The following is a 113,900-nucleotide window of genomic DNA, read 5'->3' on the forward strand; positions in this document are numbered from 1 at the left end:
GGTTACTTGGGGCTTTTCCAAGTGACCCGCTGTAAAAGCGGAACCAATAGCCGCCGTTACCGCAAAAACGGATATGCCCCCAATCCCAATCCCAACCCCAACCCCCAAAGCCTTTCCGCTTCAAACCGCCGCAACATAAGGCACCCGATTCAACCGCTTATTGAACTCCAGCCACCCCCCCAACAACCCCATCAACCCAGCCCCCACCAACGCAGTGAAAACCTGCATGGCAAAGGCATCATCAGTCATGGCATTGACCATATCCGCCAATGGCGCCAGCAACACACCGAGGCAAAACACCTCCAGCGAATAGCGCCCCATCCGACAGCATTGCTGCGCCAGCCAGTTGCGCGTCCAGCCCCTGTCCGGCAACAGCTTCGCCGCCACATACGCCAACGCCAGAAAATGCAACAGCCGCACGGGCGACAGATCCGTCTTGCTGATCGGGTACAGCAGATTACTCAGACTGGCCGGCATCAGCGCATCGTGGATGTGCGGCCAACGCCACAAGACAGTAATCACACCCGTCACCACCACATACACCGCCGCGCTGACAAACAACGGCCGGCGCAGCAACGGACGAGTGTCGACCTGCCGTGGCCGCTGCCCATGAATCGCCGCGGCACCGCCGAGCACAAACAGCAACTGCCACGTGACCGGATTGAAATACCACACACCATCCTTGATCGCCGCCAGGTTCCAGCCAAACGACGGCGCCAGCAGGTACACCGTCAACGACACCGCAACCACCGCCCAGGCCTTGCGCACCAGCATCGGCAGCACCAGCGGCAACCCGGCCAGCAGCACGATGTACAGTGGCAACGGGTCCATCAGGTTAGGTTTGAAGCGCAACAGCAACTCATCCGTCAACGCTTGCTGCGGGTTGGTGATGAAGTGATGCAGGCCCATTTCCTCGACCAGGTCGCGGGTTTCCACGTGGCTGTTGGCGAAGAACACAATGCCCATCAGCATCGCCAGCAGGAAAATATGCACCACATACAACACCCAGGCGCGGCGCAGAATTTTCACGCAGGCAATCAGAAATCCGTCGCGCGCCAGGATCTTGCCGTAGGCCAGGACGGCTGCATAACCGGCGAGAAACACGAAAATTTCCGCAGCATCGCTGAAGCCGAAATTGCGCAGGGTGATTTGACCCAGCGGGTTGTGGGGCACGTGATCCCAGAAAATGAAGATCAGCGCCAGGCCCCGGAAAAAGTCGATTCGGTGATCGCGTTCAGTCGTCATGGCTACGGGCTCTTGAACGGGTTGAATTAGAAGCGGTCGGCGCTGAAAAAAGGTGGCGCGCCGCACATTGGCGGCGCGCAGGGTGCAGGGATTCGCCGTCAATTGCAAAGCGTGGATATTACGGGATGTCTCTGGACATCGCCGGCCAACAACCGCTTGTCTAAAAGACGTGCAAGCCTGCTATCTCTGAGTAACGTCAGAGTTCAAAGCTCTACCGATTGAAGGCGGAATTCCTCCAGAGGCGCCGGAATGAAGATCAGCGAATGGCTCGACAAAGAGCTCACCGGCCGTCAGGTCTGGCTGTTGTTTCTTTTTGCGACGCTGATTTACATCCTCCCGTTGATCCTCGCGGACTTTCCCTACATCGACGACAACTGGCGCACCCTGGCCGCGGGCACAGGCTGGGCGGGCGAGGGGCGTCTGTTCGCGCAATGGTTCTACAACGTCCTGACATTCAGCGGTGCCGCGCCCAATATCTTCCCGCTGCCCCTGTTGGTCGTTACGCTGGCCATGAGTGCGGCGTTGACCCGCCTGACGTTCCACTACTTCCCTGAACCGACGCTTGCCCATTGCCTGGTGGTGTTGCCACTTTGGTACACCCCGTTTTTTCTGCAGAACCTGTCCTATCAATATGACGGGCCGACCATGGCGCTGAGCGTTGTCGCGGTGATTTACGCGATCACCTATCGAAGCCCTTCACCCGTCCGGCGATGGGTCGTGCCGGCCGTGCTGATCGCGTTGGCCGCCGGCTTGTATCAGGTCAGTATCAATGTGTTTCTCGGGCTCTGTTGTCTGGAGTTGCTGCGCGGCGCCAACGACAAATTACCCTGGCCGGCGTGGCGCGCAATGATTGGCTGGAAAGTCGCGCAGACGGTGCTGGCCTGGTTGATCTACTACGCCACGGCCTATTCCTACATGACTCAGAACCGAACCGGTTTTTTGAACGGGGCGGCGGCACCGCTGCTGCAAATTGAGGTGAATGCGGGGCGGGTCCTGGAAAAAGTCGTGCTGCTGTTTCATGGCGGGTTGGCCTGGGTGTTCGCCGGATTGTTGTTGTGCGCCATTGCGGGTGCCGTGCGTGTGGGGCAGCACGTGATGGAGCGACCCGACACTGGCCTGAAGAAAAGCGTGATCGGCCTGCTGTGTCTGTTACTTCTGCCCATGCTGATGTTGCTGGTGCCGGGCGCAACCTTGTTTTTCCGCGACTTCAACGAAGGCGCCCGAACGTTGATGGGCTTTGCTGTGGTGCTGGTGCTGCTGTTCTACCTCAGCCATCTGGCGCTTGCGCCGGCACACGGAAAACTGCCGCTGCTGTTGCTGGTCCCCTTGCTGGCAATGCTCTCGCTGTCCTTCGCTTACGGGCGAGTACTGACACAGCAAAAAACCTTCGCGACTCAGGCGCTGTTTGCCCTGAGTGCCGACATCGCCTCCCGCCCGGCATTGCGCCAAGCCAAGCGTATTTACCTGTCGGTGACGTACTCCGACCACTGGCTGGTGTCAGCTGCCGGGACGTTCAAGCAGATGCCGGTGTTGCACTATTTGTTGAACAACGACTTCTACATGCTCGCCGAAAACCTGCCGAAAACCGGCATCACCAACGTGGTCCGGGAAAACGAACGACGCAATGCCACGCGGGTCGGCTACCTGGGTTATCCGCCGCTGGTGGACACGCTGTTCTATCGCATTTATCTGCTGGGTGATTACGGCTTCATCGTTATGAAAGAACCGGTTCCGGTTAAAGCGCTTGTGTGGTGAATGCATGACCGTTGGTCTGGGAGAGTGCGCGACCTGTTATTTCTGACAGTAGACGCCCATCGGCCCTGACTTTAGGTTTGAAACACCCCAGAAACAGCAATAGGCCAAGGATCGGACATGAAAGCTTTATGGAAAGAGTTTTCCACTTTTGCGGCAATTGGCGTCGCCAATACGCTGATTCATTGGCAGATGTTTTACGTACTCGTCACCGCGGCCGAGTTCAGTCAGGCCGCCAGTAATTTTTCGGCATTTTGCGTCGCCGCGACATTCTCGTTTTATGTGCACGTGCTTTACACCTTTGAGGCCGGCGCGTCTGCACTTCGTTATCTGGTGTATGTGTTCTTTATGGGGGTAATGAGTTACCTGGTCGGACATTACGCTGATGTCTGGAAAATACACGGGCTGGTGACTGTCGCATCTTTCTCGTTGTTGAGCCTGATCTGCGGATGCTTCTTTTCGAGACTTGTTCTGTGTAGTGAGCGTGAAGCGTGAAGGTATCGCCTCGATTTGCCGATAGAGCGGCACTGATTTCGGTGGTGGTCATTGCGTTGATCGTCAGGTTCCACGCTATTAGCGTGCCCGCTGTCTGGTATGACGAGGCCTATAGCCTGTTCCTTGCCGAGGGATCGCCCTCGTATATCTGGTCCACGACGGCTCTGGATGTTCATCCACCGCTTTACTATGTGTTGCTGCATTACTGGATGCTGGTGTTCGGTAATGGTGTCTTGTCTGCCCGATCCCTGAGTGCACTGGCCGATTTAGGCACATTGTTGCTATGCATAAAATTGATGAGCCTGGTGGCGACACGAAGGGCGACCTGGATTGCTGCTCTGCTGTTGGCATTGCTGCCTATATCGGTTCGTTACAGCCAGGAAATCCGGATGTATACGTTGCTCGGTTTTTGGCTCATGGCCGCGACCGTGGCGTTGGTATGCTGGGTCAATTCACCGCAGCAAAAGCGCTTTGCGGTCTTGTATGTGCTGCTGATGACGGCTGCTTTTTACACGCATTATTTCGCAGCGCTGTGCGTTGTGGTGCATTGGCTTTTTTGGTGTCAGACGCGCGGATTGTCCATTCGCACATGGGTACTGGCCAACAGTGCAATCGTCGCGCTGTACCTTCCTTGGGTACCGAATCTCTCTCACCAACTGCTGCAGGGAGAAGGGCTCGAATGGATACCACGTCTGACTTGGCAGAGTGTGCTCACAGCCGGTTGGCAGTTCACAGTGATAAGTGATTCGGTGCCAGCGTTGTCCTGGTGGCGTGTCGTGGCGACACTATTGATCCTTGCTTGCGCAGTGTTGGTAATGGTGGAAGAGCAGCCCAAGCGTCATTACAGAGTGTTGCTGGTTAGCTATTTTTGGGTGCCAGTCCTGTGCGTATTGCTGCTTTCGCTGTTCAAACCGTTATTTTTTGCTCGATACCTTGTGTTCGCAGCTATCGCGTTGCCCTTGATCGTCGCACTTGCTCTGGATGCATGGGGGCGCAGATCCAGGACGCTTGTCTTTGCCGTTGTGGCACTGCTTGTCTTTGGAGAATCTCAGGGATTGCGGGCGGTATACGCACAGACGGATGAGATGGGCGGTACAGACGTTCGACAACAGGGACGGCTGGACATCTTGGCGGCTGGCATCGCTCAAGAGAGCCGGTCGGATGATGTGATAGTGATCGATGGATTGTTTTGGTACTTGCCGTTCATGTACTACAACACGAGCGGCATCCAACCGAGGATTTACGTTTACAAGTCCCCGACTGGCGAAGCGTGGGGGCCCTCCAGGTTTGGCGGCTGGGCGTTGGTTTCTCAGCGTGCAGTCGATAGGTCTTTCAATGATTTTTCGGCTTTGGAACTGACGGCCAAAAGGGTTTGGTGGATTACGGGTTTTACCAGGGCTGAACATTCCGGGCTGTTTCCAAAAGGCTGGAAACAAAAGTTGTCATTGAAGGAGGGGTATGTCGAAGCGCGTCTGTTCACGCTCAATACAGCGCCAACCTCTCCCGGGGCTGACGCGCAACCATTTCTCACGCAGCAACCACCTCATTCGGCTCAAAACTATCCGCCCGCGCCATCTGCCACATCCGCGAGTAGAACTCGCCGTTCACTTCCCCAGTGAGCAATTCCCCCGGCTTCAAGAACACATGCAACTGCGAGAACAACTTGATCTCGGTCGCCGACATGCGTCGCACCAGATGCTTGGCCGACAACTGTGACGGGTGATCGAGCCCGGCCGCCGCGAGCATTTCCGCCAGGGCCTTGAGCGTGTTGCGGTGGAAGTTGAAGACACGCTGTGCCTTGTCCGGAACTACCAAAGCGCGCTGACGCAAGGCGTCCTGTGTGGCGACACCGGTGGGGCATTTGTTGGTGTGGCAGCTTTGCGACTGGATGCAGCCGATGGCGAACATGAAGCCGCGTGCCGAGTTGGCCCAATCGGCGCCGATGGCCAGCACGCTGGCAATGTCGAAGGCGCTGACGATTTTGCCGCTGGCGCCCAGTTTGATTTTGTCGCGCAGGTTCAGGCCCACCAGGGTGTTGTGCACGAACAACAAGCCTTCGCGCATCGGTACGCCGATGTGGTCGGTGAATTCCACCGGGGCGGCGCCGGTGCCGCCTTCCTTGCCGTCGACCACGATGAAGTCCGGGAGGATGCCGGTTTCCAGCATGGCCTTGGCGATCCCCATGAATTCCCACGGGTGGCCGAGGCAGAACTTGAAGCCCACCGGTTTTCCACCGGACAGCTCACGCAATTGCTGGATGAAATGCATCAGTTCGATCGGCGTGGAAAACGCGCTGTGGCGCGACGGTGAGATGCAATCTTCGCCCATCAGAATGCCGCGGGTTTCGGCGATTTCCTTGGTGACCTTGTGCTTGGGCAGGATGCCGCCGTGACCGGGTTTGGCCCCTTGGCTCATCTTGATTTCGATCATCCGCACTTGCGGCGTCTGCGCCTGGGCGGCGAAGCGTTCCGGGTCGAAGCGTCCGTCTGCGGTGCGGCAGCCGAAATAGCCGCTGCCCAATTCCCAGGTCAGGTCGCCGCCGTTTTCCCGGTGATAGGCGCTGATGCTGCCTTCACCCGTGTCGTGGGCGAAGTTGCCGAGTTTGGCGCCCTGGTTCAACGCGCGAATGGCGTTGGCGCTGAGCGAGCCGAAGCTCATCGCCGAGATGTTGAACACCGACGCCGAGTACGGCTGGGTGCACTGCGGGCCGCCGACGATGACCCGGAAACCGCTCGGGTCGCTCAACGGTGCCGGACGCATGGAGTGGCCAATGAATTCGAAACCCGATTGATAAACATCGATCAGCGTGCCGAACGGTTTGTCGGCGGTTTCATTTTTGGCTCGCGAATAGACCAGTGAACGCTGGGACCGCGAGAAGGGCAGGGCGTCGCTGTCGGATTCGAGCAGGTATTGGCGGATTTCCGGGCGAATGCCCTCCACCAGGTAGCGAATGTTGCCCAGGATCGGGTAGTTGCGGCGCACCGCGTGGGGGCTTTGCAGCAGGTCGAAAAGGCCGATCAGGCTGAGCACGCCCGTGACGGCGGTGATCGGCCAGAGCCAGTCGTGTTGCAGAAAAGGCAGGCTGGCGAGGGTGAAGATCACGCAAGCGGCAAAGAAGGCGTAGCGGCTCAGGAGTGACAGGCTCATACGGTTTCCTTGGGTTCGGACTCAATAATTTCAACGCACAGAGGCATGGATACAAACACAGATCCTTGTAGGAGTGAGCCTGCTCGCGATTGCGGTGGTTCAGTCGACATCAATGCTGAATGAAAGACCGCGATCGTCGGAACGCCGCCCGGAGCAGGCTCGCTCCCACAGAAAAGCAATGCACTGTCTAATCAGGCATTCTGCGCCTGGAGAAAAATCGAAAACAGCTCGGACTGGGATTTGATCCCCAACTTGCTGTACATGTGTTTCTTATGGACTTTCACGGTTTCTACAGAGATTTCCAGCTTACGGGCGATTTCTTTACTGGAGCAACCGCTGAGCATCAAACGGCCGACGTCCAGTTCTCGCGCAGTCAATTGCGTGCCTTTGAGTTGCTGCACCGAAGCCTCCAGTTGCACCCGCCAGTCACCCTGCGGCGGGGTGGGCGCAAGGGCCACGACTTCGTTGATTTCGTAGGGCAGGCGTTGGCGCAACAGGCCCAGCACCCAAGGCTGGATCAGCGACAACAAGGCAATCTGCTGGCCACTGAAACGCTGCTGGCTGCCCAGTGACAGGCACAGCGTGCGGTCGCCTTCGAGCTGGCAATTGAACTGGATTTCATCGGCCACGACATTCAGACGAAAGTAGCGCTGGTAATACTCGGTCAGCTCGAAGTGCTCCGGCGCCACTTCCGACAACCGATAGAGGCCGGTGCGCGATTGCTCACGGCAGGCGATGTAGAACGGATCCAGCAAGTACAGGCCGCGCAGGTAATCCTGGAAGAGCTGATCCGGGCTGCCGTCCAGTCCGGGGCATTCGGCGAACACTTGCGGGTGCTGGTCGGCGCTGAAAAGCAGGGCCACCCAGCTGTCGAAGGTCACGTACTGATCCAGCAGGCGCACCAGTTGCGTCCAGAAATTGGGCTTGTCCAGCGCGTCGATCAGTTGTCCGACCGAGCGGTGCCAAGCGATGTCGTCTAACGAAAGTGTCATGCCTCTACCCCTATCGGGTTACCCCAGCGGCGTGATTCCCCGGCCCGCTGCTTGCTGCGCATACTGGCGCACAGACACAGACCGGGCAATCTTTCTGCCGCCCGGCCCATCACAAGGACTCCCCATGAAAGTCGAACTCGCCCAGTTGGCGGGCCGTGACAACGGCACTGCGTACAACCTCGAACGCGCCTTGGCGGCGATTGCTGCCTGCGCTGGCGACACACAACTGATCGTCTTCCCGGAAACCCACCTGATGGGCTTTCCCACCGCCGCCACCGTGGACCAGACCGCTGAACCGCTCAACGGGCCTACTGTCAGCGCCATTGTGGCGGCTGCCCGCGAACGCAACATCGCGGTGGTGATCGGCATGGCCGAGAACGACAACGGCCGTTTCTACAACACCACGCTGCTGATTACTCCCGAGGGCATCGCGCTGAAATACCGCAAGACGCACTTGTGGGCTTCGGATCGCGGCGTGTTCGAGGCCGGTGACCGTTACGCCACCTGCCAGTGGAACGGCGTGCGGGTCGGCCTGCTGATTTGCTACGACATTGAGTTCCCGGAAACCGCCCGCGCCCTGGCGCAGCTGGGCGCCGAACTGCTGATCGTCACCAACGGCAACATGGACCCTTACGGCCCGACTCACCGCACCGCGATCATGGCCCGGGCCCAGGAAAACCAGGCGTTCGCGCTGATGGTCAACCGCGTGAAAGACAGCGACGACGGGCTGGTATTTGCCGGTGGCAGTGCGCTGGTGGATCCGCTGGGCACGTTGCTGTTCGAAGCCGGACGGGAGGAGGGGCAGTTTGCGGTTGAACTGGATTTCAGCCAGTTGGAAGCGGCACGTAAGGACTATCGGTACCTGGATGATCAACGGCTGAAGTTGCCGGGGGAAATCGTCGAGCAGACTTCTGGCGTTCGGGAGTTGCTGATTCCTAAAAACTGAAGATGACTGATCCTAAAAACTGAAGATGACCGATCCTAAAAACTGAAGATGACCGATCGTTCCCACGCTCCGCGTGGGAATGCATCAACGGACGCTCCGCGTCCGCTTTTGGGACGCGGAGCGTCCCCGGCTGCATTCCCACGCAGAGCGTGGGAACGATCATTTAGCGCCGAACTCGGCTCTGCCATAAATCTAATAAATTCGGAGTAGTCGCTCATGGCTCGTTTGCAACGCACCCTGTCATTGGGTTCGGTGGTGCTGTTCGGCATTGCCTACATGACGCCGATCATTGTGCTCGGCACTTTTGGCATCCTCGCTCAATCCACCGCCGGCATGGTGCCGGCCGCGTACCTGGCGGCGCTGGTGGCGATGTTTTTCACGGCCATGAACTACGGCCGAATGGCGTCGGCGTTCCCCGTCGCCGGTTCCGCCTACAGTTATGTGCGCAAAGCGATCAGCCCCAAACTCGGATTTATCGCCGGGTGGGCCGTGCTGCTCGATTACCTGTTCCTGCCGATGGCAATCTGGCTGATCGGTGCGGCTTACCTCAACTCCGCGTTCCCGGCTGTGCCGCAGCGGCGGTGAAAAGAAGGGGCTGCGTGAGTTCGTGCTGTTCCTGTTGTTCCCGTTCATTGGCCTGGCCGCCGATTTGTGGCTGATGGTCAGCCTCGATCACCTGGCGATTTACCTGGGCTTGAGCTGGCTGGCGATTGGCGTGGCGTACCTGGCGGTGTTGACCAGTGGTTTCCGCCGCCAGCCTCCGGAGATGGATTTCCAGGAAGCCACCTGACCTCCGGACACTGCATAACCCTGTGGGAGCGACGGTGTTCAGGCGGCGGGTTTTGTCTGGTGCATGGGCAACTCGACCCGGAACGTGCTCCCGGCACCCACCTCGCTACGCACTGTGATATCCCCCCGGTGCTTCTTCACAATGCCATAGGACAGGGACAAGCCCAGCCCCGTCCCTTGGCCCACCGGTTTGGTGGTGAAGAAGGGGTCGAATATTTTTTGCAGGGTGTCCGGCGCGATACCCGAGCCGGTGTCTGCCACCTCGATCCAGACCTTTTGCTCCTCAACCCCGGTACGCAATGTAATGGTGCCGCGTTGCGGTCCCATTGCCTGCGACGCGTTGACGATCAGGTTCATGATCACCTGATTGATTTGCGACGGCAGGCACTCGATGTCGGGCAACACCTGATATTCCTTCAGCACATCGGCCTTGTACTTGAGTTCATTGGCGACGATGTTCAGGGTCGATTCGATGCCCTGTTGCAGATTGGTCCACTGCCATTCCTGATTCGAGTCCACGCGGGAGAAGTCCTTCAGGTCCTTGACGATCTGCCCGACGCGGTTGATGCCGTCCTTGGATTCCTTGATCAGTAACGGAATGTCCTCGCGCAGAAACTCCAGCTCGACCCGTTCGCGTAATTGCCCAAGCCGTTCGAGCACCTCGCTTGAGCCAATCGCCTCTTCGGCATCGCGATAGGCATCGAGCATGGCCTGCAGTTGCTTGAAGTAACCCTCGAGGCTGCCGAGGTTGGAGGAAATAAAGCCGATGGGGTTGTTGATTTCATGGGCGACGCCGGCCGCCAACTGACCGAGGGAGGCGAGTTTTTCCGATTGCACCAATTGCGATTCAAGCTGTTTGCGCTCGTCAATTTCTCGCTGCAACGCCACGCTGGCCTCTTTGAACTCGGCCGTGCGCAGGTTAACCAGGTGCTCCAGATTGCTCATCTGCACAGAGGCCCGTTCAGTCATTTCCCACTTGGTCAGCAGGGTGTTGGCCATCTGCTGGACTTCGATGTTGTCGAACGGTTTTTTCAGGATCAGCAAGCGGTCATGTGCGTGTAGACGCTCCAGCAGTTCATCCCAGGAATAGTCGGAATACGCGGTACACACCACCACTTGCAGGTGCGGGTCTTGCCGCCACAAGTGTTCGATGGTCTGCGCGCCGTCCCAGCCTTCGGGCATGCGCATGTCGACGAAGGCGAGGGCGTACGGGCGGTTTTGCTGCAAGGCCTGGTTGAGAAGTTCCAGGCCTTCCTGGCCGCCGTAAGCCGAGTCCAGTTCGAACAGGGTACCCGCGGCTTTGACTTCAATGCCAAACAGCGCGGCTTCCATTTCGTCCAGTTCGACTTGCTGCACCGCCACGGGCGTGAGGATCTTGCGAAAGTCCTCGTGAATGGACGGCGTGTCGTCGATCAGCAGAATGCGTCGGTTCGAAGGTTCGTTCATGCCTGCTCCGTAACGGTTTTCAGCGGGATCTGCAGGGTGAACAGCGCCCCTTTTCCAGGCCCGTCGCTGTGCGCGCTGAGGTGGCCGTTCATCTCGATAGCCGCCAGGGCGCAACTGTGCAGGCCGAAGCCGTGACCTTCCTTGCGGGTGGTAAATCCGTGAGCAAAGATTCGCGTCATGTTTTCCGGCGCGATGCCTTCGCCATCATCCTTGACGCTGATCTGCAGGGTCGCGTCTTCAATAATTTTCACCCCAAGTGTCATTTGTCGCGGGCGATTGCTGAGGTCGGACATGGCGTATTTTGCGTTGCTGATCAGGTTGATCAGGATCAATAGCAACCGATGCTTGTCCCCCATGACCTGCGGCACGTCGTTGTACTCCTTGATCACCGTCACGTGGTGCCGGGTCAGGGCGCCGGAATTCATGCGCAGGGCGTCTTCGAGCAACTCGCTGATGTGCAGCGGTTCCGTCAGGTTGTTGGCTCCGGCATAGGACTGCTGGGTGGCGACAATGTCCTTGATGTGATCGACGCTCTTGGTCAGTTGGGCGAGTTCGTCGGTCATGCTGTGTTGTTCGAGCGCAATGGCTTCGACCAGTTGGTTCAGGTAGCCGGGCAGTAATTTGCCTTTCTCGTCCAGGGTCAGGAACGTGCCAATGTCGCCAGGATAGGCGTTGATCAGCTGCATCGCCTTGCCGAGACCTTGAGCCTTGCTGCTGCGCAGTTTGCGCGAGACCAGGTCTGCCGAGATGTTCACGCTGTTGAGCACGTTGCCGACGTTGTGCAACACATTGGTAGCGATCTCGGCCATGCCAGCCAGGCGTGCGGTATCGAGCAGTTCACTCTGGGTATCCTTGAGCTCGCGGGTGCGTTCTTCGACCCGGTGTTCGAGGTCGTCATTGGCGGTTTGCAGGGCTTTGTTGACGCGGTTGATCACCGTGAAACTGCGCATCAAGTGAATCGCCATGTACACCAGCAACATCACCAACAGCACGGAAAACACCAGCATGTAGAAGTGGTAGCGCTGATCGATCGCGACGGCCTGCTGTTGATCCTTGTTCAGCAGGTCGGTGATGTCGTCCAGCCGTTCGGCCACGGGAATGGCTTCGATGTTTTCCAGCAAGCGGTTGACCACCGGCTGTTCCCGCAGGATCAGCGCGACGTGATTGCTCAGGATATCGATCGGACGGTGGAACTCCTCCGGCAGGCTCAACTTGTTCACGCTCAGTTTGTTCAGGCCCACCAGGATGTCGGCGGCTTTGTCATCAGAGGTGACCTGGGCAAATTCCAGGCCGCTGAGCAGCAGGTCATAGGTGTCGGTGGCAATGTTTTGCAGCTGCAGTTTGTCGCTGTCCAGCAACTGGGCAAGGGGTTGCTGAATGTCATCTTCGGCGGTCGGCAGAAACGCCAGGGAGTTGCGCAAGACGGCATTGTGCGATTTGAACTGTTCCACCAGCCGGGACTTTTCCTCGAAAGCGCTCAGATAGGCATCATGGCTGGCGCGCCAGAGGGGGGAATCGTTGCGGCCGTGACTGGACTCCATCGTGTCGAACCGCTCCCACAACTGAGTCATCTCGGTCAGCGGCGTGACCAGGGGATCGTAGTTGTGGTTGGTGTCTATCCGGGCCTTGAGGATTTCCGTTTCCCATTGCGCGTTCAGCTGTTTCATCCGGGAAATCAGATACCGGGATTCAGTGTAGGTCAGCGTTTGGTTCGAGCTGGATTTGAGGTACAGAAACAACAGCATCGAGGCCAGTAACAGCGCCGCGATGCCGAGGAGTGCCAGGCTGCTGCGATGGGACATTTTCATAAGGGTTTGCCTTCCCATTCACCGGTCAGGGTCTTGAGGAACTGGATGATCAGGCCCTTGTCGTCTGCGGAGGGGATGCGTCCCAGCTGAAAGGTGAACATCACGTCCACGGCGTCCTCGAGGGTTTTGGCCGAGCCGTCGTGAAAGTACGGCGCGGTCACGGCGACGTTACGCAGGCTTGGAACCTTGAACACGTTGCGGTCCTCTTCGTCCTTGGTCACCAGATAGCGCCCCAGGTCGGTTTCGGTCGGGTTACCCCGCATCTTGAAGTAATCACCCATCACGCCGAACTTCTGGAACATGTTGCCGCCGATGTTGACGCCTTGATGGCAGGTGATGCAGCCGTAATCCTTGAAGCGTTGGTAACCGTATTTTTCTTCGATCGTGAGAATGTCGGTATTGCCTTTCAGGTATTGGTCGAAACGCGAGTTTGAACTGAGCAGTGTGCGCTCGTAGGTGGCCAGGGCATTTTGCACATTGGGCTGGGTCACGCCGTCCGGGTAGGCGTCGGCAAATGCGCGGTGATACGCCGGGTCGGCCGACAGGGTCTGCACCACGTGTTCCCAGTTGCTGCCCATCTCACTGGGGCTTTGCACCACGGTGTGGACCTGGGTTTCCAGGGTGTCGGCGCGACCGTTCCAGAACTGTCGGAAGTTCAAGCCGGCGTTGAATACGCTGGGGGTGTTGATTGTCACTGGCTGGCCGTTGAAGCCAATGGAAAATGCCTTGTCATCGGCGCCACCGTTTTCCAGGTGATGACAGCTGGCGCAGGACAGGCTGTTGTTGACCGACAATCGGGTCTCATTGAACAACTGGCGACCCAGTTCGACGCGCTGCGGGTTTTGTTCTGGAGCGGCCGGCAGCGGTTTGAGCGGTTCATTCAGCGGCTCGCAGACCGCGCCCGCACTGAGTCCGAGCAAAGGCACCAGCAGCAGGCAGTACAGCAATGGCGACATCTTATGATTCCTTGGCGGATGGCCGAAGCGTCGCTTCAAATCGGTCAGGTGGCTGCGAACGGGGGAGACTTCACCGACGTCATGTACTGCACAAAGGCGTCCGGCTCGACGGCTTTGCTGAAGTAATAACCCTGGCCTTCCTCGCATTGATGAGCCTTTAGAAAATCCAGTTGCTCGAGGGTTTCCACCCCTTCGGCGATGATGGTCAGCTTGAGGCTCTTGCCCAGGCTGATGATCGCGCTGACCAATGCCGCATCGCTGCTGTCGCGGGTCAGGCCGCGAATGAACGACTGGTCGATTTTCAGCACGTTGATGGGGAACCGTCGCAGGTAACTCAGGCTGGAATAACCGGTGCCGAAGTCGTCGATGGCCAGCCGCACACCCAAGTCTTTTATGCGGTTCAGGGCGGAGACGGTGGCATCGACGTTCTGCATCAACACCCCTTCGGTGATTTCCAGTTCCAGCAATGAAGGGTCCAGGCCGGTTTGTTCAAGGACTTGTTCAATGCCTTCGACGAAACCTCGCTGACGAAAATCGATGGCCGATACATTCACCGACATGCACAGCTTGGGCAGGCCCGCGGCCTGCCAGGCGCAGGCTTGACGACAGGCCTGGGCCAGTACCCATTTGCTCAACGGCACGATCAGGCCGCTGTCTTCGGCGACACCGATGAAGTCAGTCGGGTAAACCAGGCCATGCCCGGGCTTGAGCCAGCGAATCAAGGCTTCGGCACCCACCACCTGACCCGTGCCGAGGTCGAGCTTGGGCTGGTAATGCAGCACAAATTCGTCGCGCTCCAGTGCCAGGCGAATCCCTGTTTCGATGCTTTGTTGATCCCGGGCGCGCTGGTTCATTTCGTCGAGGAAGAAGCTGAAGTCGTTCGGGCCGATTTCCTTGATATTGCGCATCGCGGTTTCGGCTTTCTTGATCAGCGCGATGGCATCGAAGCCGTCATCGGGATAAATGCTGATGCCCAGGCTGGCGGTCACGCTCAGGTCATGGCCGGCGATGTGCTGGGGAGCGCGAATGGCGCTCAGGATTTTTTCGGCGATGCCTTTGGTTTGTTGCGGGTGGCGGATATCGGCCAGGATCACCACGAACTCGTCAGAGCCATAGCGAAACACCGAGTCGGACTCGCGCACCGTAGCCACCAGGTTCTGCCCGACCCGTTTGAGCATTTCGTCACCGGCCGGGTGCCCCAATGCATTGTTGATGCGCTTGAAGCGGTCAAGGCCCACAAACATCACCGCCAATTGCTTGTCATGGCGGCGGGACAATGCCAGGGACTGGTTCAGCCGATCACCGAGCAGTGTGCTGTTGGGCAGCTCGGTCAACACGTCGTATTGCAGCAGGTGAGACACCTTGAGTAGTTCGTGGACGCGTGCCTCGATGGTTTGCTCCAGGCTTTGCACTTTCGTCTCGGCGTCCTGGGTCATCTGCCATTTCCAGGTCAGGGCGCTGGCCATCTGGCGGATTTCCACACTGTCGAAAGGTTTTTTCAACACCAGCAATTGGTCGCCATACTCGAGCCGCTCGGCCATTTCTTCCCAGCTGTAATCCGAGAAGGCCGTGCACAGGGCGATTTGCAGATGCGGGTCGACCTTCCAGAGTTGTTCGACGGTTTCCAGGCCGTCCCAACCCGGCGGCATGCGCATGTCGGTGAAGGCCATTGCGTAGGGGCGACCTTCGGCCTGGGCACGCTTGACCAGTTCGAGCGCTTCCTTGCCCTGATAGGCCGAGTCGAGCTGGAACGTCAGCCGGTCAGGCTTGGGCGTGCCGAACAGCGCTTCTTCAGTGCCGGCCAGAGACTGTTCGTCTTCGGTGTCGGGGCCGAGGATCTTGCGAAAGTCCTGATGGATCGAGGGCGTGTCATCAATGATCAGGATGCGCCGGTTGGTCTGCACGGAGGACGTTTTCATCCCTTGTCCTCCGTAGAGTGCGGGTTGTCCCGGATCGGTCCGGTTTGAAAGCTGGCGGGCATGATACTGCCGGCTTTGAGCAAGTGAGCGGCCTGCTGGCTGCTGACCGCTTTGCTGAAGAAGTAACCCTGTGCGTTCATTGGCGAGCCTGTGGCCATCAGCGAACTACGCTGTTCCTGGGTTTCGACACCTTCAGCAATGATTCCGATCCCTACTTCTCGAGCGAAATTGATGATGGCGCGCAATGTGTTGGCGCAAGCCGGATCCCGGGCCGCGGTGTCGATAAACTCCTGGGCGAGTTTCAGGTGATTGACCTGGTAAGTCTTGAGGTAGTCGAACGAGGAATATTCGGTGCCGAAGTCGTCGATGGCGATCTTCACCCCCAGCTCACGCAGGCGCGGCAGCACGTCGTTGTGGGTCCACTTGGTCTGGGCCAGGGTCGCTTCGGTGACATCGAAACGCAGGTCCCAGGGGCACAGTTCATAGCGCGCGGTGGTGCGCAGTACGTCATAGATCAGCTCGGGACCACTCTTGAGCTGGGCCAGTGACAGCTTGATGGCAATGACCGGCGGCGCCATGCCTTCATCGCGCCACTGGCGCATTTGCTGGCAGGCGCGATCCAGTACCCAGTGACCGAGGGCGATAATGGCGCCGGTTTTTTCCGCCGCCGGCAAGAACGCCGGTCCTTCCAGCAAGCCGCGTTCGGGGTGATTCCAGATGACCTGGGCTTCCATGCCGAGGATCTTGCCGCTGCTCAGTTCCACTTCGGGCCAGTAATTGAGCTCTAGCTCTTCATGCTTGATGGCGTCTTTCAAGTCGCTGGCGATGGTCATGCGTTCGACCACCTCCTGATTGATCTCCTCGGAATAGAAGTGGTACTGGTTTCGGCCTTGTTCCTTGGAGCGGTAGAGCGCCATGTCAGCCTGGCTTAGCAGACCGTCGGCACTGGTAATGAGCGGCGAGTAGCTGCTGATGCCGATGCTCACGGAAACGCGCACGTCGTTGCTGGCGAGCAAGTAGGGCAGCACCAGGGCATCGCGGACCTTGGCGGCCAGCGCCGCGGAATGAGTCGGGTCGCTGACGTCCAGTTGCAGGATGGCGAACTCGTCGCCGCCGAGGCGCGCGACCACATCGTTTTCCCGCACGCAGGCCTTGATGCGTCGGGACACCTCTTGCAGCAACAGGTCGCCCACCGGATGACCGAGGGTGTCGTTGATCCGTTTGAAGTGATCCAGGTCCAGGTAGAACATCGCGAACGGTGTGGCCCCCCGACGGGCGGCGGCGAACGCCTGGTGCAAGCGCTCGATCAGGGTGGCCCGGTTGGCCAGCCCGGTCAGTCCGTCGGTGCGGGCCAGCAGGGCGATTTTCTCTTCGGCGACTTTGCGCTCGGTGACGTCGATGATGATGCCTTCGACTTCCAGCAAGCGTCCTTCATCGTCGCGCACCGGGATATAGCGGTTCTCCACCCAGCGCCAGGCACCGTCGCCGGTGCGCATGCGGAACTCGATGGAGGCACCCGCCGCGTGACGGTCCAGCACTCGAGCCATCGCCGTGTCGACTTTCGGTTGATCGTCGGGATGAATCAGCTCCCGGGCCCAGTTGGCCGAGGCGACCAGGTTCGCCGCGACGTGACCGTACTTGGTGATGTTGTGGGAGATGTACATCAGCGGAAACGAGGGTTCGCCGCGCAGGCGATACAAGATGGTCGGGCTGTTCTGCACGATGATGTTGGCATCGGACAGCTCCCGGGTGCGTTCCTCGACCGCCTGCTCCAGCAACGACATCTTCAGCGCCGCGTCTTCGGTCATCTGCCATTTGGCGGTCAGGGCACTGGCTATCTGACGGATTTCAATGGCGTCGAAGGGTTTTTTCAGAATCAGCAACCGATCGCCCAGCTCCAGGCGTTCATCGATGTCTTCCCAGGAATAGTCGGAATAGGCGGTGCACAGGGCCACTTGCAACTTGGGATCGACCTGCCACAGCCGTTCAATGGTTTCCAGACCGTCCCAGCCTGGCGGCATGCGCATGTCGATGAACGCCAGCGCGTAGGGCAGGTCGTTGGCCAGTGCTTGCTCGACCTTGCGCAGGGCTTCAAGGCCCTGAAACGCCGAATCGAGCACGAAGCTTTGCAGTACTGCCGTTGCTTGCATCCCGAACAGGGCTTTTTCGGCGTTGGTCAGGTCTTCGTCATCGATCGATGGCGGACTGAGGATCTTGATGAAGTCCGCATGGATCGAAGCGGTGTCGTCGACGATGAGAATCCGACGATTGGTTCGCGCCAGCAGCGTACTCATATGCGTACGGCCGGAACGGATGCAGTGCGGTGTGATGTACTCATAGGGGCATCCTTTCCCTGATCACGTGGCCATGCGTTACAAATAATGGATCCGAGTGAATGCAGCATAGTCTCCTGTACAGCACTTCGCCTACCCGACTGAAACGAATCATTTCCAGAACAAGTGTGCAAAATCATCTAGCCTGTATCTCAGGCGTGGCCAAAGGGGATTGTTTGGCTGCGACCTGACGCACGATGTACCCGCTTCGCTTGAGGTTATGCCATGGAAGAGCAACTCCCCCCCACGATCACCGATAGACCCAGGGTGTTACTGGTCGACGATGAGGAATCAATCCTCAACAGTTTGCGTCGACTTTTACGCGGCCAGCCCTACGAAGTGTTATTGGCCACCAGCGGTGCCCAGGCGCTGGAAATCATGGCGCTCGAGCCCGTCGACCTGGTGATGAGCGATGCGCGTATGCCCAATATGGACGGTGCGACGCTGCTGGCGCACATTCACCAGCACTATCCCGATACGCTGCGCATTTTGTTGACCGGGTACGCCGACCTGACAACGATCGTCAAAGCCATCAACGAAGGCCAGATTGACCGTTACATCAGCAAACCCTGGCACGATGAGGAATTGCTCCTGACGTTGCGACAGTCGCTGGCCTACCAGCACTCCGAGCGTGAACGGTTGCGCCTGGAACGCGAGACGTGGCATCGCAACGAAGAATTGAAGGTCTTGAACGCGACCCTGGAAAAACACGTCGCGGCTCGTACTTCCGAGCTGCAGCAGACCGCCGACATGCTCGACCTGGCGTACGAAGAGCTCAAACACAGCTATGTCACCGGCACCGAGGTGTTCTCGTTGCTGGCCAACCTGCGCTTGCCGCCTGCCAAGCAGACGAACCGGCAAATCATTGAACTGGTGCGGGTGTACTGCAAACTCCACGGCGTGGACGAGGGCAGCACCCGCGACCTGACCATGGCCGCAGCGCTCTACAACATCGGCAAGCTGAGCTGGACCGACAGCATGATAAGTGCGCCATCGGACCTGCTGCACCACACCGATCGCGAGCGCTATCGCGGTTATCCGAAGCAAAGCGAATCGTTGCTGATGACCCTCGACCCGATGAAGGATGCGGCGCGCTTGATCCTTCACCATCAGGAGCGCTGGGATGGCAGCGGGTTCCCCGACCGGCTCAAGGGCGAGGCGATTCCGCTCGGATCGCGCTGGCTGAAACTGGCGGTGGATTTCATCGAGTTGCAGCGCGGACTGATCCTTGAACGCCAGATGAACAGCGATGAAGCGCTGGTCTATATCCGACAGTACGCCGGGCGACTGTATGACCCGGATCTGGTCGAGGACTTCATTCAGGTCTGCGCCGCTTACCTGAGCGACGTCTCGCTGGCCGATCCGACGGTCAAAGTGCTGACCACCCGTGACCTGGCTGCCGGCATGCTGCTGGCACGCAACCTAAATGCCGATAACGGCATGTTGCTGCTCAACGCGGGCAAGGTGATGAGTGGGCCGCTGATAGAGAAGCTGATCGCTTTCGAGGCGATGGAAGGGGCGAAATACAGCATTTTCGTGAAAGTGCCGGAGGACGTGGAGGGCGTGACTCTTGGGGCGCTGGAGACTGCTCAGCCGCAGCACTGATCCGGTGTGGGAGCGAGCCTGCTCGCGATGCTGACGACGCATTTTTTCAGGTTTACCGCGTCATCGTTCATCGCGAGCAGGCTCGCTCCCACAAAGGGCGCTGTCGTGCTTTGCAGGGGAATTTCGGGGTGACGCAGAACCCGTGCCCATGTGATCCTTTACGCCTTTCATCCCAGGCACTTTTACATTCATGACGCTTTTATCCGCCGCTTCCCCCCGCATCATCCGCATTGCTGCCGCCCTGTTGATCGGTCCCGACGGTCGCACTTTGCTGGTGCGCAAGCGCGGCACCGCAGCGTTTATGCAACCCGGTGGCAAGATCGAGCCCCATGAGCAACCGGTCCAGGCCCTGGCCCGTGAACTGGAAGAAGAATTGGGCCTGCGCATCGACCCCGCCCGCGCGCAGTATCTGGGACCGTTTTCGGCTCCGGCCGCCAACGAGCCGGGCTATGTGGTCCAGGCCGAACTCTTTCAGCTGAGCATCGACGCAGACGTGTCGCCTGCCGCCGAGATCGAAGAGGTGCGCTGGATTGATCCGGCCACCGACGGCGATCTCACACTGGCGCCATTGACACGGGACCTGATCCTGCCGTTTTATCGAGCTTCGCTGACCGCGACCACCTGATCATTCACGGACTAGGATTGCCCCCATGATCCCGCTACAAGACTTGCTGATTTTCGCTGCCGCCGCACTGTTGATGGTACTGACGCCGGGGCCGAACATGATCTACCTGATTTCCCGCTCGATCTGTCAGGGGCGCAAGGCCGGCGTGACCTCGTTGCTTGGCGTAGTCGCGGGATTTTTCGTGCATTTGTTTGCCGCCGCCGCTGGCTTGACGGCGGTGTTTCTGGCCGTGCCGATGGCCTATGAAGTGCTCAAGTGGGCGGGCGCGCTGTACCTGCTGTGGCTGGCCTGGCAGGCCATCAAACCCGGCGCGCGTTCGCCGTTCGAAGCGCAGCAATTGCCGCCGGACTCGTCGCGCAAACTGATCACCATGGGCTTTCTCACCAGTGCGCTGAACCCGAAGATCGCGGTGTTTTACCTGTCGGTGTTTCCGCAATTCATCACCCCTGAGCACGGTTCGGTGTTCACCCAGAGCATCGTGCTGGGCCTGACCCAGATCAGCGTCAGTTTCAGCGTCAATCTGCTGATCGCGATGTTTGCGGCGGGCATCGCGTCCTGGTTCGTCAACAACCCGTCCTGGCTGGCGGTGCAACGCTATTTCATGGGCTTTGTCCTGTCAGCGCTGGCGGTGCGACTGATGCTTGAGCAGCGGCGGATGGCTTGACCATGTGGATTGAGCGACTGGATGCCAGCCATGCCCTGGACTATCGCGCCCTGATGCTTGAAGCCTACGACCTGCACCCGCAGGCGTTCACCTCAAGCGTGCGCGAGCGCGCCACGATGCCGCTGAGTTGGTGGGAGTCGCGCCTGACCGGCAAGCTGGAGGTGGTGTTCGGGGCGTTCGAAGAGGGCAAGCTGGTGGGCATCGTCGGCCTCGCCTTCGAACCTCGGCAAAAGGCCTGGCACAAGGCAACGCTGTTCGGCATGTACGTGTCCGGCAAGGTCCGGCAGCGCGGGTTGGGTTATCGCCTGGTGCAGACGGCACTGGCCGAGGCGCAGAACCATGAACGCCTGAAGCTGATCCAGCTGACCGTCACCGCGGGCAACGAGGCGGCGTTCAACCTGTACCAACGCTGCGGCTTCATTCAGTACGGACTCGAACCGATGGCCGTACGCGTGGGCGAAGACTACTTCGACAAAATCCACATGTGGCGCGAGCTCTGAACCCACCGCAATGATCGTTCCCACGCTCTGCGTGGGAATGCATCCTCTGACGCTCTGCGTCAGTTCGTGAAGCGGAACGCGGAGCGTCCCTGGCGGCATTCCCACGCGGAGCGTGGGAATGATCGCTAGCGCTAGCGGACGGCGCTGACCCCGTCCAGGGTCGAGAACGACGTGTCCTTGGCCGTCAGCAAGAAATCGCGCATGTACGGCGCATCCAGCATGTCTGCGCGAATCCCCGCATACAGCGTCGCAAACAATCCCTTCTCGCCCAGCCGCTTGGCCTTCACATAGCCGCGTGAGCTGTATTCATGCAGCGCCCAATGCGGCATGCCGCAGACGCCGCGCCCGCTGGCCACCAATTGCATCATCATCACCGTCAGTTCCGAGGTGCGGACCTGCGCCGGTTCGATGTCGGCGGGTTCCAGGAAGCGGGTGAAGATGTCCAGTCGATCGCGTTCCACCGGGTAGGTGATCAGCGTTTCCGTGAGCAGGTCTTCCGGAACGATGTAAGCCTTGCTCGCCAAGCGGTGCTGGTTGGCGACCGCGAGCATCGCTTCATAGGTGAACAACGGCACATAGGTGATCCCGGCCAGTTCCAACGGATCGGAAGTCACCACCAGATCCAGATCCCCACGGGCCAGGGCCGGCAGCGGGGCGAAGGAGAAGCCCGAAGCCAGGTCCAGCTCGACTTCCGGCCAGGCATCGCGGAACTGGTCGATGGTCGGCATCAGCCACTGGAAACAACTGTGGCACTCGATCGCCATGTGCAAGCGACCCGCCGTACCGCCCGCCAGGCGTGCGATATCACGTTCGGCACCACGCAGCAGCGGCAAGGTCGCGTCGGCCAGTTGCAGCAGGCGCAAACCGGCACTGGTGAAACGCACCGGTTTGGTCTTGCGCACGAACAGAGGCATGCCCATGCGCTCTTCAAGTTCCTTGAACTGGTGGGACAGGGCTGACTGCGTCAGGTGCAGCCGGTCGGCGGCGTCGACCAGGCTGTCGGCTTCGCGCAAGGCGTGCAAGGTCTTCAGGTGACGGATTTCAAGCACCGGATTGCTCCATGAGGAAAACTTGTGATGAACACGAAAAGGTTGAGTTTGTCTCATGTTGGGTTGGCTGTCGACAATAGCGCCATGTTTTACAGCCTCTTTATAGGAACAAACTCATCATGGCTCTGGCGCACACACTTGGTTTCCCCCGCATCGGCGCGGACCGCGAATTGAAAAAAGCCCTCGAATCCTACTGGAAGGGCGATCTGGACCAGGACGCGCTGAACAGCGTCGGCCGCCAATTGCGCGCCAGCCACTGGCAATTGCAGAAAGACGCCGGCATCGACCTGCTGCCCGTCGGCGACTTCGCCTGGTACGACCAGGTCCTGACCCATTCACTGACCTTCGGCGTGATTCCCGAGCGCTTCGACAGCGCCAAGGATGCCCAAGGCCTGCCGACCCTCGACACCTTGTTCGCCATGGCCCGTGGCGCCACGGCAGCCTGCTGCGGCAGCGAACACGGCACCGCGCAATACGCCCAGGAGCTGACCAAGTGGTTCGACACCAACTACCACTACCTGGTCCCGGAATTCAGCGCTGATCAACAATTCAAACTGAGCTGGGAACAGCTGTTCGACGAAGTCGACGAGGCCAAAGCGCTGGGTCACAACGTCAAACCGGTGATCATTGGCCCGCTGACTTACCTGTGGTTGGGCAAAGCCAAGGGCAACGACTTCGACAAGCTCGAATTGCTCGAACGTCTGCTGCCGGTCTACAACGAAATCCTCGGTCGCCTCGCCGCGCAAGGCGTGGAATGGGTGCAGATCGACGAACCGATCCTGACCCTCGACCTGCCGCAAGCCTGGAAAAACGCCTTCGAACGCGCCTATCACATCCTCCAGTACTCGCCACTGAAGAAGCTTGTGGCGACCTACTTCAGTGGCCTGGAAGACAACCTCGGGCTGGCCGTTGGCCTGCCGGTGCAAGGCCTGCACATCGACGCCGTGCGTGCGCCGGATCAACTCGGCCAGGTGCTGGATCGTCTGCCGACCTACAAGATTCTTTCGGTCGGGCTGGTGAACGGCCGCAACGTCTGGCGCTGCGAGCTGGAGCAAGTCCTGTCACAACTGCAATTCGCCCAGGAGCGCTTCGGCGACAACCTGTGGGTCAGCAGCTCCTGCTCGCTGCTGCACAGCCCGGTGGACCTGGAACGCGAAGACAAACTCGACCCTGAGCTGAAATCCTGGCTGGCCTTCGCCGTGCAAAAGTGCGGTGAAATCGCCGTGCTGCGCGATGCCCTCAACGATCCGCAGTCGCCCAAGGTGCAAGCCGCACTCGCGCAAAGCCGTGCCATTGCAGCCAGCCGTGCCGAGTCGCCGCGTATCCACAAAGCCGACGTCCAGGCACGCCTCAACGCCATTGGCGCAGCGGACAGCCAGCGCCAGTCGCCGTTTGCCAAACGCATTACGCAGCAACAGGCGCGCTTGCAACTGCCGGCGTTCCCGACCACCACTATCGGCTCGTTCCCGCAAACCGGTTCGATTCGCCTGGCGCGTCAGGCCTTCAAGCAAGGCAAGTTGTCGGCCAACGATTACACCGACGCCATGCACAGCGAAATCCGCCACGCCGTGCAAATCCAGGAACGCCTGGGCCTGGACGTGCTGGTGCACGGTGAAGCCGAACGCAACGACATGGTCGAATACTTCGCCGAGCAACTGGACGGCTACCTGTTCACCCGTTTCGGCTGGGTCCAGAGCTACGGTTCGCGCTGCGTCAAACCGGCGATCATCTACGGCGACCTGAGCCGTCCGAACGCCATGACCGTCGACTGGATCACCTACGCGCAAAGCCTCACCGACAAGGTCATGAAAGGCATGCTCACCGGTCCCGTGACCATGCTGATGTGGTCATTCCCGCGCGAAGACGTGTCGCGCAAAATCCAGGCGCAGCAGTTGGCATTGGCCCTGCGTGACGAAGTGGTCGACCTGGAAGCCGCCGGCATCAAAATTGTGCAAATCGACGAAGCCGCCTTCCGCGAAGGCTTGCCGCTGCGCCGGGCGCAATGGCAGGAATACCTCGATTGGGCGGTGGAAGCATTCCGCCTGAGCGCCTCGGGTGTGCGCGATGAAACCCAGATCCACACCCACATGTGCTACAGCGAATTCAATGACGTGATCGAAGCCATCGCGGCGATGGACGCTGACGTCATCACCATCGAAACCTCACGCTCGGACATGGAACTGCTGGAGGCGTTCGAAGCCTTCGACTACCCGAACGACATCGGCCCTGGGGTTTATGACATCCACTCGCCACGGGTGCCGGACACTGCCGAGATGGTCAAGTTGATGAGCAAAGCGGTGAAGCGGATTCCGGCAGAGCGGTTGTGGGTGAATCCGGATTGCGGGTTGAAAACCCGGGCGTGGCCGGAGACTGAGGCGGCGTTGGTGAACATGGTGGCGGCGGCGCGGCAGTTGCGTAGTCAGTTGGCCTAAGGACGCCATCGCGAGCAGGCTCGCTCCCACATTTTGATCGTTCCCACGCTCTGCGTGGGAATGCCTCAAGGGACGCTCCGCGTCCAGTGACGCGGAGCGTCACGGGCTGCATTCCCACGCAGAGCGTGTGAACGATCTTCTGTCCGGAGATGACCACTCGGCAATCTTCATCAAACTGTCACGTAACTGTGGCAGCGCGCTTGATCAAACTTCATCAGACTCGCGCTCTACTGGGGTTCTGCGTTTTGGTGTTTTTTCATGCGTGTATTCATTTTTCTGGCCGCTCTGTTGTTTGGCCTGCCGTCTTTGGCGGCGTCTCGTTGCGACGTCAATGTTCCAACCGAACATGCCGATCTGGCGCAGGTGAGCCTGGCGTACCAGAGCATCGGCCGTGCTTCCGACCCTGCGTTATTGCTGGTGATGGGCCTGGGCGGGCAGTTGATTCACTGGCCGGACGAGGTGGTGGTCGCGTTGTGTCAGCAGGGTTTTCGGGTGATTCGTTATGACAATCGCGATGTAGGCCTCTCCACCTGGCGGCAAGCGCCTGCCGACGCCAACCTGACCTTTGAAGTGCTGCGCTACAAACTCGGGTTGCCGGTGTCGGCGCCGTACACCCTGACAGACATGGCGGACGATGCCTTTGGCCTGATGGACGCGTTGCACGTCGATCAATTCCACGTGTTGGGCGCGAGCATGGGCGGGATGATTGCCCAGCACATGGCGGCGATGGCGCCGCAACGGGTCGAGAGTCTGACCCTGATCATGACCAGTTCCGGAGCCGAAGGCTTGCCGGCGCCGAGTGCGGCGCTGTTGCAGTTGCTCGCCCGCCGTAGCGCGCCGAGTCGTGAAGTGGCGCTGGAACAGCAGGCCGATTTGCTGGCGGCGCTGGGCAGTCCGTCAGTGAGTGATGATCGCCAAGTGTTGCTGCATCAGGCGGCGCTGTCTTATGACCGGGCGTTCAACCCCGAAGGCGTGAAGCGCCAGATCATGGCAATCCTCGCCGAGCGCAGCCGCGTGGCGCTGCTCAACCAACTGCGGGTGCCGACACTGGTGGTGCACGGCACGGCCGATCCTTTGTTGCCGGTGATGCACGGCGTGCACCTGGCGGCGCATATCCGCGGCAGTCAGTTGAAGCTGATTCCGGGGTTGGCGCATCGCTTCCAGGAAGCGTTCAAGGCGCCGTTGCTGGCGGCGGTGTTGCCGTATTTGCAGGCGCACCGTGAAGACAGGTCGCATTGGGCGCAGATTGATCCGGTGGTGGCGCCGAACCTGCTCTAGCCCGTACCCAAACGACTTCCCGACAATAAACCCCGCTGGCCGGATAACGGTCAGCGGGGTTTTATTGCTTAAGACATCTTGCTCACAGCCGCCCATGCCATGTCGTAATCGTTGCCGTTGCCACTGGGTTGGCCGCTGTCGAGATAGAGGATTACCTCGGGTGTGGTCGCAATGAAATACAACTCAAGAACAATAAAGTTAAAGGAGGTTATCGTCAGATACGCCGATGCAGCACCCGTGCTGGTCCGCAAGCGAAGTACCGGATAATCAAAATGGCCATCCATTCGGGCTACGGCAAACTGGTACCGATAGCTGACCCCCGGTTGCAGGTTGGAATACGATTTTTGCAGCACCACACCGTGTGATGAGTTCGTATAGGTGTAGTTGTTCAGCGCGTAATAGTTTCTCCCGGCGCCCACGTAAAATGTAAAGTCCCGCGCGCTTCCCGCACCGCCCCAGACCCAGCCTTGCAAGTCCACGTATTTGAAGTCCGAAGTATCGCCCAGCAATCCTTGCTGGACGGTGAAAGTGTGCGGTAGCGATTGTTTAGTGCCGTCGATCGTGCGTGCTGTGATGACATGACTGGTCACCGCAAACCCTCGCGCAGGCACTACCCATCCGCCATTGTCAGAGACCGGGAAGCGCCCGAGACTGGCGCCGTTATCATAGACCTCGACCTGCTGTCCCGGCGTTGCGCCACCTTGAATAATGATGTTGTTCTGGTAATAAGTGGCGCCGTTATTGGGTACCAGGCGGCCACCTGCCGTGACGGAAGTAATGGTGGGTGTCTGCGCTTCCTGCACTGTAAAGGCCCAAATAGCGGAGGGCCGATTGGTACCGGGGGTCTGCACGGTGAAGCTGTGCGAGCCCGGTGCCAGGGTGGTGATGGTGTATGACCAGCTGCGCCCGTCGGTGGAGGTTGGTGTGGCGACAATCATGCCGTGGTCGCGAAGTTCTACGGGGACATTCACCCCGGCGGGGCCCGTCAGTGTTGCGCGGGTGGCAAAAGTCTCGCTGTTGCGCGCAATGTCGATGCCGTTGGCGTCTTTGACTGCCGTGATGTCAGGGTTTGGAATCGGTGACCCAATGTTCAATAGCAGCCGTTTCGAGACCTGTTGGGTATGGGTGAAGGGGTTGGTGACGGAATAGACCAGCTCCACGGTGTTGTTACGATTGGCCACCAGCTTCTCGAAGGGCACGGTTCGCGTAAGGTCCACGCCTACCATTTCAGGTGTCAGCTCTATGGGCACTGACGACCAGGAGTCTTGCGGGTTGGCCCCGATGAAATAGAGCCTGATGATGTGCAGGGCGCGCATGCCGGGATAGGGTTCGATGGTGACGCCGGCACCCTGCGGCACATCTTCGGGGATCAACACGTCGTCTTTCGCGTCGTGGACTACCGGTGGCGGTAATTCACTCAGGATGTCGCCAATTTGCAGCACCAGAATTTCAGAGTTCACGTCTTCAGTGTCAGCGCGTCTGACGGTATAGGAGACCAGCACTCTGGCCCCGTGCCAATCTTGAATATGGTCCTTGGGAATAGTGAACGAGACGTCCCGGTCCACCATCTCCTCGCTGACAGGGCTGGACGTCGGGTAGTAACTCCCCACGATTTCCTGACCAGGATTGTCTGGGTCGGGAATCATGACGTACCAGTCAACGTAAATGATGTCGTCGAGGACGATGGCGCCCGGCTGGCTTTTCACGATCACGTGGGCCGGATCGGTGTCCACTGCAATGGAGCCACCGGCGTCTTCACGCACCTCAGGTGCCGCCAGCTTCAGGGGCATGCCAATCATTTTGGCGTAGGTCGTGCGTGAATAGCGAGGGCTGGCGGGCGTGGTGGCTTGGGTCAGTCTGTAGTCGACTTTGACGAAACCCCGAGCAATCAGATGGACCGGGTAATAGGGAATCATGAACGTGTGAGAACGGGTCGACGCTTCGGGTTCCCATGTCATATCCACGGGGACCTGGCGGCCACCAGCGCTGACTCCCCGCCAGCTCAGAGCCACCACATCCCCCGGGACAAAACTGACCTTCGACGAGAAAATATCGGTTTGTACGTCTTCACCCAGTAGTGCATCGAGGTCGAGTTGTTGTTCGCCGTCCGCCTTGTCGATAATCGGAGGTTCGAGCAGTACAAGAGCAGGATCGAACAGGAAGAACACCGGAGGCGCATCGGCCGAGCTGTGATTGTCCACCACATCCTTGAGGCGATAAGTGAGCAGCAAAGGATTTATGGGGGGCAGGTTTTTGAGGGCGCTTGCAGGAATCGTATATTTAATGGGCTTGCCAACCTGGGTGGCAGTAACCAGAGGTAGTTTGAATTCCGTATCTCTGCTTCCCCACACGATATAAATGGTGGAGTTCTTGCGCATGTTCTCGTAGGCAGGGATGGTGACAGGCAGCCCGCCGTTGTCGTCCAGATAGTCCTTGGTAAGGCCGTTGTCCAGGACGTCCTGTTCCACCTCGATGGGTTGCAGGCCTTGATGGTAAGGCTCCGTCAGGTCTGTATCCGGGCCGCCGGGCAGGGTGGTTTTGATCAGTACCGTCAATGGCGCTGAGCGTTCGTATTCACCCCCGGCATTGCTGATTCTGCGTACGCCGACAAGCAGCTCGCACACGCCGTCGGGCAACTGATCCTGTTTGATGGTAGGGAACAGTCGATTATCCACCTGAGTGGCGCTGACAGTGTCACTGGCAAGCGTGATCGGGTTCCCCTGCGAGTAGGTCGCTTCAATAATCCATTCATCGCCTTGTGACATGTTGAGCCACGGATCGATCGCCGTATTCAGCTCTGTTGGCTGGCCTTTTTCGTCCAGGAACGCGAGTCGATTGATACCATAGACGTCACCCTCATCCGCTGGCAGGTTGTTGATCAATCCGGATATCCAGAGCGGATTGATGCGATTGACTCTGACGTCGCCGGGTTTTGGCAGCGATGCAAGCAAGTCAATTTGCTGTGCTTCGACGAGGGGGCCGGGTGTGCTAAACGTGTTCATGGCGGACGACCTGTGAAGAAGTGGGTAATGGGATTCAATCGATTCGGCGAGTGTTGCCGACCATGAACAGCTGGACGTATTTCGATACTCGGCGCTCGCCGCTGGCGGTGACTTGTGTATACGCCACGTTGGCAAAACCACCGGCCAGGCGCTGGGCCACGGCGTTCGGCACCTCGAATGTCAGCGCTTCCTGCGAGCCGACGGTCAGGGAATCAGTGTGCAACTGGATCAGACCGGCACGAGGCTCGCCTCGCCAGTTGAGCTCCACCACATCAGTGTCGGCAAAGACCGAGACCGGGGTTGCGACTTTCACGCTGACGGAGTTGGCCCCTAGCGCGGTCATGTAAATGGCGTTGTCCTGATCTGTTCCGCAGACGTGCGGGGCGGGCAGGCGATGTGCGTGATTGGCGTCCTGAATGTCGACCATCAACCCGATGGAATGGTCAGAGGCCATGTTGCCGACCTCGTCTGCTATCCAGTACTGAAGCAAGGCCTGGCCACTGCCGTCGGCCTCGATCATCTCTTTGGAAATCGTGAGTTCGACCGAGCGACCTATCTCGGATTTTAAAACCCGGTGTTCGATGCGCCAGCCGACATATTGAAGCGTCACGGTATCGTTGTGGCGCATGCCTTGCCAGGGCAGCACGGTGACAGTGACGTCCTCTGTACCGTCGATGACAGGCGGATTAATGACGGGGCGTCGCAACAATCTGTGGCCCGGGTACTCCGGTTGTGGGTCGATCCCCCCGGGCAGTTCGGTTTTGACGAACACCTTGAGAGGCCCCGACTCCACGCGATTGATTCGGTAGAACCAGGTACTGAAACCCTCAGGAATGTCATTGACCTGAATTCTTCTCAAGAGCGGCCTGCCGTTATAGTCACTTGGCACTGTGAACCAGGTGATCGGCAGGACGGACGAGGCCGGGGAGCGAATGAACACTTCCACCCGGTCACCGACAAAGACTTTTGTGGGGGGAATAACGATCGCCATGCCGTTGATGTTGCCTCGGGCCAGCGCTCGGTTGATACCGACATCTGCTCCGTCGATTACGGTGATAGCTGCGGGTATATCAATTCTGCTTTCGCCTACCGTCGAGGTAGCAAACCGGGCCGGGCTGTTCTCCACCAGTAGTTCGTCGATACTCATGATGTCCTCTCGCGGCGCAGTGGTTAGTTGTCCCGTGACTCGGGACGTAGGAGTGGCCAATTAAGGGCTTTGGAGGAGAGAGTGGCTACTGTCAGAACTGACAGGCAAACACTGGTTTTAGACGAACGGTGCTAAACAGGCCGAAAGGGAATCGAGCCCATTGAGTCATTGAGCTTGATGGTGCTGGAAATGCAGCATCGCTGCGGTCTGCCCATTTGGCGGACGACGCACCAGGCCTGATGAATGCGCTGCACGTTGAGCCATTCCATGGGGTAGGCGCGCACATTGGGCGCAGATTGATCCGGTGCCGAGCCCGAATCTCCTGTAACCCCCAATCCAACACTGTGGGAGCGGGCTCGCCCGCGATGGCGGTGTATCAGTCAATGGCTATATCGACTGGTACATTGCCATCGCGGGCAAGCCCGCTCCCACAGTTGGTTTTTGGTGTGAGTGAAATCTTACCCGTCAGTTAGACGGTGCAACCCGGTGGATCGAGATTATCCAGCAGGCGGTTCACCGCCAGTTCACCGAGCATGACCGATTGCTGAATGCCGAGCAGGGTGTTGCGGTGCGTGCCTTCGACCAGCCCCGCAAAATCACTCAACATCACGCTTGCCGAGGCCAGCGACTCGCAGGCGTTGGCCAGCAGGGTTTCGTTATCGATGTCGGGGGCGATGAGGAAAATGGTGCTGGGTTTGCGTGGGGTAGCTTGGGGGATGACCGGTTTGAGGTAGTAATCGAGGGCGCGGTCGGCGGCTTCGTTGAGCTTTTTGGGATCGGTGGATTCGTAGGGGGAAACGTCGTCGGCTTCCGGGGGATTTGGAGTAATTTTGAACATTGAGGGATATACCTTTAGTAGAGCTACAACCTCTCTCGCTACTAAACGGAAGGGGTGGCAGCTGTGCGCAAGTTAGTAGACCGGCGATTCCCTCAAACCCGGCGCACCCGAGGGTGCCATGCACACAGCCACCATCAAGTACAGGTGAAAACCTGTCTGAATGACGCTTATGCAACCGTCTTGAGGGTTAATCCGGGCTACTAAACCCGATCACTGGGAATCAGTGACACGAACCAAGTTACCGACGGCCCCAAAACCGCACAAGCCGGCGGATTCTGACGTGGTCGTAGGCAACGACGCAAGGCGCTGTAGCTTTCAGGAAGTAACCTTAAACAGAACTAAACACACTCCCCAAAACACTGAAAATCCCTGTGGGAGCGAGCCTGCTCGCGATGGCGGTGGGGCAGTCAACAACGATGTTGAATGTCAGTCCGCTATCGCGAGCAAGCTCGCTCCCACAAGGGACCTGCGCGCTCCGGCCTTCGGGTGTATCGTTCGAACTTTCCGGCGCGATCCAAGCCTGCGAGGTGAATGATGAGTACCCCCCTGAAAATCGATTTCGTCAGCGACGTGTCCTGCCCATGGTGCGTCGTCGGCCTCTACGGCCTGACCCGTGCGCTGGACGTGCTGCGTGATGAGGTCCAGGCCGAGATCCATTTCCAGCCGTTCGAGCTCAACCCGAAGATGGGGCCTGAGGGGCAGAACATCACCGAACATATCGGCGAAAAGTACGGCTCGACCCCGGAACAGTCGCAGAAAAACCGCGAGATGATCCGCGCCCGTGGCGCCGAACTCGGGTTTGCTTTTCGCACGGACGGCAATAGCCGTATCTACAACACCTTTGATGCCCATCGGCTGCTGCATTGGGCGGGGCTGGAAGGGTTGCAGTTCAATTTGAAGGAAGCGCTTTTCAAGGCGTATTTCACCGATGGCGGCAATCCGTCCGATCAGGGTCAGTTGGCGAAGATTGCTGAAAGCGTCGGGCTGGACCGGCAGCGGGCCGAGGCGATTCTGGCTTCGGACGAGTTCGCCAAAGAGGTTCGCGAAGAAGAGCAGTTGTGGCTGTCGCGGGGGGTGAGTTCGGTGCCGACGGTGGTGTTCAACGGGCAATACGCCGTCAGCGGCGGGCAGCCGGTGGAGACCTTTGTCGCGGCGATCCGCCAGATCATGAGCGAAGCCAAAGGCGGCACGGTGACCTGAGCATACGAGATCGTTCCCACGTCGAGGCGTCGAACCGTCCGCGTGGGAATGCCTCAACGGACGCTCCGCGTCCAGTGACGCGGAGCGTCACGGGCTGCATTCCCACGCGGAGCGTGGGAACGATCAACGTCAAGGTTCAGCGGACGATTTTGTCGACGTGGATGCCGAGTTTCTTCAAGCGATACCAGAAGCTGCGTTCGGATATCCCGATCAACTGCGCGGCTGCGGCTTGTACGCCATTGCTCTGCGCCAGTGCCGCCAGAATGTAGGCTTTCTCGACCTCGGCCAGCGCCGCGTCCAGATCCGCCGGCACGTTGCCTTCCATGATTGGCACGCCGCTGCCGCCGGGGTTCGAGGCAAACAGATAAGCCGGCAGGTCTTGCTCTTCAATCACCGCACCGCCAGCGACAATCGTTGCCCGTTCCACGCAATTTTGCAGTTCGCGAATATTGCCCGGCCACGAATAACTGGCCATCGCCTGCAAGGCCTCGGCGCTGAATCCTGTGAACCGCTTGCCCGCCGCGGCGCCCAGGGTGTGCGCAAAATGCCGGGCCAGCGGCGCGATGTCTTCCGCCCGCTCGCGCAGGGCCGGCAGCGGAATCGGGAACACGTTGAGACGGTAATAAAGGTCTTCGCGAAATTCCTTGTTGGCCACCGCGTCCAGCAGGTTTTTGTTGGTCGCGGCAATCACCCGCACATCCACTTTGCGTTCGCGAGGATCGCCCACCGGTTCGATCACCCGTTCCTGCAGCGCGCGCAGGATTTTCGCCTGCAAGGCCAAGGGCATTTCGCCGATTTCATCGAGAAACAGCGTGCCCTGGTCGGCCTGCATGAAACGCCCGACGCGGTCCGCCACCGCGCCGGTAAAGGCGCCTTTGCGGTGGCCGAACATTTCGCTTTCCAGCAAACCCTCCGGGATGGCCGCGCAGTTCACAGCCACGAACGGCTTGTCGGCGCGATTGCCGTGTTTGTGGATCGCCCGTGCAACCATTTCCTTGCCGGTGCCGCTTTCGCCGGTCAGCAGTATCGTCGCGTTGCTGTCGCGCACCGAATCGATGGATTGCAGGACCCGCCGGAACGTCGGGCTGTCACCGATCAAACTGTCGATCTGTTGATGCTCATCGAGTTCGGCGCGCATGCGCTGGTTGTCTTTGAGGATGTCGCGAAATTGCAGGGCTTTGCTGACAGTGATGTCCAGTTCGTCGATGTCGAAGGGCTTGGCGATGTAGTCGAAGGCGCCGTTGCGCATCGACTGCACGGCGTTTTTCACCGTGCTGTAGGCCGTCATGACAATCACCGGCAGCTGTGGGAAACGGCTTTTGATTTCCGCCAGTAATTGCGGGCCGTCCATGCCGGGCATGCGCCAGTCGCTGATCACCAGGTCGATGTCTTCCGCTTCCAGCACCTTGAGCGCGTGCAAGCCATTGCCGGCCGTGAACACCGTAACGCCGTTCTGACTCAAGGCCGATGCCAGCAGGTCGCAGAGCTTGGGTTCGTCGTCGACCACCAGTACGTTATGTGTCATCACTGCCCTCGTCGAAGTCTTTCCCATTGGCCGGAATGTACAGCGTGAAGGTGGTTCCGGCATCTTTTTCACTGACGCATTCGATGCGCCCGTCGTGGTTTTCCATGATCGAGAAGACCTTCGCCAGGCCCAGTCCGGTGCCCGAGGCCTTGGTGGTGACGAACGGTGTGAAAATCCGTTCGAGCATGTCCGGTTCAATGCCCGTGCCGGTGTCCGCCACGCTGATCACGGTAAAGGCGCCATCACGGCGAATGCCCAGGGTCAGTTGCCCACCGTCGGGCATGGCGTCGATGGCGTTGACGATCAGGTTCAGACCGGCCTGTTTGAGCTGGCGCGCATCGGCGTAAAGGGTTGCGCCGGGGGCCTGATCGTCGATGTGCACGTCAATGTGATGGCTGGCCAGTTCCGGAGCGCAGAACCCGACCAGTTCATCGACGAACAGTCGAGCCGGTTCGGTCGAGCGCAGCGGTGCGCTGGGTTTGGCGAAGTCGAGGAAGTCGGTGATCAGATCGTTGATCCGGCTGACTTCGCTGACCACGTACTCCAGGTGACGCTTATCGGTCTCGGGCAAATCGGCGCGGCGGTGCAACAGCTGGGTCGCGGTTTTGATGATGCCCAGCGGGTTGCGGATTTCATGGGCCAGGCCCATGGCGACTTCGCCCAGGGCGTGCAGGCGGTCGCGGCGGCGCAGCTGAGATTCGAGGTTTTGCAACTCGCCGAGGCGTTCGCTCATGTGGTTGAAGGTGCTGCTCAGTTCCGCCAGTTCATCGCCACCGGTCACCGGCAAACGCTGGCGATAATCCCCGGCAATCACCGCTTGTACGCCTTTGGACAAACCGCGCAACGGTTGGGTCAGGCGTTGCGACACCAGCCAGCCAACGCAGAGAGAGGCGGCCGAACTGAGCAGGAAAATCAGGATGAACAGGTTGCTCTGGTTCACCAGGCCCACGAGGCTGGAGTGGCGCAACAGGCCGCTGAAAATGACGCCTTGAAGGTCGCCATTCTCGTTGAAGATCGGCCGATAGATGCCGCTGTAACTGCTGGTGAATTGCTCGGTCGGCTGCTTGGTGGTACGCAGGATCTGCTCGATATTTTCCGGCACGGCTGCCGGGTGATTTTCGAAACGCTGACTGGAGAAGATCTCCGAGAAGTTGTCGCCCTTGGCCAGATACAGACGCAAGTCCAGCGAATGAACGTCGGAGACGCTGGTCAGGAAGCTGTTGTCGAGGTAGGTGGCAATCACCAGTTTGTAAGCGATGCCGTCCTGCTCGTTCTCGAAGGTCGAGACCACTGCGCCGGTGGCGACACCGCCGATTTGCAGGGTTTGCAACACGGCTTTGGGCGCGGTGCTGATTTGCCGGACGATGTCGTCGGCGGCGGTGCTGAACACCACGGCATGGTCGCTGTTGCGCACCAGGGCAACCACGTCGATGCCCATGGAGTCTGCGATGTCGGTGGTCATGCGGTTGTGGCGCGACGAAAACCCACCAACCTGTGGGTGGGTGTAACGCAGAAACAACTGCGCAACCCTGGCGTTGTCACGCAGGATTTCGCTGATTTCGTCTTCGACGATCTTGGTCGACTCTTTCAGCCAGATGCGCACGTTGCTGTCGAAGATCTGCGACAGGGTGGTGGCCGCGAGTTCGGCGGCGATCATGGTCGGGATCACGCTGACCAGCCAGAAGGCCAGGACCAGTTTGCGTTGCAGGCTCCAGCCGGAGAGGGCGAAGGGTCGGGCTTTGGCAGGTCGGTGTTTGGTCATCGGGTTTCGCTTGTCGAAAGCCATGGCGGGTCGGTTCGGTTCGAATCGATAAACAGGTTCACTACAGGATATTGGGTGATGCCTTGGTCAATACAGTAGCCGACATTGCCCCGCCAGTGGCGACCCGTCTACAACCGGGTTCGCCAGGCTGTCAGGCTAACTGCCGATACCCTTCGTTCAGGGGGGGCGGGGCGCAGCGTTGTTGCATGAAACGTTGTGCGATGAAGTCCACGCTCAGTTCAATTACCCGACGGTATTGCAGGTCGACGGTGATCATGTGATAGCAGTCATCCAGCAACACTTTGACCACCGGCCCGCCGAGCTTGCGTTCGACGTAATCGGCGTTCCAGCGACTGGTGATGTCGTCTTCGATGGAGTGCACCACCAACGCAGGCGTGGTGATCGACGGCATGCGTTTTTTCACGACGGCGTTCAGACGATGCAATTCGCGCACAGTGACGCCTTCCATGGTCAGCAAACCGGCCTGGCTGCTTTCGCCTTCCTTCATCTGACGCTCGACGATCGCTCGCAGGCGTTCGTTCTTGATGCCGTAAGGGGGTTTTTCTTCGAAGCTGCACAGGTTCACGCCGAACGGGATTTTCATCAGCAACGGCGTGAGGAACGCCAGTTTGTGGATGCTCCAGCCGTCATAGCGCAGGGTGGTCGAATACAGCATCAACCCTTCGATTTGCCCCGGATGCTCGGCGGCCATGTACATCGACAGGACTGCGCCCATGGACAAGCCACCGACGAATACCCGCTCGTGCTTGCGCCGTACACCGACGAACGTGTTGCGGGCGCTCTCGTACCAGTCGCGCCAGCCAGTGGCTTGCAGGTCGGCGTTGCCACCGCAGTGCCCGGCCAGGGTGGGCACGTAGACCGTGTGCCCGGCTTTCGCCAGGCCCATGGCCACCCGACGGAGTTCCGTCGGGGTGCCGGTGAGGCCGTGGATCAACAGCACCGCGACCTCCCCTGTGCCGAGAACGAAACCGGCGTTGCCTTCGCCAAGATCGATCTCGTCGTGATTCATCGTTTCATTGCCCGATGCAGCAGGCGGTCGAGCAGGGCCAGGCCGAGGTCGATTTCCGGGTAGCTGATTTCCAGCGACGGCGCCAAAGTGATCACGTTCTTGTAGTAACCGCCGACGTCGAGGATCAGGCCCAGGCGCTTGCCGTCGATTTCGATGTCGCCCTTCATGCCTTCGTCGACCATGAAGTCCAGGGTGGCCTTGTCCGGAGTGAAACCATCCGGGCCACAGATTTCGCAGCGCAGCGCCAGGCCCAGGCCATCGACATCGCCGATGATCGGGTAGCGTTTTTGCAGTTCTTTCAGGCCTTCCAGGAAGTATTTGCCCTTGGCCATCACCATCGCGCCGTAATCGACTTCGCTGGTCATCTTGAACATTTCCAGACCGACCGCGGTGCCCAACGGGTTGGACGCGAAGGTGGAGTGAGTCGAACCTGGCGGGAAGATTTTCGGGTTGATCAGTTCTTCTTTAGCCCAGATGCCGCCCAGTGGGTTCAGGCCGTTGGTCAGCGCTTTACCGAAGACGATCACGTCAGGTTTGACGTCGAAGTGTTCGATCGACCACAGCTTGCCGGTACGCCAGAAGCCCATCTGGATTTCATCGACGACCATCAAGATGCCGTGTTGATCCAACACTTGCTTGAGTTCGCTGTAGAAGTTCATCGGCGGAATCACGTAGCCGCCGGTGCCCTGGATCGGCTCGACGTAGAACGCGGCATATTCGCTCTGGCCGACTTTCGGGTCCCAGACGCCGTTGTATTCAGTCTCGAACAAACGGGCGAATTGCTGCACGCAATGGCTGCCGTACTCTTCCTTGGTCATGCCTTTCGGGCCGCGGAAGTGGTAAGGGAACGGAATGAAATTGGCACGCTCGCCGAAGTGGCCGTAGCGGCGGCGATAGCGGTAGCTGGAGGTGATCGACGAGGCGCCGAGGGTACGACCGTGATAGCCGCCTTCGAAGGCGAACATCAGGCTTTTGCCGTTGGTGGCGTTACGCACGACTTTCAGCGAGTCCTCGATGGACTGCGAACCGCCGACGTTGAAGTGCACGCGACCGTCGAGGCCGAACTTTTTCTTGGCATCGACGGCGATCATTTCCGACAGCTCGATCTTGCCTTTGTGCAGGTATTGGCTGGCGATCTGCGGCAGGGTGTCGATCTGCTGTTTCAGCGCGTTGTTCAGGCGCGGGTTGGCGTAACCGAAGTTAACGGCCGAGTACCACATTTGCAGGTCGAGGTAAGCCTGGTCTTCGGTGTCCCAGACATAGGAGCCTTCGCAACGGCTGAAAATACGCGGCGGATCGATGTAGTGAACGGTGTCGCCGTAGGAGCAGTACTTGGCTTCTTTATCCAGAAGCACCTGGTCTTCGGGAGTCGCAATTCGGATATCAGACATGATTGAAGAGTTCCTGATTGTTTGACGCGTAGTCAGAAGAGGTTTCAAGCGCGAAAGCGGTAGCGTTGGCTGCGCGGCCGGCCGGCAGTTGGGCCAGCAGGGCCGGAATCTCGGCGAAGCTGTCGAAGCGGGCGAAGGCAATGCCGTTGCGCTCGCAGTGTTCGGCCAGGCGATCCTTGGCGAACACGAAGTCAGCGGAGGAGGCCACGCACATGTCGGACTGGCCATCGCCGATCACCAACACGCGTTTGGTCTTGGGCGTGGACTTGCATTTGCAGTTGCCGGAAGCGGCGCGGCAGGCGTCGCTGGAGTACGGAAAGTCGATGCGCCAGCTATCGTGATCGAGTTGACGCAAGCGGTTGGCGAGGATCGGCAACAGGGTCACGTAGTTGCGCGCGAGGATCCGCGCAATACCTTGTTCGATGCCGTCGCTGACCACTTCCAGGGACGCGCCGAGGCCGATCACGTGATCGACGAAGTCGGGGAAGTCCGGGTCGATTTCGATCGTGTCGAAAAAGGCGAGCAGTTCGGTCGGCGTGGCCTTGACCAGCGAGAGCTGGCGGCTGAGGCATTCACGAGAGCCAATGTCACCTTGCAGCCACTCATCTTCGATCGCTTCCCAACTGGGGTCGGCGAAACGCTGGAGGATGCTGTCGATCACGTCGGTGCGGGTGATGGTCCCGTCGAAATCACAAACGATATGCCAATCATTCATCTGCATTACCTATTGAGCAGTGCGCGCTGTTTGCGCTTGCCAAGGGGGTAGAGCAGGGACTGTGCCAACCCTGTTCGGCCCAGTAATACCGGGGTTGTTGTAGGGGGATGTGTCAGGCAAGCTACAAATTTTGTAGCTTGCTACAAACAACATGAGTGATTGCGCATAACGGGCAAACCGAGGATTGATGCGCGCATGTTCAGATAAGGAATGCCTCATGGTGAGGATTACAGTTGTTCTATGCGCGGCGCTGACGTGCCTGTCGGCCCATGTGATGGCCGATGGCATCACGGGTGAAGCGGGTTTGGGCCTGAGTTATCAGCCTCACGACCCGACCGGCAGCCGCTATGAAACCCGGCCGGTGCCGTATCTGGATCTGGATTGGGGTGATGTCAGCCTCAGCACTGATGACGGGTTGACCTGGAGTGCCTTGAAGACCAATGGCTTCAGCGCCGGGCCGTTTCTGAATTACCTGCCGGGGCGCACCGCCAACGGCGATTTGCAGGGCTTGCACGACGTGCCGGACATGGGCGTCGTCGGTGGGTTCGTGCAGTACGCGCCGGCTGATTTCTGGCGGGTGTTTGCCACGTTGGGCGAGGCCATCGGCGGGCCGGAGGGCGTGGTCGGGCGCTTGGGTGGCGAGATGGGTTACCCGCTGGGTGGCGGCGTGATCGGCAGCACTAACCTGACCGCGCACTATGCCGATGCCCAGCAGAATCAGGCGTTTTACGGCGTCGGTGCCCACGCGTCGCAGGCCTCGGGCATTGCCCGTTACAACGCCAGTGGCGGTTTTCAGAATGTCGCGCTGACCCAGAGCTTCGAGTTTCCGTTGACCCCGCAGTGGTCGCTGGTGACCAGCGCCAGCTGGATTCACCTGACCGGCTCGGCGGCGGACAGCAGCATCGTCAAAGCGGTCGGCGATACCAATCAGGGTGAGGTGCAGGCAGCGGTGGCTTACAAGTTCAAGTAGACATTCGATGATCGTTCCCACGCTCTGCGTGGGAACGATCCGGGTCAGGTTTCTTCACCCTCGGCCAACAACGCAATCCCGCCAATAATCACCGCCACGCCCACCCAGTGCAGCAGGCTGATCTGTTCGCCCAGCCCCAGCCACGAGCCCAACAACACCCCGACAAACACCAATGAGCTGAGTGGAAACGCCAGGGACAGACTGCTGCGGCGCAAAATCAGCATCCACACAAAGAACGCGCCGATGCCGCACCCCACCGCAAACAGTACGCCGGGGTCGACCACCACCGATTGCAACCATTGCAAGGTGAAGGTCATTTGGCCGATTTGATCGCCGCCCACCTTGGTCGCGATTTGCCCGGCACTTTCCAGAAGAATCAACAGCGCCCAAAGCACAACAGTGCCGAATCTCCCGTGCAGCCAATCCATCGAAAGGTTCCTTTTACTGATCAATTGAGCGTCAGGCATGGCCGGCACACACGAGCATCACGCCCACTGTAATCACCAGGGTTGCGAGCCAGCGTCGGCGGCTGACGGTTTCACCGAGCACCACTTTGCCCGCCAGCACCACGCCGCAATAGGCCAGGGCGCCGGCCGGGAACAACAGGCTCAAAGGCGCTCGGGACAAGGCTTCGAGCCAGACGAAAAATTCCAGCGCATAAGCGCCGATACCGGCCCACAGCAGCGGAGCGTTGAACACTTGGCCCCAGAATGCATTCAGCCGGAAACCGCCTTCCAGTTCTGGCAGTCGGTCCAGGCCGAGCTTGAAGCAAAGCTGGCCGATGACGTCCAGCACGATGGAAAAGGCGACCAGCAGCACGACGGTCAGCGTCAGGTCGGGATCTAGGAAGGTCACGGTCAGGATTCACCCTTTGGTGGGCGCTCCCAGACACCGGGTTCATCACACATGAAGGCCGGCCGAGAGGGCTTTGGGGGTAAATGCAAGGGGCGGGCCAGCACCTGCTGCGCCGTCCCAGTGTGGGAGCGGGCTTGCTCGCGAAGATGCCGGCACATTCAATATTGACGTCGACTGACACGACGCCTTCGCGAGCAAGCCCGCTCCCACAGGGGGATTGGCGTTACTCAGGCGTGAAGGCGAACCCAGACTGAAACGAGCACAGTGGCCGCCATCAACCACGCCACCGCCGCCACCGCCAGCGAAGCTTCCAGCCGCATGCGGTCGACCATCACATACAGCGTCGCCAAATACACGAAGTACGGAATGATCGACCACATCCCGAACACGATGGTGGTCTTCAGGTCATCCAGCGAGCGGCCCTTGCCGACGATGTAATGCGCGATCAGCGCAAAGGTCGGAAACAGCGGCACCAGCCCTGCGATGTAATAGTTCCGGGTCTTGGCCAGCGCCGCCAGAATGACCACGACCGCCGCACCCAGCGCGGCTTTGAGAAGCAGATCCATCAGTGGCTCAACCCGTATTTTTTGACTTTATCGAACAGTGTGGTCTTGGCCATGCCCAGTTCCAGGCTGGCCTGGGTCAGGTTGCCGCCGCTGCGTTGTAATGCATCGCTGAGCAGATTACGTTCAAACGCTTCCACCGCTTCAGCGAAGCCCAGGCCCTGATTGCTGCCGCTGGCACCGGACTTCTTGAAGGCTGGCAGGCCAAGGGCAAACCGTTCGGCGACGTTGCGCAATTCCCGTACGTTGCCCGGCCAGTCGTGGCTCATCAGGTTCGACAGCGTCTGGTTGTCCAGCTCCGGCACCGCGCGGTCGAAGCGCAGGGACGACTGCTGCAGGAAGTGCTCGAACAGTTGCAGGATATCCTCGCGCCGTTCGCGCAAGGGCGGCAGTTCAAGGGTCACCACGTTCAGGCGGTAATACAGGTCGCTGCGGAATTCGCCCGCTTTGCTTGACTGGTCAAGGTCGGACTTGGTCGCCGCGATCACCCGGCAATCCACCGCCACGCTCTGGTTCGAACCAAGGCGTTCCAGGGTGCGTTCCTGCAACACCCGCAGCAGTTTGATCTGCAAGGGCAGGGGCATGCTTTCCACTTCGTCGAGGAACAGCGTGCCGCCGTCGGCGTGTTCGATCTTGCCGATCCGCCGTTTTCCGGCGCCGGTGAAGGCGTTGGCTTCATGGCCGAAGATTTCGCTTTCGAACAGGTTCTCCGGCAAGCCGCCGCAGTTGAGCGCAACGAACTGCTTGGCGTGGCGACGGCTGAAGTCATGCAGGCAGCGCGCAACCAGTTCCTTGCCGGTGCCGGTCTCGCCCTCGATCAGCACGTTGGCCGACGTATCGGCGACGTTGGCGATCAGTTCCCGCAAGTTCTGCATGGCGGGCGAACGGCCGATGATCCGGCCTTCCAGGGAATCGCGCTCCGCCAGTTGGCGACGCAGCGACGATACTTCCCGCGCCAGGCTGCGTTGCTCCAGTGCGCGGCGTGCCACATCCACCAGACGTTCCGGGGAGAAGGGTTTCTCCATGAAGTCATAGGCGCCTTTCTGCATCGCGCCCACCGCCATGGAGATATCGCCGTGGCCGGTGATCAGCACCACCGGCAGGCTGCGATCACGGGCCTTGAGCCGGGTCAGCAGTTCCAGGCCGTCGATGCCCGGCAGGCGGATGTCGCTGATGACGATGCCGGCAAAGTTGTCGCCGACCCGCTCCAGCGCTTCTTCGGCGCTGCCCACGCCCACGCAGGGAATGTCTTCGAGGGTCAGCGCCTGTTGGCAGCCGAGCAGCACATGGGGGTCGTCTTCGACGATCAGCACACTAAGGTCGTTGTTCATATTGGCTCGGCGGGAGTGGGGCTTACCAACGGTAAACTGAGGACGAAGGTGGTACCACCGCTGGCCGGGTGTTCGACACCCAGGTGCCCGCCAGTGGCGGCGGCCAGGCTGGCGGACAGGGTCAGGCCGAGGCCCAGGCCCTGTTCACCGGGTTTGGTGGTAAAGAACGGTTCGAACAAATGCTTGCGCGCTTCGGCGTCGATACCGTGGCCGTTGTCGCGAACGCGCAGGCGGTATTTACCATCGAATTCTTCGCCTTCCAGCCACAATTCCGGCAGCGGTTGGGCCTGCATGGCGTCGAAGGCGTTGCCGATCAGGTTGACCAGGATCTGCTCCAGGCGAGTCTGGTCGATGCACACCTGCACATCGTCGAATTCGCGGTGCACTTGCACAGGTGCACTTTCCATGCGGCCGCCGAGCAGTTGTAGCGCCGCGTCCACCGCTTTGCCCAGGCAAGCCTGGCCCTTGTCGTCGCCACGGCGGGCAAAGGAACGCAGGCTGGCGGTGATTCGGCCCATGCGGTCGATCAATTCGTTGATGGTCTTGAGGTTGGTGCTGGCGACGTCCAGTTGACCGCGCTCCAGAAAGCGCACCGTGTTGCCGGACAACGTGCGCAACGCCGCCAGCGGCTGATTCAATTCGTGGGCGATGCTGGTCGACATCTGGCCGATGGCCGCGAGTTTTCCAGCCTGCACCAGTTCATCCTGGGCGCGACGCAGCGTTTCTTCGGCCTGTCGCCGTTCGCGGATCTGGCTCTTGAGCCGTTCGTTGCTGGCGCGCAGGTCGGTGGTGCGTTCGGTAATCCGACGCTCCAGTTGATTGTTGGCTTCCTGCAAGGCTTCCCGGGCCGCGAGGCGGGTGGCAATGACCTTGCGCCGCTCGTTCCAGGCGATCAGCAGGAACGCCACCAGGGCAAATGCGACCGCCACCAGAATCCCCTGATTGATCGCTTCGCGGCGCAAATCCTGTAGCGGCGTGAGCAGGGTGAAATTCCAGGGCGTGTCACTCAAGGGGCGGGTTTGCGAGAGGTAGCTGATGTCCTCTTGATCGGATTCCACTTCGCTGTTGGCGGGGAAGGTCAGTTTTTCCTCGCCTTCGGCCAGTTTTTCCCGAGCCAGCGGTTGCAGCTCGTTCAGCGGGTACCAGTAGTACTGAAGGCTGCGGGCGAGTTTTTCCTTGGTTTCATCGCTCAGCGGCACGACTGATTTCAAACGCCGTGCCGGATCGCTGGAAAGAATGATGATGCCGTTCTCGTCACTGACGAAGGCTTCCAGGCGTGCGCGTTGCCAGCGTTCTTCCATGGCTTCGAGGCGCACTTTGACCACCGCGACGCCGATGATCTTGCCGTGTTCTTCCAGGCCGTGGGCCAGGTAGTAACCGGGTTCGCCGCTGGTGCTGCCGATGCCGTAGAAGCGCCCCGGCTGACCGCGCACGGCGTTCTGGAAATAGGCGCGAAAGGACAGGTCTTCACCCAGGTAACTGTCGACATCGCGCCAGTTGCTGGTGGCCATCACGCGGCCGGTGGTGTCCATCACATAGATAGCCCGACTGCGACTGCGCCGGTTCAGGCCTTCAAGGTAATCATTGACCGTTTGCCGGTGTTCCGGCGTTGGGTCGGCCAGCAGCGTTGAAACGCTGGATTCGAGTTCCAGCAGGCTGGGCAGGTAGGTGTATTTGCTGATCTCGCTCTCGACGGCACGGGCGTGCAGTTCGAGCTGACGCTGACCGTTCTCGCTGAGGCTACGGATTCCGTAGTGTTCACTGACCCAGAAGCCGATGTAACCCAGTCCGATCATCAGGGCGATGATCAGCGGCGGCAGGCACAACTGGCGAATCAGACGGGGTTTCACGGCGAGTGATGGCGGCGCTGCGCGATAGAGAGTGGGGTCGCATTTCATCACAGATGCCTTGGGTCAACCACAACACTTGATCTCGAACCACCACCGTCCCCTGTGGGAGCGAGCTTGCTCGCGATAAGGTCAGTCCAGCCAACATTGATGTTGAATGTCAGTCCGCCATCGCGAGCAAGCTCGCTCCCACAGGTGATTTGTGTGGTATCGAGCGAGCGTTCGCTACTCAGTGCTGCAGAATCTTGTTGAGGAAATGCTGTGTCCGTTCGGCACGGGCAGTGATATCGCCGAAGAACTCTTCTTTCTTGCAGTCTTCGATGATTTTGCCTGCGTCCATGAAGATCACCCGGTCGGCCACTTTACGGGCGAAGCCCATTTCGTGGGTTACGCACATCATGGTCATGCCTTCGTGGGCCAGTTGCACCATCACGTCGAGCACTTCGTTGACCATTTCCGGGTCCAGCGCCGAGGTCGGTTCGTCGAACAGCATGACGATCGGGTCCATCGCCAGCGCACGGGCAATCGCCACACGCTGTTGCTGACCACCGGAAAGCTGGCCCGGATGCTTGTGTGCATGGGCAGACAGCCCGACGCGTTCAAGCAGTTGCAGGCCTTTCTTGGTGGCTTCTTCCTTGCTGCGGCCCAACACCTTGATCTGCGCGATGGTCAGGTTTTCGGTGATGGTAAGGTGCGGGAACAGTTCGAAATGCTGGAACACCATGCCCACGCGCGAACGCAGTTTCGGCAGGTTGGTCTTCGGGTCGGCGATGGAGGTGCCGTCGACCACGATGTCACCTTTCTGGAACGGTTCCAGGGCGTTGACGCATTTGATCAGCGTGGATTTACCGGAACCGGACGGCCCGCACACCACAATCACCTCGCCTTTTTTGACCTCGGTGCTGCAATCAGTCAGTACCTGGAAGTCCCCATACCACTTGTTGACGTTCTTGATAGAGATCATACGGCGAACCTTTTTTGCAGACGCTTGACCAGCTGCGAGGCGGCAAAGCTGATGATGAAGTATGTGAAACCGGCGAAGATCAGGAACTCATTGGAGCGGCCGATGATGTCGCCACTGGCACGTGAAGCATTGAGGAAGTCCACCAGGCCGACCGCATAGACCAGCGACGTGTCCTGGAACAGGATGATGCTCTGTTGCAGCAACAGCGGGGTCATCTTGCGGAACGCTTGCGGCAGGATGATCAAACGCATCATCTGGCCATAGGTCATGCCCAGCGCCTGGGCGGCACCCATCTGGCCCTTGGGAATCGACTGCACGCCGGCCCGGACGATTTCGCAGAAGTACGCCGCTTCGAACATCATGAAGGCCACGATGCAGGACGCGAACGCACCGATCGGAGTGTCTTCGCCGGTGATCCAGCGCAGCACGAACGGCACCGCCAGGTAGAACCAGGTGATGACCAGCAGCAGCGGGATGGAACGGAAGTAGTTGACGTAGGCGCCGGCAAGGTTCGACAGCAGTTTGCTGTGGGACAGACGGCACAGCGCCAGGATGGTGCCGAGGATGATCCCGCCGATCACGCCCATGGCCATCAGCTGCAGGGTCATGACCATGCCGTTCCACAAACCCGGCAGGGACGGGATGATGCCCGAAAAGTCGAATTCCATCATTTACCCCCTACGGAGATCAGGCCCGGTACGGCGACTTTCTTCTCGACCAGGCGCATCAGCAGCATCAGGCTCATGTTCAGGGTGAAATAGATCAGGGTCGCCAGGGTGAACGCCTCGAACAGGTTGGCAGAGAACTCGGCGGTCTGTTTGGTCTGCGCGAGCAACTCCATCAGGCCGATCAGCGAGGCCACGGACGTGTTCTTGAACACGTTGAGAAATTCCGAGGTGAGCGGCGGAATGATGATTCGGTAGGCCTGGGGCAGCAGCACGTTCCAGTAGATCTGCGGCAGCTTGAAACCCATGGCGCGAGCCGCGGACTCCTGGCCTTTGGGCAGGGCCTGGATACCGGTGCGCACTTGTTCACAAACGCGAGCAGTGGTGAACAGGCCCAGGCAGACGACGACGCTGAGGAAAGCCGAAGTGGTCGGGTTGAGGTCCTGTTTGTACCAGTCCTGCAGGTTTTGCGGCAGCAGGTCGGGTACCAGGAAGTACCAGATGAACAGCTGAACCAGCAGCGGCACGTTACGGAAGAGTTCGACGTAGCAGGTCGCGATGCCCGATACGATGCGATTCGGCACGGTGCGCATGACGCCCAGAACCGAACCCAGTGTCAGGGCAATGATCCAGGCCACGATGGCGATGGCGATGGTCCAGCCCAAACCGGAGATGTACCAGTCGAGATACGTCTCGCTGCCCACGCCGGTGGACTTGAAGAACACGCCCCAGTCCCAGTTGTAATTCATTAGGGTCTCCCCTCTGATCGATCGATGTACAAGTGCCCGCCTGGGGAAGCTCCGTTCCCGCCCGATCTAGTCGATCAGGCACACACGAGCGGCTCGACAACCACCAATTCGAGTGTTTCCAAAAATGCCAGCAGGGAGTGACAACCTCCCGAAAGGGCAGCGGCCCTTTCAGGAGATAAGGTTAGTCAGAAATCAGGACTTCTTGTCGTCAGCCGCTTTGTCGGTCGGGTTGGCGATCAGGGCCTTGAGCTCGTCGCTCATCGGGAAGTTCAGGTTCAGGCCTTTTGGCGGAATTGGCTGCATGAACCACTTGTCGTAGATCTTGTTGATCTCGCCCGATTTGTAGGTTGCGATGATCGCGTCATCCACAGCCTTCTTGAACGGTTCGTCGCCCTTGCGGACCATGCAGCCGTAGATTTCGTAGGACTGAGGTGTACCGGTAACCGCCCAGTCATCGGCTTTCTTGGCCTTGGCTGCTTCGCCGGCCAGCAAGGCGTCATCCATCATGAACGCAACGGCACGACCCGATTCCAGCATCTGGAAGGACTCGCCGTGGTCTTTGGCGGAGATGACGTTCATGCCCATCTGCTTGTCGGCATTCATCGACTTGAGGATGCGCTCGGACGTGGTGCCCGCGGTGGTCACGACGTTCTTGCCCTTGAGGTCGTCGAAGTCCTTGTACGCGGAGCCTTTCTTGGTCAGCAGGCGGGTGCCGATTTCGAAGATGCCGACGGAGAAGTCAACTTGTTGCTGACGTTCCACGTTGTTGGTGGTGGAGCCGCACTCGACGTCCACGGTGCCGTTCTGCACCAGCGGAATACGGGTTTGCGAAGTCACGAGGTTGTATTTGACCTGGAGATTGGGCATATCCAGGTCTTTCTTGATGGCTTCGACGATTTTCATCTGGATATCGTGGGAGTAGCCCATCGGCTTGCCGGTGGCGTCCGCGATATAGGAAAACGGAATGGAAGCGTCACGATGCCCGAGGGTGATGGTGCCGGACTCTTTGATCTTCTTCAGTGTGCCGGTGAGCTCGGCAGCGAAAACTGGAGTGCTAATCAGAGCGGCAGCAATGGCTGCGCCCAGGAGATGGGGAACGATGCGCATCAAATTTTCCTCGACATTGTTTTTTTTATGGAGCCAGTTCATCGGCCCTTTTGTGCTTTGAATGACCGGCAGCTCTTGAAGAGCGGGGGCAACTGGCATTCGTCCAAGAGTGTAGAGCATGACTCGTGCCAGGCCAGGTGAGACAAATCAAACTGTTGATTTATAAGAAGAATAAATATTTATGGCAGGGTTTTTCCCAAAAGATAATCCGGTTTACCGAATCGACCGACAGGTTGCGTTCGGAAAACCGAATGCAATCTCCGGCCTATCCTAATCCCTGTAGGAGTGAGCCTGCTCGCGATGAGGTCGTCAGATCCGGCAGCGGTGTTGACTGACATTCCGCTATCGCGAGCAGGCTCACTCCCACAAGAGAAATGTTTGCCTGGGGGAATGCAAAAAGCCCCTGAATCGTGAGATTCAGGGGCTTGCGTTTAACCGGGCTACCGATCAGGCCGCTTCGATCTTGCTACGGTTCTGCTCGACCTTGCTCAGGTAATCCGCCAGTTTCTGCTGTTCCGCCGGGGTGGTGAACAAGCCCAGCTTGCTGCGGCGCCACAGAATGTCGTGCGCGGTGGTCGCCCACTCTTCGCTGCACAGGTAATCGACTTCACGGGTGTAGAGACCGCCACCGATGTGCTCGCCCAGGTCGCTGAGATTCTGCACGCCTTCGAGCATGCGCCAGGTACGGCTGCCATAGGTGGTGGCCCAGCGGCGGGCGATCTCGGTCGGCACCCAGTCGTACTTGTCGCGAATCAAGGCGCACAAGGCCTGCGGGGTGGTCATGTCTTCACCGCCCGGCAGGGTGGCGGTGGCCGTCCAGCTTGGCTTGATGTGCTTGAAGTACGGAGCGAGTTGAGCCAGCGCCGACTCGGCCAGTTTGCGGTAAGTGGTCAGCTTTCCGCCGAACACCGACAGCAGCGGCGCTTCTTCGCCGGTGCCGGACAGCGCCAGGGTGTAATCGCGGGTGACGGCCGACGGATTGTCGGATTCGTCGTTGCACAGCGGGCGAACCCCGGAGTAACTGTGCAGGATATCCTCGCGGCTGATCTGCTTCTTGAAGTGAGCGTTGACCACTTTGAGCAGGTAATCGGTTTCGCCTTCAGTAATCGCCACTTTGGCCGGGTCACCGGTGTACTCACGGTCGGTGGTGCCGATCAGGGTGAAGTGGTTCAGGTACGGAATCGTGAAGACGATGCGCTGATCTTCGTTTTGCAGAATGTGCGCGTGTTCGCCTTCGTACAGCTTCGGCACGATCAGGTGGCTGCCCTGGATCAGGCGGATGCCATACGGCGATTCCATCTTCAGGTCGTCACGAATGAACTTGGCGACCCATGGGCCGGCCGCGTTCACCAGTGCCTTGGCGCGAATCGAAAACAGGCTGCCATCGGCGCGTTCCAGGTGCAGGTGCCACAGACCCTTGATACGACGAGCGCTGACGCAGCGGGTCTGGGTGTGGACATGGGCGCCTTTCTCGCGGGCGGCCATGGCGTTCAACACCACCAGGCGCGCGTCGTCGACCCAGCAGTCGGAATATTCGAAGCCCTTGGTGATTTCGCTTTTGAGCGGGCTGTCGGAACCGAACTTCAGGCTTTTCGAACCTTCCAGTTTTTCCCGCTTGCCTAGATTGTCATACAGGAACAGGCCCGCGCGGATCATCCACGCCGGGCGCAAGTGCGGACGGTGCGGCAGCACGAAACGCATTTGCTTGACGATGTGCGGAGCCTTGGCCAGCAGCACTTCGCGCTCGGCCAGTGCTTCGCGCACCAGACGGAATTCGTAATGTTCCAGGTAGCGCAAGCCGCCGTGGATCAGCTTGCTGCTGGCCGACGAAGTGTGGCTGGCCAGATCGTCCTTTTCACAAAGGAATACCGAAAGACCGCGACCGGCGGCATCCGCTGCGATCCCCACGCCATTGATCCCGCCACCGATGACGGCAATGTCGTAGACCTCAGCAAGGGGGGGCGTAGGCAAGGTAGAAGTGGGCATCGGCAGGCCTCGGGCTTTTTTGATTTTCTGTATTGGAATTCGAACATTAATGTTCATTTGCGAAAATGGTAGCCCATAAAGCCGCCCACAGCCAGTCAACTTCGATTGAAAATACTGATCGAAGGGCGGCTAAAGGAAAATTTCCGAACATTTAAACGCGCGATAAGGCGCAAGAAGTGTGTTGCGCAGGCGATCGCCATCGCGGGCAAGCCCGCTCCCACAGGTCCAGGCGGCCTTGTGGGAGCGGGCTTGCCCGCGATGGCGTCGGTAGGAACGACGAAGAGATGAGGGGGTTAAACGACTTCCAGCCGAATCTTGTGCTGACTCAGCAATTGCGCCAACGCTGGCGATGGCGGCTGATCGGTCACCAGGCAATCGATCAAGCTGATCGGCCCCAGGCGAATCATGGCGTTGCGCCCGAATTTGCTGGAGTCCGCTGCCAGAATGACCTGGCGTGCATTGGCGATGATCGCCTGCGACACCCGCACTTCCTGATAATCGAAGTCCAGCAGGCTGCCGTCCTCATCGATGCCGCTGATGCCGACCAGCGCAAAGTCGACCTTGAACTGATTGATGAAATCGACACTCGCCTGACCGACCACGCCACCGTCGCGCCGCACATTGCCACCCGTCAGCAGGACGTCGAAGTCGTCCTTGGCGCTGAGCATCGAGGCGACGTGCAGGTTGTTGGTGATGATTTTCAGATGATTGTGATTGAGCAGCGCCCGGGCAATCGACTCGGTGGTGGTGCCGATGTTGATGAACAGCGAGGCGTGATCAGGGATCTGGGCCGCAACGGCTTCACCGATACGCTGCTTTTCATCGCGCATTTGATCGGCGCGCATGGCGTAGGCGGTGTTTTCGACACTGGAATCGTAGGCAGCGCCGCCATGGTAGCGGCGCAGCAAATTGGCTTCCGCGAGCTGATTGATGTCGCGGCGGATGGTCTGCGGTGTAACGACGAACAACGTAGCCATTTCCTCGATGCTGACATAGCCGCGTTCGCGGACCAGTTCGAGGATTTGTTGCTGACGGGGAGGCAGATTCATGGGGCTTCCTTTGGGCTGCCGTGCAAAATTTGCCCATGATGCCGCACGAATCCACTCCCTGCCAGTTACATACTGATACGAGTCCTCAGCTTGGCTTATTCAGCGCCCTCATGCGGTTCCCAGTCACGGGTGCGGCTGACGGCTTTTTTCCAGCCGGCGTAGAGTTTTTCCTTGGCGGTTTCGTCCAGGTTCGGTTCGAATTCGCGCTCGATGACCGCCTTGCCGCGCAACTCGTCCAGGCTGCCCCAGAAGCCACACGCCAGGCCGGCCAGGTAAGCCGCGCCCAGTGCTGTGGTCTCGCGCATTTGCGGACGTTCGACTTGTGTGCCGAGGATGTCGGCCTGGAACTGCATCAGGAAGTTGTTCGCCACCGCGCCGCCATCCACGCGCAGGGATTTCAGGCGTTCGCCGGAATCCTGTTGCATGGCGTCCAGCACGTCGCGGGTCTGGTAGGCAATCGATTCCAGCGCTGCGCGAATGATGTGATCCACGCGTACGCCGCGGGTCAGGCCGAACAAGGCGCCGCGGGCATACGGGTCCCAGTACGGTGCGCCCAGACCGGTAAAGGCCGGCACCAGGTAAACGCCGTTGCTGTCTTTGACCTTGTTGGCGAAGTATTCGGTGTCGTGGGCGTCGTTGATGATTTTCAGTTCATCGCGCAGCCACTGCACGGTCGAACCACCGTTGAACACGGCGCCTTCGAGCGCGTAAGCCACTTCGCCACGTGGGCCGCAAGCGATGGTGGTCAGCATGCCGTGCTTGGATTTCACGGCCTTGTCGCCGGTGTTCATCAGTAGGAAGCAGCCGGTGCCGTAGGTATTTTTCGCCTGGCCGGGCTCGACGCACATCTGGCCGAACAGGGCGGCCTGCTGGTCGCCAGCGATACCGCCGATGGCAATACCGCTTTTGGTGTGGCCATAGATTTCGGAAGAGGATTTAACTTCCGGCAGCATTTCGCGCGGAATATCCAGCACCTCCAGCATCTTCGCGTCCCACTCCAGGGTGTGGATGTTGAAGAGCATGGTGCGCGAGGCGTTGGTGTAGTCGGTAACGTGCACCTTGCCGCCGGTAAATTTCCAGATCAGCCAGCTGTCGACGGTGCCGAACAGCAATTCGCCATTGCGCGCACGCTCGCGGCTGCCTTCGACATTGTCGAGGATCCACTTGAGCTTGGTGCCGGAGAAGTACGGGTCGGTGACCAGGCCTGTGGTGTCGCTGATGTATTGCTCGTGGCCGTCACGCTTGAGCTGCTGGCAGATCTCGGTGCTGCGGCGGCACTGCCAGACGATCGCGTTATAGATCGGGCGGCCAGTGGTCTTGTCCCAGACCACGGTGGTTTCGCGCTGGTTGGTGATGCCGATGGCGGCGACCTGATCGTGATGCAGGCCGGCTTGAGCCAGGGCCTCGACCATCACGGCGCTTTGGGTAGCGAAGATTTCCATCGGGTCGTGTTCAACCCAGCCGGCTTGCGGATAGTGCTGTACGAATTCACGTTGGGCGGTGCAGACCACGTTCGCGTCGCGGTCGAAAATGATCGCGCGGGAACTGGTCGTACCCTGATCGAGGGCAATGATGTAGTTCTTATTCTGAGTGTCGGTCATGTCGATTGCCTTGGACGAAAAAAGGGAGAGGGATCAGGCGCGCAATCAATTGGGCAGGATCACGCGCCTACGGTATCAAGAAGTTCTTGGTTTGCCGTCAATGGCCGGTGTTGCGTCCGTTGTAGCAGGGATGGCGCCGGGCAGATGACGGGCAATCAGCCCGCGATAGGCGGCAGCGCCGAGGCAGGCACCGACAATCGGTGCAAAAATCGGAATCAGGAAATACGGAATATCGCGGCCGCCAGTGAGGGAAATTTCACCCCAGCCTGTAAAGAAAGTCATCAGCTTGGGACCAAAATCCCGTGCCGGGTTCATGGCGAAACCGGTCAGCGGGCCCATCGAACTGCCGATCACTGCGATCAGCAGACCGATCAGCAGCGGTGCCAGAGGGCCCTTTGGCAGACCGTTGTTGTCATCGGTCAGGGACATGATCACGCCCATCAGGATCGCCGTGATGATCACCTCGACCAGGAACGCCTGCGCCGTGGACAGGGCCGGGTTAGGGAAGGTGGAAAACACCGACGCTAATTCAAGACTGGCCTGCGTGCCACGAACCATATGGTGAGTTTGTTCGAAATCGAAGAAGAGGTTGCTGTACAGCGTATAGACCAAAAAGGCCCCGCAGAACGCGCCGGCAATCTGGGAGAGGATGTAGAACGGCAGTTTGCGCTTTTCGAAATCGGCAAAAATGCTCAACGCGATGCTGACAGCTGGATTGAGGTGAGCGCCGGAAACGCCGGCAGTCAGGTAAATCGCCATGCTCACGCCGACGCCCCAGATGATGCTGATTTCCCATAAGCCAAAGCTGGCGCCCGCGACCTTAAGCGCGGCAACACAACCAGTGCCGAAGAAGATCAGCAGCGCAGTGCCCAGAAACTCGGCCGTGCATTGGCTGGAGAGCGACGGTTGTTGTAAAGCAGTAGTCATTGAAAACCTCGTTTTTTGTTGTTGTCTGGCGCTTTTTTCATCATGGCCAAAGCGCGTTTTCCTCCGAGGCAGAATCCCCATCCTGTTCTCGGCCTGCTGCGGGTGCTGCTGTAAGACATTTCGTGCTGTATTCAGAAACGAAAAAATATAGACAAGAAACGCTGCTGTCAAAGGTCGAAAGTGAACCATCAGTCACATTTCAACTATTAGTCACGTGAATGATCGCAACGTTCACGCGGTGGACTGAGCGTGGATGAACGGCAAATCATGTGGCCAGGCCTATGAATGAGTGGCGCAATAGAGCCTTTTACTGAGCGATGGCCTAGAATTCAGCGCAGTATTTTTCTACAGCCGCCCCCGTCTGGAGTTGTCATGACCCCCGCATTGGATTTGTTGAAAAAAGTTCGAGCCGAACATCGCGTGCACAGTTACGAACATGATCCGAAGGCTGCGTCCTATGGACTGGAGGCCGCGGAAAAACTGGGATTGGACCCGGCACGGGTGTTCAAGACCTTGTTGGCCGCCAGTGAAAAAGGTGAATTGCTGGTGGCCGTGGTGCCGGTCGTCGGAAGTCTGGATCTCAAGCACCTGGCTCATGCGGCCGGTGTGAAAAAAGCTGAAATGGCTGATCCTGCCGCGGCACAACGCGCGACGGGTTACCTGTTGGGCGGCATCAGTCCGCTGGGACAGAAAAAGCGCCTGCGCACCTTCATCGACAACTCGGCGCAGCCCTTCGCCAGCATTTTTGTCAGCGCCGGTCGACGCGGGCTGGAAGTCGAGTTGGCGCCAGCGGTGCTGGCTGAACATACCCAAGCGAAATTCGCCGACATTGGCCGAGCCTGAGCCGCTGAATGACGAAAAATTGCCCGCTCTGTCACTGGTACGAATGGTCAGGCAACGACATCCTCGGTGGCCGGACATAAGGAGAAAGTCATGCAGCTAGCGTTTCATCAGGTCGACGCGTTCAGCGATCGGCCATTTAGTGGCAACCCGGCGATGGTCTATCGGCTCGAAGCCTGGCTCGCCGATGAGTTGATGCAGAAGATCGCCGCTGAGCACAATCTCGCCGAGACTGCCTTCGTGGTGCGCGAAGGGCAGGGCTGGCACATCCGCTGGTTCACGCCGGCCACCGAAGTGCCGCTATGCGGTCATGCGACCCTGGCGAGCGCTTATGTTTTGTTTGAGATCTACAACGAACCGGTCGAACGTCTGGACTTCATGTGCAAGTCCGGTCCGTTGAGTGTGAGTCGTGAGGGCGGGCGCTTGTGGCTGGATTTCCCGGCCATTGTGCCGTCAGAAGTGGGTGTGACCCTGGATGTCGAGCGCGCCTTGGGCGTCGAAGTGGTCGATGTGTTGGGTTCCAATGAATTGTTCGTGGTGCTGGAGTCCGAGCAAGCTGTGCTCGATTGTCAGCCTGACATGGTCGCGCTGGCCAAGCTGCCGTGGCCGGGCGCCATCGTCACTGCCAAGGGCAGTCGGCATGATTTCGTGTCCCGCTACTTTGCTCCGGCGATCGGCATCAACGAAGACCCGGTGACCGGTTCGACCCATTGCAGTCTGATTCCGTACTGGTCGAAGCGGTTGGGCAAGACGAATCTCACCGCCTACCAGTGCTCGAAGCGAGGCGGGGAGCTGTTCTGTCGACTGGAAGGGGATCGAGTGAAGATTGGCGGGCAGGCAACGCTGGTTGCGAGCGGAACGCTCATTCTCGGTTGACCAAAACTTACTGTGGGAGCGAGCTTGCTCGCGATAGCTGTGGTTCAGTCAACATCTCTGTTGAATGTGAAATTGCTATCGCGAGCAAGCTCGCTCCCACAGGGATTGTGCTGGTCAGCTGGCGGTGCTGTAGCGGCGGACACCGGACTCTACAGTCGGAATCTGCGCGGCCGTGCTGCCGGACGCCTGGAACAACACCAGATGTTCAGCCGCGACACGAATGCCCACTTCTGCCCCGACCAGATGATCGGCGTGGCTGGGGAAAATCGACTCCAGTTGCGCGCCGGTCGGCAGCTGCAAACGATAGAGCGTCGATGCACCCTGGAACGACTTGCCGACAATCCGCGCCTTCAATGCGCTGTCCGGCGCATAAACGATATCGTCCGGGCGCAGCAATACGTCCACTGCACCGCCTACCGGCCACGTGTAGGCTCGGTTGCCGCGCAACTCACCCAGTTCGGTCTGCACCGACTCCGGGCTGCTCAACTGGCCGCGGATGAAATAACCCTGGCCAATGAAACTCGCCACATAGGGTGTCAGCGGTTCGTGATACAGGTTGTAGGGCGTGTCCCATTGTTCCAGGCGACCTTCCTTGAAAACCCCGACATGATCGCTGACCGCGAAGGCTTCTTCCTGATCGTGGGTCACCAGAATCGCACTGGTGCCACGGGCCTTGAGAATGTCACGCACCTCATGGCTGAGCTTGCGTCGCAGTTCGCCATCGAGGTTGGAGAAGGGTTCGTCGAGCAGCAGCAATTGCGGTTCAGGCGCCAGTGCGCGGGCCAATGCGACACGCTGCTGCTGACCGCCGGACAACTCGTGCGGAAAGCGCTTGCCAAGGTTTTTCAGGTTGACCAGTTCCAGCAATTCTTCAGTGACACGCTCCTTTTGCGGATGCTTGCGGATCCCGAAGGCGATGTTCTCGGCGACACTCAAATGCGGAAACAGCGCGTAGTCCTGAAACACCATGCCAATCCGGCGTTTCTCCGGGGCAAGGGTGAAACCGGGTTTGGACAGGGTCTCGCCCGCCAAGGTGATTTCACCTTCGTGCACCGGTTCGAAACCGGCAATCGCCCGCAGTGTGGTGGTCTTGCCGCAGCCCGAGGAACCGAGCAGACAACCGATATCGCCGGCATTCAAATTCAGGTTGAGGTTCTGCACAACCCGCTGCTCTTGATAGCCGCAGGCGAGGTTGCGCAGATTGAGCAGTAATGGATGGCTCATGCGTGATGGTACGAAGGCGGGACGAGAAACTCGAGCAGGGCCTTTTGTGCATGAAGGCGGTTTTCTGCTTGATCCCAGGCGACCGAGCGTTTGTCGTCGAGCAGGTCGAGGCTGATTTCCTCGCCACGGTGAGCCGGCAGGCAGTGCATGAACAGCACGTCTTCGGCGGCCAGGTCGAGCAGGGCGCGGGTGACCTGGTACGGCGCGAACAGCTTCAGGCGTTTGGCGGTTTCTTCTTCCTGGCCCATGGAGGTCCAGACGTCAGTGCTCACCAGGTGGGCGCCGCGCACGGCATCCTGCGGATCGCGGACGATGGTCACGCGATCGCCGGCCTTGGCCAGGAATTGCGCATTGGGTTCAAAACCTTCAGGGCAGGCAACGCGCAACTGGAAGTCGAACTGGATCGCCGCTTCTATATAGCTGTTGCACATGTTGTTGCCATCGCCGATCCAGGCCACGGTCTTGCCCTGGATCGAACCACGGTGCTCGAGGAACGTCTGCATGTCGGCCAGCAACTGGCACGGATGCAGGTCATCGGACAGGCCGTTGATCAGCGGGACGCGCGAATTGGCGGCGAATTCGGTCAGTGTGCTATGGGAAAACGTGCGGATCATCACCGCATCGAGCATGCTCGACATGACAATGGCGGCGTCACCGATCGGCTCGCCACGGCCCAACTGGGTGTCGCGCGGCGACAGGAAGATAGCCTGGCCACCGAGCTGGATCATGCCCGCTTCGAAGGAAATACGGGTGCGGGTCGAGGATTTTTCGAAAATCATCCCCAGGACGCGGTTTTTCAGAGGCTCGAACAGTACGCCGCGGTTACGCAGGTCCTTGAGCTCAACGCCTCGACGGATCACGCTGACCAGCTCTTCGGGCGTGCAATCCATCAGGGAGAGAAAGTGCCTTGCGCTCATCATTGACTACCTTTTTGCAACAGACCGCAGATACTCAAAGCCTTGTTTAACTAAAAAAACGGGCGAGACCTGCGGCGTAAGCCGCACGGGGCGACGAAATAGGGGAAGGCGCGATCTTGACATTAAATGTCGCGTTTTTCCAATAGGCTACGGTGTTCGGGGATTTCAGAGGGGCTACGGGTGACCGCAGTAGCGCATTTGAAGCCGGTTTCCAGACAGCAGCCCGTCATTTGTACACCGGGCTCGACGGGCTTGGCAATCAAGTGGGGCGGGGATGGCGTCTTCTCGGTCGGTTTTTGACCTGGCATTCGCTCGCCGCCGAGACATGTGTTCAGTCTGAAACATTTGCTAATGCAAGGTGCTGGGTTATAACTAAGTCACGAGCGACGCAGGAAGCATCGGAATGGAATCAAAAGAACAGTTGTTAATGGATCTACTGAGCCTCACGGCCCGCTCACTGACTCACCTCACCGCCTCCATGACGTCGATGTCCTTCGAATTGATGCGCAGTGACGACGATGTGACCAAGGCTGCCGGTCGACGGATGATCGACCGCATGGCAACTATCAGCACCGGGCTCGACGAGCATTGGCGACTGATCGGTGAGCTCACGGGCGTGCATATCGCACAGGAACAGATCGAAACCATTCAGGAGATCCAGTTGCAGGCGCCGCCCCCCGGGTTGCCGCCGAACTGATCGTGCGCGGCCATCGGCTGGCCTGATAGTCAGCAATTCACGAGACGAACGTCGCTGGCGCAGGCGCGGGGCAGGCGCCATAGTTTTGTTCCCGCGGCCGACATTGCCCGCCCAAAACAAAACAGAGACTGGCCATGACCAAGACTCTCCATCACCGTGCCTGCCACCTGTGTGAAGCCATCTGCGGCCTGACCATCGAGACGTCCGAAATCGACGGCAACGGCGTGCAGATCACCTCGATCAAAGGCGATTCGCTGGATACGTTCAGCCGCGGGCACATCTGCCCCAAAGCGGTTGCCCTGCAAGACATTCAGAATGATCCGGATCGCCTGCGCCAGCCGATGCTGCGGGTCGGCAGTGAATGGCAGCCTATCGAGTGGGAAGACGCGTTCAACCTGGTTGCTGAACGCCTCTGCGCGATTCAGGAGCGTCACGGGCAGAACGCGGTGGCGGTCTATCAAGGCAACCCCAGCGTGCACAACTATGGGTTGATGACCCACAGCAATTACTTCCTGGGACTGCTGAAAACCCGCAACCGGTTTTCCGCGACCTCGGTCGATCAGTTGCCTCATCACCTGACCAGTCATTTGATGTACGGCCACGGTTTGCTGTTGCCGATCCCGGACATCGATCACACCGATTTCATGCTGATTCTGGGCGGCAACCCGCTGGCGTCCAACGGCAGCATCATGACCGTGCCGGATGTGGAGAAGCGCCTGAAGGCGATTCAGGCCCGGGGCGGCAAAGTGGTGGTGGTCGATCCACGCCGCAGCGAAACGGCGGCGATTGCCGACCAGCATCTGTTCGTGCGTCCCGGTGGCGATGCGGCGTTGTTGTTCGGCTTGCTCAACACGTTGTTCACCGAAGGCCTGGCCCGCGACAGTCATCTGCCGGTGGACGGCCTGGATGAAGTGCGCGAGGCGATTGCAACGTTCACCGCCGAAACCATGAGCCCCCTGTGCGCAGTGCCGGCGGAGCAGATCCGCCAACTGGCGCGGGATTTCGCGGCGGCGCCGACAGCGGTCTGTTATGGCCGCATGGGTGTGTCGACCCAGGCCTTCGGCACGCTGTGCCATTGGCTGGTGCAACTGATCAACCTCGTCACCGGCAACCTCGACCGCGTCGGTGGTGCACTGTGCACCGAGCCGGCGGTGGATCTGGTGGCTTCGACTTCGGGTGGGCATTTCAATCGATGGCAGAGCCGTGTGTCCGGGCGTCCGGAATACAGCGGCGAGTTGCCGGTCTCGGCGTTGGCCGAAGAGATGCTCACCGGCGGAGAAGGGCAGGTTCGTGCGCTGATCACCGTGGCCGGCAATCCTGTCCTGTCCACGCCCAATGGCCGGCAATTGGAACAGGCGCTGGACGGGCTGGAGTTCATGGTCAGCGTTGACCTCTACATCAATGAAACCACGCGCTACGCCGACCTGATCCTGCCGTCGACCTCGGCGCTGGAAAACGATCACTACGACACCACGTTCAACCTGTTCGCGGTGCGCAACGTGACGCGCTTCAACCGGGCGATCCTGGCCAAACCCGAAGGCGCGTTGCATGACTGGGAAATCTTCGTCGGCCTGGCCAAGGCGTTCGCGGCGAAGACCGGCAAGGAATTGAAACCGACCATTGCTCCCGCGCAGATGATTGATCATGGCTTGCGGATGGGGCTTTATGGCGATGCCTCGCCACACAAGCTTTCGTTGGCGACGCTGTTCGATCACCCGCATGGCATCGATCTGGGGGCACTCAAGTCCAACCTGGCGCCGCGTCTGAAAACCGCCAACCAGCGAGTCCAGGCAGCGCCTGCCGTTATTCTCGCCGACCTGGCCCGTTTCGCCGCGCTGCAAGCACCGGCCGCCGACGAATTGCTGATGATTGGCCGCCGGCATGTGCGCAGCAACAATTCCTGGATGCACAACTATCACCGCTTGGTGAAGGGCAAGCCGCGCCATCAATTGTTGATGCACCCGGATGACCTGAGCAGTCGCGGACTCGGCGACGGACAGCGCGTACGGGTCAGTTCGCGGGTCGGCGTGATCGAAGTTGAAGTGCTCGCCAGCCTGGATATGATGAAAGGCGTGGTCAGTCTTCCTCACGGTTGGGGGCATGCGCGCCCGGGCGTGCAAATGACGATCGCCAGCAGCCAGCCGGGTTCCAGCGCCAACGACCTGACCGACGAGTGTCAGCTCGATGAGTTGTCGGGGAATGCGGCGTTGAACGGCGTTCCGGTGACCGTGGTGGCGGCTTGATTGAGTCTGTCGGGGAGACCGAGCATGGCGCTCGGGTTTCCGTTACAATGCGCCACCGTGCCGACCTATGAGTCGGAAAGTTCAGCCGAGGTGCTCCATGGATATCATCGAAACGATTAAAGAGCAGATTGCTAACAACACCATTCTGCTTTACATGAAAGGTTCGCCGAATGCCCCGCAGTGCGGCTTCTCCGCGAAAGCCGCGCAGGCCGTGATGGCATGTGGTGAAAAGTTTGCGTACGTGGACATCCTGCAGAACCCGGAAATCCGCGCGAACCTGCCAAAATATGCCAACTGGCCAACCTTCCCGCAATTGTGGGTCGGTGGTGAGCTGGTTGGCGGTAGCGACATCATGACTGAGATGGCTGCTGACGGTTCGTTGCAGAGCACGATCAAGGCCGCTGTTGAAAAAGCAGCTGCTGGCAAGACCGAAGCCTGAACCCCGGTCATTAAAAAAGCCCCGCCTCTTTAAAAGAGTGCGGGGCTTTTTATTGTCTCGATTTCAGCGGGTGCAAACTTACTCGTCTTCGCCCATCTGCGATTGCAGGTAGTTCTCAAGACCGACTTTATCGATCAGGCCCAGTTGGGTTTCCAGCCAGTCGATATGTTCTTCTTCAGATTCCAGAATGTCTTCGAGCAGTTCGCGGCTACCGTAGTCGCCAACGGTTTCGCAATGAGCGATAGCGACTTTAAGGTCGGCATGGCCGGTGCGTTCGATGCGCAGGTCGCACTCAAGCATTTCCTGGGTGTGTTCACCGATCTGCAGCTTGCCAAGGTCCTGAACGTTCGGCAGGCCCTCGAGGAACAGGATGCGCTTGATCAGCTTGTCCGCGTGCTTCATCTCATCGATGGATTCGTGGTACTCGTGCTTGCCGAGTTTGTTCAGGCCCCAATCTTCATACATGCGTGCATGCAGGAAGTATTGATTGATCGCGACCAGTTCATTGGCAAGGATCTTGTTGAGATGCTGGATGACTGTAATGTCGCCTTTCATGATGGGGTCCTGCCCTTTATTAGCTGTCTATAAGCCGGAGTTTGAGCCGCGCAACTAAGGGTGTCAAACCTAAGTAATTGAAATTTATATGAAAATTAATCGGAATAAGAATGTTTGTGTTCCGCGTCTTGCGCGTAAGCGATTGATTTGCAGCCATAAAAAAACCGGACATCAAGTCCGGTTCATTGAAATTCGGGGTATCAGGCAGCGGTAAATTCTACAGGATAAGGAATCGCGGCCTGTGCCGATTGCAGTTTGCCCAGCGTTTCGCGAACGACTTCCTTGGCAAGGCAGGCGCATTTGCCGCATTGGCTGGCGACCCCGGTGGCGTTACGGACTTCCTTGTAGCTGCAGCAACCTTCATAGATTGCATCGCGGATTTGACCGTCGGTGACGCCAGTGCAGAGGCAAACATACATAAGTGAAAACCGTCGCTGGTTGAGACTCAATTGCGATGGATCTTAATGTTAACGAGAATGATTGTCAAAGTGCTTTCTGAAAGCTTCGCGTTATAAATCCGCATCACTGACGAACGGTTTCCGATAAGGCCATCGGCCAGTATCCAGGCAAGCGGCAATTTTTCCGTCGCGTTGAAAAACCGTTAAGGACAGCTCAAATACGCCGTGTATGATGGTCGGTCCTTGCGAAGGGGGTCGTGTCACAGGGCTGTCGCCTGAGGGTGGCAGGCTGACGCGAACCCAGTTCTTCACGTTAATAGACCAGGAGATATTCAATGAGCGTACTCGTAGGCAAACAAGCCCCTGACTTCACCGTGCCGGCTGTACTGGGCAATGGCGAAATCGTAGACAGCTTCACCCTGTCCTCGGCCATCAAAGGCAAATACGGCCTGGTGTTCTTCTACCCACTGGACTTCACCTTCGTTTGCCCGTCCGAGCTGATCGCTCTGGACAACCGCATGGCTGACTTCAAGGCACGTAACGTTGAAGTGGTCGCCGTTTCGATCGACTCGCACTTCACCCACAACGCCTGGCGCAACACCCCGGTGAACAATGGCGGTATCGGCCAGGTTCGCTACACCATGGCTGCTGACATCAAGCAGGAAATCATGAAGGCTTACGACGTGCAGTCCGCTGACGGCGTAGCTTTCCGTGGTGCGTTCCTGATCGACGACAAAGGCGTTGTCCGCTCGCAGATCATCAACGACCTGCCGCTGGGCCGTAACATGGAAGAGCTGATTCGTCTGGTCGACGCTCTGCAATTCCACGAAGAGCACGGCGAAGTTTGCCCTGCCAACTGGAAAAAAGGCGACAAGGGCATGAACGCTTCGCCAGAAGGCGTTGCTGCTTACCTGACCGAGCACGCTGCGGCGCTGTAAGCCCAAGCGTCAGGCATAAAAAAACCGGCCTCAGTGGCCGGTTTTTTTATGCGCGGGATTATTCAGCGACAGGATCAGTCGTTGAAGTCTTCCCAGCCGCCCATTTGCTTCCAGCGATTGACGATGCCGCAGAACAGCTCGGCCGTCTTTTCGGTGTCGTAGCGAGCCGAGTGAGCCTCACGACCGTCGAAATCGATGTCGGCAGCCTGACAGGCCTTGGCCAGCACGGTTTGACCGTAAGCCAGACCGGCAAGGGTCGCGGTATCGAAACTGGAGAACGGATGGAACGGGTTGCGTTTCATGTCCAGGCGCGTGACCGCGGCATTCAGGAAACCCAGATCGAAGCTGCTGTTGTGTCCGACCAGAATCGCCCGTTTGCAGCCGTTGGCTTTCAGGGCCTTGCGGATACCTCGAAAGATATCGGTCAATGCGGCTTCTTCGCTCACGGCCATGCGCAGCGGGTGATCGAGTTTGATCCCGGTGAATTCCAGCGCGGCCGCTTCGATGTTGGCGCCTTCAAAAGGCTCTACACGAAAGAAATAGGTGTGATCGGGGTACACAAAGCCTTTTTCGTCCATGGCGATGGTGGTTGCAGCAATTTCCAGCAGGGCGTCGGTGGCCGAGTTGAAGCCACCGGTTTCTACGTCGACGACAACCGGCAGGTAACCACGGAATCTGGCAGCCATTGGATGACGAGGACCGCCTCCACCGCCTTGACCGTCCTGTTCGTCGTCGAAATGGTCTTCACTCACGCGTGTTCCTCCAGCAGGCGCCAGCGCAGTTTTTCACCGGCGCGCAGCGGGATGACAGTCAGCTCGCCGAAAGGCAGGCTGGTTGGGGCGGTCCACTCATCGCGGACCAGGGTAATGCGATCGGTGTTCACCGGCAGGCCGTAGAAACGCGGGCCGTTGAGGCTGGCGAACGCTTCGAGCTTGTCCAGCGCGTTGCGCTGTTCGAAGGCTTCGGCGTACATCTCGATGGCGGCATAAGCCGTGTAGCAACCGGCGCAGCCGCAGGCCGCTTCCTTGGCATGCTGGGCATGAGGCGCCGAGTCGGTGCCGAGGAAGAACTTGTCGCTGCCGCTGGTGGCGGCATCGAGCAGGGCTTCCTGGTGGGTATTGCGCTTGAGGATCGGCAGGCAATAGAAGTGCGGCCGAATCCCGCCCACCAACATGTGGTTGCGGTTGTACAGCAGGTGATGGGCGGTGATGGTTGCGCCAACGTTGGCCGAAGCCTCGTTGACGAACTGCACGGCGTCAGCGGTGGTGATGTGTTCGAACACCACTTTGAGCGTCGGGAAACGCTCGACCACACGACGCATGTGCTCATCGATGAAAAGCTTTTCGCGATCGAACACGTCGACATCGCTACGGGTGACTTCGCCGTGAATCAGCAAGGGCATCCCGACCTCGGCCATGGCCTCGAGTGCAGGGAAGATCTTGTCGATACTGGTGACGCCAGAGTCCGAATTGGTGGTCGCGCCGGCCGGGTACAGCTTGGCGGCGTAAACGAAACCGCTGGCCTTGGCCTCGCGAATTTCTTCGGGTTGGGTACGGTCGGTCAGGTACAGCACCATCAACGGTTCGAAGCGACTGCCAGCCGGGCGTGCAGCGAGAATCCGCTGTCGATAGCCATCGGCTTCAGCGGCGTTACGCACCGGAGGTACCAGGTTGGGCATGATGATGGCGCGACCAAAGGTGCGCGCAACATCGGCAACGGTATTGGTCAACACGGCACCATCGCGAAGATGGATATGCCAGTCGTCGGGACGCAGCAGGGTCAGGCGGTCGGACATGAGGGGATTCCAGGCGGGTCAAACTGAGGGGAATGCTACCGGAAAAGACTCTTCCAGGCACTCGCTATCAAGTTTTGAAGGAAGCTTCCGATATCCAGTAGTACGCCGTAAACATGCGTGTGTCGGTCTTTTTGTTGTAGAAGCCAGTGGAGCCTCCCGTGCGCCAGCGTTATTTAGCCTTGCTCAGTGTGTTTGCCAGCCTTCCTGCAATGGCGCTCACTTTCCAGACGCGTCTGGAGAGCATCGAATGGACGGTCGAAGGTGACAAGTTCGAATGCCGCCTGAGTCAGCCGATCACCGATTTCGGGTCGGGTGAGTTCGTGCGCCGTGCTGGCGAGCAGGCGACGTTTCGTCTCAAATCCTACAACGCGATGATCGGCGGCGGTTCAGCGACCCTTCTGGCAGCGGCTGCACCGTGGCAACCGGGACGTGGCGACATCAACCTGGGGTCGGTGCAAATCGGTAGTGGCAATGTGCTGTTCAACAGTTCGCAAGTTCAGGCCGGACGCCTGATCAGCGGATTGATGGACGGTCGCAGTCCGGTCATCCGGCATTCCTCCGGCGACGGTCGTGTGTCTGAGGTGCGCCTGTTGCCGGTCAAGTTCAGCAAAGCCTTCAACGACTACCAGGGTTGCGTCGCAAAATTACTGCCGAAGAATTTCGAACAGGTCAAACAGTCTGAAATCGGTTTCCCGGGTGAAGGTGTTGACCTCGACGCGCGGGGCAAGGCCCAGTTGCAGGTGATGCTGGAGTTCATGAAGGCCGATCCGACGGTCAATCACATTGAGCTCGACGGGCACTCCGACAACAGCGGCAATCGCCTGACCAACCGTGAGTTGTCACGCCGTCGGGCGTTGGCGGTGATGGACTTTTTCAAGGCCAATGGCATTCAGGAATCGCAGATCACCCTGCGTTTCCACGGTGAGCGTTACCCTGTGGCGCCAAACACCAGCGCCACCAACCGCGCGAAGAATCGCCGGGTCGCGGTGCGCCTGGAACGGGTGGCCCCGACCGATAAAGTGGCGCCTCAAGTCGCGACGCCCGGCAGCGCTGCCACGACCTCCTGAACCCGCTGAAATCGTCGCTCGCTCGACATAATCTGTCGCTTCGTCGTCATAAGCTGTCGCGCCTCTGTAAATTATTTCGTATGACCGGTAGACTTCACGGCTTTCCGTAGAACCCCGTGGAGTGATGGCATGGCGGACGTAAACAAGGTCGTTCTGGCGTATTCCGGCGGCCTGGACACTTCGGTGATCCTCAAGTGGCTGCAGGATACTTATAACTGTGAAGTCGTGACCTTCACCGCTGACCTGGGTCAGGGCGAAGAGGTCGAACCTGCACGCGCCAAGGCACAAGCCATGGGCGTCAAAGAGATCTACATCGACGACTTGCGCGAAGAGTTCGTGCGCGATTTCGTTTTCCCGATGTTCCGCGCCAACACCGTTTACGAAGGCGAGTACCTGCTGGGTACTTCCATCGCTCGTCCGTTGATCGCCAAACGCCTGATCGAAATCGCCAACGAAACCGGCGCTGACGCCATTTCCCACGGCGCCACTGGCAAAGGCAACGACCAGGTTCGTTTCGAGCTCGGTGCCTACGCCTTGAAGCCAGGCGTAAAAGTGATTGCTCCGTGGCGCGAATGGGACTTGCTGTCCCGTGAAAAGCTGATGGATTACGCTGAAAAGCACAATATCCCGATCGAGCGTCACGGCAAGAAAAAATCCCCGTACTCGATGGATGCCAACTTGCTGCACATCTCCTATGAAGGCGGCGTGCTGGAAGACACCTGGACCGAGCACGAAGAAGACATGTGGAAGTGGACCGTCTCTCCGGAGAAGGCTCCAGACAAGGCGCAGTACCTGGAACTGACCTACCGCAACGGCGACATCGTGGCACTGGACGGCGTCGAAATGACCCCGGCCACCGTGCTGGCGACCCTGAACCGTATCGGTGGCGAACACGGTATCGGCCGTCTCGACATCGTCGAGAACCGTTACGTGGGCATGAAGTCCCGTGGCTGCTACGAAACCCCTGGCGGCACCATCATGCTGCGCGCTCACCGTGCGATCGAATCGATCACCCTGGACCGTGAAGTGGCTCACCTCAAAGACGAGTTGATGCCTAAATACGCCAGCCTGATCTACACCGGTTACTGGTGGAGCCCTGAGCGTCTGATGCTGCAACAGATGATCGATGCGTCCCAGGCTCACGTGAACGGCGTTGTGCGCCTGAAGTTGTACAAGGGCAATGTGATCGTCACCGGCCGCAAGTCCGACGAATCGTTGTTCGATGCCAACATCGCGACCTTCGAAGAAGACGGCGGCGCCTACAACCAGGCCGACGCGGCGGGCTTCATCAAGCTCAACGCCTTGCGTATGCGCATTGCTGCAAACAAAGGCCGGAAGCTGTTCTGAGACCTTTGAAGTCGCAATAGAAATGTGGCCTTGTCGATGACAAGGCCACATTGCTGAAAGGGGGGGATTTTCTGCCCGGACATGCGATTTATCGTTCTATTCGTTGTTGCTCATACCTCTCCTTCTGCGTTTCTCCCCGATTCTCTTCCAGAGCATCGCCTGCTGCTGTGGGAATAAATCCTCAGCCCACCGTCGTCACGTCACGTGAACTCAAATTGTAAGCAATGCAGAAAGCATGACGCTTTCGGGTTTGTTTCGAGTGCTTGAGCGCGTTTTCCTTCAAAAATGCCTCCGAGTCGGCGCTGGTGATAAACACGATCAGTTGCTCAGGCTTTTCCTGTTGTTGCTGGACCTTCTCCATCAGGTGGTTGAATTCCGTTTTTCTGCACATGACCCGCGCATCAATGATGTGCAGGTCCTGTGACCGCATGGGCAAACGCAGGTAGTGGTTCGCCCAATGTTCCGGAGGGTCTTCGAAAGTGCTGCTGTGCGGTCGATCAGCGTTGCCCATGACTTTTATGAAGTGCTTTCCTTTCTCAAAGTCAGTGGGCGCATAAAGCGATCGGTAATTGAAGTTGAGTGTGGCAAAGAACAGAAAGAGCAAATAAAAGGGGAAGCTGATAAGGAACCAGATATAAATCTCTCGCTCCTTGTTGTCGAGAAAGGGCAGTGATACAGCAGCTGATGTTTCAGACAGTGCTGCAAATATCGCAATGATAGTCATGGGGTTGGTGATTTTTCTCTTGGGTTTTATCATGTCGTATGCTCATGAATGATGTCTTTTTCTCGAAAATTTAGAGGTTTTTTTAAAGGAATGTAAGTTGGTGTTGTGTTGTTTATTAGTTGTGTATTGGAACTCCTTGTTATAGGGGTTTTCAGTAAGTTGTTATAGTAGCTGTGTTCATGTTAAATCAGGTGTGAGTGGGTGGTTGTTTTAGTCATTGTTGAGTTTGTTTTTGTTTCCGGCGTGGCGCTGGTGTGAACTTTTTTACTGAAAGTAACGCGCGTGCAGACATGGGGGAGTTGCGTTCAACCCAGGTGTCTTGGGGGCGGGTTGATTTCAAGCGTAGCTCAATTCCGGGCCTTTCGTGTGACAAATGGACTTCGGCAGGTCGTTTGTTTTCAGATGTATATCGATACAAAAAAAATGAAACGTAGCACGTGCACGGGTCAATAAAATTTAAGACACACAGTAATCGTAAGAATCTTGTAAGACTTCTCCTGCTTTTTTGTAGGGAATGTCTCTCGGTGTGGGTGGCCGAGGGGGGCGGCATGCCATGTCTGAAACGACTAGGCTATTGTGCGGGCTCTAAAAATTCGAACAGCGAAAATTGGACTTGCCCATGAATAAAGTGCTGATCGTGGATGATCACCCCGTCATTCGTCTTGCGGTACGTATGCTAATGGAGCGACATGGCTACGAGGTCATTGCAGAAACAGATAATGGCGTGGATGCGTTACAACTTGCCCGTGAGCTAATGCCGGATATTGTCATTCTGGATATTGGAATACCGAAACTGGATGGATTGGAAGTCATTGCGCGTCTTACCTCAACGGCAATGCCTCTTAAAGTGCTGATACTGACGTCTCAGGCGCCCGGGCATTTTTCCATGCGTTGCATGCAGTCGGGGGCCGCCGGGTATGTTTGCAAACAACAGGATCTCACTGAGTTGCTCAGTGCGATAAAGGCAGTGCTGTCTGGCTACAGTTACTTCCCCAATCAGGCGTTGCACACCGTGCGTTCAAGTCTTGGCAATGCCAGTGAGGCGGACATGGTGGATCGTCTGTCGGGGCGCGAGATGATGGTGTTGCAACAGCTTGCTCGAGGAAAGACCAACAAGGAGATCGCTGATGGCATGTTTCTCAGCAACAAAACCGTCAGTACTTACAAGACCCGCCTGTTGTTGAAGCTCAATGCTCGCTCCCTGGTCGATCTGATCGAATTGGCTCAACGCAATGGTCTGGTATGAGTACGCCAGCGTTTGACGAATCACGATGAAGGGACTGCCTGCAGGATCGGCACTTAGTAAAAAGCCTCCGTTTCGGGAGGCTTTTAGGTGTTATAGGTCAAAATCGTAATCGGCCAATTGCTTTTGCAGTCGGCGCTCCTCCAGCAGATTGTCGATGGTACGGCGTTTGCTCAGGTTGGTCTTTGCCACTTCAACCACCGGTTCAGCGTCATCGGCCTCAACGGGTGTGAAGTCGTCTTCTACGTCCAATTGCTCTTTGCCAGTGCTCATAGGTTAACTCCAGGCTAAGACTGCCTTTGGCGCTCCTTATATCGACAATCGACCGGCGGGTAAAAAAGATTTTTTCAATCGGTATATCAATAAATCTAATACTGCCTCAATCGTCCGAGGTCTTTGCCTTGTATTCGCATAAATCCTCGATACGGCAACTGCCGCAGCGAGGCTTGCGGGCCAGGCAGACGTAGCGTCCGTGCAGGATCAACCAGTGATGGGCGTCGAGCAGGTATTGCTTGGGCACGAACTTCATCAGTTTGTGCTCCACCTCGACAACGTTCTTGCCGGGTGCAATACCTGTGCGATTGCTGACGCGGAAAATGTGGGTATCGACCGCCATGGTCAGCTGACGAAACGCAGTATTGAGTACCACGTTGGCGGTCTTGCGACCCACTCCGGGCAGCGCTTCCAGTTCCTCGCGGGTTTGCGGTACTTCACCGCCGTGGCGCTCTACCAGCAAGCGACAGGTTTCGATCACGTTTTTTGCTTTGCTGTTGTAGAGGCCAATGGTCTTGATGTATTCCGAAAGTCCCTCGACCCCCAAGGCATAGATCGCCGCCGGTGTATTGGCCACCGGGTACAGTTTGGCGGTGGCCTTGTTGACGCCGACATCGGTTGACTGGGCGGACAGAATCACCGCAATCAGCAATTCGAACGGCGAGGAATACGCCAGTTCGGTCTTCGGTTCCGGGTTGTCTTCGTGAAACCTGCGGAAAATTTCCAGACGTTTTGCGGCATTCATGGGCGATGCGTTTCCTCGAAAGCAATCAAATTGAAGAGGTCGAGCGGAGACAGGCCTGGCGCGCGGCGATCAACAGCCCCAACAGAATGAAGCCGCCGGGGGCCAGCGTCGCCAGGTGTAGGCCACTGTCGCCGATGAATCCGCGCAGCAGGCCAAGGCCCACCATCAGTGCGCCAAACCCTGCGCACAAGCGCAGGCGATCGCGCCGGGATTCCTGGAAAAAGCCATTGTGTTCCAGCACGACGCATTGCAAGGCAATCAATCCGGCGTAGACGCCTGCGTGCAGATGCCATTGAAGCGACCAGACTTGCGCACCAAGCTCCGCGCAAGCGGTCAACGTAGCCGCCAGCACGACGCTGGCCAGCAAACGGGTGGACGGCTCCAGTCGTGGTCGCAGCACGCCCATCAAGAGGGCGTAGGCGCAGGTCACCACGACAAACATCAGCCACAGGCCCAGAGCGTTTGCCCAGGCATCGGTGGCGCCGATCAGTGGCGCCAGCATCAGTGAGTTTTGCAGCGTCGATGACTTATTCATGAGCGCTACTCCCGATCAGCTGTTGTGCGTGTTCATCAAAGTAGCGCAAGGCTTCATGGATGGCGCTGATCACGGCCCTTGAAGTGATGGTTGCGCCCGCGATCTGATCGAATTGTCCCTGATCTTTTTTCAAGGCCCAGCCCGTGTCGCCAGGTTCGGCTCGAGACTTGCCGGTAAATCCCTCAAGCCATGCGTTGGGCCGGTCAGCGATCTTGCCGCCCAGCCCCGGGGTTTCCGATTGCTTGAGGGTTTTGACCCCCAGTAACTTGCCGTTGGTGCCGATCGCGATCAACAACTCGATGGAGCCTTCGTAGCCCAATGTCTGGCTACGCAGCAACACCGCGCTCGGTTGGCCGCCCTTGGTTGCCAGGTAGCCGCCCAAGAGCTTGCTGTTGCTCAGTTCGATGTTGTCGACGGGCAGCGGCTGTTCCAGCGGCTGATTGTCGTAGCTTCCCGGTGGCAGCAGGTCCAGCAGGTTCCGGCTGTCGATCAATCGGTGTGTAGCGGCTATGCGAGGTGCGCTGGCATGTTGCACGAGGTACGTCGCGCCAATCCCCAGCCCGGCCAGCAGCACCAGCATCACAACGCTCGTCGCTCGGCTCATGGCGCAATGTGCTCCTGTCTGGACGCGACGAAACGTTCCAGCGCCGGTACGCAGAGGTTCATCAGCAACACCGCAAAGGCCACACCGTCCGGATAACCGCCCCATGTACGAATCAGGTAGGTCAGTAATCCCGCGCCAGCGCCGAACAGCAGGCGGGCACCGGGGCTCTTCGCTCCGGACACCGGTTCAGTGACGATAAAGAATGCACCGAGCATGGTCGCGCCGGTGAGCAGGTGAAACAGTGGTGAGCCATGGGAGTCGGAGCCCGAACCGTTCCAGCACAATAGACTGATGATAAACAGACTGGCGAGCATGCCGACCGGCGCATGCCAGCTGAATACGCGTCGCTGCAGCAGAAAAGCGCCGCCTGCCAGAAAAGCCAGATTGACCCATTCCACGCCACGGCCGCCAAAATGGCCGAAGGCCGGGTTACCGGCGAAGAGCTCCTCCATGGTCAGGCTGTTATTGATCCGCAGACTGTCCAGTGCAGTCGCCTGGACCCAGGCATCCGGCGCATGGTTGAGGCTGAAACCGAAGACCTGTTGCAAACCGCCGAGCAGGTCCATGCCGTGTGACGATGGCCAAAGGGTCATTTGCAGGGGAAAGGCTAACAGGACAAAGGCGAAACCGAGCATTGCCGGGTTGAAGGGGTTCTTGCCGACGCCGCCATATACCTGTTTGCCCGACAGCGCGAACGCTGCAGCACTCACCGTCAGCCACCACGGGCAGTAAGGCGGCATGGCCACAGTCAGCAACGTCGCGGTGACCAAGGCGCTGCCGTCGCTCAAGGTCGGTCGCAAGGGGCGTTTGCGCAGCTGCAACACCGCCGCTTCAACAGCCAGCGCCGCCACGCTCGCCAGGATCAGGTTGATCAACACGCCCCAGCCATAGAGCCAGAACAACACCAGCAGTCCCGGCACGGTGGCCAGCAACACCAGCTTCATGGCCTGCTGAAGGCGTTCATCCACCGATTCAAGGGGTGACATAGGCCTCCAGCAGACGCTCGGCTTCCTTCACCGCCAGTTCCAGCGCCTGGATCTGTTCAGCCGCTGCTTCGCCGGTTTGCGCTTTCTTGAGTTCGGCGCGGCGCATGGCCAACTGGATCTTTGCTCGATTTAATTCTGCATTTTTCGCTGGAATGACCGGCGTGACCGGGGCTGGTGGTGCCGTGCTTTCCAGATTCGCCAAAGCCTGTTCGGCAGCCTCGAACTGTTGTTGCAAGACAATCAATTGCGACTGCTGATCGAAGGTCGGTGGATGCCCGAATGCCTTGAGTGATTTGTTCAGTTGCGCACGGCTCATCGCCACATCGATCTTGGCTTTTTTCACTGCCGCATCAATGTTTGCCGCTTTCTGTGCACGCACTCGCTCAAGCGCCGCCTGCACCGGATCAAGCGTTGCCACTTCACTTTGCGGCGCGGCGCGTTGAGCACGGGCCTGACGTTCAGCAAGTTTGTGTTCTTCTTCGCGGCGCAGGCGGGCATTTCGCTGTTCGAAACGGTGGCGTGCGCGATTGCGCTTGGCGGCGCGGGCTCGTTGTTCATCGAGGCTGAACGCAAGGCCGCCAACAATCGGCAGTACCGTGGCGATTGGCAGCGGGCGCATCTCGATGCAATCCACCGGGCAGGGTGCGACGCAGAGGTCGCAACCGGTGCATTCGTCGACGATCACCGTGTGCATCAACTTGGCCGCGCCAACGATGGCGTCCACCGGGCACGCCTGAATGCACTTGGTGCAACCGATGCACTCGGCTTCGCGAATATAGGCGATCTGCGCCGGGGCCGAGCCGCGGCTGACGTCCAGTTCCAGCACCGGTACTTTCAGCAAGTCGGCCAGGGCCGCAATGGTTTCACTGCCGCCCGGCGGGCACTTGTTGATCGGTTCGCCACTGGCAATGCCTTCGGCGTAGGGCTTGCATCCGGGGTGGCCGCACTTGCCGCACTGAGTCTGGGGCAAGAGGGCGTCGATGCGTTGAATCAGACTCATGTTTTGATCAGTCCGCTGAATCCGAGAAAAGCCGCTGCCATCAGCCCGGCGCCGATCAACTCGATCGGCAGGCCGCGAAAGGGCAGGGGAACATCGTTATCGAGTGTGCGTTGGCGCAAGTCGCTGAACAGGCTCAGCACCAGCCAGAAGCCCAGCCCGGCGCCGAGGCTCAGGGCCGTGGCGTGGAAAAATCCCTGGTCGGCCTGGGCGTTGAGCAAGGTCAGGCCGAGTACGCCGGCATTACCCAGCAGCAAAAGCCAGAGGCCATCGAACGAGCGCTTTGGCAGCAATCGTGAAAGCAGTTTCAGCAGCGGACCGACCAGCAACACGCTCAACGGCAGGAACACGAACAGATGCAGCGAAGTGAGTTCCAGCGGGACCAGCAGCCAGTGATAGGCCGAGTAGCCCAGAATGCCAACCATCAGCATCAGGCTTGTCGTTGCAATGCCCAGGGCATGAACTCGTTCACGCTCGCTGCCCAACAGCGGATCGACGCCCAGCGGCCAGTGCAACACGAGGTTGTTGATCAGGGCAGTGCTGATAAGAGTAAAAACAATTTCAGTCATGATCGTGCCGGCAAGAACGGGGCTTTTAAACGCGGCGGTCTAAAAAGCTTAGGCATTATCCGGCAAGGATGGAGGGTGGGCCAGATATGAAAATCCCACAGTCGCGTCACGCACGACTGTGGGATCGGTTTAGCCGATCAAACCTTACTTGATGCGCTGGCCCGGCTTGGCGCCGCTGTCAGGGCTGAGCAGGTAGATCTCTTCGCCGCCAGGGCCGGCAGCCATCACCATGCCTTCGGAGATGCCGAACTTCATTTTCCGTGGCTTGAGGTTGGCGACCATCATGGTCAGGCGACCATTGAGCTTGGACGGATCCGGATAAGCGCTCTTGATCCCGGAGAATACGTTGCGTTGCTCGTCACCGATGTCCAGGGTCAGGCGCAGCAGCTTGTCGGCGCCCTCAACGTGTTCAGCCTTGAGGATCAAGGCAACGCGCAGGTCGACAGCGGCGAAGGTGTCGAACTCGACTTCCGGCGACAGTGGATCCTTGGCCAGTTCACCGTTGCCGGCAGGTGCAGCGTCGCCGGTGTCGGTAGCGCTGGCGGTCAGGTCTTCCTTGGAGGCGTCACTCATGGCTTGCACTTTCACCGGGTCGATACGGGTCATCAGCGGCTTGAACTCGTTCAGCTGATGGTTGCTGAGCAACGTCGCGTGGTCGTTCCAGGTCAATGGCGCGACGTTCAGGAACGCCTCGGCATCGGCGGCCAGCAACGGCAGGACTGGCTTGAGGAAAATTACCAGCTGGCGGAACAGGTTGACGCCCAGGGCGCAGATGGCCTGGACTTCATCCTGCTTGCCTTCCTGTTTGTTCAGCGACCACGGCGCCTTGTCAGCGATCCAGGCGTTGGCACGGTCGGCCAGGCCCATGATTTCACGCATGGCCCGGGCGAAGTCGCGTGCCTCGTAGGCTTCGGCGATGCTTGGCGCTGCCGCCAGGAACGCGTCGGTCAGTTCCGGCGCCGCGTTGCCGGCCACCAGCAAACCACCGTTGCCCTTTTGGATAAAACCGGCGCAACGGCTGGCGATGTTGACGACCTTGCCGACCAGGTCGGAGTTGACCTTCTGCACGAAGTCTTCAAGGTTCAGGTCGAGGTCGTCGACGCCACGGCTCAGCTTGGCCGCGTAGTAATAGCGCAGGTATTCCGGCGACAGGTGATCCAGATAGGTCCGGGCCTTGATGAAGGTGCCGCGCGATTTGGACATTTTCTGACCGTTGACAGTCAGGTAACCGTGCACGTTGATACCGGTCGGTTTACGGAAACCCGCGCCTTCGAGCATCGCTGGCCAGAACAGGGCGTGGAAGTTGACGATGTCCTTGCCGATGAAGTGGTACAGCTCGGCGGTGGAGTCCTTGCCCCAGAACGCGTCGAAGTCCAGCTCCGGCGTGCGGTTGCACAGGTTCTTGAAGCTGGCCATGTAGCCGATCGGCGCGTCCAGCCAGACGTAGAAGTACTTGCCCGGCTCGTCCGGGATTTCGAAACCGAAGTACGGCGCATCGCGGGAGATGTCCCACTGTTGCAGGCCGGCATCCAGCCATTCGGCGATTTTGTTCGCCACGGCTTCTTGCAGGGTGCCGCTGCGGGTCCAGGTTTGCAGCATCTCCTGGAAGTCCGGCAGCTTGAAGAAGAAGTGCTGGGAATCCTTGAGCACCGGGGTGGCGCCAGAGATCGCCGACTTCGGATCCTTCAGGTCGGTCGGTGCGTAGGTCGCACCGCATTTTTCGCAGTTGTCGCCGTACTGGTCTTCGGTGCCACATTTCGGGCAGGTGCCCTTGATGAAGCGGTCGGCCAGGAACATTTTCTTTTCCGGGTCGAAGTACTGAGTGATCGAACGCTGGGCGATATGCCCTGCGTCGCGCAGCTTCAGGTAGATCTGGCTCGACAGCTCACGGTTTTCTTCGGCGTGAGTGGAGTGGAAGTTGTCGAAGTCCACCAGGAACTCGGCAAAGTCGGCGCTGTGTTCAGCCTGGACGTTGGCGATCAGTTGTTCCGGGGTGATGCCTTCCTTTTCCGCGCGCAGCATGATGGCCGAACCGTGGGCGTCGTCGGCGCAGACATAGATGCATTGATTGCCGCGGTGCTTCTGGAAACGCACCCACATATCGGTCTGGATGTATTCCAGCATGTGGCCAAGATGGATCGAACCATTGGCATAGGGCAGGGCGCTGGTAACGAGGATCTTGCGTGGCTCGGACATGGGGCTCGGCTACTTGATGAAACGGAGGTCGGCCACTATAAAGCGCCAGCGCATATTTTTCACCCCCGAGAACCTTATGCACGGTCTGAGAAATTGCGTGTGGCCATGGGATAATTGTCACATTCTGAAAGCATGCCGTCCGGCCTTTAGAACAGGTAGGATACCCGCCTGATTTTCAGTCCTGCTATCGGAGTTGCCCATGAGCGCCGTCAATCGCGCAGCGGTGGAAGCCGTCCTTCGCCAATACACCGACCCTTACCTGAACCAGGACCCGGTCAGCGCCGGGTGTGTGCGCAACATCGACATCCAGGGCGATCGCGTCAGCGTCCAGCTGGAATTGGGTTACGCCGCCGGCCTGTTCAAGAGTGGCTGGTCGCAAATGCTGCAAATGGCGATCGAAGGCCTCGACGGCGTGACGACTGCTCGCGTTGACATCACCAGCGTGATTGCTGCGCACAAGGCCCAGGCGCAAATTCCAGGCCTGGCCAACGTCAAGAACGTGGTGGCCGTGGCGTCCGGCAAGGGTGGCGTGGGCAAATCCACCACCGCCGCCAACCTTGCGCTGGCCCTGGCCCGTGAAGGCGCCAAGGTCGGGATTCTCGATGCGGATATCTATGGTCCGAGCCAGGGCATCATGTTCGGCATCCCCGAGGGCACCCGGCCGAAGATCAAGGATCAGAAGTGGTTCGTGCCGATCGAATCCCATGGCGTCGAAGTGATGTCGATGGCGTTCCTGACGGACGACAACACGCCGATGGTCTGGCGTGGGCCGATGGTGTCCGGCGCGCTTCTGCAACTGGTAACGCAGACCGCCTGGGGCGATCTGGATTACCTGGTCATCGACATGCCGCCAGGCACCGGGGACATCCAGCTGACCCTGGCGCAGAAAGTCCCGGTGGCCGGTGCAGTCATCGTCACCACCCCGCAGGATCTGGCATTGCTGGATGCGCGCAAAGGCGTCGAGATGTTCCGCAAGGTCAACATCCCGGTGTTGGGCGTGGTGGAAAACATGGCTGTGCACATCTGCTCCAACTGCGGACATGCCGAGCATCTGTTCGGTGAGGGCGGTGGGGTGAAGCTGGCCAGCCAGTACGGCGTTGAGCTACTGGCCTCGTTGCCGCTGGCAATGGCCATCCGCGAACAGGCCGATGGCGGCAAGCCAACCGTGATCGCCGAGCCGGACAGCCCGATTGCGATGGTGTACCAGGAACTCGCCCGCCACGTTGGCGCGCGGATTGTGTTGCAGGAAGCGGTATCGCCGGCAATGCCGAACATCACCATCAGCGACGATTGATATCCATCAATCAACACTGAAACCTGTGGGAGCGAGCTTGCTCGCGATAGCGGTGTAACAGTCACCATCAAGGGTGGATGTTATGGCCCCATCGCGAGCAAGCTCGCTCCCACAGTTGTTTTGGGGGGGCCTTAGATCCGCAACCCGCCATCCATTTCCAGGATCCGGCCGGTGTAGTAATCGTTCTCGAAAATGTACGCCGCCGAATGGGCGATCTCGTCCGGCTTGCCCATTCGCTTGAGCGGAATACCGGCCGTCATTTTCTCCAGCGCTTCGGGCTTCATGCCCAGGGTCATTTCGGTTTCGATGAAGCCCGGCGCAATGCCCGCCACACGAATACCGTAGCGCGCCAGTTCCTTGGCCCAGGTCACGGTCGCCGCTGCCACACCGGCCTTGGCGGCAGAGTAGTTGGTCTGGCCAACGTTGCCGGCACGGGAAATCGAGGAGATATTGATGATCGCGCCGCTGTTGTTCAGCTCGACCATTTTGGCCGCGACTTCACGGGTACACAGGAACACGCCGGTCAGGTTGACGTCGATCACCGCCTGCCACTGGGCCAGGCTCATCTTGGTCATTTCGCCGTCCTTGACCTTCAACAGCAGGCCGTCGCGCAGGATCCCGGCGTTGTTGATCAGGCCATGAATCGCGCCGAAATCTTCAGCCACCTGGGCGACCATGTGCGTGACCTGCTCTTCATTGGCAACGTTGCACAGGTAAGCACGGGCTTCGACACCCTTGGCCTTACAAGCGGCGACGGTGTCGTCGAGCTTTTCCTGGTTCAAGTCGACCAGCGCAAGTTTCGCGCCTTTGCCTGCGAAATACTCGGCCATGGAACGGCCTAAACCCTGGCAACCGCCAGTGATAATGATTACTTTGTCGGTGAGTTGCATTCGCATGCCCCAGTAGCAGGTTGGAGTGGTCTTCCTTCTAGAGAGCCTCTCGATCTGCACCGGATGTGGCCTGGTTGCACATGAGAACTGCCCCGATGGCGTACTGGAAACTATCCCCAGGCGCCTGTCCGTTTTTTCGACGGATTCTATTTAAGGAGTCATAAATTGAGCGTAGAAGCGGCCAAGAATGCCCGAGAATTGCTTCTCAAGGAATACCGTGGGGTGTTGTCGACACACTCCAAGTCGATGCCGGGTTTCCCGTTTGGCTCCGTCGTTCCTTACTGCCTCGACGAGCAGGGGCGGCCGCTAATCCTTATCAGCCGCATCGCACAGCACACCCATAACCTGCAAAAAGACCCGAAATGTTCGTTGTTCGTGGGCGAGCGCGAGGCTGATGATGTGCAAGCCGTTGGTCGCCTGACTTACCTCGCCGAAGCAGCAAAGCTCGAGGACGAGGCGGCCATCGAAGCAGCGGCGGAACGCTACTACCGCTATTTCCCGGATTCGCAGAGCTACCACAAGGCTCACGATTTCGATTTTTGGGTGCTCAAGCCTGTGCGTCACCGCTACATCGGTGGTTTTGGCGCGATTCACTGGGTCGATCACCTGACCCTGGCCAACCCGTTTGCCGGCAAAGCCGAGGCGAGTATGGTCGAGCACATGAATGCCGATCACGCCAAGGCCATCGCCCATTACGTCGATCTGGCAGGCCTGCCCAAAACCGAGCCGGCGCAACTGGCGGGCATCGACACTGAAGGCATGCACCTGCGCATTGGTCAGGCCTTGTACTGGCTGCCGTTTCAAGCGCCTTGTAATACGCCGACACAAGTGCGCGAAGCCTTGGTTTTCCTGGCCCACGCTGAGCATTGGCCGAAAAATGAAGTGGCCGGTGCTTGAATTCACGAATCGGCGACGTCATCTAGGGAAGACTGGCAAGGCATTCTTGCGTTGAGGAACCATTTGATGCGCCCTTTTTTATTGCTCTTTGTACTGTTTCCGGTGTTGGAGCTGTTCGTATTCGTCAAGGTCAGCGGGGCAATCGGGTTTTTCCCGGCCTTGCTGCTGATTATTCTCGGCTCGATGCTCGGCGTGTTCGTGCTCCGCATCGCCGGTCTGGCCACTGCATTGCGGGCGCGTGAAAGCCTGAACCGCGGCGAACTGCCGGCGCAGACCATGCTCGAAGGCCTGATGCTGGCCCTGGCAGGCGGTCTGTTGATCCTGCCGGGTTTCGTCACCGACGTGCTGGGCTTGATCATGTTGCTGCCGATCTCCCGTCGACTGCTGGCCAATAAAATGCGCCAGCGCGCCGAGGAACAAGCGATCCGTCAGCGTGCGTTCGCCGATGACCTGCAACCCCGAGGCGGTCCTGCTCCGCGAGCGCCGCTGGGCCGCGAGCCCAATGTGATCGAAGGCGAGTTCGAACACCGCGATTCCAAGTAACACCTTTCAATGACACGGCACCTTTGGGTGCCGTGTTCGTTTTTGGGGCAACAAGGTGAAAATTTTTTGCTGCCCGCCCTTGTAATCAGCTTGTACGCCCTTATGTAACGGTCACCGCAAGGTTTCTGGCGATCACGCCAGACAGACTTCCGCGTCTCGCTTGTCGAGCCGCACCCGGCACCGCCGGATTTGTTAAACCCGCCGGGAATACACCGGCCGATGAAAACCACAATTAGGAGAGATCGACAATGAAGCTTCGTCCTCTGCATGACCGCGTCGTTATCCGTCGCAGCGAAGAAGAAAAGAAAACCGCTGGCGGTATCGTCCTGCCAGGTTCGGCTGCTGAAAAGCCAAACCAGGGTGAAGTCCTCGCTGTAGGCCCAGGCAAAGTGCTGGACAACGGTGAAGTGCGTGCACTGTCCGTGAAAGTGGGTGACAAGGTTGTGTTCGGCCCGTACTCCGGCAGCAACACTGTGAAAGTTGATGGCGAAGACCTGGTTGTAATGGCTGAGAACGAGATTCTCGCTGTTGTCGAAGGCTGATTCCCCCGCTCATTTTCCCGCTACTACAAAGTATTTAAGGAATATCGATCATGGCTGCTAAAGAAGTTAAATTCGGCGATTCCGCCCGCAAGAAAATGCTCGCCGGTGTCAACGTCCTGGCTGACGCAGTAAAAGCGACCCTGGGCCCTAAAGGCCGTAACGTGATCATCGAGAAAAGCTTCGGCGCTCCGACCATCACCAAGGACGGCGTTTCCGTTGCCAAAGAAATCGAGCTGAAAGATCGCTTCGAAAACATGGGCGCGCAGCTGGTCAAAGACGTTGCCTCCCGTGCCAACGATGACGCAGGCGACGGCACCACCACCGCTACCGTTCTGGCTCAGTCGATCGTCAACGAAGGCCTGAAAGCCGTCGCTGCCGGCATGAACCCGATGGACCTGAAGCGTGGTATCGACAAAGCGACCATCGCTATCGTCAAAGAGCTCAAAGCACTGTCCAAGCCTTGCGCTGACACCCGTGCAATCGCTCAGGTCGGCACCATCTCGGCCAACTCCGACAGCTCCATCGGCGACATCATTGCCGAAGCCATGGAAAAAGTCGGTAAAGAAGGCGTGATCACCGTTGAAGAAGGCTCGGGCCTGGAAAACGAACTGTCGGTTGTTGAAGGCATGCAGTTCGACCGTGGCTACCTGTCCCCGTACTTCGTCAACAAGCCAGAGACCATGACCGCCGAACTCGACGGTCCGCTGATCCTGCTGGTCGACAAAAAAATCTCCAACATCCGCGAAATGTTGCCAGTACTGGAAGCCGTTGCCAAAGCCGGCCGTCCACTGCTGATCGTGGCCGAAGACGTTGAAGGCGAAGCCCTGGCGACTCTGGTTGTGAACAACATGCGTGGCATCGTTAAAGTCGCAGCCGTCAAGGCTCCAGGCTTCGGCGACCGTCGCAAGGCCATGCTGCAGGACATCGCTGTCCTGACTGGCGGTACCGTTATATCCGAAGAGATCGGTCTGAGCCTGGAAAGCACTACCCTGGAACACCTGGGTAATGCCAAGCGCGTGATCCTGTCCAAAGAAAACACCACCGTGATCGACGGTGCCGGCGTTGAGGCTGACATCCAGGCTCGCGTTCTGCAGATCCGTCAGCAAGTGGCCGACACTTCGTCCGACTACGACCGTGAAAAACTGCAAGAGCGTCTGGCCAAGCTGTCCGGCGGCGTTGCAGTGATCAAGGTTGGCGCTGGTTCCGAAGTAGAAATGAAAGAGAAGAAAGCCCGCGTTGAAGACGCCCTGCACGCTACCCGTGCAGCCGTTGAAGAAGGCGTGGTACCTGGCGGCGGCGTGGCACTGGTTCGCGCTCTGCAGGCTATCTCCGAGCTCAAAGGCGACAACGATGACCAGAACGTTGGCATCCAGTTGTTGCGTCGCGCTGTTGAAGCGCCACTGCGCCAGATCGTTGCCAACTCCGGTGACGAGCCAAGCGTTGTGGTCGACAAGGTCAAGCAGGGTTCGGGTAACTACGGTTACAACGCTGCGACCGGCGAATACGGCGACATGATCGAAATGGGTATCCTGGACCCGGCTAAAGTGACTCGTTCGGCTCTGCAAGCGGCTTCGTCGATTGCCAGCCTGATGATCACCACCGAAGCCATGATCGCTGAGATCAAGGAAGACGGTCCAGCTGGCGGCGGCATGCCAGACATGGGCGGTATGGGCGGCATGGGCGGCATGATGTAAGCCAGCCTTACCCCGTACGAAAAAACCCCGCTGGCGCGAGCCAGCGGGGTTTTTTATTGTGCGGATTTCGTGGGGGAGGGATCGGTTGATTGCCGGAGCGAGCAACCTCACTCCCGCATTTAGAACGGTGTATCAGGCGCGGGCGGGTACTGCTTTGTCTATTCGCCCGGCCTTTAAAGCGGGTCGATACAGGATGTAGTAATACGACCCCAGACAGATCAGCCAGCAGAAAATCGCAGTCCACACGTTGTGGGAGAAGAAGTGCGCGCCCTGCATCATCCGACTGATGGAAAACACCGAGCCCAAGGCGAAAGCGAACACAAACGCCTGGCGGGCCAGACGCGGACGACGATCACGCAGGACAAAGAACAGCGCGAACAGTGTGAAGCCGGTAGCGGCATGACCACCCGGCCAGCAACGGCCCGGTTTTTCAGTGTGCGGGCGAGGGCTGAGCAGTTCGCTGTAGGTCTCATGCCCGCCGAATTGCTCCAGGCTCCAGGGACATTGCACCGCTGTCACCGCTTTCATCGGCGTCACGAATGAAGTCGCCAACGCCAGCGAGAGCACCAGACAACCCAGTTCACGCTTGAGTGGCTTGAGCCTGTCCATGAAAAAGGAGCCGATGAAGGCGAGGATAGCAAACACCGAAAACGCGATGACCACTTGCTTGGCGCGGGTGTGGACAATGGTTTCCAGGAAGTAACTGTGGCGCCCGATGAAATTCCCGGCGACCGGGTCGTAGAACAGTTTGGCCAGGTCCATGTCCAGCGATGTCAGCTCGAGCAACATCAAAATGATGGCCGCAACGGCGGGGACACCCAGGCATACCCAGAAATTGAGCGGGCGTGGGGTGGGACGGACAGCGGATGATGACATGAGAGATCCTGCGATTGAATAAACCCCGGGGCATCAGCCCGGGGCCATTCGATTAACGTTCGCTGACTTGGCCGGCACCCTCCATGGGCGCTCTCCAGCCAAGCAGCTGTTGCTTGAAGCCATAACTGGCGGTTTGGTAATACGTGATGGCGCGAGTGATCAACGGATCGCTGTTGGTGGCACGTGACTCGCGACTTTCGGTCAACGCATCATCGTGGCGGCGCAATCCTTGCCGGGGGCTCAGGATCGCCAGATTTTTGCCATCGAACAAGCCCAGATGCTGATAATTGCCAACCACCACGCGTGGCGGCAGCGGATTATCCTGCAACAGGTTACGGCCGAAGAACGTCGACTGATAATCCAGGTTCAGCAGGCCCAGCAAGGTCGGGGCGAGGTCGATCTGACTGGCCAGTTGCGCCGTTTCTCGAGCTTCAATCAATTTCGGCGCATAGACGAACAGTGGAATCTGATAGTTGCTGATCGGCAAGTCCTCTTTGCCCGCGCTGCCGGCCGTGTGGTCGGCGACAAAGACAAAGATGGTGTTATCAAACCACGGCTTCTTGCGTGCCTGATCCAGGAACTGACCGATGGCATAGTCAGTGTATTTCACCGCACCGTCACGACCGTTGCCGGACTTGATGTCGATCCGGTTGTCGGGATAGGTATAAGGACGGTGATTGGAGGTGGTCATCAGTTGCAGCAAGAAAGGCTGTTGTTTGGCGTGGTCGGCATCGGCCAGCTTCAGCGTCTGGGCATACAGGTCTTCATCCGCCATGCCCCAGGCATTCTTGAAGTGAATCTCGGCTTCATCGACGCTGCTCTGGTCGACCACGCGGTAACCGTTACCGCTGAAGAATGCGTTCATGTTGTCGAAGTAACCACGACCGCCATAGACGAACACGCTGTCGTAGCCCACCGCGGAAAGTTGCTGCCCGAGGCTGGCGAAACCGCTTTCACGTCCCACACGCTTGACGATCGAGCGCCCCGGCGTTGGCGGGATCGCCAGCGTGATGGCTTCCAGACCACGATCGGTGCGGGTGCCAGTAGCGTAGAAATTGTTGAAATACAGGCTCTGCTTGCGCAAGACGTCGAGATTAGGGGTCAGGTTACGGCTGTCACCATTGCTGCCCATGTACTTGGCGCTGAAACTCTCGATGGTCACCAGTACGATATTGGGCTTTCGCAGCGTCCCCGGGTTGTCGATTATGCGGCGGATGTCCTGCGGGTCTTCGCCAACGAAACGAGCATTGGGTTCGCTCAGTTCGGTACGAATCTGCTGGGCAACGACGGCGGGCGGCAGGCTGCTGTAGAACTGCGGATAATCCAGTTCATTGTTACGGAAGGCGGCGAAGAACTGGTAGGGGCCATTGCTTGCCAATTCGTTCTGATAGGCGTTCCCGCCTTGAGCGCGCGGCGCGTCCTGGCTGAGTAACTGCAGGCTCAGGCCGGCAACGAGCAACAGAGCCACGGCATTCAACAACCGATTGCGCAGAGGCGGCAGCGGTGCATCCAGCGCGCTATTGAATGGTTTGCGCAAGGCAAAGCTCAAGGCTACCGCCAGTGCCGCGAGTATGCTCAGCAGTGTACCGATGGGATAGGATTCGAGCAGGTTGTTCAGCACTTCGTCGGAATACACTAGGTAATCGACGGCGATGAAATTGAAGCGCACACCGAACTCATCCCAGAACAACCATTCGGCTACCGAAACGAACAGCATGGCGAACAGGCTGACGGTCAATAGCCCCTGAAGGAACCAGCGATGACCACGGCGGCGCCACAAGGCGGGTGGACAGAGCAGCAAATAGAGCCCCATCGGCAGTGCCGCGTAGGCAATGAAGCCCAGGTCGTACAGCAAGCCAACGCCAAATACCGAGAGAAAGCCGCTGCCGGCCTCATCCAGGTGCGTAAGCAAGAGGACTGTTCGGGTCAGTGTGAAAATGGCCAGCCAGGCGCCTGTTACGAGCAGCAGAAAGCGTATTGGCGCAGTCTTGAAGAAGTCCATTATGCGAATATTCCTTAATTGCAATCGCGCGAGAGTCTCACTCAACCGCAGAGAGACGCTCTGTGAATCGATAGTGAAAAGCTTTTCAAGCCCTTCATTTGGTTGAGCGGATTGATTCTCGCACAGTTCCGCCCTAGCCCTGAATCACACTTGGCCTTAAGCTGCGCGGGCCATGACGGCCGTTACTGTGTGCGGAGGAGGTGCCCATGCGAATTCTATTGGTTGAAGACAACCGCGATATCCTGGCCAATCTGGCCGATTACCTGGGGCTCAAAGGCTACACCGTGGACTGTGCGCAGGACGGTTTGTCAGGCCTGCATCTGGCGGCTACCGAACATTACGATTTGATCGTACTCGATATCATGTTGCCCGGGATCGACGGCTACACCCTGTGCAAACGCCTGCGCGAAGACGCCCGCCGGGATACGCCGGTGATCATGCTCACTGCGCGTGACCAACTCGATGACCGGCTGCAAGGCTTCAAGTCCGGTGCCGACGACTACCTGATCAAACCGTTCGCCCTGTCCGAACTGGCGGCCCGCATCGAAGCCGTCATGCGTCGTACCCAGGGTGGCGGTCGCCGATCCTTGCAAGTGGGCGATTTGAGTTACGACCTCGACACGCTGGAAGTGACCCGTGAAGGCCGTCTGCTCAAACTTAACCCGGTCGGCCTCAAGCTGCTCGCCGTGCTGATGCAGAAAAGTCCCCATGTGCTGCGTCGCGAAATTCTCGAAGAGGCCCTGTGGGGCGATGACTGCCCGGACAGCGACAGCCTGCGCAGCCACGTGCATCAGCTGCGTCAGGTGATCGACAAGCCATTCGCCAAGCCATTGCTGCAAACCGTTCACGGTGTGGGTTATCGCTTGGCCGAGGGCCGTGATGGAGTTTAAGCAGAGCCTTGCTCAACGGATCATCATCGCCTTTGCGTTGATGAGCGCGCTGGTGGCGGGGGCCTTTGCCATGGGCATTGTGGCGACCGTGCACCTGGTGGAAGAAAAGCTGATTTCGGCCGGGCTGGGCGGCGATTTGCAGCGCCTGTTGCTGATGGACAGTGTCTCGGACTGGAGCCATCGCCCCGAGCCAGACCAATTGTTCTACTTCAGCGGCGGGCCGGGAGACTTTGCGCTACCCAAGGATTTGCGCAACCTTGATGCCGGTTTTCACGAGGTTTTTCGCGAGAATCTTTCATATCACGCGATAGTCGAAATCGTTGATGGCCGGCGGTACGTCCTGCTTCAAGACCAAAGCGATTTCGAAGAACGTGAGCGGGTGCTGTTTGCCGTGGTGCTGGTCGGCTTCGTGCTGAGCCTGGCGTTGGCGGTCTTTCTCGGCTGGATCCTGGCGCGCAAAGTGATGGCGCCGGTCGTACGACTCGCCCGCCAAGTGCGCCATCGCGATCAACTGCTGGGGCTGGCCCCGCCTCTGGCTCCAGACTATGCCGCTGACGAAGTGGGCGAACTGGCCGTTGCCTTCGACGCCACACTTGGGCGTTTGCGCCAGGCACTGACCCGTGAGCGATTGTTTACCAGTGACGTCAGCCACGAACTGCGCACACCGTTGATGGTACTGGCCAGTTCCTGTGAGTTACTGCTGGAAAATCCCCACCTTGACCCGCGCGGCCACGCCCAGGTCGAGCGCATTGCCCGCGCGTGCGAAGAGATGCGCGAGCTGGTGCAAACGTTCTTGATGTTGGCCCGGGCGCAACGAGAAGACGCCAGCATGTCGCCGCAGCAATCGGTCCGTCAGATAGCCGACGGGCTGCTCAATCTGTGGCGCGAACCGATCGAAGCCAAAGGGCTGAATCTGATCTTCGAACCGGGCGATCCGCAGGACACAGGCTACAACGCCACCCTCTTGCACGCGGTGATGGGTAATCTGCTGCGTAACGCACTGCATTACACAGAAGACGGTTTCATCCGCCTGACGCTGACCGCTACGGGGTTCATTGTCGAGGACAGTGGCGTGGGCATTCCGGAGGATAAGCGCGAAGCGATGTTTGAACCGTTCGTGCGTGGCAGCGAGAAACGCGGCGAGGGTCTGGGGCTTGGGCTGTCACTGGTACAGCGCATCTGCGAGAACCAGGGGTGGAGTGTCAGCCTGACCAACATGGAACCCAATGGCTGTCGTTTTGAGGTGGAATTGAGCCAGAAGTAGTCTGGGGCGGCACAACAAAATCGAGCTCCAAGCTCTCATCGTTCTCGTGAATGATCGTGAAATGATTGGCTGTCTACAGCACACTTTTTTCACAAAGGGATGACCTGAGACTCACACGAATCTACCTATGGTGGTGGTCATCTGAAGTTCAGGAGACCGCTATGATGGATGGACCGATCAAATTTTTCTCTGAGAAATACGACGATCAGCACGCTCAAAGGTACTTGCGCAAGCACCAGAACGGGCTGGGACGCCGACTGTCCCACTGGCGTGACGAGCAGTTGGTGCGTAAGGCGCTGGCACTGGCCGGCGAGCCTGGGCTGGTACTCGATCTGCCGTGCGGTGCGGGGCGTTTCTGGCCAGTGCTGGCAGAAAAAGCCAACCGCGCCATCATCGGGGCTGATAGTTCCGAATCGATGTTGAAGGTCGCCGCCAAGGCGCAACCGGCTGACGTGGTCAAACGGATAAAACGTTTGCAGACTTCAGCATTCGATATCGGCTTGCCCAATAATGCCGTCGACTGCATTTTCTGCATGCGTTTGCTCCATCACATTGGTGACGCTGAACACCGAATGACCATTCTGCGCGAATTCGAACGTGTCACACGCGACAGCGTCATTATCTCGTTGTGGGTCGACGGCAATTTCAAGTCCTGGAAACGCAAGCGTGCAGAAAAGCAGCGTGGGCAGGAAAATTACCAGAACCGGTTTGTATTAGCGGCGGCCACCGTGGAAAAGGAGTTTGAGCAGGCGGGTTTCCGCATTCAGGAACAATTGGACTTTTTACCGCTCTATGCCATGTCGCGGGTTTACGTATTACGCAAGAGGTAACAGATGGCAGTGCAATGTGCAGCAGAAACGGAAGTCGCTCCCCAGGACCGCTTCGACTATTTCTGGAATCAGCGCGGTGAATGGGTAGAAGAACCCAACGTCCGTCGCGGTGGAGAAAGTGGCGTACAGCGAGTCAATGGCAGCGACGGCCAGCTGCTCTACACCAAGCGCCAGACCGGACATATTCATCGCAGTTGGTTGCACCCCTTTGGCCGACCGACGGTGTTGCGCGAGCGTGATGCCCTGATTGGTTTGCGCGAGTTGGGCGTGCGCGTACCTGAAATGGTGTTCTGTGGCGCACAACGTGACCCTGCGCACAAATGGCGCGCCTTGCTGGTGACCAAGTCGCTGGACGGTTTCGAGGAAATCGAACATTGGTACGCGGGCGGTGGGCGTGAGCGTCATGGTGAAGCGGTCCATGAACGTGTGTTGAAGGATCTGGCCGAGAACCTTGCCCGTATGCACAAGGGCCGTTGGCAGCACAGCTGCATCTATATCAAGCACGTCTTCGTGCGTGTCACCGGCGAAGGTGATTCAGCCAAGGCTGAAATCGCGTTGATCGATCTGGAAAAATGCCGCCAGCGTCTGAACGCTCAGCAGGCGGCTGCCCATGACATGAAACAACTGCGTCGCCATTCGTCGTTCAGCGATACGGACTGGACAAATCTCGTCTATTTTTATGAGACGGCGTTCGGCAGCGCTATCAAAGGTTTATAGCGATGAAACTCGAAATTGCACGAGGTTTGTTTTTAGCAGGAGCCTTGGCAGTTGCTTCGTTGGCGGTGGCTGCCTGGGAGCAGCCCCGCACGCAGGTCATCAGTTCCGTGAGCGCTGATGCTCACTGTCCGTTGCCACGCGTTGCCAAGGCATCCGTGGCGACTCATCCCGATCATGATTTATTGCTGTTCATGTTCGGACTCTCTCAAGGAATGAGGCCACAAAGTTGAACAGACTCAAGCCAAAATAAAAGGCCTCGATAATTCGAGGCCTTTTTTTTGTGTCCTTTTTTTTAAAAGTCGCCAGTCGCTCCCAAAGGGCTCAGACGCTTTGTTTGACGTCGGGCTTGGCCAGCAGCGTGTAAATGCACGGCAGTACGAACAACGTGAACAACGTTCCGATCGACATGCCGGTGGCGATCACCGTGCCGATATCAAACCGGCTCACGGCGCCAGCCCCCGTGGCGATGATCAACGGCACCATGCCGAACACCATCGCCGCTGTGGTCATCAACACTGGGCGAAGCCGAATCGCCGCCGCTTGCTCGACCGCCTCGCGCGGCGTCAGCCCCTTGTCCTTGCGCAGCTGGTTGGCGAACTCGACGATCAGAATCCCGTGCTTGCTGATCAGCCCGATCAAGGTCACCAGCCCCACCTGGGTATAGATGTTCATGCTTGACCAACCCAGGAACAGCGGGATCAGTGCGCCACAGATCGACAGCGGCACGGTGACCAGAATCACCATCGGATCACGGAAGCTTTCGAACTGGGCCGCCAGCACCAGGAAAATAATCGCCAGTGCCAGGGCAAAAGTCACCCACAGTGCGCTGCCTTCCTGGACGTATTGGCGTGACGCACCGGCATAATCCATGGCATATCCGGCCGGCGCTTCTTCCCGTGTGATTTGACGCACGGTGTCGATGGCTTCACCCATGCTCACCAGCGGGACCCCGGACAGAATGGCCGAGTTGAGTTGCTGGAACTGGTTCAATTGCCGTGGACGCGCCCGGTCGCTCACCGTGATCAGGGTCGACAACGGCAGCAATTCACCTTTGGTGTTCCTGACGTAGTAGTTGTTCAGCCACTCGGGGTTATCCCGGAACGGTCGCTCGACCTGCGCAATGACTTTGTAACTGCGGCCCTCAATGGTGAAACGGTTGATCTCCGCTTCACCCAGCATCGTCGCCAGTGTTCCGCCCAGGTCCTGCATGGACACGCCCATCTGTGCCGCCTTCGCCCGATCGATGTCGACCACGACTTCAGGTTTGTCGAAGGCCAGGTCGACGTCGACGAACGCGAACTTGCCGGACTCCATCGCACGTTTTTTCACCCGGTCCATCACCTGCAGCAACGACTCGTAATCTTTGGCCGAGTTGATCACGAACTGAAACGGCAACCCTTCGCCAGTGCCGGGCAAGGAGGGCAGGTTGAAACCGAAGATCTGCAGTCCGGCGATGCTCTCCAGTTTGCGCTGGACCTCGGGCAGGATTTGCATCTGCGTGCGGTGGCGTTCGTTCCACGGCTTGAGCAGAAAGCCGCCAATCCCCGATTGCACGCCGTTGAAACCATTGATCTGGAACGAAGAGTAATACTCGGGAAATGCTTTGAAGATCGAGATGAATTCGTCGGTGTAGGCGCTCAGATAGTCAAGGTTGGCTGGTTGTGGGGCGTTGGATATCATGAAAATGACGCCTTGATCCTCGTTCGGCGCCAGTTCCGACTTAGTGAATTTGAGCAGCACTGGAATCAGGCACAGCACGATCAGCGCAAACACCAGCACCACCGGCCGGGTATTCAATGTTCCGTGCAGCAGGCTCTGGTAGCGGCGCTTGAGGCCTTCGAAAATCAGGTCCAGCCGGTGCGCCAGGCCGCTGGGGTTTTCATCGTGACGCAGCAAAAAGGCGCACATCATTGGCGACAGGGTCAGCGCCACCACGCCAGAAATCACCACGGCCCCGGCCAGCGTCAGGGCGAACTCCTTGAACAGCGCCCCCGTCAGCCCCGTCAGGAAACCGATTGGCGCATAAACCGCCGCCAGCGTAATGGTCATCGAAACCACCGGCATCGCGATTTCTCGTGCGCCTTCAATGGCCGCGTCGATAGGCGTTTTGCCCTCTTCGATGTGACGGTGAATGTTCTCGACCACCACGATGGCATCGTCCACCACCAACCCGATGGCCAGCACCATCGCCAGCAGGGTCAGCAGGTTGATCGAGTAACCCATCATCTGCATGAAGAACATCACGCCGATCATCGACAGTGGAATGGTCACCACCGGGATCACCACCGACCGCAGCGCACCCAGGAACAGGAACACCACCACGATCACGATCAACACCGCTTCGAACAGGGTTTTCACCACCTCGTCGATCGAAGCCTGAATGAACAACGTGGCGTCGTAGGCGATTTCACTCTTGAGGTTTGGCGGCAGCTGGGCTTCCAGCTCGGGCATGATCTTGCGCACTTCCTTGATCACGTCCAGCGGGTTGGCCCCCGGCGTGGCCTTGATGCCGATGTACACCGACGGCGTACCGCCGAAGGAACTGATGGAGTTGTAGTTCTCCGCGCCCATTTCAACCCGCGCGACATCGCTCAGCAGGACCCGGCTGTCGCCGACGACTTTCAGTGGAATCGCGGCAAAGGCTTCGGCGGACTTGAGCTCGGTGTTGGCGTTGATGCTGGTGACCACGTACTCGCCTTTCACTTCACCGGCGGCGGAGAGAAAGTTGTACTGGCGCACCGCGTTGGTCACGTCGCTGGCGCTCAGGCCGAAACCGGCCAACTTCACCGGGTCCAGCCACAGGCGCATGGCAAACACCTGGTTGCCGAGAATTTCCGCCTCGGCCATGCCCGGCAGGGTGGCGAGTTTGGGTTGAATGACTCGCGACAAGTAGTCGGTGATCTGCGGGTTGCTCAGCTCCTTGCTGAAGAAACTGATGTACATGAGCGCCGAGGCGTCGGCGGCTTCCTTGCTCAGCACCGGATCTTCAGCGTCCTGGGGCAGCTGATTCTTGACCTCGTTGGCCTTGGCCAACAGCTCGGTGAACAAGCGGTCGCTGTTGGAGCCGATGCGCGCATAGACCGAGATCACCGAGAAGTTCTGGCGACTGACCGAGGTCATGTAGTCGATGCCCTCGGCGCTCGCCAGGCTCTGTTGCATCGGTTGGGTGATGTAGCCCTGAATGGTCTCGGCGTTGGCCCCCGGATACGCGGTGGTCACCGTGATCAAGGCGTTTTCCATTTGCGGGTATTGGCGCAGCGGCAGCTTGCTCCAGGCCTGAAAGCCCAGCAGCACAATCAACAGGCTCACCACGGTGGCGAGCACCGGGCGGCGGATGAACGGGTCAGTAAAAGCCATGGGGATTCCTTGATCAGTCCGCGCGCGGCGGGCTGTTCTTCTCGGCTAGAGTCTTGTCGTCGCTGATGGCAATGTGGGCGCCGTTGTCCAGTTTGATCTGACCGGCCGTGACCACTTTTTCGCCGTTCTGCACGCCCTTGGTAATCATCACTCGCCCGTCGCGACGCTCGCCGGTTTCGATGAAACGCCGCTCCGCGATCAGGACGGGTTGCCCCTTGTCATCTTTTACGACGCTGCCGTCTTCGGCTTTTTTCTGCGCCACCACGTACAGCGAGTTGCCGTAGAGGGTGTAGGTAATCGCGCTTTCCGGTACGACGATGCGCGGCTGCGGGTCGGGCAACAACACCTGCAGGCTGGCGAACATGCCCGGCAGCAATTTGCCATCGGGGTTGGCCAGGGTCGCGCGGACCTGCACATTACGGGTGGTGTTTTCGACTTTCGGGTTGATCGCACTGATGGTGCCGGGGAAGGTTTCTTTCGGATACGCCGCGACGATGACCTGCACCGACTGGCCGATGCCGATCTTCGGTATTGACTGCTCGGGCACGAAGAAATCGACATAGAGGCTGCTGAGGTCCTGCAGCGTAGCGATCATCGTGCCGCTGGCGACATAGTCGCCGACATCGACCTGACGAATACCGATGGTGCCGCTGAACGGGGCGAGAATGCGCTTTTTCGCAAGCGAAGCCTTGAGCTGGTTGACCGTGGCCTGATCCTTTTTCATGATCGCCGAGAGTCGGTCGAACTCACCTTTGGAGATGGCCTGGCTACCCACCAGTTGGCTGCCGCGGTTGTAATTGACTGTCGACAACCCGAGGTCCGCCATTGCGGTTTCCAGCAACGCCTTTTCCACATCGCTGTCGAGCTGCACGATCGGTTGACCGGCCTTGACCCTCTGCCCTGACTGGAACTGCACATCCGTGACGGTGCCGGCAGTTTCAAGGCTGAGGTCGACCCCTTGCAGCGCCTTCAGCGTGCCAACCGTGGGCAGGCGCGCTTGCCACGGCTGCTCGGTCGCGGTGGCCACGGCGACGCTGATCGGCGGTCTCGGTGCGGAAAAGCCTTGAATCATCGTGTAGATGGAGAAAGCTTTGTAAGCGGCCAGGACCAGCACGATCAGCAGAACAACACCCAACATGATCAGCATGCGGCGACGCAGCATAGTTCCAGTTCCTTGGAGAAATCAGGTGAGACAGTTCGGCACATTACCCCGAGTCGGAGGGGGTTTCCAACTGGTAGAACTTACAGACAGACAGCGTCACGCCCTGTAGCCGCTGCCGAAGGCTGCGCCTGCGGCTACAGGAGATCGTGTTTAGATGAGGTGTAGGTGGTTGTCCCAAAGCCCGGCGGGAAGCTCCAGTGGTTTTGCAACCCAATCTGTCTGACGGCAATCGTAGAACCGGCAGCGGCCCTGACCTGAGGTCACGACAAATCCATCCGCCACGGCACCCACCCCGGCACAATCAGGAAGCGGCGCGTCCAGGCGCACTTCGCCGCTGTCCATGTCCCAGATAAAGAAGCGGTTACCACGCGGCGCGGTCAAGGCGACCAGCCGCAACTCACTGTGTACCGCGACGCTGGCGGTGTAATGCCCCATCGCCTGCAACTGATGCTCAGGCACCGGGAACGCCACGAAGGGTTGGCCGGGACGCTTGATCGCCAGCAATTCTGAAGACTCGTGGGACGGCCCCATGAATTGCTGACCGGCGACGATGGTGCCGTCGCTGGCGACCCCCAGATGACGCACGCTGTTCATTGGCTGGGCGAGGGTTTCCTTGCTCAACAGCGTACCGTCGCGTTGCATCAGCACCAGGCTCGGTTCCATGGCGTTGAGGTTCATCTCGACCCGGCTTTCAGCCTCGGTGCGAATGCCGCCGTTGGCCACCACCAGCGTCTCGCCATCGGGCATCCACGACACCTGATGCGGACCGATGCCATGGGTCGAAATCTCGCCACTGTGCACCAGTCGTTCGCCCTCGAACTTATACACACCCAGTAATCCGCGACCCGGATCGGAGGTGTCGTTTTCGGTGGCGTACAGCCAGTCACCGCTCTTGTGAATCACCGCATGACCATAGAAATGCCGGTTCGGCTGCGAGACCACGGTTTGCAGCAGCGTGCCGTCGCGCAGGTCGATCAGGTAACTCTCGGTGCCCGGACGCCGGGCGACGAACAGTGCGATCGGCAGCGTCGGGTGGTTAATGATGTCGTGGCAACGCTGGCCGACCCGGGTGGCGAACACCCGGGTGCCGTCCAGCCGATAACCGACGGCGTAGTGCTGGCCGTCGGTATCGTCCCGTGCCGAGAGCAGCAGCGGGCTTTTGTCCTTTTGCTTGAACAGCGTCCAGCCGCCCAGTGTCACTGCTCCCAGCAGCAAACTACCTAAAGTCAGAGCCTGACGTCGCAGCATGGCACTCGCCCTCATCAGTCACCGTCGTTGGCGTTGAAGCCCAGTTGAATGCCCAGCGCCTTGGCCAGTTCGCCTTCGTGCAAGCGATGGACGACGTTGAGGCTGTCGTAAAGGTCGTTGAGTTGCTGGCGCCCGGCGTCATCGTTGAGCATTTCGGTGAGCGAACGCTGGTTGCTGGCGAACAGTTTCAGGGAGGCTGCGTAAGCGGCATCGATCTTGTCGGCCAACGGCTTCTGCTCGCTCGGCAACAGACCGCGAAGGCCTTTGTTGTCGACGCCTTCCCACACCGTTCTGGCGGCGGCGAGGCTGGCTTCCATGCCCGTCAGGGATGACTGGCTGCGCCATGCATCGGCCTGGAACGGTTGTGGCACGCCCTTGGTCTGGCGGCCCATCGGCGTGCCGAGTTTTTTCTTCAGGGTGTCGAGGGCGGTGACCTGCACACGCAGCAGATCGGCGATGGCTTCGTGGGAATCGGCGTAGCGCTGGTTCGGGAATTTGCTCAATTGCGCGAGCATGCCGTCGGTGTTGTTCCAGGTTTTCAGGATCTCTTCGGCCAGCTGTTTCTGCCGCTCGCCAATTGCCTTCAACAGCGGGCAATACCTGGCTTTCTGCGCTTCATTGGCCACGTCCGGCTTGCTGTCGAACAGGATGTATTCGTAGGCGGAAAGGCCCTGCACCACGACGCTGGACTTGGCCAGCGCAGCGGCATCGATCTGCGGCTGCGCGGTGACCAGTTGTTCGACCTGACGGCCCACAAGGTTTTTCTTGTCCGGCCAGAACTGCACCTGCCAGGCGCGATTGCCCTCGGCCAGCGGCCCGATCAGCAGTGGTTGCAGTTCGGCCCAGGCTTTCTGCGCATGCAGGAAGTCGGCGCGGGCGGTGTCGAGGTTTTCCTTGCCTTCGCAGTAGGCGAGGGCGCTGACGGCCAATTGGCGGTCGGCTTCAACCCAGCGCGTGTAGGTCGGCAGGATCACTGACTTGGCAATCGCCGCGGAGGTGACAGCTTGTGGGTCCTGTGGCGAACAGGCGCCCAAGGCTAGCGCTGCAAGGCTGGTGAATAACAACTTGGGACGGAACATGTCGGGCTCCCGATTCTTGATCAGTGTTCAAAGAGAATTCAAAAACGCCAGCAACGCAGCGCGCTGCTCGGCATTGAAAGACAAAACCTGTTGCTGCGCCGCCTGGGCTTCGCCGCCATGCCAGAGCACGGCTTCGAGCAGGTTGCGGGCGCGGCCGTCATGCAGGAACTGGGTATGGCCACTGACCGCCTGCGTCAGGCCGATGCCCCACAACGGCGGGGTGCGCCAGTCACGGCCACTGGCCTGGAATTCGCTGCGGTTGTCCGCCAGACCGTCGCCCATGTCGTGCAGCAGCAGATCGCTGTATGGGCGAATCACTTGATTGGCCAGTTCAGGTTCGGCGGCGTTGGCGGCGGTGGTGTATTTGGGCGTGTGACAGGACTGGCATCCGGCCTGGAAAAACAGGTTCTTGCCGGCCAGCACTTCGGGCGCGTTGACATCGCGACGTGCCGGTACGGCAAGGTTGCGGCTGTAGAACAGCACCAGGCGCAGGATGTTATCGCTGACTTCCGGCTCACCGTCCGGGCCATTGCCGTTGGGGGCCTGCTTGCAGGCGGTTTGCGCATCGGTGCAGTCGTCGATGGGCCTCAGGCTTGTGGTCAGGCCCATGTCACCGGAAAACGCGTGGACGTTTTGTTGATTCAGGTTCGGTTGTCCGGCCTTCCAGCCAAATCGACCGAGGACGGTTTTTTGTTGCGCGTCATCCCAGACCCGGTTCGGGCGTCCGGCGATGCCGTTTTTGTCCTTGGCCTGGGCTTCGGCGTTGGCCAGGATCGCCTCGTCGGGAATGGCTTCGAGCAAGCCCAGGCCGATCATCGGTGGCGCGACCCTGGCCGAGAATCGGGTGTCGGGGTGCATCGGGCCATAGCCCAACTGGGAAATGTTCAGGCTCGGCTTGCGCAATTCGACTTCGGTGCCGTCCTTGAAACGCACCGGGACCGATGTGTAATCAACACGTACTTTGCCTTCCGGCGCCACGCCCGGCACGGCCATGTCCTGGAGCTGACCTCCGTAGACCGGCTCCGGAACCACACCCAATTGCTCGATGACCTTGGCGTAGGCCGGCGCGTCGGGGATCGACAAACGCACCAGCATCGACACCGCATTTGGCGCATCGGGTGTCGGCGGATGACCGCGGCCATCCTTGATATGGCAGTTCTGGCAGGCGTTGGTGTTGAACAACGGGCCGAGGCCGTCGCGGGCGGTCGTGGTCGACGGAGCGATCACCCAGGGGCTGCGGAAGAAACTGTTGCCGACACTGAAATCCACGCGCCGTGACGGCGGCAGGTTGGCAGAGGGCAGGGAAAAGGCGTTCTGATCGGTCTTGCGCACGGTCGCTGCGCCACCGGACCGGGATTCACCGGGTTCGGCCTTGGTAAAACGCGGGGCGTCATCGCAGGCACTCAGGCCCAGGGCCAGCAACAGTGCGGACAAGCGAAGAAGCAGCGAGGGCATCAGACATCCTGCAAGACGAGCAAAACAAGGGCGCAAAGTCTAACAGGGCACGGGAGTTTGAATAAGAGGAATTATCGTTTACTTGATGTGGGGCAAGAATTATTGGGCTAACACTCCCACAATGGATCGGTGGTTGGCAGGCATGAAAAAGGCGACCCGAAGGTCGCCTTTTTTGTTCAGCCAGCGTTGATCAGAACTCGTGATCAGCGTTGTCCGGGTTCAGGTCGCTGATGCCCAGCTTGCCGGCGGCGGCTTCGATCGAACCGGTCTGCTTGACCAGCGAAGCAATCGCGTCGCGCACGATCTGGTTACCGGCGGTGTTGCCGGCAGCGATCAGTTGGTCGTAGTGCTCACCCTTGTTGGCGTGATCGACCATGACCTGGATCTTGGCTTCGGTTGCGGCCAGGTCAGCTTTCAACGTGGCGTCGGCAGCCGGGTCGGCCTTGGCTACCAGGGACGACAGGCTAGCGCCGGTCATTTTAGTGCCGTCGACGCGGGTGTATTCGCCCAGGTACACATTACGAATGCCCTTGGCATCGTAGAAGTGCGAGTTGTGGGTGTTGTCGCTGAAGCAATCCTGTTCGTCTTCCGGGGAGTTGGCTTCCAGGGAAACCTTCATGCGTTCGCCGGCCAGTTCGCCCAGGGACAGGCTGCCCATGCCGAACAGCATTTTGCGCAGGCCTGTATCAACCGGTTCGGCTTCCAGGGTGGCGCGGTAGTTGTCGGCCACGTTCGGCTTCCAGTTGCCGACCATTTCTTCCAGGTCGCTGACCAGCAATTGGGTCACGGCCTTCAGGTAAGCGCGGCGACGATCGTTGTGGCCGCCGGTGGCACCATTGCCTTCCAGGTAGTCGGAGGCCGGGCGGTTGCCGGCGCCAGGTCCGGTGCCGTTCAGGTCCTGGCCCCACAGCAGGAATTCGATGGCGTGGTAGCCGGTGGCAACGTTGGCTTCCGAACCGCCCAGCTCGTTGAGGCTGGCGAGTTTTTCAGGGGTGATGTCTTTGACATCGACCTTGTCTTCGCCGACCTGAACTTCAGTGTTGGCGATAATGTTGGCCGTGGCGCCCGGGTTACCCAGTGCGTGTTCGTAGGACTTGTCGACATAGTCGATCAGGCCTTCGTCCAGTGGCCAGGAATTCACCTGACCTTCCCAGTCGTCGATGATGGTGTTGCCGAAGCGGAATACTTCGCTCTGCAGGTACGGAACGCGGGCAGCGACCCAGGCAGCCCTGGCGGCTTTGAGGGTGTCGGCGTTCGGCTTGGCGAGGAAGGCGTCTACGGCGGTTTGCAGGGTTTTCGCAGTGGATTCGGCATCGCTGTAAACGGCGAAGACCATGTCGGCGTAATGCGCGACAACGGCTTTGGCGGCGGCTTCGTCGACTTTACTGGCGGCTGCCGGGGCGGCAGCGGGTGCCGCAGTGCTGGCAGACGGCGTTGGCGCAGGCGCCGCGGCGGTCTTGTCTTTGCCTTCGCCACAACCGGCGAGGGAAATAGCGATGGCCAACAGACTGGCGGTAGCCAGAGGCATACGAATCATGGCGAACATCCTGCTTCGAGAGGGTGGAATGGCGCAGCAAGCGCGCAAAGCTGCGACATAATGCAAATCTTTCGCATTATGTGTAAAGGGTGCGGTTGGAAATATTTCTTATTCAGACAGGTGTTGTTCATGGATCAAAAGATCGCAGCCTCGTTTCAGTCCGTTGGCACTGTCGAGTGAAACGAGGCTGGGATCTTTTTACATAATGGCCGCATTGCTGCGTTGCGCCTGCCTGAGGTAAGCGCTCAATTCCCGTGCCGGCAGTGGCTTGCTGTAGTGGTAGCCCTGACCTTCATGGCAGCCTTCGGAAATGATGTAGGCCTCTTGCTCGGCGGTTTCCACGCCTTCGGCAATCACCTGCATGCCCAGACTCTTGCCCAGCTGGATGATCGCCCGAACGATGGTTGCATCATCGTCGTCATCGAGCAGGTCCTGGACGAAGCTCTTGTCGATCTTGATCTTGTCCAGCGGCAGGCTTTTGAGATAGCTCAGTGATGAATAACCGGTGCCGAAGTCGTCGATGGCGATCAGTGCGCCGGAGCGACGCAGGCTCAGCAAGTGTTGGGCGGCGGTGCTGATGTCTTCCATCAGGCCGGTTTCGGTCACTTCCAGTTCCAGGCTGCGCGGCGGCAGGCGGTACATTTGCAACAGATTGTTGACCACCCGCGGCAGCTCGGCGTGGTGCAACTGCACGGTGGACAGGTTCACCGCCATGCGCAAATCCGGGAAGCCCTGATCGTGCCAATCGCGCAGTTGTTTGCACGCTTGATCCAGCACCCATTCGCCAATGGCAATGATGGTGCCGTTCTGCTCGGCCAGCGGGATGAACAGGTCCGGCGGTACCAGGCCATGCTCGGGATGCTGCCAGCGTATCAGCGCTTCGACGCCCACCACCCGATGATCGCGGTAGCTGATCTGCGGTTGGTAGACGAGGTAGAACTGCTCGCGCGCGAGGGCGTCGCGCAGGTCTTTTTCCAGCTCGCGACGTCGGCGCATTTCGGTGTCGACGCTGGCGATGTAGAACTGATAGCGGTTGCGCGAGCGGGCTTTGGCCAGGGTCATGGTCTGCTCGGCTTTTTGCAGCAGCTTCTCGGTGCTGTCACCGTCCTCGGGGAACAGGGTGATGCCGATGGTGGCGCGCAGGCGGATTTCCTGATGATCAAGGGCGAAGGCCGCTTCCAGGTCATCGAGAATGCTTTGCGCCAGTTCGGCGGCTTCGTAAGGTTGTTCGATATCGGCCTGGACCAGGGCGAACTGGTCGCCACCCAGGCGGGCGAGGGCGCCAAGACGACCGCTGTGAGCCCGCAGACGATCAGCCAGGGCCAGCAACAATTGGTCGCCGGTCTGATAACTGAACTGTTCGTTGATGCCTTTGAAATCGTCCAGGCCTACCACCAGCACCGCAACCCGACGTTGCAATTTGCCGGCGTCGACCAGGATCTTGTCCAGTTGCTGCTGCAATTGCTGGCGGTTCGGCAAACCGGTGAGGAAGTCGTACTGGGCCATGCGCAACAGGCTGTTTTCCGCCTCGTGACGCAGGTGGGTGTTGCGTTCGATGGATTCGAGCAACTGGTTGGCGGTGTTGATCCAGATCCCCAGTTCGTTCTTTTCGTGCCCTTTGAGCTGCGGAATCTTGTGTTCGCTGGGGCGGTCCGGGTTGATTTCGGTCAGGTGCTCGATGATCCGTGACAGCGGTTTGGTCAGCAGCCAGTGGTAGACCAGGTACAGCACCAGGCCCATGGCCAGGGCGCGCAGTACGCCGGAAATGAAGATGATCACCGAGCTGACGATAAACCCCTGGCCGTAGGTGGCGGTGTCGAGGGTGATGCTCAGGTCGCCGTAATATTCGCTATAGGGGCCGCGGCCGACGAGTTGGGTGGTGAAGGTGCGTTCGTTGCCGAGGATCAGGTCGGTCAGCCAGCGACTGTGCGAATGCTGCAGTTCGCGGGATTTTTGCGCGAGCATGGCTTCGTTGGGATGGCCGATGGAGGCTTGGCGCACGGCGTCGTCCTGGAACAGGCCTTCGATGACCTGCATGCCCATTTCCCGGTCCAGGCTGTAGACGGCCTGGGTGGAAGGGTCGCGGAACATGTCGAGGATGCGTTGGGCATCGTTGGCCACGGCCTGGCGTGTTTTATAGGCATCGAACACGATTTGGGCGCAGCTCAAGATTACGCCGACGATCAATGCCGACATGAGTACGACCCGGAGCAACTTCACCGACAAGCTGTTCTTGAGTTCCAGCTTCAAAGGGTTATTCCTTGTTCCGTGCGGGTAGCATCAAGTTGCCATGAGTATTGGCAATCCTGTGACGGCAGTCAAAGGGACATTCAATCACAAGGGAGTTGTCTGTGGGCTTGGACGATTTGCTGTTGTTTTGAGTCTTTGCCCTATTTGTACTGTGTCGGTTGTTGGGGCCTTCAACTTGAGCGGGATTGAGGTCTTTTTTCTTCTTGGTTGATGGTAGACGGGTATGGCGTTGGGGCAAGGGGCCGACCATGTTTTGGGTTGACTGGGTACATATCCGTTGCTGCGGTAATGGCGGCTGGCGGTTTCGCCCTTACGGCGAGGCACTTTTTTCAAACGCCAAAAAAGTACCCAAAAAGGCTTGCCCCGGCGTTCGGCCCCTCGCTTAGGCTCGGTGTTCCTTCGTTCCGGCATTCATCTGGGGGCATCGCCTACGGTCTGCTTCGCGACGACCTCCTCTCGATGTGTGCGGCTTCGCCGCACGGCGCTACGCGCCTGCCCCCCCAGATAAACGCCTCCACTCAGCCTGCCGAAGGGGCGGGTGGATCAAGATCAAAAGCAGGCGAGCTACCGCTCGGCCTATTGAGTGGTGAAGAGCGGACGGTAGACACCGGTCTATTGTGGGAGCTGGCCTGCCAGCCGACCAATCTCTTGCAGGTGTACCCGGTCCACTGTGGGAGCTGGCCTGCCAGCGATGGCGGCCTGACAGCCAACCAGTCTCTTGCAGGCGCACATCGAACCCTGTGGGAGCGAGCTTGCTCGCGATGGCGGCCTGTCAACCGACCAATCTCTTGCAGATGTACACCGAGCCCTGTGGGAGCTGGCCTGCCAGCGATGGCGCCCTGCCAACCGACCATTCTCTTCCTGTTGCCCATTGATCGTTCCCTACGCTCCGCGTGGGAATGCAGCCAGGGACGCTCCGCGTTCCATTTTTGTGTTGAGCGATGTGTAAGAAACACAGCACTTTCCCACGCATTTTTCAGGTTGCCGGGTAGGAAGCCGTGTCTCTAACCTCTGGCTGTCGCTGAAACCTCAGCGACCGGGTGTGAGAACCTGGAACGGATATGTCTGAATCTAGCGCCAGCATCACCATAATTACCGCGAGCTATTCGCTGCCTGCAATGCTCTATGGCGGCTGTGTGCGGGCGGACTTCGGTCCGGCCGGTTCTCTGTTCCCGGTTTTCTCACCCTGCACATAGCTGCCACCACTTTGGAGTTGGCGGTGCACCGGGCGTTGGATAATGTCGATTCGCAAGCGGCCTGACTTTTTCCAGGCCATAAAAAACCCGGCATAAAGCCGGGTTTTTTTGACTGGCGTCGATCTTAAGCGGTGAAGGTTTTGCCTTCGAACTGCTCAGCCACGAATTTCCAGTTGACCAGGTTCCAGAACGCTTCGACGTATTTCGGACGAAGGTTGCGGTAGTCGATGTAGTAAGCGTGTTCCCAGACGTCGCAGGTCAGCAGCGGGGTGTCGCCGTTGGTCAGCGGGTTGCCGGCGCCGATGGTGCTGGCCAGGGCCAGGGAACCGTCAGCCTTTTTCACCAGCCAGCCCCAGCCGGAACCGAAGGTGCCGATCGAGGTTTTGCTGAATTCTTCTTTGAACTTGTCGAACGAACCGAAGGCTGCGTTGATCGCTTCAGCCAGTGCGCCGGTTGGTTGACCGCCGGCGTTTGGCGCCAGGCAGTTCCAGTAGAACGTGTGGTTCCAGACCTGAGCGGCGTTGTTGAAGATGCCGCCCGAGGAAGTCTTGACGATTTGTTCCAGGGTCTTGCCTTCGAACTCGGTGCCTGGCACCAGGTTGTTCAGGTTCACGACGTAGGTGTTGTGGTGCTTGTCGTGGTGGTATTCCAGAGTTTCCTTGGAAATGTGCGGCTGCAGGGCATCGTGTGCGTAAGGCAGCGGCGGCAATTCGAAAGCCATGATGATTCTCCTAATCAGGTCAGTTGCGGTGAGCGCAAGGCCGATCACGGGCGGCCAGACAAGCGCCGGGGAGTTTGTACTCTTTGCGGCGCATCGGATCGGATCATAGCACCGGGGGTTCGGCATAACCACGCAACAACTGTGTGGAATAGAGGTTCCAGAGCCTTTTGGAATAATCAGGGGGTGACGATTAATTGAAAGGCCACGGCAAACATCATCACCGCCACCAGCAGATCGAGAATCCGCCAGGTACTGGGCCGTGCCAGCCACGGCGCCAACCAGGCGGCGCCGAGGGCCAGGGTGAAGAACCACAGCAACGACGCACTGGCCGCGCCGACGACATAGGCGCCGGGCTCGGTTTGTTGGGCGCCGAGGGAGCCGATCAACAACACCGTATCCAGATAAACGTGCGGGTTGAGCAAGGTCACCGCCAGGGCGCTGAGCATCACCGCGCGCAGTGAGCGAACAGTTTGATGTTCACCTTGTTGCAGGCTTTGTTTCGAACAGGCCCGACGCAGCGCCTGACTGCCATACCAGATCAGAAAAACAGCGCCACCCCAACGGGCGACTGCCAACAGGGTCGGGTTTTGCGCCAGTACGGTTGCCAGGCCGAATACGCCCGCGGCGACCAACAATGCATCGCACGCAACACAAAGCGCCGCCACCGGCAGGTGATGTTCGCGGCGAAGGCTTTGCGCCAGGACAAACGCATTTTGGGTGCCGATGGCCATGATCAATCCGGCGGCCACCAACAGGCCGTTCACATAACTTTGCCACATAGGTTTTACTCCGCGTTGGCTGCCAGGTCGCGCAGCACTTGCAAGGCGCGTTGGGCGTCGGCCTGGCCGACAAATAAATGGTCGTGGTAATAGCCAGCGATCACGTTGCAACTGATGCCGGCCTGGCCCAGTGCCGTGGCGAACGCGGCCGTCAGGCCAACGGCTTCGAGGGCCGAGTGCACGTTCAAGGTGATCCAGGCCGCGACATAGTCGAAGTTGAACCCTGCCTGTTCAGCATGGGAACGTTCCAGAATCACCGTCAGGCCTTCCTGCTCGCGGAAGCTGCCGATGATCTCAAGTCCCGCCGGCAACGTGCTGTCGCGCAGGGTGCAAAACACGTATTCGCCGTCGTTGAGTTGCGGGCTCATGCTGCGCAGCAAGGTGGCCAATGAAGTTTCGCCAGCCATGTCGATGTTCCTTGTGAAAGAGTGCTTGCCGGGCATTCTCCGCTGCTAACCTGTATAAGAAAAACCAATCATGCTGATCGCTCATTAGGAAAACTGATGTTCGACTATAAATTGCTTTCCGCCTTGGCCGCCGTGGTCGAGCAGGCTGGATTTGAGCGCGCCGCGCAGGTGCTGGGGTTGTCGCAGTCGGCGATTTCCCAACGGATCAAACTGCTGGAGGCGCGAGTCGGCCAGCCGGTGTTGGTGCGGATCACCCCGCCGGCGCCGACCGAGATTGGTCGGCGGCTGCTTAACCATGTCCAGCAAGTGCGTTTGCTTGAGCGGGATCTGCAGACGCTGGTCCCGGCGCTGGACGAAGAAGGTCTGCCGGAACGCCTGCGAATCGCCTTGAACGCTGACAGCCTCGCCACGTGGTGGGCCGCTGCCGTCAGTGACTTCTGTGCCGAGCAGCACTTGCTGCTGGATTTGGTCGTCGAAGACCAGACGGTCGGCCTCAAACGCATGCGCGCGGGCGAAGTGGCCGCGTGCATTTGCGCCAGCGAACGGCCGGTGGCCGGTGCGCGCAGCGTGTTATTGGGCGCCATGCGTTATCGGGCGTTGGCCAGCCCGGCGTTTATTGCGCGGCACTTTCCTGAAGGGGTTCGTGCTGATCTGCTGGCGAAAACCCCTGCGCTGGTCTTCGGACCGGACGATTTCCTGCAGCATCGCTACCTTGCTTCGTTGGGTGTCGAAGGTGGTTTCGAACACCATTTATGCCCCTCATCCGAAGGCTTCATCCGCCTGACCGAGGCCGGTCTCGGCTGGGGCCTGGTGCCGGAATTGCAGGTGCGCGAGCAACTGGAACGCGGTGTTTTGGTCGAGCTTTTGCCAGATAAGCCCATCGATGTGCCGCTGTACTGGCATCATTGGCGCAATGGCGGTCAGCTTCTGGGGTTGTTGACCGATCAATTGGTACGTTCGTCGAAGCAATGGCTGGTGCCGTTGGGTTGACGGGCAGCGTCAAGACTCACGCATTACGCATTACGCAAAACGAAAGACATCGGAGCTCTACATGAAAATTCTGGTCACCGGCGCAAGCGGCTTCATTGGCGGACGCTTTGCGCGTTTCGCCCTGGAGCAAGGCCTGGACGTGCGGGTCAACGGTCGCCGGGCCGAAAGCGTTGAACACCTGGTGCGCCGTGGCGCCGAGTTTATCCAGGGCGACTTGAGCGACCCGGAACTGGCGCGCGAGCTGTGTTCAGATGTCGAAGCCGTGGTCCATTGCGCTGGCGCGGTCGGGTTGTGGGGGCGTTATCAGGACTTTCATCAAGGCAACGTGCAGGTCACCGAAAACGTGGTCGAGGCCTGTCTGAAGCAGCGCGTTCGGCGTCTGGTGCATTTGTCGTCGCCGTCGATCTACTTCGATGGCCGCGATCATCTGGGGCTGACCGAAGAACAGGTGCCTAAACGCTTCAAGCACCCTTACGCGGCCACCAAGTTTCTGGCCGAGCAGAAGGTCTTTGGCGCCCAGGAATTCGGTCTCGAAACCATCGCTCTGCGCCCGCGTTTCGTGACCGGGGCCGGTGACATGAGCATCTTCCCGCGCCTGCTGAAGATGCAGCGCAAGGGGCGGTTGGCGATCATCGGCAACGGCCTGAACAAAGTCGATTTCACCAGCGTGCACAACCTTAACGAAGCATTGCTCAGCAGTTTGCTGGCCAGTGGTTCGGCCTTGGGCAAGGTCTACAACATCAGCAACGGGGCGCCGGTGCCGTTGTGGGATGTGGTCAACTACGTCATGCGCAAGATGGATGTCCCACAAGTGACGCGCTACCGTTCCTATGGATTGGCCTATAGCGTTGCCGCGCTCAACGAAGGGGCGTGCAAGCTGTGGCCGGGCCGTCCCGAGCCGACGCTGTCGCGACTGGGCATGCAAGTCATGAACAAAAATTTCACCCTGGACATCAGTCGCGCCCGGCATTATCTGGACTACGATCCGAAGGTCAGTCTCTGGGCGGCCCTCGACGAGTTCTGCGCCTGGTGGAAGGCTCAGGACCTTCGCTGACTGTCCGGTTGCCCGTCTGCCAGCACTGAACCGAGTTTGTGGTTGAGGGTCAATCGGTCGGCAGTGGGGTTTATACTCGCCGCATAAAGCCATCACCGCGTTCCACAAAGGTTGACTCAATGTCCATGCGTAACGATGCCAACGACGACTTCGACGATGTCCCAAGCCTGCGTGCCGACGTCCTCGATGACGATGATTTTCCCACCACTGCGCGCACCTCCGTGCACTCGCGGCCGGTGCCTGTCGTCAAAGTCAAAAGCGCCAGCACCGGCCCGTTGTGGGCTTTGGTCGGCGCACTGTTCTTTGCCTTTGCAGGCCTTGCCTGGTGGAGCTTCCAGCAGATTTCGCTGATGGAACAGCAACTGGTCGCGACCCAGGAAAGTTTCGCGCGCATCAGTGAAGAAGCGGCGGGGCGCTTGCAGGATATTTCCGGCAAGGTGGTCGCCAGCCAGACCAACGTCAACAGCGACAGCGAAGCCTTGAAACTGCAAATCAAGCAACTGGAAAGCAAACTCCAGGACCAGAGCCAACAGCAGCAAGGCGTTGTCGGCCAGACCTCGGAGCTGGACAAACGCCTGGCGCAGATGAGCGCGCAAACCGCCGATCTGGACAAACGCCTGGCGCAAATGACCGCTCAGAACACCGAGCACCAGACCGCCAATACGCAATTGCAGGCGCAGGTCAAAGCGTTGAGTAGCGATTTGGCCGCGCTGAAAAGCGCCTCGGACGACACCAGCAAATTCGACGCACAGCTCAAAAGCCTGGGTGCCGACATCGTTGCACTGAAGAAACAAGGCAACCCGAGCGCCGCCATCGAGCGTCTGGAACAAGAAATGATCGTGCTCAAAAGCGAGCAGGACAACCGCCCGGCCGTTGCGCAAGGCGCCACCAATATCGCCGAGTTCGACGCCTTCCGCGGCCAGACCACCCGCAACATCAACACGCTCCAGGCGCAGATCCAGAATCTGCAACAGCAGCTGCGCGCCCGGCAGTGAGGCCTGAATCATTCCCGGGCCGTCCGGGAATGATTTCCTTACACACTGCGATTCGCTGAATATTCATACATATCCCATTGCCGACTACGCTCTTGAAACACTGACAAGAACGGGGGATGGACAATGGGGGTTCTGCACAAGTTGGCGGGGCTGGGCGCGATGCTGTTGCTGTGCCTGGGGCAGGTTCATGCCGCCACGGCACAAAAGGACGACGGTCAGGCCGCCAAGGCCTTGCTGGAAAAAGCCCTGGCTTACTACCACGACAATGGCGACAAGGCGTTCGCCGCTTTCAGTCGTCAGGGCGAATTTGTCGACAAGGATCGCTACGTGTTCGTGGTCGACACCAAAGGCGTGATGCTCGCCAGCGGTTGGCCGTCTTCGGCATTGATCGGGCGTGATGTGTCCGAAACCCTCGGGCCGGAGTTGCAGAAAGCGTTCAAGGACGCCTTGAGCGTGCCGGAAGGCAATGGCATCCAACAGGCGGAGTATCGCTGGCAGAACTGGTCCGACGGCAAGGTCGAACGCAAGCACGTGTTCTACCAGCGCGTTGGCCAGCGGATTCTGGCAGTAGGTTATTACCTGCCACGTGCCTCAGCGGAACAGGCGATGGCCTTGCTGAACAAAGCAGCGACCGATCTGGCCAAGGACGAGAAGGGCACGCTGAGCGCGATCAACTCCCTCAAGGGCGGTTACTTGCAGGATGACCTGTATGTGTTTGTCGTCGACCTCAACACCCAGCGCTACGTCGCACACGGCACCAACCTGCGGCTGATCAACACAGACTTCGGCAAGATCAAGGACCCGGAAGGCAAACCGGTGGGCGAGCCGATCCTGGGGTTGATTGCCAAGCAGGATGACGGCGAATACGAATACCGCTGGAAAAACCCGGTGACTGGCAAGATTGAAGACAAGCATGCGTACCTGAAAAAGGTCGGGCATTTCCTGGTGGCGGTCGGGTATTACAGCCCTTGAATCACGGTGACTGACAGGCCGCTATCGCGAGCAAGCTCGCTCCCACAGTGGATCTTCGGCGTTCACATATTTTGTGTATGACATAGATCAAATGTGGGAGCGAGCTTGCTCGCGATGGCCACGACTCGGTCCCACTATCGAACCTTGTCTTCCCGCCCCCGCAACAACATATTCGGCATCACAATCGCCGCCGCCAGCCCCAGCAGCGATACCGCCGCACTGACCATCAGCAAATGCCGGAAAGTCAGCAGCAGCTCCGCGCGCAGGGCATTCTGCGCATCGCCGGGTGCGGCATTCAAACCATCGAGCAACACATTGCCCGAGCGGCCCTCGGCAATCATCGACGAGCCGGCCAGGTGGGCAAAACTCGAATCCTGCAACAACGCCAGCAGCAACGCCGACATCAATGCCACACCCACCGCGCCACCCAGTGAACGAAACAGGTTGGTGGTGCTGGTCGCGACGCCGATATCGCGCTGGTCCACCGAGTTCTGTGTGCCGACCAATGACGTCGGGAATTGCATGCCGCTGGCGATCCCGCTGAGCAACATAAACAGACTGCTCAACAGAAAAGCCTGCGGCGGGCTGAAGGCCATGCCGAGAATCGAGATCGGCATCAGCACCGCCCCGGTCAGAATCATCGGTTTGTAGCGCCCGGTCACCGACGTGCGACGCCCGGCGAAATACGCGCCAATCGGCAAGCCCATGGCCAGCGGCAACAGATGCAACGCGGCGCTGTCGGCCCCGGCGCCCGTGACGCTTTGAAAGCGCAGCGGCATCAGCACGATCAGCGAGATGGCCTGGAAACTGGTGAAGAAAATCGTGCACCAGCACAGGAGCGCATTGCGGTTGGCGAACAGATGCATCGGCAACAACGGCTCACGCGCCCGGCGTTCATGCCAGACAAACAACGCCAGCACCAACACCGCACACACCAGCAGGCTCAACACTTCGGCACTGCGCCAGGAATGGCCTTGCCCGACCTGAGTGATGCCCAGCAACAAAGCGGTCAAGCCGATGATCATCAGCAAGGTGCCGAGGTAATCGATGATCGGTTTGCGTTGCGGAACCGGCAGCCCGACCAACGTGCGATTGGCCACCAGCCAGGCACCGAGACCCAGGGGCAGGTTGATCAGAAACACCCAGCGCCAGGACAAATACTCGGTCATGTAACCGCCCAGCACCGGGCCGGCGACGCTGGCCACCGCGTACATGCTGCTGAAATACCCCTGATAACGACCGCGTTCGCGGGGCGGGATGATGTCGCCGATGATCGCCTGGCTGACCGAAATCATCCCGCCCGCGCCGATGCCCTGGAGAATCCGCGCCAGCACCAGTTGCTCCATGCTTTGGGCCATGCCGCAAAATAGCGATGCGATCGTGAACAGGCCCATGCCGAAGAGCATCAGCTTACGCCGGCCATACAAATCGCCGAGCTTGCCGTAGATCGGCACCGCCACGGTCATCGCCACCATGTAGCCGGAGATCACCCAGGCCAGCAGGCTGACGTCCTTGAATTGCGCAGAAATGGCCGGCATCGAAACGGCGACGATGGTTTGGTCCAGCGCGCCGAGGAAAATCGCCAGCATCAGGGCGATCAACACGCTGCGGATGGCTGGTTTAGGCGTTTCAGGCTGGTTTAGATTGGTCACGGGTAAAGGCCTGCGGGCAGTGATTGACCCGCAAGGGCAAGGCGAGCGGGGACACTCGCCAGTGTAAGTCGGTAGCAGGCTATTCGATAGCCTCATAAGGAAGGCCGACGTAATTTTCTGCAATGGTTTTGCGACCGGCCTCGGAGTCGACGAAGTAATTCAGCTCCGACTCGCTGATGCGCTGGCTGAACGCGTCGTGGTCGTCAAAGCGGTGCAGCATCGAGGTCATCCACCACGAGAAGCGTTCGGCTTTCCACACCCGGCGCAGGCAGATTTCGGAATACTTCTCCAGCAAATCCAGGCGTCCCTCGCGATAGACCTTGAGCAAGATCTTGAACAAGGTGCTGACGTCGCTCGCCGCCAGGTTCAGGCCTTTGGCGCCGGTGGGCGGGACGATATGCGCGGCGTCGCCGACCAGGAACATTCGCCCGTACTGCATCGGTTCAACCACAAAACTGCGCAGCGGTGCGATGCTTTTTTCGATGGACGGCCCGGTCACCAAGGTGTTGGCCAACGCAGAGGGCAGGCGCGTTTTAAGCTCATCCCAGAAGCGCTGATCCGACCAGTCCTCGACCTTTGCGTCAGCCGGCACTTGAAGGTAATAACGCGTGCGGGTGGCCGAGCGCATGCTGCACAAGGCAAACCCGCGCGCGTGGCGGGCGTAGACCAGCTCTTCATGGACCGGCGGCGTATCGGCCAGGATGCCGAGCCAGCCGAACGGATAAACCCGCTCGAAGACGTTCAGGCAATCACTGGGAATTGACTGCCGGGCCACGCCATGAAATCCGTCGCAACCGGCGATGTAGTCGCAATCGAGGCGATAGGTTTCGCCATCCTTTTCAAACGTCACAAACGGTTCGGCGGTTTTCATCCCGTGCGGTACGACGTTGGCGGCTTGGTAAATCGTCTGCGCACCAGCCTCCCGACGAGCGGCCATGAGGTCGCGGGTGACCTCGGTCTGACCATAAATCATCACAGTTTTGCCAGCGGTCAGGGCGTGTAGATCGATGTGGACCCGACGGCCGTCGAGGGCCAGTTCGAACCCCCCGTGGACCAACCCTTCGGCATCCATGCGCTGTCCTACGCCGGCCTCACGCAACAGCTCTACCATGCCTTGTTCAAGGACCCCGGCGCGGATTCGTCCGAGCACATAATCCGCGCTCTGGCGTTCGAGAATAAGGGTGTCGATGCCGGCGTTGTGCAGCAATTGGCCGAGCAATAAACCGGCGGGGCCGGCGCCGATGATGGCGATTTGGGTTTTCAGCGTTTTCATTGTTTTTATGACTCGCAAGCTTCACATGGCCCAGGCCGGTGAATGATTTTTATGGATCGAGTGCTTGCATTTTTCCCTTGCGGGTCTGTCAATTGAAGGTGAAAAGTGAGCCGATACCTGTACATTCTGCCAATCGGTGCGATTATCGCCCGTAAACCTCTGAGGCCTGGATTGAAGTGATGAACAAGCCTGACCTGCCTTCGATTCCAGTGTTCAAGCTCTACGGTGAAAGCCTGGACTGGCCGACCCCCGACTTGCTGCACTGTGAAACCATTTCCAAACGCAGCCGCGAACATCAATGGGAAATCAAACCCCATCGTCACGCCGATTTGTGCCAGTTTCTCTTCGTTTTCAAAGGTCAGGCAGAGCTTGAAATCGAAGGCAAACGCACGCAACTGACTGAGCCGACCGTTCTGGTTTTGCCGCCGTTATCGGTGCACGGTTATCGTTTTTCCGAGGACGTCGAAGGATTTGTCGTGACATTGGCCGCGCCGTTGGTGGCCCATCTTCAGGCGCAGTTGGGTAGTTCGGTGAGCACGCTGACCCAAGCCGAAAGTTATCCGGCGGGCAAGGACAGCGACTACCTCAACAGCCTGTTTTCGGCGCTGCAGGAGGAATACACCGGCCACCAACCGGCACGCGAGATGCTGATGCATTCACTGGTCAGCGTGATCATGGTCTGGGTCAGTCGCCAAGTGATTTCGCGTCGCAACGCCAGCCAGCGTCCGCAACGAGCCCGGGAATACCTAAACGGCTTTATTCAACTGGTGGAAGAAACTTACCGTCAGCACGTCAAGGTCGAGGACCTGGCGCATCGGCTGGGGATTTCCGTGTCTCACCTCAACGGGACCTGCCGAGAGCTGGCGGGGCAACCGGCGTTGCAGATCATGCACGAGCGTCAGTTGCTGGAGGCCAAGCGTTTGCTGACCTACACCAGCATGACCATTTACGAAATGTCTGATGTGTTGGGGTTTTCCGATCCGACCAACTTCACGCGTCTGTTCCGACGTCGCGTGGGGATCTCGCCCAAGGCATTCCGCGACCGCTTGAAGGCCGATCAGGACAACGAGGCCTGACCGCTTTCGTCACCGAAGGGCGTTGAGGGTCGCGTTGTGGGGGATGCAGCGCTCGAAGTTACAGCTCGCATAGTCGCGGGGCAGTTGCCGCAACTGCTCTACGCGCCAGGCGGCGGTGCCATACAGCGCCAGCGTTGCCGCGCAGGTGATGAAAATGGCGAGGTATCTTCTTGTTCTGGTGTTCATGGCGTTGACCTCTGAACGAATACCCTTGGGTATTACTTTGAGCATAGGTCAGTGCCGCTGAGTTGCCAGCCCTGTGGGAGCGAGCTTTCTCGCGATGGCGCAGTGTCAGTCACCAGAGATGTCGAATATCAGACCGTTATCGCGAGCAAGCTCGCTCCCACAGTTTTGATCCGGTTACAGGCCGATATCCCACGCCGGCTCTTGCGGAAATCTGAGCACCAGAAAATCCAGCAGGCTGCGCAGCGCCGCCGGCATGTGCTTGCGCGAAGCGTACACCGCATAGATATTCATCTGCCTCGGCTCGGCATGGGGCAGCAGTCGCACCAGTTCGCCGCTGTGGATATTCACACCTGCCTGATACGTCGGCAGCATCGCCACGCCAGCTCCGGCGAGGGTGAGGCGCAACAGCGTGCTGGCTTCGTTGGCGCAGATGTTGCCCTGTACAGGCACTGACACCGGTTCCCCGTCCTGCTCGAAATGCCAGAGGCTTTTGCCGAAGTAGGAGTGCGTCAGGCAGTTGTGCTGACTCAAGTCCTCGACCCGTTGCGGCGTCGGGTGTTGGCCGAGGTAAGCGGGGGAGGCGCAGATCACCGAGCGGCAGACCGTCAACCGCCGGGCGATCAGGTTCGGGTCCAGGTCGTTGCTGGTGCGGATGGCCAGGTCGATGCGCTCATCCACCAGGTTCACGGTACGGTCGAGCATCTGCAGGTCGATGCTGACGCCGGGGTAGCGTTGGACATACGCCGCTATTGCATCCGCCAGTTGTGCCTGGCCGAACGAGGTGCTGACGCTGATCCGCAACAGGCCGCGTGGCGCTTCATCCGGCTCGCTGATGGCGGCTTGCATGTCGGTGGACAGGTCGAGCATCTGCCGGCAGCGCGGCAGGATTTCGCTGCCGGCAGCGGTCAGGCTCAATTTGCGCGTGGTGCGGTGCATCAAGCGTGCGCCGACCCAATCTTCCAATTCCGCCAGATAACGCGACACGACCGGCCGTGACAGGTCCAGATGATCGGCGGCAGCCGATTGGCTGCCCAGGTCAACCACCGTGACGAACACGCGCATTGCTTGAAGACGATCCATGATTTGCCCGATTTTAGAAACAAACTATGTTCAAGCATCGCATTTTTTGTACTGAGTGACGCAACTAAGCTCTGTCCCATCGCCAAACACGGCATTCGGATCACGGAGCAACAGATGATCGGCTTTACCTCTCTCAAGCGTATTTTGCTGGCCACCGCCACCCTGGGTTTCGCGGCCCACGCCGCCGCGGCGTCGACCCTGACCCTGGACGTCTACAACCCGGGTGAGAAAGCGATCTTCCCAGTGACCTCGGTGCTGGTCAGCGGCGAGAAAGAAGCCATTTTGGTGGACGCGCAGTTCGGCAAGTCTCAGGCCGAACAGGTGGTGGAAAAAATCCGCGCCAGCGGCAAACAGCTGACCACCATCTACATCAGCCACGGTGACCCGGATTACTACTTCGGCCTCGACACCCTGACCGCCGCCTTCCCGAACGCCAAAGTGCTGGCTTCGCAGCCAACCGTGGATCACATCAAGAAAACCGTCGACGGCAAGCTGGCGTTCTGGGGCCCGAAAATGGGCGCCGACGTGCCTGCCAAGACCCTCGTGCCGGGCGTGCTCAAGGGCGACAGCCTGATGCTCGAAGGGCAGAAGTTGCAGTTGGTGGGCCTGGACGGCAAGCAGCCGGATCGCACTTTCGTCTGGATCCCGTCGATCAAGGCTGTGGTCGGTGGCGTGGTCGTCGCCGAAAACATTCATGTGTGGATGGCAGACACCCAGACCGCGCAGTCCCACGCCGATTGGTTGACTACGCTGAAGGCCATCGAAACCCTCAAGCCGAACACCATCGTGCCGGGTCACTACCTCGGTGAGAGCAAGCGCTCGCTGGCGGCCGTGAAGTTCACCGCCGATTACATCAAGGCCTTCGACGAAGAAACCGCCAAGGCCAAGGACTCCGCTGCATTGATCAGCGCGATGAAAAAACGCTTCCCGACACTGGGTGAAGAAAGCTCGCTGGAGCTGAGCGCCAAAGTCGCCAAGGGCGAGATGAAGTGGGGTGAATGAGTGATCGTTCCCACGCTCTGCGTGGGAATGCAGCCCGTGACGCTCCGCGTCACTGGACGCGGAGCGTCCCTTGAGGCATTCCCACGCAGAGCGTGGGAACGATCTATCGGGTACAACCAAGCCAACTGGAGAACGTCATGAGCAAGATTGCAATCATTGGTGCCACCGGTCGCGCCGGTAGCCAACTGCTGGAAGAAGCCCTGCGTCGCGGTCACAGCGTCACCGCCATTGCCCGCGACACCTCGAAAATCACCCCGCGTGCCGGGGTGGTCGCCAGGAATGTCGATGCGCTTGATGCCCAAGCCTTGCAAGCGGCCATCGCCGGCCATGACGTGGTGATCAGTGCCGCGCACTTTGCGACCCTGCCTGCCAGCGCCGTTGTCGGGCCGGTGAAAAAAGCCGGGGTGAAACGTCTGCTGGTGGTGGGCGGCGCGGGTTCGTTGTTGTTGCCAGACGGCACTCGCGTCATCGACAGCAAGGGCTTCCCGCCGGAGTACAAGGCTGAGGCCAGTGCCGGTGCGCAATTCCTGCAAAACCTGCGTGAAGAAAAAGACCTGGACTGGACGTTCCTGTCGCC

General features: G+C 59.0%; 100 protein-coding genes and 2 pseudogenes (1 of these 102 running past the window's edge). 40 read left to right on the top strand and 62 right to left on the bottom strand.

Going from position 1 to position 113,900, the window contains the following annotated elements; genetic code table 11:
• Positions 1–120: 120 nt before the first annotated feature.
• Positions 121–1,245 (bottom strand): OpgC family protein, encoded by a 1,125-nt coding sequence (locus QRN31_RS00415; protein ID WP_285429467.1) that lies wholly within the window; start codon positions 1,243–1,245, stop codon positions 121–123.
• 249 nt (positions 1,246–1,494) lie between these two features.
• On the opposite strand from QRN31_RS00415, the gene QRN31_RS00420 reads away from it, so the two are divergent.
• From QRN31_RS00420 to QRN31_RS00430, 3 genes are all read left to right on the top strand, one after another.
• Entirely contained in the window at positions 1,495–3,000 is a 1,506-nt protein-coding gene (locus QRN31_RS00420; RefSeq protein WP_285429468.1) for a glucosyltransferase domain-containing protein, read from the top strand.
• Positions 3,001–3,117: 117 nt separating this feature from the next.
• Positions 3,118–3,492: a GtrA family protein gene (locus QRN31_RS00425; RefSeq protein WP_285429469.1), complete on the top strand. Its 375-nt coding sequence runs from the start codon at positions 3,118–3,120 to the stop codon at positions 3,490–3,492.
• A complete protein-coding gene (locus tag QRN31_RS00430) occupies positions 3,489–5,111 on the top strand; it encodes a glycosyltransferase family 39 protein (protein WP_285429470.1) in 1,623 nt (540 codons plus the stop codon). Before QRN31_RS00425 ends, QRN31_RS00430 begins: the two co-directional genes overlap by 4 nt.
• Here the strand turns inward: QRN31_RS00430 and QRN31_RS00435 are convergent.
• The gene (locus tag QRN31_RS00435) at positions 5,020–6,639 is read right to left on the bottom strand and encodes an FMN-binding glutamate synthase family protein (RefSeq protein ID WP_285429471.1); all 1,620 of its coding nucleotides are present in this window, start codon (positions 6,637–6,639) and stop codon (positions 5,020–5,022) included. The genes QRN31_RS00430 and QRN31_RS00435 overlap by 92 nt on opposite strands.
• A 191-nt stretch (positions 6,640–6,830) precedes the next feature.
• Positions 6,831–7,631 carry a helix-turn-helix transcriptional regulator gene (locus tag QRN31_RS00440; RefSeq protein WP_285429472.1) on the bottom strand — a complete coding sequence of 267 codons (801 nt, stop codon included), beginning with the start codon at positions 7,629–7,631 and terminating at the stop codon, positions 6,831–6,833.
• 124 nt (positions 7,632–7,755) lie between these two features.
• Between QRN31_RS00440 and QRN31_RS00445 the strand changes: the two genes are divergently transcribed.
• The 3 genes and pseudogenes from QRN31_RS00445 (at position 7,756) to QRN31_RS31485 (ending at position 9,367) form a co-directional block, all read left to right on the top strand.
• Positions 7,756–8,577, top strand: coding sequence for a carbon-nitrogen hydrolase family protein (locus QRN31_RS00445; protein ID WP_285429473.1), 822 nt, complete (start codon positions 7,756–7,758; stop codon positions 8,575–8,577).
• A 216-nt stretch (positions 8,578–8,793) separates the two neighbouring features.
• Positions 8,794–9,150 (top strand): annotated as a pseudogene (locus QRN31_RS31480) (amino acid permease); the annotation flags it as partial.
• 34 nt (positions 9,151–9,184) lie between these two features.
• Positions 9,185–9,367, top strand: coding sequence for a hypothetical protein (locus QRN31_RS31485; RefSeq protein ID WP_502942432.1), 183 nt, complete (start codon positions 9,185–9,187; stop codon positions 9,365–9,367).
• Between the two features lie 38 nt (positions 9,368–9,405).
• Here the strand turns inward: QRN31_RS31485 and QRN31_RS00455 are convergent, their stop codons facing one another.
• From QRN31_RS00455 to QRN31_RS00475, 5 genes are read right to left on the bottom strand one after another with little or no spacing between them, the layout of a single operon-like run.
• The gene (locus tag QRN31_RS00455) at positions 9,406–10,812 is read right to left on the bottom strand and encodes an ATP-binding protein (RefSeq protein ID WP_285429474.1); all 1,407 of its coding nucleotides are present in this window, start codon (positions 10,810–10,812) and stop codon (positions 9,406–9,408) included.
• A complete protein-coding gene (locus QRN31_RS00460) occupies positions 10,809–12,620 on the bottom strand; it encodes a DAHL domain-containing sensor histidine kinase (protein WP_285429475.1) in 1,812 nt (603 codons plus the stop codon). The genes QRN31_RS00455 and QRN31_RS00460 overlap by 4 nt, the downstream gene beginning before the upstream one ends.
• Positions 12,617–13,576 (bottom strand): cytochrome-c peroxidase, encoded by a 960-nt coding sequence (locus tag QRN31_RS00465; protein ID WP_285429476.1) that lies wholly within the window; start codon positions 13,574–13,576, stop codon positions 12,617–12,619. Before QRN31_RS00465 ends, QRN31_RS00460 begins: the two co-directional genes overlap by 4 nt.
• 44 nt (positions 13,577–13,620) lie before the next feature.
• The gene (locus QRN31_RS00470; RefSeq protein ID WP_285429477.1) at positions 13,621–15,495 is read right to left on the bottom strand and encodes an EAL domain-containing protein; all 1,875 of its coding nucleotides are present in this window, start codon (positions 15,493–15,495) and stop codon (positions 13,621–13,623) included.
• Positions 15,492–17,789, bottom strand: a complete 2,298-nt coding sequence (locus QRN31_RS00475) for a GGDEF/EAL domain-containing response regulator (protein ID WP_285429478.1) — start codon at positions 17,787–17,789, stop codon at positions 15,492–15,494. Before QRN31_RS00475 ends, QRN31_RS00470 begins: the two co-directional genes overlap by 4 nt.
• A gap of 264 nt (positions 17,790–18,053) precedes the next feature.
• Between QRN31_RS00475 and nosR the strand changes: the two genes are divergently transcribed.
• From nosR to QRN31_RS00495, 4 genes are all read left to right on the top strand, one after another.
• The gene (gene nosR, locus QRN31_RS00480; RefSeq protein ID WP_285429479.1) at positions 18,054–19,433 is read left to right on the top strand and encodes a response regulator c-di-GMP phosphodiesterase, NosR family; all 1,380 of its coding nucleotides are present in this window, start codon (positions 18,054–18,056) and stop codon (positions 19,431–19,433) included.
• Positions 19,434–19,623: 190 nt separating this feature from the next.
• Positions 19,624–20,058, top strand: a complete 435-nt coding sequence (locus QRN31_RS00485) for an NUDIX hydrolase (RefSeq protein WP_285429480.1) — start codon at positions 19,624–19,626, stop codon at positions 20,056–20,058.
• A 25-nt stretch (positions 20,059–20,083) separates the two neighbouring features.
• The gene (locus QRN31_RS00490; RefSeq protein WP_285429481.1) at positions 20,084–20,722 is read left to right on the top strand and encodes a LysE family translocator; all 639 of its coding nucleotides are present in this window, start codon (positions 20,084–20,086) and stop codon (positions 20,720–20,722) included.
• Between the two features lie 2 nt (positions 20,723–20,724).
• Complete coding sequence (locus QRN31_RS00495; protein ID WP_285429652.1) at positions 20,725–21,222, top strand: GNAT family N-acetyltransferase; 498 nt, start codon at positions 20,725–20,727, stop codon at positions 21,220–21,222.
• Positions 21,223–21,353: 131 nt separating this feature from the next.
• Here QRN31_RS00495 and metR read toward each other — a convergent pair whose 3' ends face one another.
• The gene (gene metR, locus QRN31_RS00500; RefSeq protein ID WP_008155262.1) at positions 21,354–22,271 is read right to left on the bottom strand and encodes a transcriptional regulator MetR; all 918 of its coding nucleotides are present in this window, start codon (positions 22,269–22,271) and stop codon (positions 21,354–21,356) included.
• Positions 22,272–22,390: 119 nt separating this feature from the next.
• Here metR and metE point away from each other — a divergent pair, with 119 nt between their 5' ends.
• Positions 22,391–24,703 (top strand): 5-methyltetrahydropteroyltriglutamate--homocysteine S-methyltransferase, encoded by a 2,313-nt coding sequence (metE, locus tag QRN31_RS00505; RefSeq protein WP_285429482.1) that lies wholly within the window; start codon positions 22,391–22,393, stop codon positions 24,701–24,703.
• A 258-nt stretch (positions 24,704–24,961) separates the two neighbouring features.
• On the top strand, positions 24,962–25,981 hold the full coding sequence (locus QRN31_RS00510; protein WP_285429483.1) for an alpha/beta fold hydrolase: 1,020 nt from the start codon (positions 24,962–24,964) through the stop codon (positions 25,979–25,981).
• A 68-nt stretch (positions 25,982–26,049) separates the two neighbouring features.
• Here the strand turns inward: QRN31_RS00510 and QRN31_RS00515 are convergent, their stop codons facing one another.
• From QRN31_RS00515 to QRN31_RS00525, 3 genes are all read right to left on the bottom strand, one after another.
• On the bottom strand, positions 26,050–28,983 hold the full coding sequence (locus tag QRN31_RS00515; protein ID WP_285429484.1) for a hypothetical protein: 2,934 nt from the start codon (positions 28,981–28,983) through the stop codon (positions 26,050–26,052).
• Between the two features lie 34 nt (positions 28,984–29,017).
• Complete coding sequence (locus tag QRN31_RS00520; protein ID WP_285429485.1) at positions 29,018–30,130, bottom strand: hypothetical protein; 1,113 nt, start codon at positions 30,128–30,130, stop codon at positions 29,018–29,020.
• 469 nt (positions 30,131–30,599) lie between these two features.
• Entirely contained in the window at positions 30,600–30,968 is a 369-nt protein-coding gene (locus tag QRN31_RS00525; protein WP_285429486.1) for a DUF6124 family protein, read from the bottom strand.
• A gap of 534 nt (positions 30,969–31,502) precedes the next feature.
• Here QRN31_RS00525 and QRN31_RS00530 point away from each other — a divergent pair.
• Positions 31,503–32,168 (top strand): DsbA family oxidoreductase, encoded by a 666-nt coding sequence (locus tag QRN31_RS00530; RefSeq protein WP_285429487.1) that lies wholly within the window; start codon positions 31,503–31,505, stop codon positions 32,166–32,168.
• Positions 32,169–32,304: 136 nt separating this feature from the next.
• Here the strand turns inward: QRN31_RS00530 and QRN31_RS00535 are convergent, their stop codons facing one another.
• From QRN31_RS00535 to QRN31_RS00555, 5 genes are all read right to left on the bottom strand, one after another.
• On the bottom strand, positions 32,305–33,693 hold the full coding sequence (locus QRN31_RS00535; protein ID WP_285429488.1) for a sigma-54-dependent transcriptional regulator: 1,389 nt from the start codon (positions 33,691–33,693) through the stop codon (positions 32,305–32,307).
• The gene (locus QRN31_RS00540) at positions 33,683–35,455 is read right to left on the bottom strand and encodes a sensor histidine kinase (protein ID WP_285429489.1); all 1,773 of its coding nucleotides are present in this window, start codon (positions 35,453–35,455) and stop codon (positions 33,683–33,685) included. Before QRN31_RS00540 ends, QRN31_RS00535 begins: the two co-directional genes overlap by 11 nt.
• A 151-nt stretch (positions 35,456–35,606) precedes the next feature.
• A complete protein-coding gene (locus tag QRN31_RS00545; protein WP_285429490.1) occupies positions 35,607–36,485 on the bottom strand; it encodes an alpha/beta hydrolase in 879 nt (292 codons plus the stop codon).
• The gene (locus tag QRN31_RS00550; RefSeq protein WP_285429491.1) at positions 36,482–37,876 is read right to left on the bottom strand and encodes an aspartate aminotransferase family protein; all 1,395 of its coding nucleotides are present in this window, start codon (positions 37,874–37,876) and stop codon (positions 36,482–36,484) included. The genes QRN31_RS00545 and QRN31_RS00550 overlap by 4 nt, the downstream gene beginning before the upstream one ends.
• Entirely contained in the window at positions 37,869–38,591 is a 723-nt protein-coding gene (locus QRN31_RS00555; RefSeq protein WP_090180650.1) for an MtnX-like HAD-IB family phosphatase, read from the bottom strand. Before QRN31_RS00555 ends, QRN31_RS00550 begins: the two co-directional genes overlap by 8 nt.
• A 217-nt stretch (positions 38,592–38,808) precedes the next feature.
• On the opposite strand from QRN31_RS00555, the gene QRN31_RS00560 reads away from it, so the two are divergent.
• The gene (locus tag QRN31_RS00560) at positions 38,809–39,561 is read left to right on the top strand and encodes a MipA/OmpV family protein (protein ID WP_285429492.1); all 753 of its coding nucleotides are present in this window, start codon (positions 38,809–38,811) and stop codon (positions 39,559–39,561) included.
• 44 nt (positions 39,562–39,605) lie between these two features.
• On the opposite strand, the gene QRN31_RS00565 is transcribed toward QRN31_RS00560, so the two are convergent.
• From QRN31_RS00565 to QRN31_RS00625, 13 genes are all read right to left on the bottom strand, one after another.
• A complete protein-coding gene (locus tag QRN31_RS00565) occupies positions 39,606–39,989 on the bottom strand; it encodes a DMT family transporter (RefSeq protein ID WP_285429493.1) in 384 nt (127 codons plus the stop codon).
• A 31-nt stretch (positions 39,990–40,020) separates the two neighbouring features.
• The gene (locus QRN31_RS00570) at positions 40,021–40,395 is read right to left on the bottom strand and encodes a DMT family transporter (protein WP_090188490.1); all 375 of its coding nucleotides are present in this window, start codon (positions 40,393–40,395) and stop codon (positions 40,021–40,023) included.
• 248 nt (positions 40,396–40,643) lie between these two features.
• A complete protein-coding gene (locus QRN31_RS00575; RefSeq protein WP_285429494.1) occupies positions 40,644–40,982 on the bottom strand; it encodes a GlpM family protein in 339 nt (112 codons plus the stop codon).
• Positions 40,982–42,310: a two-component response regulator AauR gene (gene aauR, locus QRN31_RS00580; RefSeq protein WP_285429495.1), complete on the bottom strand. Its 1,329-nt coding sequence runs from the start codon at positions 42,308–42,310 to the stop codon at positions 40,982–40,984. The genes QRN31_RS00575 and aauR overlap by 1 nt, the downstream gene beginning before the upstream one ends.
• On the bottom strand, positions 42,307–44,208 hold the full coding sequence (gene aauS, locus QRN31_RS00585) for a two-component sensor histidine kinase AauS (RefSeq protein WP_285429496.1): 1,902 nt from the start codon (positions 44,206–44,208) through the stop codon (positions 42,307–42,309). Before aauS ends, aauR begins: the two co-directional genes overlap by 4 nt.
• Before the next feature lie 178 nt (positions 44,209–44,386).
• Positions 44,387–45,121: an amino acid ABC transporter ATP-binding protein gene (locus tag QRN31_RS00590; RefSeq protein ID WP_090180665.1), complete on the bottom strand. Its 735-nt coding sequence runs from the start codon at positions 45,119–45,121 to the stop codon at positions 44,387–44,389.
• Positions 45,118–45,789 (bottom strand): amino acid ABC transporter permease, encoded by a 672-nt coding sequence (locus tag QRN31_RS00595; protein ID WP_090180668.1) that lies wholly within the window; start codon positions 45,787–45,789, stop codon positions 45,118–45,120. The genes QRN31_RS00590 and QRN31_RS00595 overlap by 4 nt, the downstream gene beginning before the upstream one ends.
• Positions 45,789–46,535: an amino acid ABC transporter permease gene (locus QRN31_RS00600; RefSeq protein ID WP_090180671.1), complete on the bottom strand. Its 747-nt coding sequence runs from the start codon at positions 46,533–46,535 to the stop codon at positions 45,789–45,791. Before QRN31_RS00600 ends, QRN31_RS00595 begins: the two co-directional genes overlap by 1 nt.
• Positions 46,536–46,727: 192 nt before the next feature.
• Complete coding sequence (locus QRN31_RS00605) at positions 46,728–47,642, bottom strand: glutamate/aspartate ABC transporter substrate-binding protein (RefSeq protein ID WP_285429497.1); 915 nt, start codon at positions 47,640–47,642, stop codon at positions 46,728–46,730.
• Positions 47,643–48,089: 447 nt separating this feature from the next.
• Positions 48,090–49,628, bottom strand: a complete 1,539-nt coding sequence (gene glpD, locus QRN31_RS00610) for a glycerol-3-phosphate dehydrogenase (RefSeq protein ID WP_285429498.1) — start codon at positions 49,626–49,628, stop codon at positions 48,090–48,092.
• Positions 49,629–49,921: 293 nt separating this feature from the next.
• The gene (locus QRN31_RS00615; RefSeq protein WP_285429499.1) at positions 49,922–50,677 is read right to left on the bottom strand and encodes a DeoR/GlpR family transcriptional regulator; all 756 of its coding nucleotides are present in this window, start codon (positions 50,675–50,677) and stop codon (positions 49,922–49,924) included.
• Positions 50,678–50,772: 95 nt separating this feature from the next.
• The gene (gene glpK / locus QRN31_RS00620; RefSeq protein WP_285429500.1) at positions 50,773–52,278 is read right to left on the bottom strand and encodes a glycerol kinase GlpK; all 1,506 of its coding nucleotides are present in this window, start codon (positions 52,276–52,278) and stop codon (positions 50,773–50,775) included.
• 75 nt (positions 52,279–52,353) lie between these two features.
• A complete protein-coding gene (locus QRN31_RS00625; protein WP_285429654.1) occupies positions 52,354–53,205 on the bottom strand; it encodes an MIP/aquaporin family protein in 852 nt (283 codons plus the stop codon).
• Between the two features lie 372 nt (positions 53,206–53,577).
• On the opposite strand from QRN31_RS00625, the gene ybaK reads away from it, so the two are divergent.
• Both ybaK and QRN31_RS00635 read left to right on the top strand, forming a co-directional pair.
• Positions 53,578–54,048, top strand: coding sequence for a Cys-tRNA(Pro) deacylase (ybaK, locus tag QRN31_RS00630; RefSeq protein ID WP_285429501.1), 471 nt, complete (start codon positions 53,578–53,580; stop codon positions 54,046–54,048).
• Between the two features lie 90 nt (positions 54,049–54,138).
• Complete coding sequence (locus QRN31_RS00635) at positions 54,139–54,921, top strand: PhzF family phenazine biosynthesis protein (protein ID WP_285429502.1); 783 nt, start codon at positions 54,139–54,141, stop codon at positions 54,919–54,921.
• Between the two features lie 114 nt (positions 54,922–55,035).
• Here QRN31_RS00635 and QRN31_RS00640 read toward each other — a convergent pair whose 3' ends face one another.
• Together QRN31_RS00640 and argF are read right to left on the bottom strand one after the other, a co-directional pair.
• On the bottom strand, positions 55,036–56,145 hold the full coding sequence (locus QRN31_RS00640; RefSeq protein WP_285429503.1) for an ABC transporter ATP-binding protein: 1,110 nt from the start codon (positions 56,143–56,145) through the stop codon (positions 55,036–55,038).
• Positions 56,142–57,062 carry an ornithine carbamoyltransferase gene (gene argF / locus QRN31_RS00645; RefSeq protein WP_222588257.1) on the bottom strand — a complete coding sequence of 307 codons (921 nt, stop codon included), beginning with the start codon at positions 57,060–57,062 and terminating at the stop codon, positions 56,142–56,144. The genes QRN31_RS00640 and argF overlap by 4 nt, the downstream gene beginning before the upstream one ends.
• 403 nt (positions 57,063–57,465) lie before the next feature.
• On the opposite strand from argF, the gene plzR reads away from it, so the two are divergent.
• From plzR to grxD, 3 genes are all read left to right on the top strand, one after another.
• Entirely contained in the window at positions 57,466–57,759 is a 294-nt protein-coding gene (gene plzR / locus QRN31_RS00650) for a PlzR type 4 pili assembly inhibitor (protein WP_285429504.1), read from the top strand.
• Between the two features lie 134 nt (positions 57,760–57,893).
• Complete coding sequence (locus QRN31_RS00655; RefSeq protein ID WP_285429505.1) at positions 57,894–60,002, top strand: molybdopterin oxidoreductase family protein; 2,109 nt, start codon at positions 57,894–57,896, stop codon at positions 60,000–60,002.
• 97 nt (positions 60,003–60,099) lie between these two features.
• A complete protein-coding gene (grxD, locus tag QRN31_RS00660; RefSeq protein WP_090180701.1) occupies positions 60,100–60,441 on the top strand; it encodes a Grx4 family monothiol glutaredoxin in 342 nt (113 codons plus the stop codon).
• Positions 60,442–60,519: 78 nt separating this feature from the next.
• Here the strand turns inward: grxD and bfr are convergent, their stop codons facing one another.
• Together bfr and QRN31_RS00670 are read right to left on the bottom strand one after the other, a co-directional pair.
• Positions 60,520–60,996, bottom strand: coding sequence for a bacterioferritin (bfr, locus tag QRN31_RS00665; protein ID WP_090180704.1), 477 nt, complete (start codon positions 60,994–60,996; stop codon positions 60,520–60,522).
• Between the two features lie 200 nt (positions 60,997–61,196).
• Positions 61,197–61,415, bottom strand: a complete 219-nt coding sequence (locus QRN31_RS00670; RefSeq protein ID WP_090180756.1) for a bacterioferritin-associated ferredoxin — start codon at positions 61,413–61,415, stop codon at positions 61,197–61,199.
• Between the two features lie 314 nt (positions 61,416–61,729).
• Here QRN31_RS00670 and QRN31_RS00675 point away from each other — a divergent pair, with 314 nt between their 5' ends.
• Positions 61,730–62,332 (top strand): peroxiredoxin, encoded by a 603-nt coding sequence (locus QRN31_RS00675; protein WP_007938920.1) that lies wholly within the window; start codon positions 61,730–61,732, stop codon positions 62,330–62,332.
• 74 nt (positions 62,333–62,406) lie between these two features.
• Here QRN31_RS00675 and rnt read toward each other — a convergent pair whose 3' ends face one another.
• Positions 62,407–63,084: a ribonuclease T gene (rnt, locus tag QRN31_RS00680; RefSeq protein ID WP_285429506.1), complete on the bottom strand. Its 678-nt coding sequence runs from the start codon at positions 63,082–63,084 to the stop codon at positions 62,407–62,409.
• Entirely contained in the window at positions 63,081–64,127 is a 1,047-nt protein-coding gene (pyrC, locus tag QRN31_RS00685) for a dihydroorotase (protein ID WP_090180762.1), read from the bottom strand. Before pyrC ends, rnt begins: the two co-directional genes overlap by 4 nt.
• Before the next feature lie 158 nt (positions 64,128–64,285).
• On the opposite strand from pyrC, the gene QRN31_RS00690 reads away from it, so the two are divergent.
• Both QRN31_RS00690 and QRN31_RS00695 read left to right on the top strand, forming a co-directional pair.
• Positions 64,286–65,194: a flagellar protein MotY gene (locus QRN31_RS00690; protein WP_285429507.1), complete on the top strand. Its 909-nt coding sequence runs from the start codon at positions 64,286–64,288 to the stop codon at positions 65,192–65,194.
• Positions 65,195–65,323: 129 nt separating this feature from the next.
• A complete protein-coding gene (locus QRN31_RS00695) occupies positions 65,324–66,541 on the top strand; it encodes an argininosuccinate synthase (RefSeq protein ID WP_007898502.1) in 1,218 nt (405 codons plus the stop codon).
• A 181-nt stretch (positions 66,542–66,722) separates the two neighbouring features.
• Here the strand turns inward: QRN31_RS00695 and QRN31_RS00700 are convergent, their stop codons facing one another.
• Positions 66,723–67,298: a hypothetical protein gene (locus QRN31_RS00700; RefSeq protein ID WP_285429508.1), complete on the bottom strand. Its 576-nt coding sequence runs from the start codon at positions 67,296–67,298 to the stop codon at positions 66,723–66,725.
• A 586-nt stretch (positions 67,299–67,884) separates the two neighbouring features.
• Here QRN31_RS00700 and QRN31_RS00705 point away from each other — a divergent pair.
• Positions 67,885–68,511: a response regulator transcription factor gene (locus QRN31_RS00705; RefSeq protein WP_007943575.1), complete on the top strand. Its 627-nt coding sequence runs from the start codon at positions 67,885–67,887 to the stop codon at positions 68,509–68,511.
• Between the two features lie 90 nt (positions 68,512–68,601).
• Here the strand turns inward: QRN31_RS00705 and QRN31_RS00710 are convergent, their stop codons facing one another.
• From QRN31_RS00710 to metG, 8 genes and pseudogenes are all read right to left on the bottom strand, one after another.
• Positions 68,602–68,781, bottom strand: a complete 180-nt coding sequence (locus tag QRN31_RS00710) for a PA3496 family putative envelope integrity protein (protein WP_007898493.1) — start codon at positions 68,779–68,781, stop codon at positions 68,602–68,604.
• Between the two features lie 106 nt (positions 68,782–68,887).
• Positions 68,888–69,526 (bottom strand): endonuclease III, encoded by a 639-nt coding sequence (nth, locus tag QRN31_RS00715; protein ID WP_285429510.1) that lies wholly within the window; start codon positions 69,524–69,526, stop codon positions 68,888–68,890.
• 25 nt (positions 69,527–69,551) lie between these two features.
• Entirely contained in the window at positions 69,552–70,061 is a 510-nt protein-coding gene (locus QRN31_RS00720) for an Rnf-Nqr domain containing protein (protein WP_285429512.1), read from the bottom strand.
• A complete protein-coding gene (locus QRN31_RS00725) occupies positions 70,054–70,665 on the bottom strand; it encodes an RnfABCDGE type electron transport complex subunit G (protein ID WP_285429513.1) in 612 nt (203 codons plus the stop codon). Before QRN31_RS00725 ends, QRN31_RS00720 begins: the two co-directional genes overlap by 8 nt.
• Positions 70,662–71,651, bottom strand: a complete 990-nt coding sequence (locus QRN31_RS00730; protein ID WP_285429514.1) for an RnfABCDGE type electron transport complex subunit D — start codon at positions 71,649–71,651, stop codon at positions 70,662–70,664. The genes QRN31_RS00725 and QRN31_RS00730 overlap by 4 nt, the downstream gene beginning before the upstream one ends.
• Before the next feature lie 604 nt (positions 71,652–72,255).
• A pseudogene (gene rsxB, locus QRN31_RS31490) lies at positions 72,256–72,630 on the bottom strand (electron transport complex subunit RsxB); the annotation flags it as partial.
• Positions 72,631–72,647: 17 nt separating this feature from the next.
• Positions 72,648–73,217 carry an Rnf-Nqr domain containing protein gene (locus QRN31_RS00740; protein WP_285429516.1) on the bottom strand — a complete coding sequence of 190 codons (570 nt, stop codon included), beginning with the start codon at positions 73,215–73,217 and terminating at the stop codon, positions 72,648–72,650.
• A gap of 144 nt (positions 73,218–73,361) precedes the next feature.
• The gene (gene metG, locus QRN31_RS00745) at positions 73,362–75,413 is read right to left on the bottom strand and encodes a methionine--tRNA ligase (RefSeq protein WP_285429517.1); all 2,052 of its coding nucleotides are present in this window, start codon (positions 75,411–75,413) and stop codon (positions 73,362–73,364) included.
• Between the two features lie 199 nt (positions 75,414–75,612).
• Here metG and apbC point away from each other — a divergent pair, with 199 nt between their 5' ends.
• A complete protein-coding gene (apbC, locus tag QRN31_RS00750; RefSeq protein WP_285429519.1) occupies positions 75,613–76,707 on the top strand; it encodes an iron-sulfur cluster carrier protein ApbC in 1,095 nt (364 codons plus the stop codon).
• A gap of 131 nt (positions 76,708–76,838) precedes the next feature.
• On the opposite strand, the gene QRN31_RS00755 is transcribed toward apbC, so the two are convergent.
• Entirely contained in the window at positions 76,839–77,597 is a 759-nt protein-coding gene (locus QRN31_RS00755) for an SDR family oxidoreductase (protein WP_208669672.1), read from the bottom strand.
• Positions 77,598–77,762: 165 nt separating this feature from the next.
• Here QRN31_RS00755 and QRN31_RS00760 point away from each other — a divergent pair, with 165 nt between their 5' ends.
• The 4 genes from QRN31_RS00760 to groL all read left to right on the top strand — a co-directional run bounded on the left by QRN31_RS00760 (position 77,763) and on the right by groL (position 81,273).
• On the top strand, positions 77,763–78,494 hold the full coding sequence (locus QRN31_RS00760) for a HugZ family pyridoxamine 5'-phosphate oxidase (protein WP_285429521.1): 732 nt from the start codon (positions 77,763–77,765) through the stop codon (positions 78,492–78,494).
• Between the two features lie 66 nt (positions 78,495–78,560).
• Positions 78,561–79,037 carry an FxsA family protein gene (locus QRN31_RS00765; protein ID WP_285429522.1) on the top strand — a complete coding sequence of 159 codons (477 nt, stop codon included), beginning with the start codon at positions 78,561–78,563 and terminating at the stop codon, positions 79,035–79,037.
• A gap of 248 nt (positions 79,038–79,285) precedes the next feature.
• Complete coding sequence (locus QRN31_RS00770; protein WP_033057492.1) at positions 79,286–79,579, top strand: co-chaperone GroES; 294 nt, start codon at positions 79,286–79,288, stop codon at positions 79,577–79,579.
• Positions 79,580–79,629: 50 nt separating this feature from the next.
• A complete protein-coding gene (groL, locus tag QRN31_RS00775) occupies positions 79,630–81,273 on the top strand; it encodes a chaperonin GroEL (RefSeq protein ID WP_201120479.1) in 1,644 nt (547 codons plus the stop codon).
• Between the two features lie 132 nt (positions 81,274–81,405).
• On the opposite strand, the gene QRN31_RS00780 is transcribed toward groL, so the two are convergent.
• Entirely contained in the window at positions 81,406–82,149 is a 744-nt protein-coding gene (locus tag QRN31_RS00780) for a phosphatase PAP2 family protein (protein ID WP_285429526.1), read from the bottom strand.
• Between the two features lie 52 nt (positions 82,150–82,201).
• A complete protein-coding gene (locus tag QRN31_RS00785) occupies positions 82,202–84,151 on the bottom strand; it encodes an LTA synthase family protein (protein WP_285429528.1) in 1,950 nt (649 codons plus the stop codon).
• Between the two features lie 206 nt (positions 84,152–84,357).
• Here QRN31_RS00785 and colR point away from each other — a divergent pair, with 206 nt between their 5' ends.
• The 5 genes from colR (at position 84,358) to QRN31_RS00810 (ending at position 88,082) form a co-directional block, all read left to right on the top strand.
• The gene (colR, locus tag QRN31_RS00790; protein ID WP_090180812.1) at positions 84,358–85,041 is read left to right on the top strand and encodes a two-component system response regulator ColR; all 684 of its coding nucleotides are present in this window, start codon (positions 84,358–84,360) and stop codon (positions 85,039–85,041) included.
• On the top strand, positions 85,031–86,305 hold the full coding sequence (locus QRN31_RS00795; RefSeq protein ID WP_285429530.1) for a sensor histidine kinase: 1,275 nt from the start codon (positions 85,031–85,033) through the stop codon (positions 86,303–86,305). Before colR ends, QRN31_RS00795 begins: the two co-directional genes overlap by 11 nt.
• Before the next feature lie 164 nt (positions 86,306–86,469).
• Positions 86,470–87,135 carry a class I SAM-dependent methyltransferase gene (locus QRN31_RS00800; RefSeq protein ID WP_285429656.1) on the top strand — a complete coding sequence of 222 codons (666 nt, stop codon included), beginning with the start codon at positions 86,470–86,472 and terminating at the stop codon, positions 87,133–87,135.
• Between the two features lie 3 nt (positions 87,136–87,138).
• Positions 87,139–87,852: a lipopolysaccharide kinase InaA family protein gene (locus QRN31_RS00805; RefSeq protein ID WP_285429532.1), complete on the top strand. Its 714-nt coding sequence runs from the start codon at positions 87,139–87,141 to the stop codon at positions 87,850–87,852.
• 2 nt (positions 87,853–87,854) lie between these two features.
• Complete coding sequence (locus QRN31_RS00810; protein ID WP_090180820.1) at positions 87,855–88,082, top strand: hypothetical protein; 228 nt, start codon at positions 87,855–87,857, stop codon at positions 88,080–88,082.
• A 91-nt stretch (positions 88,083–88,173) separates the two neighbouring features.
• Here QRN31_RS00810 and QRN31_RS00815 read toward each other — a convergent pair whose 3' ends face one another.
• From QRN31_RS00815 to QRN31_RS00860, 10 genes are all read right to left on the bottom strand, one after another.
• Positions 88,174–91,209, bottom strand: coding sequence for a multidrug efflux RND transporter permease subunit (locus QRN31_RS00815; protein ID WP_285429535.1), 3,036 nt, complete (start codon positions 91,207–91,209; stop codon positions 88,174–88,176).
• 13 nt (positions 91,210–91,222) lie between these two features.
• Positions 91,223–92,371, bottom strand: coding sequence for an efflux RND transporter periplasmic adaptor subunit (locus QRN31_RS00820; RefSeq protein ID WP_285429537.1), 1,149 nt, complete (start codon positions 92,369–92,371; stop codon positions 91,223–91,225).
• A 150-nt stretch (positions 92,372–92,521) separates the two neighbouring features.
• Positions 92,522–93,619: a DUF1513 domain-containing protein gene (locus QRN31_RS00825; protein WP_285429539.1), complete on the bottom strand. Its 1,098-nt coding sequence runs from the start codon at positions 93,617–93,619 to the stop codon at positions 92,522–92,524.
• 14 nt (positions 93,620–93,633) lie between these two features.
• Positions 93,634–94,698, bottom strand: coding sequence for an imelysin family protein (locus QRN31_RS00830; protein ID WP_285429541.1), 1,065 nt, complete (start codon positions 94,696–94,698; stop codon positions 93,634–93,636).
• Positions 94,699–94,725: 27 nt separating this feature from the next.
• Complete coding sequence (locus QRN31_RS00835; protein ID WP_285429543.1) at positions 94,726–96,153, bottom strand: di-heme oxidoreductase family protein; 1,428 nt, start codon at positions 96,151–96,153, stop codon at positions 94,726–94,728.
• 190 nt (positions 96,154–96,343) lie between these two features.
• The gene (locus QRN31_RS00840) at positions 96,344–97,690 is read right to left on the bottom strand and encodes an imelysin family protein (RefSeq protein WP_285429544.1); all 1,347 of its coding nucleotides are present in this window, start codon (positions 97,688–97,690) and stop codon (positions 96,344–96,346) included.
• A gap of 198 nt (positions 97,691–97,888) precedes the next feature.
• Positions 97,889–99,886: a putative bifunctional diguanylate cyclase/phosphodiesterase gene (locus tag QRN31_RS00845; RefSeq protein WP_502942434.1), complete on the bottom strand. Its 1,998-nt coding sequence runs from the start codon at positions 99,884–99,886 to the stop codon at positions 97,889–97,891.
• Between the two features lie 1,374 nt (positions 99,887–101,260).
• The gene (locus tag QRN31_RS00850; protein WP_157713500.1) at positions 101,261–101,857 is read right to left on the bottom strand and encodes a superoxide dismutase; all 597 of its coding nucleotides are present in this window, start codon (positions 101,855–101,857) and stop codon (positions 101,261–101,263) included.
• 176 nt (positions 101,858–102,033) lie between these two features.
• The gene (locus tag QRN31_RS00855) at positions 102,034–102,636 is read right to left on the bottom strand and encodes a LysE/ArgO family amino acid transporter (RefSeq protein ID WP_285429546.1); all 603 of its coding nucleotides are present in this window, start codon (positions 102,634–102,636) and stop codon (positions 102,034–102,036) included.
• Positions 102,637–102,641: 5 nt separating this feature from the next.
• Positions 102,642–103,043 carry an ACT domain-containing protein gene (locus tag QRN31_RS00860; RefSeq protein WP_285429547.1) on the bottom strand — a complete coding sequence of 134 codons (402 nt, stop codon included), beginning with the start codon at positions 103,041–103,043 and terminating at the stop codon, positions 102,642–102,644.
• 96 nt (positions 103,044–103,139) lie between these two features.
• On the opposite strand from QRN31_RS00860, the gene QRN31_RS00865 reads away from it, so the two are divergent.
• The 4 genes from QRN31_RS00865 to QRN31_RS00880 all read left to right on the top strand — a co-directional run bounded on the left by QRN31_RS00865 (position 103,140) and on the right by QRN31_RS00880 (position 107,054).
• The gene (locus QRN31_RS00865) at positions 103,140–104,033 is read left to right on the top strand and encodes a LysR family transcriptional regulator ArgP (protein ID WP_208669656.1); all 894 of its coding nucleotides are present in this window, start codon (positions 103,140–103,142) and stop codon (positions 104,031–104,033) included.
• A gap of 61 nt (positions 104,034–104,094) precedes the next feature.
• Positions 104,095–105,087 carry an NAD-dependent epimerase/dehydratase family protein gene (locus tag QRN31_RS00870; RefSeq protein ID WP_285429550.1) on the top strand — a complete coding sequence of 331 codons (993 nt, stop codon included), beginning with the start codon at positions 104,095–104,097 and terminating at the stop codon, positions 105,085–105,087.
• A 119-nt stretch (positions 105,088–105,206) separates the two neighbouring features.
• Positions 105,207–106,082 carry a coiled-coil domain-containing protein gene (locus QRN31_RS00875; protein WP_285429551.1) on the top strand — a complete coding sequence of 292 codons (876 nt, stop codon included), beginning with the start codon at positions 105,207–105,209 and terminating at the stop codon, positions 106,080–106,082.
• Between the two features lie 123 nt (positions 106,083–106,205).
• Entirely contained in the window at positions 106,206–107,054 is an 849-nt protein-coding gene (locus QRN31_RS00880; RefSeq protein WP_285429553.1) for a cache domain-containing protein, read from the top strand.
• A 134-nt stretch (positions 107,055–107,188) separates the two neighbouring features.
• Here QRN31_RS00880 and QRN31_RS00885 read toward each other — a convergent pair whose 3' ends face one another.
• Together QRN31_RS00885 and pobA are read right to left on the bottom strand one after the other, a co-directional pair.
• The gene (locus QRN31_RS00885) at positions 107,189–108,706 is read right to left on the bottom strand and encodes an MDR family MFS transporter (RefSeq protein ID WP_285429554.1); all 1,518 of its coding nucleotides are present in this window, start codon (positions 108,704–108,706) and stop codon (positions 107,189–107,191) included.
• Between the two features lie 79 nt (positions 108,707–108,785).
• Positions 108,786–109,970, bottom strand: a complete 1,185-nt coding sequence (gene pobA, locus QRN31_RS00890; RefSeq protein WP_285429657.1) for a 4-hydroxybenzoate 3-monooxygenase — start codon at positions 109,968–109,970, stop codon at positions 108,786–108,788.
• Between the two features lie 188 nt (positions 109,971–110,158).
• On the opposite strand from pobA, the gene QRN31_RS00895 reads away from it, so the two are divergent.
• The gene (locus tag QRN31_RS00895) at positions 110,159–111,055 is read left to right on the top strand and encodes a helix-turn-helix domain-containing protein (protein WP_090187593.1); all 897 of its coding nucleotides are present in this window, start codon (positions 110,159–110,161) and stop codon (positions 111,053–111,055) included.
• A 9-nt stretch (positions 111,056–111,064) separates the two neighbouring features.
• Here the strand turns inward: QRN31_RS00895 and QRN31_RS00900 are convergent, their stop codons facing one another.
• Entirely contained in the window at positions 111,065–111,241 is a 177-nt protein-coding gene (locus tag QRN31_RS00900) for a hypothetical protein (RefSeq protein WP_167360513.1), read from the bottom strand.
• A gap of 174 nt (positions 111,242–111,415) precedes the next feature.
• On the bottom strand, positions 111,416–112,321 hold the full coding sequence (locus tag QRN31_RS00905; protein ID WP_285429557.1) for a LysR family transcriptional regulator: 906 nt from the start codon (positions 112,319–112,321) through the stop codon (positions 111,416–111,418).
• Between the two features lie 114 nt (positions 112,322–112,435).
• Here QRN31_RS00905 and QRN31_RS00910 point away from each other — a divergent pair, with 114 nt between their 5' ends.
• Positions 112,436–113,323 (top strand): MBL fold metallo-hydrolase, encoded by an 888-nt coding sequence (locus QRN31_RS00910; RefSeq protein ID WP_285429560.1) that lies wholly within the window; start codon positions 112,436–112,438, stop codon positions 113,321–113,323.
• A gap of 137 nt (positions 113,324–113,460) precedes the next feature.
• On the top strand, positions 113,461–113,900 hold the 5' portion of the coding sequence (locus QRN31_RS00915) for an NAD(P)-dependent oxidoreductase (RefSeq protein WP_285429562.1). Its footprint extends 175 nt past the window's final position; the window shows 440 of its 615 coding nt (coding positions 1–440); it begins with the start codon at positions 113,461–113,463; the stop codon falls past the right edge of the window.

Origin of the sequence: Pseudomonas sp. fls2-241-R2A-110 (assembly GCF_030209165.1) — a bacterium.
Classification (GTDB): domain Bacteria; phylum Pseudomonadota; class Gammaproteobacteria; order Pseudomonadales; family Pseudomonadaceae; genus Aquipseudomonas.

What these genes read in the sequence shown, in the direction of transcription:
- QRN31_RS00415 (WP_285429467.1), bottom strand. Translation starts at nt 1,245, where the DNA reads ATGACGACTGAACGCGATCACCGAATCGACTTTTTCCGGGGCCTGGCG.
- QRN31_RS00420 (WP_285429468.1), top strand. Translation starts at nt 1,495, where the DNA reads ATGAAGATCAGCGAATGGCTCGACAAAGAGCTCACCGGCCGTCAGGTC.
- QRN31_RS00425 (WP_285429469.1), top strand. Translation starts at nt 3,118, where the DNA reads ATGAAAGCTTTATGGAAAGAGTTTTCCACTTTTGCGGCAATTGGCGTC.
- QRN31_RS00435 (WP_285429471.1), bottom strand. Translation starts at nt 6,639, where the DNA reads ATGAGCCTGTCACTCCTGAGCCGCTACGCCTTCTTTGCCGCTTGCGTG.
- QRN31_RS00440 (WP_285429472.1), bottom strand. Translation starts at nt 7,631, where the DNA reads ATGACACTTTCGTTAGACGACATCGCTTGGCACCGCTCGGTCGGACAA.
- QRN31_RS00445 (WP_285429473.1), top strand. Translation starts at nt 7,756, where the DNA reads ATGAAAGTCGAACTCGCCCAGTTGGCGGGCCGTGACAACGGCACTGCG.
- QRN31_RS00455 (WP_285429474.1), bottom strand. Translation starts at nt 10,812, where the DNA reads ATGAACGAACCTTCGAACCGACGCATTCTGCTGATCGACGACACGCCG.
- QRN31_RS00460 (WP_285429475.1), bottom strand. Translation starts at nt 12,620, where the DNA reads ATGAAAATGTCCCATCGCAGCAGCCTGGCACTCCTCGGCATCGCGGCG.
- QRN31_RS00465 (WP_285429476.1), bottom strand. Translation starts at nt 13,576, where the DNA reads ATGTCGCCATTGCTGTACTGCCTGCTGCTGGTGCCTTTGCTCGGACTC.
- QRN31_RS00470 (WP_285429477.1), bottom strand. Translation starts at nt 15,495, where the DNA reads ATGAAAACGTCCTCCGTGCAGACCAACCGGCGCATCCTGATCATTGAT.
- QRN31_RS00475 (WP_285429478.1), bottom strand. Translation starts at nt 17,789, where the DNA reads ATGAGTACGCTGCTGGCGCGAACCAATCGTCGGATTCTCATCGTCGAC.
- nosR (WP_285429479.1), top strand. Translation starts at nt 18,054, where the DNA reads ATGGAAGAGCAACTCCCCCCCACGATCACCGATAGACCCAGGGTGTTA.
- QRN31_RS00485 (WP_285429480.1), top strand. Translation starts at nt 19,624, where the DNA reads ATGACGCTTTTATCCGCCGCTTCCCCCCGCATCATCCGCATTGCTGCC.
- QRN31_RS00490 (WP_285429481.1), top strand. Translation starts at nt 20,084, where the DNA reads ATGATCCCGCTACAAGACTTGCTGATTTTCGCTGCCGCCGCACTGTTG.
- QRN31_RS00495 (WP_285429652.1), top strand. Translation starts at nt 20,725, where the DNA reads ATGTGGATTGAGCGACTGGATGCCAGCCATGCCCTGGACTATCGCGCC.
- metE (WP_285429482.1), top strand. Translation starts at nt 22,391, where the DNA reads ATGGCTCTGGCGCACACACTTGGTTTCCCCCGCATCGGCGCGGACCGC.
- QRN31_RS00510 (WP_285429483.1), top strand. Translation starts at nt 24,962, where the DNA reads ATGCGTGTATTCATTTTTCTGGCCGCTCTGTTGTTTGGCCTGCCGTCT.
- QRN31_RS00515 (WP_285429484.1), bottom strand. Translation starts at nt 28,983, where the DNA reads ATGAACACGTTTAGCACACCCGGCCCCCTCGTCGAAGCACAGCAAATT.
- QRN31_RS00520 (WP_285429485.1), bottom strand. Translation starts at nt 30,130, where the DNA reads ATGAGTATCGACGAACTACTGGTGGAGAACAGCCCGGCCCGGTTTGCT.
- QRN31_RS00525 (WP_285429486.1), bottom strand. Translation starts at nt 30,968, where the DNA reads ATGTTCAAAATTACTCCAAATCCCCCGGAAGCCGACGACGTTTCCCCC.
- QRN31_RS00530 (WP_285429487.1), top strand. Translation starts at nt 31,503, where the DNA reads ATGAGTACCCCCCTGAAAATCGATTTCGTCAGCGACGTGTCCTGCCCA.
- QRN31_RS00535 (WP_285429488.1), bottom strand. Translation starts at nt 33,693, where the DNA reads ATGACACATAACGTACTGGTGGTCGACGACGAACCCAAGCTCTGCGAC.
- QRN31_RS00540 (WP_285429489.1), bottom strand. Translation starts at nt 35,455, where the DNA reads ATGACCAAACACCGACCTGCCAAAGCCCGACCCTTCGCCCTCTCCGGC.
- QRN31_RS00545 (WP_285429490.1), bottom strand. Translation starts at nt 36,485, where the DNA reads ATGAATCACGACGAGATCGATCTTGGCGAAGGCAACGCCGGTTTCGTT.
- QRN31_RS00550 (WP_285429491.1), bottom strand. Translation starts at nt 37,876, where the DNA reads ATGTCTGATATCCGAATTGCGACTCCCGAAGACCAGGTGCTTCTGGAT.
- QRN31_RS00555 (WP_090180650.1), bottom strand. Translation starts at nt 38,591, where the DNA reads ATGAATGATTGGCATATCGTTTGTGATTTCGACGGGACCATCACCCGC.
- QRN31_RS00560 (WP_285429492.1), top strand. Translation starts at nt 38,809, where the DNA reads ATGGTGAGGATTACAGTTGTTCTATGCGCGGCGCTGACGTGCCTGTCG.
- QRN31_RS00565 (WP_285429493.1), bottom strand. Translation starts at nt 39,989, where the DNA reads ATGGATTGGCTGCACGGGAGATTCGGCACTGTTGTGCTTTGGGCGCTG.
- QRN31_RS00575 (WP_285429494.1), bottom strand. Translation starts at nt 40,982, where the DNA reads ATGGATCTGCTTCTCAAAGCCGCGCTGGGTGCGGCGGTCGTGGTCATT.
- aauR (WP_285429495.1), bottom strand. Translation starts at nt 42,310, where the DNA reads ATGAACAACGACCTTAGTGTGCTGATCGTCGAAGACGACCCCCATGTG.
- aauS (WP_285429496.1), bottom strand. Translation starts at nt 44,208, where the DNA reads ATGAAATGCGACCCCACTCTCTATCGCGCAGCGCCGCCATCACTCGCC.
- QRN31_RS00590 (WP_090180665.1), bottom strand. Translation starts at nt 45,121, where the DNA reads ATGATCTCTATCAAGAACGTCAACAAGTGGTATGGGGACTTCCAGGTA.
- QRN31_RS00595 (WP_090180668.1), bottom strand. Translation starts at nt 45,789, where the DNA reads ATGGAATTCGACTTTTCGGGCATCATCCCGTCCCTGCCGGGTTTGTGG.
- QRN31_RS00600 (WP_090180671.1), bottom strand. Translation starts at nt 46,535, where the DNA reads ATGAATTACAACTGGGACTGGGGCGTGTTCTTCAAGTCCACCGGCGTG.
- QRN31_RS00605 (WP_285429497.1), bottom strand. Translation starts at nt 47,642, where the DNA reads ATGCGCATCGTTCCCCATCTCCTGGGCGCAGCCATTGCTGCCGCTCTG.
- glpD (WP_285429498.1), bottom strand. Translation starts at nt 49,628, where the DNA reads ATGCCCACTTCTACCTTGCCTACGCCCCCCCTTGCTGAGGTCTACGAC.
- QRN31_RS00615 (WP_285429499.1), bottom strand. Translation starts at nt 50,677, where the DNA reads ATGAATCTGCCTCCCCGTCAGCAACAAATCCTCGAACTGGTCCGCGAA.
- glpK (WP_285429500.1), bottom strand. Translation starts at nt 52,278, where the DNA reads ATGACCGACACTCAGAATAAGAACTACATCATTGCCCTCGATCAGGGT.
- QRN31_RS00625 (WP_285429654.1), bottom strand. Translation starts at nt 53,205, where the DNA reads ATGACTACTGCTTTACAACAACCGTCGCTCTCCAGCCAATGCACGGCC.
- ybaK (WP_285429501.1), top strand. Translation starts at nt 53,578, where the DNA reads ATGACCCCCGCATTGGATTTGTTGAAAAAAGTTCGAGCCGAACATCGC.
- QRN31_RS00635 (WP_285429502.1), top strand. Translation starts at nt 54,139, where the DNA reads ATGCAGCTAGCGTTTCATCAGGTCGACGCGTTCAGCGATCGGCCATTT.
- QRN31_RS00640 (WP_285429503.1), bottom strand. Translation starts at nt 56,145, where the DNA reads ATGAGCCATCCATTACTGCTCAATCTGCGCAACCTCGCCTGCGGCTAT.
- argF (WP_222588257.1), bottom strand. Translation starts at nt 57,062, where the DNA reads ATGAGCGCAAGGCACTTTCTCTCCCTGATGGATTGCACGCCCGAAGAG.
- plzR (WP_285429504.1), top strand. Translation starts at nt 57,466, where the DNA reads ATGGAATCAAAAGAACAGTTGTTAATGGATCTACTGAGCCTCACGGCC.
- QRN31_RS00655 (WP_285429505.1), top strand. Translation starts at nt 57,894, where the DNA reads ATGACCAAGACTCTCCATCACCGTGCCTGCCACCTGTGTGAAGCCATC.
- grxD (WP_090180701.1), top strand. Translation starts at nt 60,100, where the DNA reads ATGGATATCATCGAAACGATTAAAGAGCAGATTGCTAACAACACCATT.
- bfr (WP_090180704.1), bottom strand. Translation starts at nt 60,996, where the DNA reads ATGAAAGGCGACATTACAGTCATCCAGCATCTCAACAAGATCCTTGCC.
- QRN31_RS00670 (WP_090180756.1), bottom strand. Translation starts at nt 61,415, where the DNA reads ATGTATGTTTGCCTCTGCACTGGCGTCACCGACGGTCAAATCCGCGAT.
- QRN31_RS00675 (WP_007938920.1), top strand. Translation starts at nt 61,730, where the DNA reads ATGAGCGTACTCGTAGGCAAACAAGCCCCTGACTTCACCGTGCCGGCT.
- pyrC (WP_090180762.1), bottom strand. Translation starts at nt 64,127, where the DNA reads ATGTCCGACCGCCTGACCCTGCTGCGTCCCGACGACTGGCATATCCAT.
- QRN31_RS00695 (WP_007898502.1), top strand. Translation starts at nt 65,324, where the DNA reads ATGGCGGACGTAAACAAGGTCGTTCTGGCGTATTCCGGCGGCCTGGAC.
- QRN31_RS00700 (WP_285429508.1), bottom strand. Translation starts at nt 67,298, where the DNA reads ATGATAAAACCCAAGAGAAAAATCACCAACCCCATGACTATCATTGCG.
- QRN31_RS00705 (WP_007943575.1), top strand. Translation starts at nt 67,885, where the DNA reads ATGAATAAAGTGCTGATCGTGGATGATCACCCCGTCATTCGTCTTGCG.
- QRN31_RS00710 (WP_007898493.1), bottom strand. Translation starts at nt 68,781, where the DNA reads ATGAGCACTGGCAAAGAGCAATTGGACGTAGAAGACGACTTCACACCC.
- nth (WP_285429510.1), bottom strand. Translation starts at nt 69,526, where the DNA reads ATGAATGCCGCAAAACGTCTGGAAATTTTCCGCAGGTTTCACGAAGAC.
- QRN31_RS00720 (WP_285429512.1), bottom strand. Translation starts at nt 70,061, where the DNA reads ATGAATAAGTCATCGACGCTGCAAAACTCACTGATGCTGGCGCCACTG.
- QRN31_RS00725 (WP_285429513.1), bottom strand. Translation starts at nt 70,665, where the DNA reads ATGAGCCGAGCGACGAGCGTTGTGATGCTGGTGCTGCTGGCCGGGCTG.
- QRN31_RS00730 (WP_285429514.1), bottom strand. Translation starts at nt 71,651, where the DNA reads ATGTCACCCCTTGAATCGGTGGATGAACGCCTTCAGCAGGCCATGAAG.
- QRN31_RS00740 (WP_285429516.1), bottom strand. Translation starts at nt 73,217, where the DNA reads ATGACTGAAATTGTTTTTACTCTTATCAGCACTGCCCTGATCAACAAC.
- metG (WP_285429517.1), bottom strand. Translation starts at nt 75,413, where the DNA reads ATGTCCGAGCCACGCAAGATCCTCGTTACCAGCGCCCTGCCCTATGCC.
- apbC (WP_285429519.1), top strand. Translation starts at nt 75,613, where the DNA reads ATGAGCGCCGTCAATCGCGCAGCGGTGGAAGCCGTCCTTCGCCAATAC.
- QRN31_RS00755 (WP_208669672.1), bottom strand. Translation starts at nt 77,597, where the DNA reads ATGCAACTCACCGACAAAGTAATCATTATCACTGGCGGTTGCCAGGGT.
- QRN31_RS00765 (WP_285429522.1), top strand. Translation starts at nt 78,561, where the DNA reads ATGCGCCCTTTTTTATTGCTCTTTGTACTGTTTCCGGTGTTGGAGCTG.
- QRN31_RS00770 (WP_033057492.1), top strand. Translation starts at nt 79,286, where the DNA reads ATGAAGCTTCGTCCTCTGCATGACCGCGTCGTTATCCGTCGCAGCGAA.
- groL (WP_201120479.1), top strand. Translation starts at nt 79,630, where the DNA reads ATGGCTGCTAAAGAAGTTAAATTCGGCGATTCCGCCCGCAAGAAAATG.
- QRN31_RS00780 (WP_285429526.1), bottom strand. Translation starts at nt 82,149, where the DNA reads ATGTCATCATCCGCTGTCCGTCCCACCCCACGCCCGCTCAATTTCTGG.
- QRN31_RS00785 (WP_285429528.1), bottom strand. Translation starts at nt 84,151, where the DNA reads ATGGACTTCTTCAAGACTGCGCCAATACGCTTTCTGCTGCTCGTAACA.
- colR (WP_090180812.1), top strand. Translation starts at nt 84,358, where the DNA reads ATGCGAATTCTATTGGTTGAAGACAACCGCGATATCCTGGCCAATCTG.
- QRN31_RS00795 (WP_285429530.1), top strand. Translation starts at nt 85,031, where the DNA reads ATGGAGTTTAAGCAGAGCCTTGCTCAACGGATCATCATCGCCTTTGCG.
- QRN31_RS00800 (WP_285429656.1), top strand. Translation starts at nt 86,470, where the DNA reads ATGGATGGACCGATCAAATTTTTCTCTGAGAAATACGACGATCAGCAC.
- QRN31_RS00805 (WP_285429532.1), top strand. Translation starts at nt 87,139, where the DNA reads ATGGCAGTGCAATGTGCAGCAGAAACGGAAGTCGCTCCCCAGGACCGC.
- QRN31_RS00810 (WP_090180820.1), top strand. Translation starts at nt 87,855, where the DNA reads ATGAAACTCGAAATTGCACGAGGTTTGTTTTTAGCAGGAGCCTTGGCA.
- QRN31_RS00815 (WP_285429535.1), bottom strand. Translation starts at nt 91,209, where the DNA reads ATGGCTTTTACTGACCCGTTCATCCGCCGCCCGGTGCTCGCCACCGTG.
- QRN31_RS00820 (WP_285429537.1), bottom strand. Translation starts at nt 92,371, where the DNA reads ATGCTGCGTCGCCGCATGCTGATCATGTTGGGTGTTGTTCTGCTGATC.
- QRN31_RS00825 (WP_285429539.1), bottom strand. Translation starts at nt 93,619, where the DNA reads ATGCTGCGACGTCAGGCTCTGACTTTAGGTAGTTTGCTGCTGGGAGCA.
- QRN31_RS00830 (WP_285429541.1), bottom strand. Translation starts at nt 94,698, where the DNA reads ATGTTCCGTCCCAAGTTGTTATTCACCAGCCTTGCAGCGCTAGCCTTG.
- QRN31_RS00835 (WP_285429543.1), bottom strand. Translation starts at nt 96,153, where the DNA reads ATGCCCTCGCTGCTTCTTCGCTTGTCCGCACTGTTGCTGGCCCTGGGC.
- QRN31_RS00840 (WP_285429544.1), bottom strand. Translation starts at nt 97,690, where the DNA reads ATGATTCGTATGCCTCTGGCTACCGCCAGTCTGTTGGCCATCGCTATT.
- QRN31_RS00845 (WP_502942434.1), bottom strand. Translation starts at nt 99,886, where the DNA reads ATGTCGGCATTGATCGTCGGCGTAATCTTGAGCTGCGCCCAAATCGTG.
- QRN31_RS00850 (WP_157713500.1), bottom strand. Translation starts at nt 101,857, where the DNA reads ATGGCTTTCGAATTGCCGCCGCTGCCTTACGCACACGATGCCCTGCAG.
- QRN31_RS00855 (WP_285429546.1), bottom strand. Translation starts at nt 102,636, where the DNA reads ATGTGGCAAAGTTATGTGAACGGCCTGTTGGTGGCCGCCGGATTGATC.
- QRN31_RS00860 (WP_285429547.1), bottom strand. Translation starts at nt 103,043, where the DNA reads ATGGCTGGCGAAACTTCATTGGCCACCTTGCTGCGCAGCATGAGCCCG.
- QRN31_RS00865 (WP_208669656.1), top strand. Translation starts at nt 103,140, where the DNA reads ATGTTCGACTATAAATTGCTTTCCGCCTTGGCCGCCGTGGTCGAGCAG.
- QRN31_RS00870 (WP_285429550.1), top strand. Translation starts at nt 104,095, where the DNA reads ATGAAAATTCTGGTCACCGGCGCAAGCGGCTTCATTGGCGGACGCTTT.
- QRN31_RS00875 (WP_285429551.1), top strand. Translation starts at nt 105,207, where the DNA reads ATGTCCATGCGTAACGATGCCAACGACGACTTCGACGATGTCCCAAGC.
- QRN31_RS00880 (WP_285429553.1), top strand. Translation starts at nt 106,206, where the DNA reads ATGGGGGTTCTGCACAAGTTGGCGGGGCTGGGCGCGATGCTGTTGCTG.
- QRN31_RS00895 (WP_090187593.1), top strand. Translation starts at nt 110,159, where the DNA reads ATGAACAAGCCTGACCTGCCTTCGATTCCAGTGTTCAAGCTCTACGGT.
- QRN31_RS00900 (WP_167360513.1), bottom strand. Translation starts at nt 111,241, where the DNA reads ATGAACACCAGAACAAGAAGATACCTCGCCATTTTCATCACCTGCGCG.
- QRN31_RS00905 (WP_285429557.1), bottom strand. Translation starts at nt 112,321, where the DNA reads ATGGATCGTCTTCAAGCAATGCGCGTGTTCGTCACGGTGGTTGACCTG.
- QRN31_RS00910 (WP_285429560.1), top strand. Translation starts at nt 112,436, where the DNA reads ATGATCGGCTTTACCTCTCTCAAGCGTATTTTGCTGGCCACCGCCACC.